Origin of the sequence: Phaeobacter sp. SYSU ZJ3003 (genome assembly GCF_041300735.1) — a bacterium.
In the GTDB taxonomy this organism is placed as follows: Bacteria; Pseudomonadota; Alphaproteobacteria; order Rhodobacterales; family Rhodobacteraceae; genus Phycobacter; species Phycobacter gallaeciensis_A.
Map to the genome: position 1 here is coordinate 1 of NZ_PXNU01000031.1, position 111,920 is coordinate 111,920.

General features: G+C 62.0%; 109 protein-coding genes (1 of these 109 running past the window's edge). 51 read left to right on the forward strand and 58 right to left on the reverse strand.

The features are described 5' to 3' along the window. Positions 1 to 4 precede the first annotated feature (4 nt). On the forward strand, positions 5 to 2,485 hold the full coding sequence (gene hrpB, locus C6W91_RS12010) for an ATP-dependent helicase HrpB (RefSeq protein WP_370570904.1): 2,481 nt from the start codon (positions 5 to 7) through the stop codon (positions 2,483 to 2,485). Positions 2,486 to 2,620: 135 nt separating this feature from the next. Here hrpB and C6W91_RS12015 read toward each other — a convergent pair whose 3' ends face one another. After that, entirely contained in the window at positions 2,621 to 3,385 is a 765-nt protein-coding gene (locus C6W91_RS12015; protein ID WP_065272957.1) for an SDR family NAD(P)-dependent oxidoreductase, read from the reverse strand. A 243-nt stretch (positions 3,386 to 3,628) separates the two neighbouring features. On the opposite strand from C6W91_RS12015, the gene C6W91_RS12020 reads away from it, so the two are divergent. Both C6W91_RS12020 and C6W91_RS12025 read left to right on the forward strand, forming a co-directional pair. Continuing rightward, positions 3,629 to 4,087, forward strand: a complete 459-nt coding sequence (locus C6W91_RS12020; protein WP_065272956.1) for an NUDIX hydrolase — start codon at positions 3,629 to 3,631, stop codon at positions 4,085 to 4,087. 118 nt (positions 4,088 to 4,205) lie between these two features. Then, positions 4,206 to 5,687, forward strand: coding sequence for an inorganic phosphate transporter (locus tag C6W91_RS12025; protein WP_274830100.1), 1,482 nt, complete (start codon positions 4,206 to 4,208; stop codon positions 5,685 to 5,687). Between the two features lie 88 nt (positions 5,688 to 5,775). Here C6W91_RS12025 and argF read toward each other — a convergent pair whose 3' ends face one another. Beyond that, positions 5,776 to 6,702 carry an ornithine carbamoyltransferase gene (argF, locus tag C6W91_RS12030; RefSeq protein ID WP_065272955.1) on the reverse strand — a complete coding sequence of 309 codons (927 nt, stop codon included), beginning with the start codon at positions 6,700 to 6,702 and terminating at the stop codon, positions 5,776 to 5,778. A gap of 72 nt (positions 6,703 to 6,774) precedes the next feature. Beyond that, positions 6,775 to 7,950 (reverse strand): aspartate aminotransferase family protein, encoded by a 1,176-nt coding sequence (locus C6W91_RS12035; RefSeq protein WP_370570875.1) that lies wholly within the window; start codon positions 7,948 to 7,950, stop codon positions 6,775 to 6,777. A gap of 364 nt (positions 7,951 to 8,314) precedes the next feature. Between C6W91_RS12035 and C6W91_RS12040 the strand changes: the two genes are divergently transcribed. Further along, positions 8,315 to 9,202: a DMT family transporter gene (locus C6W91_RS12040; RefSeq protein ID WP_065272954.1), complete on the forward strand. Its 888-nt coding sequence runs from the start codon at positions 8,315 to 8,317 to the stop codon at positions 9,200 to 9,202. A gap of 9 nt (positions 9,203 to 9,211) precedes the next feature. Here C6W91_RS12040 and C6W91_RS12045 read toward each other — a convergent pair whose 3' ends face one another. After that, positions 9,212 to 10,030, reverse strand: a complete 819-nt coding sequence (locus tag C6W91_RS12045) for an ABC transporter permease (protein WP_274835023.1) — start codon at positions 10,028 to 10,030, stop codon at positions 9,212 to 9,214. A gap of 188 nt (positions 10,031 to 10,218) precedes the next feature. On the opposite strand from C6W91_RS12045, the gene C6W91_RS12050 reads away from it, so the two are divergent. Next, positions 10,219 to 10,815 (forward strand): GcrA family cell cycle regulator, encoded by a 597-nt coding sequence (locus tag C6W91_RS12050; RefSeq protein ID WP_065272952.1) that lies wholly within the window; start codon positions 10,219 to 10,221, stop codon positions 10,813 to 10,815. A gap of 133 nt (positions 10,816 to 10,948) precedes the next feature. On the opposite strand, the gene C6W91_RS12055 is transcribed toward C6W91_RS12050, so the two are convergent. Next, positions 10,949 to 11,467, reverse strand: a complete 519-nt coding sequence (locus C6W91_RS12055; protein ID WP_274830103.1) for a YHS domain-containing (seleno)protein — start codon at positions 11,465 to 11,467, stop codon at positions 10,949 to 10,951. Positions 11,468 to 11,777: 310 nt separating this feature from the next. Between C6W91_RS12055 and yghU the strand changes: the two genes are divergently transcribed. Further along, positions 11,778 to 12,653: a glutathione-dependent disulfide-bond oxidoreductase gene (gene yghU, locus C6W91_RS12060; protein ID WP_065272950.1), complete on the forward strand. Its 876-nt coding sequence runs from the start codon at positions 11,778 to 11,780 to the stop codon at positions 12,651 to 12,653. A gap of 87 nt (positions 12,654 to 12,740) precedes the next feature. Here the strand turns inward: yghU and C6W91_RS12065 are convergent, their stop codons facing one another. Next, positions 12,741 to 13,532 (reverse strand): SseB family protein, encoded by a 792-nt coding sequence (locus tag C6W91_RS12065; protein ID WP_274830104.1) that lies wholly within the window; start codon positions 13,530 to 13,532, stop codon positions 12,741 to 12,743. After that, positions 13,532 to 14,134: a uracil-DNA glycosylase family protein gene (locus C6W91_RS12070; RefSeq protein WP_274835025.1), complete on the reverse strand. Its 603-nt coding sequence runs from the start codon at positions 14,132 to 14,134 to the stop codon at positions 13,532 to 13,534. Before C6W91_RS12070 ends, C6W91_RS12065 begins: the two co-directional genes overlap by 1 nt. A gap of 299 nt (positions 14,135 to 14,433) precedes the next feature. Between C6W91_RS12070 and C6W91_RS12075 the strand changes: the two genes are divergently transcribed. The 4 genes from C6W91_RS12075 to C6W91_RS12090 are packed head-to-tail and all read left to right on the forward strand — an operon-like array spanning position 14,434 to position 19,118. Continuing rightward, complete coding sequence (locus C6W91_RS12075) at positions 14,434 to 15,093, forward strand: ABC transporter ATP-binding protein (protein ID WP_065272948.1); 660 nt, start codon at positions 14,434 to 14,436, stop codon at positions 15,091 to 15,093. Continuing rightward, complete coding sequence (locus C6W91_RS12080; RefSeq protein ID WP_274835026.1) at positions 15,071 to 16,765, forward strand: capsule biosynthesis protein; 1,695 nt, start codon at positions 15,071 to 15,073, stop codon at positions 16,763 to 16,765. Before C6W91_RS12075 ends, C6W91_RS12080 begins: the two co-directional genes overlap by 23 nt. Before the next feature lie 4 nt (positions 16,766 to 16,769). After that, entirely contained in the window at positions 16,770 to 17,603 is an 834-nt protein-coding gene (kdsA, locus tag C6W91_RS12085; protein ID WP_274837767.1) for a 3-deoxy-8-phosphooctulonate synthase, read from the forward strand. Between the two features lie 18 nt (positions 17,604 to 17,621). Beyond that, positions 17,622 to 19,118, forward strand: coding sequence for a phosphomannomutase/phosphoglucomutase (locus tag C6W91_RS12090; RefSeq protein ID WP_274837768.1), 1,497 nt, complete (start codon positions 17,622 to 17,624; stop codon positions 19,116 to 19,118). A gap of 117 nt (positions 19,119 to 19,235) precedes the next feature. On the opposite strand, the gene C6W91_RS12095 is transcribed toward C6W91_RS12090, so the two are convergent. The 6 genes from C6W91_RS12095 to C6W91_RS12120 all read right to left on the reverse strand — a co-directional run bounded on the left by C6W91_RS12095 (position 19,236) and on the right by C6W91_RS12120 (position 24,676). Continuing rightward, positions 19,236 to 21,167, reverse strand: coding sequence for an AsmA family protein (locus C6W91_RS12095; RefSeq protein ID WP_274837769.1), 1,932 nt, complete (start codon positions 21,165 to 21,167; stop codon positions 19,236 to 19,238). A 188-nt stretch (positions 21,168 to 21,355) separates the two neighbouring features. Next, positions 21,356 to 22,768: a 30S ribosomal protein S12 methylthiotransferase RimO gene (rimO, locus tag C6W91_RS12100; protein ID WP_274837770.1), complete on the reverse strand. Its 1,413-nt coding sequence runs from the start codon at positions 22,766 to 22,768 to the stop codon at positions 21,356 to 21,358. Between the two features lie 117 nt (positions 22,769 to 22,885). Then, positions 22,886 to 23,158 carry a DUF6455 family protein gene (locus tag C6W91_RS12105; protein ID WP_274835031.1) on the reverse strand — a complete coding sequence of 91 codons (273 nt, stop codon included), beginning with the start codon at positions 23,156 to 23,158 and terminating at the stop codon, positions 22,886 to 22,888. Positions 23,159 to 23,186: 28 nt separating this feature from the next. Beyond that, complete coding sequence (locus C6W91_RS12110; protein ID WP_065273766.1) at positions 23,187 to 23,456, reverse strand: DUF6455 family protein; 270 nt, start codon at positions 23,454 to 23,456, stop codon at positions 23,187 to 23,189. A 102-nt stretch (positions 23,457 to 23,558) separates the two neighbouring features. Beyond that, on the reverse strand, positions 23,559 to 23,906 hold the full coding sequence (locus C6W91_RS12115; RefSeq protein ID WP_116560358.1) for a YigZ family protein: 348 nt from the start codon (positions 23,904 to 23,906) through the stop codon (positions 23,559 to 23,561). 35 nt (positions 23,907 to 23,941) lie between these two features. Continuing rightward, complete coding sequence (locus C6W91_RS12120; RefSeq protein ID WP_370570876.1) at positions 23,942 to 24,676, reverse strand: M48 family metalloprotease; 735 nt, start codon at positions 24,674 to 24,676, stop codon at positions 23,942 to 23,944. A 161-nt stretch (positions 24,677 to 24,837) separates the two neighbouring features. Here C6W91_RS12120 and C6W91_RS12125 point away from each other — a divergent pair, with 161 nt between their 5' ends. Further along, on the forward strand, positions 24,838 to 25,104 hold the full coding sequence (locus tag C6W91_RS12125) for a hypothetical protein (protein WP_065272939.1): 267 nt from the start codon (positions 24,838 to 24,840) through the stop codon (positions 25,102 to 25,104). On the opposite strand, the gene C6W91_RS12130 is transcribed toward C6W91_RS12125, so the two are convergent. Further along, positions 25,099 to 25,377, reverse strand: a complete 279-nt coding sequence (locus C6W91_RS12130) for a DUF167 domain-containing protein (RefSeq protein WP_065272938.1) — start codon at positions 25,375 to 25,377, stop codon at positions 25,099 to 25,101. The two genes, C6W91_RS12125 and C6W91_RS12130, sit on opposite strands and share 6 nt — an antisense overlap. Before the next feature lie 189 nt (positions 25,378 to 25,566). Here C6W91_RS12130 and C6W91_RS12135 point away from each other — a divergent pair, with 189 nt between their 5' ends. The 3 genes from C6W91_RS12135 to C6W91_RS12145 all read left to right on the forward strand — a co-directional run bounded on the left by C6W91_RS12135 (position 25,567) and on the right by C6W91_RS12145 (position 27,366). Then, on the forward strand, positions 25,567 to 26,001 hold the full coding sequence (locus C6W91_RS12135; RefSeq protein WP_065272937.1) for a hypothetical protein: 435 nt from the start codon (positions 25,567 to 25,569) through the stop codon (positions 25,999 to 26,001). Positions 26,002 to 26,098: 97 nt separating this feature from the next. Next, entirely contained in the window at positions 26,099 to 26,677 is a 579-nt protein-coding gene (locus tag C6W91_RS12140) for a nitroreductase family protein (protein WP_065272936.1), read from the forward strand. After that, the gene (locus C6W91_RS12145) at positions 26,674 to 27,366 is read left to right on the forward strand and encodes an EI24 domain-containing protein (RefSeq protein ID WP_274837771.1); all 693 of its coding nucleotides are present in this window, start codon (positions 26,674 to 26,676) and stop codon (positions 27,364 to 27,366) included. The genes C6W91_RS12140 and C6W91_RS12145 overlap by 4 nt, the downstream gene beginning before the upstream one ends. A gap of 58 nt (positions 27,367 to 27,424) precedes the next feature. Here C6W91_RS12145 and C6W91_RS12150 read toward each other — a convergent pair whose 3' ends face one another. Both C6W91_RS12150 and mce read right to left on the reverse strand, forming a co-directional pair. Further along, positions 27,425 to 27,700, reverse strand: coding sequence for a DUF1467 family protein (locus tag C6W91_RS12150; protein WP_065272934.1), 276 nt, complete (start codon positions 27,698 to 27,700; stop codon positions 27,425 to 27,427). Between the two features lie 56 nt (positions 27,701 to 27,756). After that, on the reverse strand, positions 27,757 to 28,161 hold the full coding sequence (gene mce / locus C6W91_RS12155; protein ID WP_065272933.1) for a methylmalonyl-CoA epimerase: 405 nt from the start codon (positions 28,159 to 28,161) through the stop codon (positions 27,757 to 27,759). 231 nt (positions 28,162 to 28,392) lie between these two features. Between mce and C6W91_RS12160 the strand changes: the two genes are divergently transcribed. Together C6W91_RS12160 and C6W91_RS12165 are read left to right on the forward strand one after the other, a co-directional pair. Next, positions 28,393 to 29,112, forward strand: a complete 720-nt coding sequence (locus tag C6W91_RS12160) for a response regulator (RefSeq protein WP_065272932.1) — start codon at positions 28,393 to 28,395, stop codon at positions 29,110 to 29,112. A 1-nt stretch (position 29,113) separates the two neighbouring features. After that, on the forward strand, positions 29,114 to 29,254 hold the full coding sequence (locus C6W91_RS12165; protein WP_156767926.1) for a hypothetical protein: 141 nt from the start codon (positions 29,114 to 29,116) through the stop codon (positions 29,252 to 29,254). A 98-nt stretch (positions 29,255 to 29,352) separates the two neighbouring features. On the opposite strand, the gene C6W91_RS12170 is transcribed toward C6W91_RS12165, so the two are convergent. The 5 genes from C6W91_RS12170 to C6W91_RS12190 all read right to left on the reverse strand — a co-directional run bounded on the left by C6W91_RS12170 (position 29,353) and on the right by C6W91_RS12190 (position 36,266). Further along, positions 29,353 to 30,594 (reverse strand): DUF1501 domain-containing protein, encoded by a 1,242-nt coding sequence (locus C6W91_RS12170; protein WP_274837772.1) that lies wholly within the window; start codon positions 30,592 to 30,594, stop codon positions 29,353 to 29,355. A gap of 14 nt (positions 30,595 to 30,608) precedes the next feature. Next, positions 30,609 to 31,994, reverse strand: coding sequence for a DUF1800 family protein (locus C6W91_RS12175; protein ID WP_274837773.1), 1,386 nt, complete (start codon positions 31,992 to 31,994; stop codon positions 30,609 to 30,611). A 195-nt stretch (positions 31,995 to 32,189) separates the two neighbouring features. Continuing rightward, positions 32,190 to 34,043 carry an aspartate--tRNA ligase gene (gene aspS, locus C6W91_RS12180; protein ID WP_065273765.1) on the reverse strand — a complete coding sequence of 618 codons (1,854 nt, stop codon included), beginning with the start codon at positions 34,041 to 34,043 and terminating at the stop codon, positions 32,190 to 32,192. Positions 34,044 to 34,440: 397 nt separating this feature from the next. Beyond that, complete coding sequence (locus C6W91_RS12185) at positions 34,441 to 35,118, reverse strand: aminotransferase class IV family protein (RefSeq protein WP_370570877.1); 678 nt, start codon at positions 35,116 to 35,118, stop codon at positions 34,441 to 34,443. After that, positions 35,037 to 36,266 (reverse strand): aminodeoxychorismate synthase component I, encoded by a 1,230-nt coding sequence (locus tag C6W91_RS12190; RefSeq protein ID WP_274837775.1) that lies wholly within the window; start codon positions 36,264 to 36,266, stop codon positions 35,037 to 35,039. The genes C6W91_RS12185 and C6W91_RS12190 overlap by 82 nt, the downstream gene beginning before the upstream one ends. Positions 36,267 to 36,469: 203 nt before the next feature. Between C6W91_RS12190 and carB the strand changes: the two genes are divergently transcribed. The 7 genes from carB (at position 36,470) to C6W91_RS12225 (ending at position 49,476) form a co-directional block, all read left to right on the forward strand. Beyond that, complete coding sequence (gene carB / locus C6W91_RS12195; protein WP_370570878.1) at positions 36,470 to 39,832, forward strand: carbamoyl-phosphate synthase large subunit; 3,363 nt, start codon at positions 36,470 to 36,472, stop codon at positions 39,830 to 39,832. A 356-nt stretch (positions 39,833 to 40,188) separates the two neighbouring features. Next, positions 40,189 to 41,934 carry a PHA/PHB synthase family protein gene (locus C6W91_RS12200; protein ID WP_370570905.1) on the forward strand — a complete coding sequence of 582 codons (1,746 nt, stop codon included), beginning with the start codon at positions 40,189 to 40,191 and terminating at the stop codon, positions 41,932 to 41,934. A 91-nt stretch (positions 41,935 to 42,025) separates the two neighbouring features. Continuing rightward, on the forward strand, positions 42,026 to 43,393 hold the full coding sequence (locus C6W91_RS12205) for a bifunctional enoyl-CoA hydratase/phosphate acetyltransferase (RefSeq protein ID WP_274835041.1): 1,368 nt from the start codon (positions 42,026 to 42,028) through the stop codon (positions 43,391 to 43,393). After that, positions 43,390 to 44,610 carry an acetate/propionate family kinase gene (locus tag C6W91_RS12210; protein WP_274835042.1) on the forward strand — a complete coding sequence of 407 codons (1,221 nt, stop codon included), beginning with the start codon at positions 43,390 to 43,392 and terminating at the stop codon, positions 44,608 to 44,610. The genes C6W91_RS12205 and C6W91_RS12210 overlap by 4 nt, the downstream gene beginning before the upstream one ends. Then, the gene (locus C6W91_RS12215) at positions 44,600 to 45,598 is read left to right on the forward strand and encodes an HlyD family secretion protein (protein ID WP_370570880.1); all 999 of its coding nucleotides are present in this window, start codon (positions 44,600 to 44,602) and stop codon (positions 45,596 to 45,598) included. Before C6W91_RS12210 ends, C6W91_RS12215 begins: the two co-directional genes overlap by 11 nt. A 10-nt stretch (positions 45,599 to 45,608) precedes the next feature. Further along, the gene (rbbA, locus tag C6W91_RS12220) at positions 45,609 to 48,350 is read left to right on the forward strand and encodes a ribosome-associated ATPase/putative transporter RbbA (protein ID WP_370570881.1); all 2,742 of its coding nucleotides are present in this window, start codon (positions 45,609 to 45,611) and stop codon (positions 48,348 to 48,350) included. Position 48,351: 1 nt separating this feature from the next. Continuing rightward, positions 48,352 to 49,476, forward strand: coding sequence for an ABC transporter permease (locus C6W91_RS12225; protein ID WP_274837782.1), 1,125 nt, complete (start codon positions 48,352 to 48,354; stop codon positions 49,474 to 49,476). A gap of 66 nt (positions 49,477 to 49,542) precedes the next feature. On the opposite strand, the gene C6W91_RS12230 is transcribed toward C6W91_RS12225, so the two are convergent. From C6W91_RS12230 to C6W91_RS12245, 4 genes are all read right to left on the reverse strand, one after another. Further along, positions 49,543 to 50,421, reverse strand: a complete 879-nt coding sequence (locus C6W91_RS12230) for a delta-class carbonic anhydrase (protein ID WP_274837783.1) — start codon at positions 50,419 to 50,421, stop codon at positions 49,543 to 49,545. Positions 50,422 to 50,793: 372 nt separating this feature from the next. Then, positions 50,794 to 53,835, reverse strand: coding sequence for an efflux RND transporter permease subunit (locus C6W91_RS12235; protein ID WP_065272920.1), 3,042 nt, complete (start codon positions 53,833 to 53,835; stop codon positions 50,794 to 50,796). Positions 53,836 to 53,845: 10 nt separating this feature from the next. Beyond that, a complete protein-coding gene (locus C6W91_RS12240) occupies positions 53,846 to 54,904 on the reverse strand; it encodes an efflux RND transporter periplasmic adaptor subunit (protein WP_274832922.1) in 1,059 nt (352 codons plus the stop codon). Beyond that, a complete protein-coding gene (locus C6W91_RS12245; RefSeq protein WP_274832921.1) occupies positions 54,901 to 55,380 on the reverse strand; it encodes a MarR family winged helix-turn-helix transcriptional regulator in 480 nt (159 codons plus the stop codon). Before C6W91_RS12245 ends, C6W91_RS12240 begins: the two co-directional genes overlap by 4 nt. Positions 55,381 to 55,606: 226 nt before the next feature. Between C6W91_RS12245 and C6W91_RS12250 the strand changes: the two genes are divergently transcribed. Continuing rightward, positions 55,607 to 56,734, forward strand: coding sequence for a beta-ketoacyl-ACP synthase III (locus C6W91_RS12250; RefSeq protein WP_274832920.1), 1,128 nt, complete (start codon positions 55,607 to 55,609; stop codon positions 56,732 to 56,734). Between the two features lie 73 nt (positions 56,735 to 56,807). Here the strand turns inward: C6W91_RS12250 and C6W91_RS12255 are convergent, their stop codons facing one another. Next, positions 56,808 to 57,278 (reverse strand): hypothetical protein, encoded by a 471-nt coding sequence (locus tag C6W91_RS12255; protein ID WP_065272916.1) that lies wholly within the window; start codon positions 57,276 to 57,278, stop codon positions 56,808 to 56,810. A 437-nt stretch (positions 57,279 to 57,715) separates the two neighbouring features. On the opposite strand from C6W91_RS12255, the gene C6W91_RS12260 reads away from it, so the two are divergent. Continuing rightward, positions 57,716 to 58,306 (forward strand): thymidine kinase, encoded by a 591-nt coding sequence (locus C6W91_RS12260; protein WP_370570882.1) that lies wholly within the window; start codon positions 57,716 to 57,718, stop codon positions 58,304 to 58,306. A 15-nt stretch (positions 58,307 to 58,321) separates the two neighbouring features. Here C6W91_RS12260 and C6W91_RS12265 read toward each other — a convergent pair whose 3' ends face one another. The 5 genes from C6W91_RS12265 to C6W91_RS12285 form a co-directional block, all read right to left on the reverse strand. After that, positions 58,322 to 59,272 carry a D-glycerate dehydrogenase gene (locus tag C6W91_RS12265; RefSeq protein WP_274837784.1) on the reverse strand — a complete coding sequence of 317 codons (951 nt, stop codon included), beginning with the start codon at positions 59,270 to 59,272 and terminating at the stop codon, positions 58,322 to 58,324. A 3-nt stretch (positions 59,273 to 59,275) separates the two neighbouring features. Next, on the reverse strand, positions 59,276 to 59,614 hold the full coding sequence (locus C6W91_RS12270) for a tRNA-binding protein (protein ID WP_274832917.1): 339 nt from the start codon (positions 59,612 to 59,614) through the stop codon (positions 59,276 to 59,278). Next, positions 59,607 to 60,422 (reverse strand): pyrroline-5-carboxylate reductase, encoded by an 816-nt coding sequence (gene proC, locus C6W91_RS12275; RefSeq protein WP_274835051.1) that lies wholly within the window; start codon positions 60,420 to 60,422, stop codon positions 59,607 to 59,609. The genes C6W91_RS12270 and proC overlap by 8 nt, the downstream gene beginning before the upstream one ends. A 43-nt stretch (positions 60,423 to 60,465) precedes the next feature. Continuing rightward, entirely contained in the window at positions 60,466 to 60,966 is a 501-nt protein-coding gene (locus C6W91_RS12280) for a YbjN domain-containing protein (protein WP_065272911.1), read from the reverse strand. A gap of 361 nt (positions 60,967 to 61,327) precedes the next feature. Then, a complete protein-coding gene (locus tag C6W91_RS12285; RefSeq protein WP_065272910.1) occupies positions 61,328 to 61,576 on the reverse strand; it encodes an accessory factor UbiK family protein in 249 nt (82 codons plus the stop codon). Between the two features lie 97 nt (positions 61,577 to 61,673). On the opposite strand from C6W91_RS12285, the gene lgt reads away from it, so the two are divergent. The 5 genes from lgt (at position 61,674) to C6W91_RS12310 (ending at position 65,777) form a co-directional block, all read left to right on the forward strand. Then, complete coding sequence (lgt, locus tag C6W91_RS12290; RefSeq protein ID WP_274837785.1) at positions 61,674 to 62,573, forward strand: prolipoprotein diacylglyceryl transferase; 900 nt, start codon at positions 61,674 to 61,676, stop codon at positions 62,571 to 62,573. Beyond that, the gene (locus tag C6W91_RS12295) at positions 62,570 to 63,637 is read left to right on the forward strand and encodes a class I SAM-dependent methyltransferase (RefSeq protein WP_274837786.1); all 1,068 of its coding nucleotides are present in this window, start codon (positions 62,570 to 62,572) and stop codon (positions 63,635 to 63,637) included. Before lgt ends, C6W91_RS12295 begins: the two co-directional genes overlap by 4 nt. Then, positions 63,634 to 64,389, forward strand: coding sequence for a peptidoglycan editing factor PgeF (gene pgeF / locus C6W91_RS12300; RefSeq protein WP_274837787.1), 756 nt, complete (start codon positions 63,634 to 63,636; stop codon positions 64,387 to 64,389). Before C6W91_RS12295 ends, pgeF begins: the two co-directional genes overlap by 4 nt. Positions 64,390 to 64,577: 188 nt before the next feature. Next, a complete protein-coding gene (locus C6W91_RS12305) occupies positions 64,578 to 64,730 on the forward strand; it encodes a hypothetical protein (protein ID WP_370570883.1) in 153 nt (50 codons plus the stop codon). Positions 64,731 to 65,012: 282 nt separating this feature from the next. After that, positions 65,013 to 65,777 carry a Hint domain-containing protein gene (locus C6W91_RS12310; RefSeq protein ID WP_065272906.1) on the forward strand — a complete coding sequence of 255 codons (765 nt, stop codon included), beginning with the start codon at positions 65,013 to 65,015 and terminating at the stop codon, positions 65,775 to 65,777. A gap of 43 nt (positions 65,778 to 65,820) precedes the next feature. Here C6W91_RS12310 and C6W91_RS12315 read toward each other — a convergent pair whose 3' ends face one another. Further along, positions 65,821 to 66,321: an Lrp/AsnC family transcriptional regulator gene (locus C6W91_RS12315; protein ID WP_065272905.1), complete on the reverse strand. Its 501-nt coding sequence runs from the start codon at positions 66,319 to 66,321 to the stop codon at positions 65,821 to 65,823. A 223-nt stretch (positions 66,322 to 66,544) separates the two neighbouring features. Between C6W91_RS12315 and trxB the strand changes: the two genes are divergently transcribed. The 4 genes from trxB to C6W91_RS12335 all read left to right on the forward strand — a co-directional run bounded on the left by trxB (position 66,545) and on the right by C6W91_RS12335 (position 72,514). After that, entirely contained in the window at positions 66,545 to 67,486 is a 942-nt protein-coding gene (trxB, locus tag C6W91_RS12320) for a thioredoxin-disulfide reductase (RefSeq protein ID WP_370570884.1), read from the forward strand. Positions 67,487 to 67,648: 162 nt separating this feature from the next. Then, a complete protein-coding gene (locus C6W91_RS12325; protein WP_274835056.1) occupies positions 67,649 to 69,328 on the forward strand; it encodes an adenylate/guanylate cyclase domain-containing protein in 1,680 nt (559 codons plus the stop codon). A 205-nt stretch (positions 69,329 to 69,533) separates the two neighbouring features. Then, complete coding sequence (locus C6W91_RS12330; RefSeq protein ID WP_274835057.1) at positions 69,534 to 71,249, forward strand: bifunctional sulfate adenylyltransferase/adenylylsulfate kinase; 1,716 nt, start codon at positions 69,534 to 69,536, stop codon at positions 71,247 to 71,249. 152 nt (positions 71,250 to 71,401) lie between these two features. Continuing rightward, complete coding sequence (locus C6W91_RS12335) at positions 71,402 to 72,514, forward strand: hypothetical protein (RefSeq protein WP_274837791.1); 1,113 nt, start codon at positions 71,402 to 71,404, stop codon at positions 72,512 to 72,514. Positions 72,515 to 72,528: 14 nt separating this feature from the next. Here C6W91_RS12335 and C6W91_RS12340 read toward each other — a convergent pair whose 3' ends face one another. The 4 genes from C6W91_RS12340 to C6W91_RS12355 form a co-directional block, all read right to left on the reverse strand. After that, complete coding sequence (locus C6W91_RS12340) at positions 72,529 to 73,389, reverse strand: hypothetical protein (protein ID WP_370570885.1); 861 nt, start codon at positions 73,387 to 73,389, stop codon at positions 72,529 to 72,531. Positions 73,390 to 73,446: 57 nt separating this feature from the next. Then, complete coding sequence (locus tag C6W91_RS12345; protein ID WP_274837793.1) at positions 73,447 to 74,331, reverse strand: PhzF family phenazine biosynthesis protein; 885 nt, start codon at positions 74,329 to 74,331, stop codon at positions 73,447 to 73,449. 225 nt (positions 74,332 to 74,556) lie between these two features. Continuing rightward, on the reverse strand, positions 74,557 to 74,781 hold the full coding sequence (locus C6W91_RS12350) for a DUF1150 family protein (protein ID WP_274830142.1): 225 nt from the start codon (positions 74,779 to 74,781) through the stop codon (positions 74,557 to 74,559). A 5-nt stretch (positions 74,782 to 74,786) separates the two neighbouring features. Then, positions 74,787 to 75,200, reverse strand: a complete 414-nt coding sequence (locus C6W91_RS12355; RefSeq protein ID WP_197492324.1) for an Hsp20 family protein — start codon at positions 75,198 to 75,200, stop codon at positions 74,787 to 74,789. Positions 75,201 to 75,377: 177 nt separating this feature from the next. Between C6W91_RS12355 and C6W91_RS12360 the strand changes: the two genes are divergently transcribed. The 3 genes from C6W91_RS12360 (at position 75,378) to C6W91_RS12370 (ending at position 77,526) form a co-directional block, all read left to right on the forward strand. Then, a complete protein-coding gene (locus C6W91_RS12360) occupies positions 75,378 to 75,602 on the forward strand; it encodes a YdcH family protein (RefSeq protein ID WP_065272897.1) in 225 nt (74 codons plus the stop codon). Between the two features lie 354 nt (positions 75,603 to 75,956). After that, positions 75,957 to 76,457 carry a 5-(carboxyamino)imidazole ribonucleotide mutase gene (purE, locus tag C6W91_RS12365; protein WP_065273762.1) on the forward strand — a complete coding sequence of 167 codons (501 nt, stop codon included), beginning with the start codon at positions 75,957 to 75,959 and terminating at the stop codon, positions 76,455 to 76,457. Then, positions 76,450 to 77,526 carry a 5-(carboxyamino)imidazole ribonucleotide synthase gene (locus C6W91_RS12370; RefSeq protein WP_370570886.1) on the forward strand — a complete coding sequence of 359 codons (1,077 nt, stop codon included), beginning with the start codon at positions 76,450 to 76,452 and terminating at the stop codon, positions 77,524 to 77,526. Before purE ends, C6W91_RS12370 begins: the two co-directional genes overlap by 8 nt. Positions 77,527 to 77,637: 111 nt before the next feature. Here the strand turns inward: C6W91_RS12370 and C6W91_RS12375 are convergent, their stop codons facing one another. From C6W91_RS12375 to C6W91_RS12405, 7 genes are all read right to left on the reverse strand, one after another. Next, positions 77,638 to 78,792: an alpha-D-ribose 1-methylphosphonate 5-triphosphate diphosphatase gene (locus C6W91_RS12375; protein ID WP_370570906.1), complete on the reverse strand. Its 1,155-nt coding sequence runs from the start codon at positions 78,790 to 78,792 to the stop codon at positions 77,638 to 77,640. Continuing rightward, positions 78,779 to 79,576, reverse strand: coding sequence for an esterase/lipase family protein (locus C6W91_RS12380; protein WP_370570887.1), 798 nt, complete (start codon positions 79,574 to 79,576; stop codon positions 78,779 to 78,781). The genes C6W91_RS12375 and C6W91_RS12380 overlap by 14 nt, the downstream gene beginning before the upstream one ends. Positions 79,577 to 79,615: 39 nt before the next feature. After that, entirely contained in the window at positions 79,616 to 80,488 is an 873-nt protein-coding gene (locus C6W91_RS12385; RefSeq protein WP_370570888.1) for a DMT family transporter, read from the reverse strand. A gap of 36 nt (positions 80,489 to 80,524) precedes the next feature. Continuing rightward, positions 80,525 to 80,884, reverse strand: a complete 360-nt coding sequence (locus C6W91_RS12390) for a hypothetical protein (RefSeq protein WP_065272893.1) — start codon at positions 80,882 to 80,884, stop codon at positions 80,525 to 80,527. A 187-nt stretch (positions 80,885 to 81,071) separates the two neighbouring features. Further along, complete coding sequence (groL, locus tag C6W91_RS12395; RefSeq protein ID WP_065272892.1) at positions 81,072 to 82,721, reverse strand: chaperonin GroEL; 1,650 nt, start codon at positions 82,719 to 82,721, stop codon at positions 81,072 to 81,074. A gap of 66 nt (positions 82,722 to 82,787) precedes the next feature. After that, positions 82,788 to 83,075: a co-chaperone GroES gene (locus tag C6W91_RS12400; RefSeq protein WP_065272891.1), complete on the reverse strand. Its 288-nt coding sequence runs from the start codon at positions 83,073 to 83,075 to the stop codon at positions 82,788 to 82,790. A 217-nt stretch (positions 83,076 to 83,292) separates the two neighbouring features. Further along, complete coding sequence (locus tag C6W91_RS12405; protein WP_370570907.1) at positions 83,293 to 83,958, reverse strand: DUF2161 domain-containing phosphodiesterase; 666 nt, start codon at positions 83,956 to 83,958, stop codon at positions 83,293 to 83,295. Between the two features lie 116 nt (positions 83,959 to 84,074). Between C6W91_RS12405 and C6W91_RS12410 the strand changes: the two genes are divergently transcribed. Continuing rightward, positions 84,075 to 85,058, forward strand: a complete 984-nt coding sequence (locus C6W91_RS12410; protein WP_370570889.1) for a TraB/GumN family protein — start codon at positions 84,075 to 84,077, stop codon at positions 85,056 to 85,058. Positions 85,059 to 85,241: 183 nt separating this feature from the next. Beyond that, positions 85,242 to 86,162: a manganese-dependent inorganic pyrophosphatase gene (locus tag C6W91_RS12415; RefSeq protein ID WP_274830150.1), complete on the forward strand. Its 921-nt coding sequence runs from the start codon at positions 85,242 to 85,244 to the stop codon at positions 86,160 to 86,162. A gap of 50 nt (positions 86,163 to 86,212) precedes the next feature. Here the strand turns inward: C6W91_RS12415 and C6W91_RS12420 are convergent, their stop codons facing one another. Then, positions 86,213 to 86,617, reverse strand: coding sequence for a GFA family protein (locus C6W91_RS12420; protein WP_274831193.1), 405 nt, complete (start codon positions 86,615 to 86,617; stop codon positions 86,213 to 86,215). A gap of 164 nt (positions 86,618 to 86,781) precedes the next feature. Here C6W91_RS12420 and C6W91_RS12425 point away from each other — a divergent pair, with 164 nt between their 5' ends. Continuing rightward, positions 86,782 to 87,666, forward strand: coding sequence for a GlxA family transcriptional regulator (locus tag C6W91_RS12425; RefSeq protein ID WP_370570890.1), 885 nt, complete (start codon positions 86,782 to 86,784; stop codon positions 87,664 to 87,666). 33 nt (positions 87,667 to 87,699) lie between these two features. Here C6W91_RS12425 and C6W91_RS12430 read toward each other — a convergent pair whose 3' ends face one another. After that, a complete protein-coding gene (locus tag C6W91_RS12430) occupies positions 87,700 to 88,134 on the reverse strand; it encodes a hypothetical protein (protein WP_370570891.1) in 435 nt (144 codons plus the stop codon). A 245-nt stretch (positions 88,135 to 88,379) separates the two neighbouring features. Between C6W91_RS12430 and C6W91_RS12435 the strand changes: the two genes are divergently transcribed. The 5 genes from C6W91_RS12435 to C6W91_RS12455 all read left to right on the forward strand — a co-directional run bounded on the left by C6W91_RS12435 (position 88,380) and on the right by C6W91_RS12455 (position 92,323). After that, a complete protein-coding gene (locus C6W91_RS12435) occupies positions 88,380 to 89,255 on the forward strand; it encodes a TIGR01459 family HAD-type hydrolase (protein WP_274837800.1) in 876 nt (291 codons plus the stop codon). A 115-nt stretch (positions 89,256 to 89,370) separates the two neighbouring features. Further along, positions 89,371 to 89,814, forward strand: coding sequence for a MaoC family dehydratase (locus tag C6W91_RS12440; RefSeq protein WP_065272884.1), 444 nt, complete (start codon positions 89,371 to 89,373; stop codon positions 89,812 to 89,814). Between the two features lie 75 nt (positions 89,815 to 89,889). Then, the gene (locus C6W91_RS12445; protein WP_347509782.1) at positions 89,890 to 90,822 is read left to right on the forward strand and encodes a bifunctional riboflavin kinase/FAD synthetase; all 933 of its coding nucleotides are present in this window, start codon (positions 89,890 to 89,892) and stop codon (positions 90,820 to 90,822) included. Further along, positions 90,819 to 91,292 carry a YcgN family cysteine cluster protein gene (locus C6W91_RS12450; protein WP_065272882.1) on the forward strand — a complete coding sequence of 158 codons (474 nt, stop codon included), beginning with the start codon at positions 90,819 to 90,821 and terminating at the stop codon, positions 91,290 to 91,292. Before C6W91_RS12445 ends, C6W91_RS12450 begins: the two co-directional genes overlap by 4 nt. Continuing rightward, a complete protein-coding gene (locus C6W91_RS12455; protein ID WP_274837802.1) occupies positions 91,292 to 92,323 on the forward strand; it encodes a low specificity L-threonine aldolase in 1,032 nt (343 codons plus the stop codon). The genes C6W91_RS12450 and C6W91_RS12455 overlap by 1 nt, the downstream gene beginning before the upstream one ends. Positions 92,324 to 92,336: 13 nt before the next feature. Here the strand turns inward: C6W91_RS12455 and C6W91_RS12460 are convergent, their stop codons facing one another. After that, positions 92,337 to 93,188: a LysR family transcriptional regulator gene (locus C6W91_RS12460; protein WP_274837803.1), complete on the reverse strand. Its 852-nt coding sequence runs from the start codon at positions 93,186 to 93,188 to the stop codon at positions 92,337 to 92,339. Between the two features lie 98 nt (positions 93,189 to 93,286). Between C6W91_RS12460 and C6W91_RS12465 the strand changes: the two genes are divergently transcribed. After that, a complete protein-coding gene (locus tag C6W91_RS12465) occupies positions 93,287 to 93,712 on the forward strand; it encodes a hypothetical protein (RefSeq protein ID WP_274837804.1) in 426 nt (141 codons plus the stop codon). A gap of 16 nt (positions 93,713 to 93,728) precedes the next feature. On the opposite strand, the gene C6W91_RS12470 is transcribed toward C6W91_RS12465, so the two are convergent. Further along, positions 93,729 to 94,574 carry an alpha/beta fold hydrolase gene (locus C6W91_RS12470; RefSeq protein ID WP_274837805.1) on the reverse strand — a complete coding sequence of 282 codons (846 nt, stop codon included), beginning with the start codon at positions 94,572 to 94,574 and terminating at the stop codon, positions 93,729 to 93,731. Between the two features lie 7 nt (positions 94,575 to 94,581). After that, on the reverse strand, positions 94,582 to 95,175 hold the full coding sequence (locus C6W91_RS12475; protein ID WP_370570892.1) for a 2-hydroxychromene-2-carboxylate isomerase: 594 nt from the start codon (positions 95,173 to 95,175) through the stop codon (positions 94,582 to 94,584). Between the two features lie 107 nt (positions 95,176 to 95,282). Here C6W91_RS12475 and C6W91_RS12480 point away from each other — a divergent pair, with 107 nt between their 5' ends. Beyond that, positions 95,283 to 96,302 carry a ribose-phosphate pyrophosphokinase gene (locus C6W91_RS12480; RefSeq protein ID WP_065272876.1) on the forward strand — a complete coding sequence of 340 codons (1,020 nt, stop codon included), beginning with the start codon at positions 95,283 to 95,285 and terminating at the stop codon, positions 96,300 to 96,302. Positions 96,303 to 96,426: 124 nt separating this feature from the next. Here C6W91_RS12480 and C6W91_RS12485 read toward each other — a convergent pair whose 3' ends face one another. The 7 genes from C6W91_RS12485 to C6W91_RS12515 all read right to left on the reverse strand — a co-directional run bounded on the left by C6W91_RS12485 (position 96,427) and on the right by C6W91_RS12515 (position 102,933). Continuing rightward, positions 96,427 to 96,777 carry an H-type lectin domain-containing protein gene (locus C6W91_RS12485; protein WP_065272875.1) on the reverse strand — a complete coding sequence of 117 codons (351 nt, stop codon included), beginning with the start codon at positions 96,775 to 96,777 and terminating at the stop codon, positions 96,427 to 96,429. Positions 96,778 to 96,913: 136 nt separating this feature from the next. Next, positions 96,914 to 97,327, reverse strand: coding sequence for a F0F1 ATP synthase subunit epsilon (locus C6W91_RS12490; RefSeq protein WP_065272874.1), 414 nt, complete (start codon positions 97,325 to 97,327; stop codon positions 96,914 to 96,916). An 11-nt stretch (positions 97,328 to 97,338) separates the two neighbouring features. Beyond that, positions 97,339 to 98,763 carry a F0F1 ATP synthase subunit beta gene (gene atpD, locus C6W91_RS12495; protein ID WP_065272873.1) on the reverse strand — a complete coding sequence of 475 codons (1,425 nt, stop codon included), beginning with the start codon at positions 98,761 to 98,763 and terminating at the stop codon, positions 97,339 to 97,341. 21 nt (positions 98,764 to 98,784) lie between these two features. Then, positions 98,785 to 99,660, reverse strand: coding sequence for a F0F1 ATP synthase subunit gamma (locus C6W91_RS12500; protein ID WP_065272872.1), 876 nt, complete (start codon positions 99,658 to 99,660; stop codon positions 98,785 to 98,787). A gap of 12 nt (positions 99,661 to 99,672) precedes the next feature. Further along, positions 99,673 to 101,214, reverse strand: coding sequence for a F0F1 ATP synthase subunit alpha (gene atpA, locus C6W91_RS12505; RefSeq protein ID WP_065272871.1), 1,542 nt, complete (start codon positions 101,212 to 101,214; stop codon positions 99,673 to 99,675). Then, positions 101,215 to 101,775, reverse strand: a complete 561-nt coding sequence (locus C6W91_RS12510) for a F0F1 ATP synthase subunit delta (protein WP_065273759.1) — start codon at positions 101,773 to 101,775, stop codon at positions 101,215 to 101,217. A 411-nt stretch (positions 101,776 to 102,186) separates the two neighbouring features. Beyond that, entirely contained in the window at positions 102,187 to 102,933 is a 747-nt protein-coding gene (locus C6W91_RS12515) for a methyltransferase domain-containing protein (protein ID WP_065272870.1), read from the reverse strand. 55 nt (positions 102,934 to 102,988) lie between these two features. Here C6W91_RS12515 and gloB point away from each other — a divergent pair, with 55 nt between their 5' ends. The 3 genes from gloB to C6W91_RS12530 all read left to right on the forward strand — a co-directional run bounded on the left by gloB (position 102,989) and on the right by C6W91_RS12530 (position 107,238). Next, on the forward strand, positions 102,989 to 103,762 hold the full coding sequence (gloB, locus tag C6W91_RS12520) for a hydroxyacylglutathione hydrolase (RefSeq protein ID WP_274835078.1): 774 nt from the start codon (positions 102,989 to 102,991) through the stop codon (positions 103,760 to 103,762). Positions 103,763 to 103,942: 180 nt separating this feature from the next. After that, on the forward strand, positions 103,943 to 106,267 hold the full coding sequence (clpA, locus tag C6W91_RS12525) for an ATP-dependent Clp protease ATP-binding subunit ClpA (protein ID WP_065272868.1): 2,325 nt from the start codon (positions 103,943 to 103,945) through the stop codon (positions 106,265 to 106,267). Further along, the gene (locus C6W91_RS12530; protein ID WP_370570894.1) at positions 106,267 to 107,238 is read left to right on the forward strand and encodes a M23 family metallopeptidase; all 972 of its coding nucleotides are present in this window, start codon (positions 106,267 to 106,269) and stop codon (positions 107,236 to 107,238) included. The genes clpA and C6W91_RS12530 overlap by 1 nt, the downstream gene beginning before the upstream one ends. Positions 107,239 to 107,259: 21 nt before the next feature. Here the strand turns inward: C6W91_RS12530 and C6W91_RS12535 are convergent, their stop codons facing one another. The 3 genes from C6W91_RS12535 to C6W91_RS12545 all read right to left on the reverse strand — a co-directional run bounded on the left by C6W91_RS12535 (position 107,260) and on the right by C6W91_RS12545 (position 111,413). Continuing rightward, positions 107,260 to 109,614: a peptidoglycan -binding protein gene (locus C6W91_RS12535; protein WP_370570896.1), complete on the reverse strand. Its 2,355-nt coding sequence runs from the start codon at positions 109,612 to 109,614 to the stop codon at positions 107,260 to 107,262. A 3-nt stretch (positions 109,615 to 109,617) separates the two neighbouring features. Then, complete coding sequence (locus C6W91_RS12540) at positions 109,618 to 110,805, reverse strand: biopolymer transporter ExbB (protein WP_065272865.1); 1,188 nt, start codon at positions 110,803 to 110,805, stop codon at positions 109,618 to 109,620. 77 nt (positions 110,806 to 110,882) lie between these two features. Then, positions 110,883 to 111,413 carry a gamma-glutamylcyclotransferase gene (locus C6W91_RS12545; protein WP_274832889.1) on the reverse strand — a complete coding sequence of 177 codons (531 nt, stop codon included), beginning with the start codon at positions 111,411 to 111,413 and terminating at the stop codon, positions 110,883 to 110,885. 69 nt (positions 111,414 to 111,482) lie between these two features. Between C6W91_RS12545 and C6W91_RS12550 the strand changes: the two genes are divergently transcribed. Beyond that, positions 111,483 to 111,920 carry the 5' portion of a DUF2125 domain-containing protein gene (locus tag C6W91_RS12550; RefSeq protein WP_370570898.1) on the forward strand. Its footprint extends 561 nt past the window's final position, so only the first 438 of its 999 coding nucleotides appear in the window; its start codon is at positions 111,483 to 111,485; the stop codon falls past the right edge of the window.

The window sequence follows — 111,920 nt, forward strand, 5'->3', positions numbered from 1 at the left end:
TGCCATGACACGCCTGCCCATTGATGACGCCCTGCCCGATCTGATCGCCGCCCTGCGCACGGGCGGCCGCGCCGTGCTGCAGGCCCCACCCGGCGCCGGCAAGACCACCAAGGTACCGCTTGCCATGCTCGAGGCCGGTCTCTGCAATGGGCGCATCATCATGCTGGAGCCACGCCGCCTGGCCGCCCGCGCCGCCGCGGAACGCATGGCCGAAACCCTGGGCGAACGCCCCGGCGAAACCGTGGGCTACCGCATTCGCGGCGAGTCGAAGGTCAGCAAATCCACCCGGATCGAAGTCGTCACCGAAGGCATTCTGACACGAATGCTGCAATCGGACCCGGACCTGCCCGGCGTCGGCGCAGTGATCTTCGACGAATTCCACGAACGCTCGCTGAATGCTGATCTCGGCCTCGCGCTCTGTCTTGAGGTCGCGGGCGCCCTGCGCGACGATCTGATCCTGCTGGCGATGTCCGCAACGCTGGATGCCGCCCCCGTCAGCGCCCTGATGGAGGCACCGCTCATCACCTCCGAGGGGCGCAGTTTCCCGGTGGAAACCCGCTGGCTGGATACCCCGCTTGGCCCCAAGGCCCGCCGTACCGATGCGCTGGTGGATCTGGTTACCCGCGCCGTGGCGGAGACCCGCAAGGAGGGCGGCGGCATCCTCGTGTTCCTGCCCGGTGAAGGCGAAATCCGCCGCGCCGCTGCCGCGCTGGAAAACCGCCTGCCTGGGGATTGCACCGTGCATCCCCTGTTTGGCGCCCTGCCCTTTTCCCAGCAGCGCGCTGCCATCCAGCCCGCGAAATCGGGGCGCAAGGTGGTGCTGGCGACCTCGATCGCGGAAACCTCGCTCACCATCGATGGGGTCCGCGTGGTGGTCGACATGGGACAATCGCGCCGCGCCCGCTTCGATCCGGGGTCCGGCATGTCGCGGCTGGTCACCGAAAAGGTCACCCGCGCCGAAGCCACCCAGCGTCAGGGCCGCGCAGGACGCGTCAGCGAAGGCATCTGTTACCGCCTCTGGACCAAAGGCGAGGAAGGCGCGCTTGCCGCCTTCCCCCCGGCGGAAATCGCATCCGCCGATCTGGCCGGTCTGGCGCTGGAACTGGCGCTCTGGGGCGCTGGCGCCGAGGATCTCGCCTTTCTGACGCCACCGCCCGAGGGCGCCTTGCAGGAGGCCCGCAACCTTCTGACCCTCTTGGGCGCGCTGGATGCACAGGGCCGCATCACCACCCACGGCAAAGCGCTGTCGGCGCTGCCCCTGCATCCGCGCCTTGGCCATATGCTGCTGCGCGCGGGCCCTGATCAGGCCGCCCCAGCCGCCACGCTGGCCGCGCTGCTGGCCGAGCGTGATCCCCTGCGCGGCGCCCCTGCCGACCTGATGCTGCGGCTGGAGGCGCTGAAGGATCCCAAGGCCTTCCAGCGCAAACGCCCCCATCAACTGGCCCTGCCAGTGGTCGACCGGATCCGCGCAGAGGCCCGCAGGCTGCAACGGCAACAGCGCAAGGCCCGCTCTGACGCGCCGGTGGTATCAGACCTGTCAGCAGCCGGGCTGGCCGCGCTCGCCTATCCCGACCGCATCGGCCAGCGCCGCAAGGGCGATACGCCGCGCTATGTCCTGTCGGGGGGCAAGGGGGCGGTGCTGTCGCCCGAGGACACGCTGGCCGCCGCGCCCTTCATCGTGGCGCTGGACACCGACGGCAACCCGCGCGAAGCAAAGATCCGCATGGCGGTTCAGATCGCCCTTGCAGACATTCGCGCGCTGTTTGCAGATCAGATCACCTGGCAGGACAGCTGCGCCTGGTCCAAACGCGACCGCCGCGTCGTGGCCCGCAGCCAGGAGCGCCTCGGCAGTGTGGTTCTGGATGATCGCATCTGGAAGGACGTCCCGCCCGAGGCCATCGCCGAAGCCATGCTCGACGGGGTCCGCGATCTGGGTCTGCGCCTGACTGGTGCCGCCGCGCGGCTGGTGGCGCGGGTCGAGCTGCTGCGCGCCGATGGGCATGATCTGCCGGATTTCTCCAATGACGGGCTGATGGCAACGCTGGACGACTGGCTACTGCCGATGCTGACCGGGGTGAAAACCGCGCAGGACTGGAAACAGTTCGACCTTCTGCCCGCCCTGCGGGCCGCCCTCAGCTGGGAGCAGACGCAGCTTCTGGACCGCGAAGCGCCGGGCCATTTCGTCACGCCGCTGGGCCGCAAGATCCCGATCGACTACGGGGAAGAAGTGCCGGAAATCGCAGTGCGCTTGCAAGAGATGTTCGGCGTGACCCGCCATCCCGCCGTGGGCGGCGTGCCGCTGAAGGTGACGCTGCTGTCCCCCGCACAGCGCCCGATCCAGATCACCCGCGATCTGCCAGGGTTCTGGGCGGGGTCCTATGCGGACGTGCGCAAGGACATGCGCGCCCAATATCCCAAACATCCCTGGCCCGAAGATCCGACCGGTGCCGATCCAACCCTGCGGGCCAACCGGCGCAAATCCTGAGAGGTCCCTGGGCGAAAAAATCATCGCGCCGGAGCAGCGCGCCCCTGCGCGCTGCTATGCCCAACGGCGGAGGCCGCATCTTTGATGCGGCAGATCGCGGGCGGGAGGCCCCCCTCTGCTAGAGCACCGGCCAGCTCAGTCCTTTGCCGCGTCGGCGCGCAGCGCAGGCAGGCCGATCCCGGTGGCTTCGAACCCACCGTCTGCGGCCAGCACCTGACCTGTGATGAAACTCGCCTTCTCTGACAGCAGGAAATTGATCGCCGCTGCGATCTCCTCTTCCTTGCCATACCGGTTTAACGGCAGCGCATCATGATAGGCGGCGATGATCTCTGGGCTGTGCACCGCCATCGCCAGCTTGGTCGCCACCGGCCCCGGCGCCACCGCGTTCACCCGGATCCCGATCTCGCCCAGTTCTGCCGCCTGCTGCAGCGTCAGCTGCGCCAATGCCGCCTTAGAGGTACCATAGGCCACCCGCAGAGTGCTGGCGCGCAAGCCCGAAATCGAAGTGATATTCACCACCGCCCCGCCACCATCCGCAGCGAGCAGATCGGTAAAGGCCTGGGTCATCAGGAAGGGACCATCCAGATTGGTCTCCATCACCCGGCGCCACCGTTCAAAGGTGGTCTCGCGGATCGGGCCGAAATCGGCGACGCCCGCGTTGTTCACCAGCCCGTCGAGCCGCCCGAAGGCTGCCGTGATCTCCGCGACAGCCCGCTCCACATCCTCGGGGCGCGAAACATCCGCATTGATCAGGGTAAGGCCTGCCACCTCTTTCCCGGCCGCCTCCAGCGCTTCGCTGTCGCGGTCCAGGATCGCCACCTGCCAACCCTCAGCCAGCAGCCCCTTCGCAGTTGCCAGCCCGATCCCGCGTGCCCCGCCGGTCACTAATGCAGCTTTCATCCTTGTCCCCTCCCGCTTTCTTGCTCTGATGGCCTTGCAGCCGGTATGGTGTCGGCCCTGACGCCCTTTTGGCGCCTGCCCGGCTGTTGCGGAAAAAGTTCACAATTCAGAGACGAACTCAAGACACCATTGTAAATTCGCCTTTGGGACATATGTTGTGGTCAACCCCAAATTTACTACCATCTCCCCGTCCGGTTTCCGGCCCGGGGCAAAAGCATAACAAGAAACGAAAGCAGTTCAGGCATGACAACACTCCTCGCCAAGGCTTGGGAAGAGGTATTGCGCCCCCTTATTTTCCGCCCAAAGCGGATTCAGGTGGCGGCCCTGTGCTATCGTACCACCAAATCCGGAAAAGACGTGCTGATGATCACCAGCCGCGGCACCGGCCGCTGGATCATCCCCAAGGGCTGGCCCATCAAAGGCAAGAACGGCCCCGAGTCCGCCCTGCAAGAGGCTTGGGAAGAGGCCGGCGTTGCCGATGCCCGGATCACCTCTGCCCCGCAGGGCAGCTATCACTACGTCAAGGAACGCGACAACGGCACCCGGCAGCCAGTGGAAACGCTGGTTTATATCGCCGAGGTCCAGCGCATCAAGGATGACTACCCGGAATCCGATCAACGCAAGCGTGTCTGGATGCCCGCGCAAGACGCGGCAAACCTCGTCCGGGAACCAGATTTGCAGTCGATCCTGCGACAATTGTAACAGTTTTATGATGGAATCGTGACACCGGCCTTGCGCCAATGGTGACGCGACGCTACCCGGTGGCCGACTCTTTTCGGCACAGCCGTCTGGCTGGGCATTTGGCATGGGGAACGGCGACATGAGCGAAAAACCCGATAGCAAGCACTGGGAAACCCTCGACAGGGACCTCAACCGGATCTCTCAGCTGGAGTTGGCAACCGCCTATGTCTCCCGCCCCTTGGTCGGTCCCGGCATCTCGCTGGCCTTCATCGTACTGGCTGGTGCTGCGGCTGCCGTTTTCCTCGGCGGCACGCCCGGCAATTTCATCGTCATCGCTGCTGCGATCTTTGGTGCCTATATGGCGCTCAACATTGGCGCCAACGATGTAGCCAACAACATGGGACCGGCGGTGGGTGCCAACGCCCTCACCATGGGCGGTGCTATCCTGATCGCTGCCATCGCCGAAAGCGCCGGCGCCTTGCTGGCCGGGGGCGACGTGGTCTCCACAATCTCAAAGGGCATCATCGACCCGGCCACCGTGGCCACGGCGGATGTGTTCATATGGGCGATGATGGCCGCGCTGGTGTCCTCGGCGCTCTGGGTCAATCTGGCCACCTGGATCGGCGCGCCGGTCTCCACCACCCATTCGGTGGTCGGCGGCGTCATGGGCGCGGGCATTGCTGCCGCAGGCATGTCCGCGGTCAATTGGGCCACCATGGGCAAGATCGCGGCCAGCTGGGTCATCTCGCCGGTTCTGGGCGGCGTCATCGCGGCGCTGTTTCTGGCGGTGATCAAGGCCAAGGTGATCTATCAGGACGACAAGATCGCCGCTGCGCGGCGCTGGGTTCCGATCCTTGTCGCCATCATGGCCGGTGCTTTTGCCGCCTATCTGGCGCTGAAAGGTCTGAAACGGATCATCAAGATCGATCTGGAAATCGCCCTTTTGATCGGTCTTGGCTTTGCCGTGGCAAGCTATCTGATCACCAAGCCGCTAATCGCGCGCCAGTCCGTGGGACTTGAGAACCGTAACAAGTCCCTGAAAATCCTGTTCCGCATCCCGCTGGTGATTTCCGCCGCGCTGCTGTCCTTTGCCCATGGCGCCAACGATGTGGCCAATGCTGTGGGTCCGCTCGCGGCCATCGTGCATGCGGCAGAGTTCGGGGATTTCGCCGCCAAGGTGGCTATCCCGACCTGGGTGATGGTGATCGGTGCCTTCGGCATTTCCTTTGGCCTGTTCCTGTTTGGCCCGAAACTGATCCGGATGGTCGGCAGCCAGATCACCAAGCTGAACCCGATGCGCGCCTACTGCGTGTCGCTTTCGGCAGCCATCACGGTGATCGTCGCCAGCTGGCTGGGCCTGCCGGTGTCTTCGACCCATATCGCGGTCGGCGCGGTCTTTGGCGTTGGCTTCTTTCGCGAATGGCACGCCGAGAACCGCCTGCGCAAATTCTCGCTGCAGCGTCCGGAGGAACTGCGCATCGCCCCCGAGGAACGCCGCCGCCGCAAGCTGGTGCGCCGCAGCCATTTCATGACCATCGTAGCCGCCTGGGTGATCACCGTGCCCGCCGCGGCACTGCTGTCCGGTGTCACCTTCTGGCTGCTGACGACGATCATTCGCTAAGCCTCAGCCAGGCACGAACTCGAAAAAGAAAACCCCTCGCCGCTGGTCTGCGGCGAGGGGTTTTACATTGCAAAGGCTAGGTGACGGCTCAGACGCCGAGGCACCAACGCATCACCGCCTTTTGTGCGTGCAGGCGGTTCTCGGCCTCATCAAATATCACCGACTGCGGACCATCCATCACGGCAGAGGTCACTTCCTCTTCACGGTGGGCCGGCAGGCAGTGCATGAACAGGGCGTCGTCCTTGGCATGGGCCATCAGCGCGTCATTCACCTGATAGGGGCGCAGCATGTTGTGGCGCCGCTCTTTCGAGGACTGGCTGTCATGCATGGAAACCCAGGTGTCCGCCACAACCAGATCGGCGCCTTCCACGGCCTTGACCGGGTCGCGTTCGATCACGACCTTCGATCCTGCCTTGCGCGCCAGACCGACGAATTCATCCTCGGGGTCCAGCTGCGCCGGGCCGGTAAAGGTCAGGTCAAACCCGAATTGTCCCGCCGCATGCAGGAAGGAGGCGCAGACATTGTTGCCGTCGCCGGTCCAGACCACCTTCTTGCCTTTGATCGGGCCGCGGTGCTCTTCGTAGGTCAGGATATCGGCCATGATCTGACAGGGGTGCGTGCGGTCGGTCAGACCATTGATCACCGGCACATCGGCATATTCCGACATTTCGATTAGCACCGATTCATCAAAGGTTCGGATCATGATCAGATCCACATAGCGCGACAACACGCGGGCGGTGTCGGCGATGGTTTCACCGTGGCCCAGCTGCATGTCGTTGCCCGACAGAACCATGGTTTGCCCGCCCATCTGGCGCACGCCAACATCAAAGGAAACGCGGGTCCGGGTCGACGGCTTTTCAAAGATCAGCGCCACCATGCGCCCGTCCAGCGGCTGTTCGTCATCCGGGGCGCCTTTTGGGCGGCCCAGGCGCGCCTGTTTCATCGCGCCGGCTTGATCGATGATGCCCCTCAGAGCTGCTGCATCGGTTTTGTGGATATCAAGAAAATGGTTCATGTCTTGTCACTTTTTGTCAGGGTGAAGCCGGGGGCATATCCCCCGCCTTCGCAATTGATCTGAAGGGTCCGCTCAGGCCGCGGCGACTTGTTTGGCCGCCTTCTCAAGACGCTGAAGCGCCTCGGCGATATCCTCGTCGGTCAGGTTCAGGGGCGGCAGAAGGCGGATCACATTGTCAGCCGCCGGAACGGTGACGACCTCGTTATCATAGCCCGCGTTGACCACATCGATGTTCACCGCTTTGCATTTGAGCCCCAGCATCAGCCCCGATCCGCGCACCTCTTCGAAGACCTCGGGATGGCTGGCCACCAGCCCCTCCAGCTTCTGGCGCAGCAGGCCCGCCTTGCGGTTCACCGCGGCCAGGAACTCCGGATCGGCGACCGCATCCATCACCGCGCAGCCCACCGCGCAGCCCAGCGGGTTGCCGCCGTAGGTGGAGCCATGGGTGCCCGCGGTCATGCCGCTGGCCGCATCCTCGGTCGCCAGCACCGCGCCAAGCGGGAAACCACCGCCGATGCCCTTGGCCACCATCATGATGTCAGGAGTAATGCCCGCCCATTCATGGGCAAAGAGCTTGCCAGTCCGGCCCACGCCGCATTGCACCTCGTCAAGGATCAGCAGAATGCCGTGTTCGTCGCAAAGATCCCGCAGACCTTTCATGCAGGTATCGGGCAGCGGGCGAATGCCGCCCTCCCCCTGTACCGGCTCGATCAGGATCGCAGCGGTCTTGTCATTGATCGCCGCCGCCACCGCGTCGTGATCATTCCACGGCAGATGCACAAAGCCCGGCAGCAGCGGACCAAAGCCCTTGGTCATCTTTTCCGAGCCCGCCGCCGCGATACCCGCAGAGGACCGGCCGTGGAAGGAGCCTTCGAAGGTGATGATCTCGACCCGGTCGGGCTGGCCCTTGTCGTAGAAATACTTGCGCGCCATCTTCACCGCCAATTCGCAGCTTTCAGTGCCCGAATTGGTGAAGAAGACCGTATCGGCAAAGGTCGTTTCGACCAGCTTATCCGCCAGCGCCTGCTGTTGCGGGATCTGATAAAGGTTGGACACATGCCACAGGTTCTGCGCCTGGGTGGTCAGCGCCTCAACCAGGGCCGGATGGGCATGGCCCAACGCATTCACCGCGATCCCGGCGCCCAGATCCAGGAATCGGCGCCCGTCGGCCTCGATCAGCCAGGCGCCTTCGCCTTTGACGAACTGAAGCGGAGCACGATTGTAAGTCGGCAGAACGGACGGGATCATCAGGATCATCCTTTTTGAAACATTGAGGCCAAAGCTGTGCATAGCCGGGCCGGAGGGTCAATACTGTAGTCGGAGGGGGTTTGTACCATCATCTCGGCACAAGGGATCAAAGGCGCCACAGGGGCACTGAGGCTGCGGTTTACGCAGTCCGGCGTCGGCGCCGAAGCGCAGAGTTATGTGTACGTTTGATCATGGAATGGGTCCATAAGGGAGCTTTGCGCAAAAAGGAACCCCTTTTGTGCAACCCCCCTGAACAATTCGGCAGCATGCTCTGGCCGCGCCTGTCCGACGTGCCGCTAATCCTTCGCTGGCGGCCGCGCTTTTTATCCTTGCATATCTGTGGGCACGGGCGCACCGATTGCGCATGAAAACTCCGACACCGCAAAATCCGATGCTGGCCGCCGCGCTGATCCTATTGGCAACCGCCTTTATCGCGGCGACAACGCTGATGGCGAAATCGCTGGGCACCGACGCTCTCGGGCCTGCGCTGCACCCGCTGCAGATCTCGCACGGGCGGTTTATCTTTGCCTTCGTGGTGATCTCATCGGTGTTGGCGCTGGTGCGACCCCGGCTGACCCGGCCACACTGGGGCCTGCATATCGGACGTACCGCCTTTGGCTGGGGCGGTGTGACGCTGATGTTTGCCGCTGTTGCCTATATCCCGCTGGCCGATGCCACGGCGATCACCTTTCTCAACCCGGTGTTCTGCATGCTGCTGGCGATCCCCCTTCTGGGCGAGCGCGTCGGCCCCTGGCGCTGGGGCGCGGCGGGGATCGCCTTTATCGGCGCGATGATCCTGCTCCGCCCGGCACCCGAGAGCTTTCAGCCAGCGGCCCTTCTGGCACTTGGCGCGGCAGCGGTGATGGGGCTGGAGCTGATCTTCATCAAGAAACTGTCGGGGCGCGAGGCGCCCTTGCAGATCCTGTGGTTCAACAACGGCATTGGTGTTCTCATCGCCAGTCTGGCTGTGCTGCCGGTCTGGCAGATGCCAACGCCGATGCAATGGGGCGCGCTGGCGGCACTGGGCGCGCTGATGGCCTGCGCGCAGGCCTGTTTCATCAACGGAATGGCGCGGGGGGATGCCTCTTTCGTGGCGCCCTTCAGCTATGCCACGCTGATCTTTGCCGCGTGCTACGACTTCCTCGGCTTTGGCGTGGTACCGGACGGGGTGACCGTTCTTGGCGCCTGCGTCATCCTGACAGGCGCCGCCATTCTGGCCTGGCGCGAGGGACGCCAGGCAAAACCGGCCTGAGGCCGCCCTTTATGCCTTCAGGCGATAACCCCGGCGCAGCATCGACCAAGCCAGCAGGCTGATGGCGACCGTGGCGCCAACGCAAACCGTCGCGCCCAGCAGCGGCGAGCTGTCGGAGGTGCCGATCACCCCATAGCGCACGCCGTCGATCAGGTAGAACACCGGGTTGGCATGGGAAATCGCCTGCAGCACCGGCGGCAGCGACTCGACCGAATAGAAAGTGCCCGACAGAAAGGCCAGCGGCGTCACGATGAAGTTGGTGATCGCGGCCATCTGGTCGAACTTGTCCGCGAAAACACCGGCGACGATGCCCAGCCCACCAAGGAAGGCCGCTCCCATCACGACAAAGAACAGCGCGATCAGCGGATGCGCGGGCACGATCTGAAGCGCCAGCATAAGCCCCAGCCCGATGGCCAGCGCCACCACCACACCGCGCGCGATGGCCCCGGCAAGGTAGCCCAGCAGCATCTCAAGCCCCGACAACGGCGGCATCAGCGTATCGACGATATTGCCCTGCACCTTGGAAATCACGATCGAGGAAGAGGTATTGGCAAAAGCGTTCTGGATCACGGTCATCATCATGATCCCCGGCGCCAGGAAGGTCAGGAAGGGCACCCCCATCACATCGCCACGCTTCGGACCGATCGCGATGTTGAAGATCATCAGGAACAGCGCCGCCGTCATCAGCGGCGCCAGCAGCGTCTGTGTCCAGACCACCGAGAAGCGCTTGATCTCGCGCATCGCCAGCGTCTGCAGCCCCAGCCAGTTCACGCGACCGAACCGGCGCTCTCCCATTCCGACCCGGTATTCTGTTTCCGTCTCTGCCATGGTGCTTTCCTCGTTCCAGTCTTATGCGTGCTCCGGCGTGCCGCCCGTGCCCCATCTGCATACCTGCTGCATCCGCAGGTGCAAGACGCCTTGTAACTCGGGCCGCAGTGATTAAAATAGGCGTTTATATCGGAACTCGATGGCGGCCGCAGGATTCTGGGGCCGCTTTCAGCTTGGAAAGGCAACATATGTCCTGGACAGACGAGCGCGTCGAATTGCTCAAGAAAATGTGGGGCGAAGGTCAGTCGGCCAGCCAGATCGCCAAGGAGCTGGGCGGGGTCACCCGCAACGCCGTGATTGGCAAGGTGCACCGCCTCGGCCTGTCCAACCGCGCAGCCGGTGGCGCCAAAGCCGCCGAGCCCAAGGAAAAGCCAGCAGCCGCAGCCGCTGCCAAACCGGCGCCCAAGCCAAAACCACAGCCAAAGACGGAACCGGCCCGCCCGGCAACCCCGCCGCCTGCGGCCGCCGCAAGCGCGCCTGAAACCAAGGCCGCCATTCCGGCCCGCAAGCAGATCATCCCCGCAGGCCAACCGCTGCCGCCGCAGCCTTCTGCCAATGAGATCAGCCCCGAAGCCCTGGCCAAGGTCAACGAGATCGAAAAGAAGGCCAAGAAGCTGACGCTGATGGAGCTGACCGAACGCACCTGCAAATGGCCGGTGGGCGACCCCGCGACCGAGGATTTCTGGTTCTGCGGTCTGCCCGTTCAGCAAGGCAAACCCTATTGCGAAGCCCACGTCGGCGTCGCCTTCCAGCCGATGAGCGCCCGCCGCGACCGCAAACGGTAATCGGCTCCGGGCCCACTGCTCGCATTTTGGACCTTTTTTCCCAATCAAAAAAGCCCCGCCGTTCCCGTGCGGGGCTTTTTATTGTCACATGGAATTTCGTGGGGTGCCTGAAAAGGGGCAGCCCCGCTGCTGCTCAGTGCCCCTCAGGCGCAGAGGACTCGAAATTAGGGATAACCCGTTCCGAGGCTTCATCCGGCTCGATACCCGGCCAGTTACCTTCGGCGATGTTGATATTGCCGGGGATGTCCTCTTCCCAGAAGCCCACCACGTTCTTGGTGATGTTGAGGTACAGCTTGTCATCCACGATCCGCCACAGGTTCGGGTTGGCCGGCACCTTGCCGCCCTTGGATACCCCATAGGCGCAGTGCCCGTCATACTGCGGCGCGTAGTATTCCGGGTTCTTCAGGAACATCTCGCGGTTCTCTTCGCTGGCAAAGGCAAAGCGGGCACCGTTGTACTCGGCCACGATATCCGCACGGCCCGGCACTGCGGCAGGCTGCACCTCGCCCACCGGCACCTGGGTGAGGCTGCGATAGGCAACCACGTCATAGCCAGAGACCGCAAAACCGGTGCCGTCAATATATTGCTCCCCTGCAAAAGCAGAGCTTCCAATCGTCAGGGCCGCGATGGCAGCCAGTGCAAAACGTTTCATGTCTTGATCCTTTCCTCATTCGGCACCGATCCGGGACATGACGTGTCACAGGGGGTCCTGCTCCACCGGTCTGCCGATCCACTACAACTGCAACTACAATATCCGGCGCAGACCCTTTGCGAAGGGGCGCTCACACAGCTGTGTCTCTGCGTGACCGCAGGCCGCCCCCTGCACGGTTGCACGAAAAAGATCGCACCCACACCTTCCAGTCATTGGAATTTTTGACGAGTATCCTACGTCAGAGACGTCAATCCGAACCGGGCCGCGCCCCGCGCCGCCCGCCACCACATACAGAACAGGGCCCATCCACATGAGTGATACGAGCTATACCCCGCCGAAAGTCTGGACTTGGGAACAGGAAAGCGGCGGACGCTTCGCCTCGATCAACCGTCCCATCGCAGGCGCCACCCACGACAAGGAACTGCCGGTCGGCAAGCATCCCTTCCAGCTCTACTCGCTGGCCACCCCCAATGGCGTCAAGGTCACCGTGATGTTCGAAGAGCTGCTGGCCAAGGGCCACTCCGGCGCCGAATACGACGCCTGGCTGATCAACATCGGCGAAGGCGATCAATTCGGATCGGGCTTTGTCGACATCAACCCTAATTCGAAAATCCCCGCCCTGATGGACCGCAGCGGCGACACCCCGGTTCGAGTGTTTGAATCCGGCTCGATCCTAGTGCACCTGGCCGAGAAATTCGGCGAGTTCCTGCCCAAGTCCGGGCCGGAGCGCACCGAAGTGATGAACTGGCTGTTCTGGCAGATGGGCAGCGCGCCTTATCTGGGCGGCGGTTTTGGCCATTTCTACGCCTATGCGCCGGAAAAATGGCAGTATCCGATCGACCGTTTCGCCATGGAAACCAAGCGTCAGCTAGACGTTCTGGAACGCCAGCTTGATGGCAATGCCTTCATCGCGGGGGATAACTACAGCATCGCCGATATGGCGATCTGGGCCTGGTATGGCCAGCTGGTGCTAGGTCGCCTTTACGATGCGGCAGAGTTCCTCGACGTAGCGAGCTACACCAATGTGGTGCGCTGGGCCAAGGACATCGACGCGCGCCCCGCGGTCAGCCGTGGCCGTATGGTCAACCGTGCCTTTGGCGAATTGCACACCCAGCTGCGCGAGCGCCATGACGCCGGTGATTTCGACACCCGCACCCAAGACAAGCTGGAAACCGAGGACAGCTGAGACTGACAGTCAGCGGACGTGGGCGCCCTGCCCCGTCCGCCCCTGCATGAAAGGCACGGCGGGTCGCCGCCGTGCCACGCGAACTGATTATTTCAAACGCGGTGGTTTGTCCGGATCGCTGCCGGGCGCGACTGGCTGATAGACCTGCGGCGCCTCTGGCTGCGGCAGATCAAACCGCAGCCCTACCCGTGACAGGCTGGCCGCAGCCGTATCGGACGCCTGGAAAAACCCGACATCCAGCGCCCCAGCCTCGATACCGGAAAAGGTCAACGCCTCGCCCACCGCCTTGGCCAGGGCATCCCGCGCGGCGTCCTTGGCATCGACAAAGCCCAGCAGATGCCCCTGCCCGCCACCCTGGTAGCGCACTGCCACCAGATAGGCCGATTGCGCCAGCCCAGCCGCAGTCGCCAGTTTGGTATCCAGCGCCGTCAGCAGAAGATCCGGAAGACCGGCGGGCGGCAGGAAGCTTTCGATGGCCGCCTCTACCTGATCCGGCGCATGACCCAGAGTTTCTTCAAGCCAGCCAATCGCCTCGGCCGGGATCAGCATGGCAGAGGGGGCGACCTCAAGATTGACGCCCAGACCGATCCCCTGCCCCGACAGCATCTGCACGATCCCCCGCCCGGCCAGCGCCGCATAGGGCACCGCGCGCCCGGCAAACTGGGCGAGCCGCTCTTCGCGGTCGAAGACCAGGACGAAGCGCCCCTCGGGCGTGTCGAACAGGGCCGGCTCCAGCTTGTCGTTCTCGACTTCCTTTTCCAGCATCAGGAAAAGTTCGGCATCCGATAGCCGTTCGTAGAACCGCAGACGCGCGGCATCCGACGCGGGCTCTGCCTCCATCTGTGCGTGGGCCTGATCCAGCGGCGTTGGCATTGTCATCACAAAAGCTCCTTGACCCGGTGCCGCAACGCGGGCAGCAGATCTGTTTCAAACCAGGGGTGGCGTTTCAGCCATGCGGTATTGCGCCAGGACGGATGAGGCAAGGGAAAGACGCGCGGCGCATGCGCGCGCCAATCGGCCACCGTATCGCTAACCCGGGCCTTTTTCCCCAGATGATGCTGCTGCGCATAGCCTCCCACAAGCACCGTCAGCTCAACCTCGGGAAGGACGGACATCACCCTGTGCTGCCAGGTGCGAGCGCATTCCGGCGGCGGCGGCAGATCCGCCTTTTTCGCGTTATACCCCGGAAAACAAAAGGCCATCGGGACGATGGCGATCTGGTCCCGGTCATAGAAAACATCCTCGGAAATCCCCAGCCACTGGCGCAACCGGTCGCCGGAGGCATCCGTATAGGGGCGTCCGCTGTCATGGACCCGCAGACCCGGCGCCTGTCCCGCGATCAGGATCCGTGCTGAGGGGCGGAACCAGACCACCGGGCGCGGCGCATGCCGCGTGGCCGTGGCGGCAAACCGTTGCGCACAAAGGCGGCAACCGGAAATCTCCTGCGTCAGCGCCGCGCAGTCATGGAAACTTTGCCTCATCATCGTTTCCCTTTTGGAAACAAAATCGCTATAGAATGGCCCAAATTGTCCTCGCCCAGATGCATCGACCGCTTGCTGCCCTGCCCATGGACGAAGAGTAAAGCAGCGGTTCAGAATTTATGTCACAATTTGACATAACAAAGCCCGATTTCACGCGTAGGACGTTAATATAATTCAGGTAACCAAACCTGATCAAATCGCCGCGATCAGAACCGTGGCACAGTGCAGCGGTCCTTTTTAAGGGCCATCCGAGGCAAGAGGCCGGACAACGGACCAGACAGGCAAGACCGGAACAAGCCATGCTTGAGTTTGAAAATGTCAGCAAGTCCTTCTGGACCGGCACCCAGCGCAAGGTGATCCTTGACCGGGTGTCTTTTCGCGTGGAGCTGGGTAAATCCATGGGCATCCTGGCCCCGAACGGCACCGGCAAGACCACTCTGATCAACATGATGGCGGGCCTTGAGAAACCAGACGAGGGCGAAATCCGACGAGGCTGCAAGATTTCCTTTCCGCTGGGTTTCATGGGCGGCGTCATCAACCGCCTGTCCGGCATGGAAAACAGCCGTTACATCGCCAAACTCTATGGGCTGGACCCGGATTATGTCGAAGCCTACTGCCGCTGGCTTTGCGGGCTTGGCGAATACTTCGACCAACCCCTTGGCACCTATTCCTCGGGCATGCGGGCACGGTTCAGTTTTTCGCTGATGCTGGCGCTGGATTTCGATATCTATCTGATCGACGAAGGCATGCCCAGCACGACCGATGTGGAATTCAACCGCAAGGCCGGCTCGATCCTGCAGGAACGCCTGCAGACAACCACCATCGTGATCGTGTCCCACCAGCCTAAAACGCTGGAAAAATTCGCCCGCTCCGCAGCCGTTCTGATGGACGGGCAATTGCATATGTTTGAAACCTTGGAAGAGGCAAAGCAGCTCTATGACTACCAAACCCAAGGCTAAGAAATTCCGCATCCGCCGCACATCGAGCGGCGCCGCCGCTGCGGCTGCAGCGCGCCCTGTCGAGGCCCCAGGCCCCGACAGCAGCGCCAAAGCCGCAGGAGCAACAACGCAGGCTAGCGCGTCTGAGGTCAAATCCACTCAGGCCACGGCTTCAGCAGGGCAAAAAGACGCGAAACCCAGCGCCGCGACCGGGCAGGCAATGTCCGGCCAGGTCAGCAGCGCGCGTGAGACCAAGTCCTCCACGGATATCGACGAGATCCGCCGTGAAGGGCTGACCGGCCGTCAGCTGCGCATGGCACGGCGCGTGGCGCAGCAGCACAATCTGCCGGTTACCTCGGATTTCGAAGCCGTCCGCCTGCTCCGCCTGAAAGGGATTGATCCCTTCAAGCGTTCCAACATGCTGGAACTGGTGGTCCCACAGAACAAGGCCCGGCCAGAGGGCGCTCCGGACCCCGGCGCGATCCAGCTGCCGCAGACCGTGCCCGCCGCCAAGACGACCCTACCCTCGACCGAGCTGAGCCCGGCAGAGCGTCGCAACAAAGAAATCCAGGAAATCCAGCGAGATATCGCCAAGCGGCGGCGGCGCAAGCTGTGGCTGCTCTTGGGGCGGCTCAGCTTTTTCGTGATGCTGCCGACGCTGATCACCGGATACTATTTCTATGCCGTGGCAACGCCGATGTATTCGGCCAAATCCGAATTTCTGGTGCTCAAGGCCGACAGCGCCGGGTCGATGAGCGGTCTGCTTTCGGGAACGCAATTTGCCACCAGCCAGGATTCCACTGCGGTACAAAGCTTTCTGCAATCAAAGGAAGCCATGCTGCGGCTGGATGAAGAAGTCGGCTTCAAGGCGCATTTCACCCAGGACTGGATCGACCCGATTCAACGTCTGGACCCAGCCGCAAGCAACGAACAGGCTTACAAGATCTACTCGCGCAACGTCAAAATCGGCTATGATCCGACCGAGGGCGTGATCCGGATGGAAGTCACCGCGGCTGATCCGGTGGTCTCTGCGGAATTCTCGGACCGGCTGATCTCCTACGCGCAGGAAAAGGTAAACCACCTATCCGAACAGAAACGCTCCGATCAGGTGGGCGAGGCAGAGGCCGCGCTCGAACTGGCGGAGACGAAACGCCGTCAGGCTCAGGAACATCTGGTGCGGCTGCAACAAAAAGGCGCGGTTCTAGATCCCGAAGGCGTGATCCTGTCACTGCGTTCGCAGATTTCCACCTTTGAGGTGCAGCTGCAGGAGAAGGAGCTGGAACTGGCCGCCCTGATGGACAACACCCGCCCCAACCAGGCCAAGGTGGCCGGTGCAGAGGCTGATATCTCCCGTCTGGAGGCGTTGATTCAGCGGCTCAACGACCGGATGACCGATGCCGCTGCTGGCGAAAACTCGCTCGCCAGCCTCAGTGTGCAGATCCAGATGGCTCAGGCTGATCTCGCAACCCGCGATCTGATGCTGCAATCGGCCTTGCAGCAAGTGGAAACCACCCGCATGGAGGCCAACCGTCAGGTCCGTTACCTGACTACCGCGGTTGAACCGGTTCCCAGCGAGGAACCCTCCTATCCGCGAAAGTTCGAAAATACGATTTTGGCTTTCCTGATCTTTTCCGGTATTTACCTGATGTGCTCGCTTACAGCATCCATTCTCCGGGAACAGGTATCCTCTTAACGCTATGAAACACATCAAAATCGCCGGGCTGACGATCAGCAATGACTGTCCTCTGACAGTGATTGCCGGTCCTTGCCAGCTGGAAACCGCCGACCACGCCCGCATGATCGCAGGCAAAATGAAAGAGGCCTGCGCGGCCGCCGGGGCGCAATATGTGTTCAAGGCCTCCTACGACAAGGCCAACCGGACCTCTTTGTCCGGCAAGCGCGGCCTTGGTCTTGACGAGGGGCTGAAGGTTCTCGGCGATATCCGCCGTGAATTCGACGTGCCGGTGCTGACCGATGTGCATACCGAGGAACAATGCGCCGTAGCCGCCGAAGCCGTGGATATCCTGCAGATCCCCGCCTTCCTGTGCCGCCAGACCGATATGCTGCTGGCAGCGGGCAAGACCGGCAAGGCCGTCAACATCAAGAAGGGGCAGTTTCTAGCGCCCTGGGACATGGCCAATGTGGTAGCCAAGGTGGAAAGCACCGGCAATGAGAACATCCTGCTGACTGAACGGGGCGCCTCCTTTGGTTACAACGCGCTGGTGGCGGATATGCGCTCGCTACCGATCATGGCGCAGACCGGCTATCCCGTGGTGATGGATGCCACCCACGCGGTGCAGCAACCCGGTGGACAGGGCGGCTCTTCGGGTGGCAAGCGTGAATTCGCGCCTGTCATGGCCCGGGCTGCCGTTTCCCTGGGCATCGGTGCGGTTTTCATCGAGACCCACGAAGATCCCGATAGCGCCCCCTCGGATGGCCCCAATATGATCTATCTCGACCAGATGCCGAAACTGATCGAGACGTTGATGGCCTTTGACCAGCTCGCCAAGGCAAACCCGATTTCGATTTGATGCCCGAAAGTGAATTTAATGACTAAACCGATCTCCCCCGTCACCCCGAACACCTGGTCCTTCCTGCGCGATCCGATGATCACGCCGACCGGTTTTCGCGAATATGACGCCCGCTGGAAATACCCCGAGGAAATCAACCTGCCCGGCATGACGGCCCTTGGCCTTGGCCTTGGCACCCAGATCCACAAACGCGGGATTGAGCCTGTGATCGCGGTCGGCAACGATTACCGCGACTATTCGCTGGCGATCAAGCAGGCGCTGATCCTGGGCCTGATGCAGGCCGGCATCCGCGTCAAGGACATCGGCCCGGCGGTCTCTCCCATGGCCTATTTCGCGCAGTTCCATCTTGACGTGCCTGCCGTCGCCATGGTCACCGCCAGTCACAACCCGAATGGCTGGACCGGCGTAAAGATGGGCTTTGAGCGCCCGCTGACCCACGGCCCGGATGAAATGGCCGAGCTGCGTGATATCGTCCTCAACGGCGAAGGCGTGGCCCGCGATGGCGGCTCGTATGAATTCGTCGATGGCGTCAAGGAAGCCTACCTTGATGATCTGGTCGGCGACTTCAAGATGACCCGCAAGCTGAAGGTGGTCTGCGCCACCGGCAACGGCACCGCCTCGGCCTTTGGCCCCGAGCTGTTCGAGCGGATCGGCGTCGAGGTGGTCCCCAGCCACAACGAGCTGGACTACACCTTCCCCAACTACAACCCCAACCCCGAAGCCATGGAAATGCTGCACGACATGTCCGACAGCGTCAAAGCCTCGGGTGCGGATTTCGCGCTCGGATTTGATGGCGATGGCGACCGCTGCGGCGTGGTGGATGACGAAGGCGAAGAGATCTTTGCCGACAAGGTTGGCGTCATCATGGCGCGGGACCTCAGCAAGATCTATCCGAACGCGACCTTTGTCGCTGATGTGAAATCCACTGGCCTTTTTGCCTCGGACCCCGAGCTGCAGAAAAACGGCGTTAAAGCCGATTACTGGAAGACTGGCCACAGCCACATGAAACGGCGCGTGAAGGAAATCGGCGCCTTGGCGGGGTTTGAAAAATCCGGCCACTACTTCCTCGCCGAACCGGTGGGTCGCGGCTATGACTGCGGCATGCGCGTGGCGGTCGAGATCTGCAAACTGATGGACCGCAACCCGGACATGAAGATGTCGGATCTCCGCAAGGCGCTGCCCAAGACCTGGTCGACCCCGACAATGTCCCCCTATTGCGCCGATACCGAGAAATACGACGTGTTGGAGCGCCTTGTTGCCAAACTGGTGGCCAAGGCTGAGGCTGGCGAGAAAATCGCAGGTCGCGCCATCAAAGAAGTCGTCACCGTCAACGGCGCCCGCGTGATCCTGGACAATGGATCCTGGGGGCTGGTGCGCGCCTCTTCCAACACGCCGAACCTGGTGGTGGTTTGCGAAAGCAGCGACAGTGACGAAGAGCTGCGCGCGATCTTTGCCGATATCGATGCGGTGATCCGCACCGAACCGCTGGTCGGGGACTACGATCAGACGATCTGATCAAGTTGTTGACTGACTGAAGGTCTTTCGCCCGGGCCATGGCCCGGACGACCGCCGCGCCCAGCTTTGGTGGGCGCGGCTTTTTCATTTCAGCTCGGGAGCGCCTTCCGGCCCGGCTCAGTTACCCTGCAACAGCCGCAGCAGCTGGTCCTTGGCTTCCTGCTCAATCCGGTCCTTGATCACCTCGTTCAGGTCCTGCTCCGGCGCGATCTCGGTCTCCAGCTCCTCGCTCAGCTTTTCGCGCACGCGGTCCTTGGCCTCCTGCTCGATCTCGTCGATCTGCGGCTGCAGGGCGGATTTCAGATCGGGCCGGATTTTTGGCGCGCTCCACGGTCCGGTGATGGCAACCGGGATCGACAACCCGGCGCCGCCATCCGCTCCCTGCAGGGTGGGCGTGAAACGGTAATCCAGATCCCGCGCGCCCAGACCGATCCGGCCTGCACCTTCGGCCCGGAGCCCCTTGATGATGACCAACAGATCGTTGTTCTGCAGGTTACCGTTTGCGATCGTGTAGCTGCCAGTCAACTGTTCGAACACCGTGCTGCCGCCATTACCCGAGCCGGAGCGCATCAGGTCCTCAAGGTCGAAACCGGTGAAAAAGCCTTTGCCTGCCTCCAACCAGCCCTTGCCGCTGAGCGAGCGCATGATCGCATCCACCGAATTGCCAACGCCCAGGTATTCGATCTCCCCCAGCGCGGCGCCATGCAAGCGGTCATAGCCCGCCGTCTGCCCAAGCGCCTGTTCCAGCTGGATATCGTTGAAGGACAGCTTGCCGCCCACCGACAGGCCGTTGCGGTTGTTGGCCACGACCTGCCCGGTCACCTGTCCGCCGAACATGGTGGCAGGCTGGGCCTTCAGCACCGCGCGGGCGCGGTCCAGAGTGAATGTCAGCTTGCTTTCGCCAAGGTTATACCCCGCCGCCGACAGGCTCTGGAAGGTCAGGACAGCGGTGCCGTTGAAGGCTGACAGGGCCGAGGCATCAATCTGCTCCTTGGGCCAACCATCGGGCGCACTGCCCGCGACCGATCCACTGCTCTCGACGGGCGAGTCCAGCCCCGGAAAGGACAGCGCACCAGCCGACAGCTGCGCCGTCACCTCTGGCACATCCGCCATGACAAGATCCGCAGCCCCCTGCAGGGTGTTGCCATCCAGATCCAGTGACAGATCGCGCAGCGCCAGACGCCCATCCGGCGTATAGGTGGCATCGGCGCCGACCACAGCAGCCTGCCCCAGCCCCTTGGGGAGAGAGACCTCACCACCGCCCAGCGCCGCGATGAAACCGGCGCTATCCGTGGTTTTCAGCGTCACCCGCCCCGATCCTGCCCCATCGATCCCGGCCCGGCCGTCGAACATCAGCACGCCGCCGGGCCCGCTGACAGTCCCCCCGACCGAAGACACCCGCCCGGTGAGGAATTCCGCAAATGTGCCGATCTCTGCCTTCACCTGAACCGGCGCCTCGACCGGGCGCAACGTCATCTCCATATCCACGGTACCGCCGGGATCCGGCCAGCTGAGCGCCAGATCGATGGCCTTCATCTCAACCGGCGTACCTCCATGCGGCGCATAGCGCAGCGAGGCCCCGGTCAGGGTCAACTTTTCGATCTGAACCGCCAGATCGCTGCCCTCCTGCGGGGAGGCGTCAGTCTCCGCACCCGCGGTTGCCTTGGGCGACATCACCCAGTTCCCGGTGCCATCAGCGCGGGTCGACAGGTTCAAATGCGGCAGCAAGGCGGTCACTTCGGTCACCCGTACCTTGCCGCGCAGCAGGTCAGCGGCAGCGATCCCGATGGACATCCGCGCTGCCCGCAGCATCGGCTCGGGTCCCGCCCACTCGGCATTCGACAGGGTCACGCCTTCGGTTCTGACCCCAAGCACCGGCCAGAGGCTGAAGCCCACCTCGCCCTGAAACTCAAGCTTGCGGCCGGTCTGCGCCTCGAGCTGCTGCGCCGCCAGCGCCGCGACTTTCTCTCCCGGCAGCATGAAGACCACCCCGATCAACACGGCAAGCGTCAGCAATATTGCCGAAAGAACCCGAATGATCAGCCGCATAGCACCCTCCGCTGCCTGTTTCCCCCGAGGATACAGTGCGCCCCGCAAGGCGCAATAGTCGGTTGGCCCGGACAGTGTCGCGGACAGACTTCACCATTGCCGCATCGGAAATTTCATCAGCGGACAGCCCCCGGCACAAGCCACGGAGCCTATTGAACCAAGAAACAGCCTTCAGATGTGAGCGGAGCTTACCCGTCAGCGACCAGTGCCCCCCAAAGGTCGTACTCCCCGGCCTCGTCCACTTCGACGGAGACCAGATCGCCCACCTTCAGACCTTCGGTGCCCTCGTCGATGAACAGGTTGCCGTCGATCTCGGGCGCGTCGGCCTTGGTGCGGCAGGTGGCGATGCCGTCTTCGTCGATGTCGTCCACGATGACTTGCATAGTCTGGCCGACCTTGGCCGCCAGCTTGGCCTCGGAAATCGCCTGCGCCTTTTCCATGAAGCGTTCCCAGCGCTCCTGCTTCACCTCTTCGGCCACGTGATCCGGCAGATCATTGGAGCGCGCGCCGTCGACGTTTTCGTATTTGAAACAGCCAACCCGGTCGAGTTGCGCCTCATCCATCCAGTCGAGAAGATGCTGGAACTCCGCCTCCGTCTCGCCGGGGTAGCCGACGATGAAGGTGGAGCGCAGGGTGATCTCCGGGCAGATCTCGCGCCAGGCGCGGATTTCGTCCAGCGTTTTCGCCGCCGCTGCGGGGCGTGCCATGCGTTTCAGCACATCCGGGTGGGCGTGCTGAAAGGGGATGTCTAGATAGGGCAGAAGCGCGTTGTCCGGGTCCGCCATCAACGGGATCAACTCGCGCACGTGCGGATACGGATAGACATAATGCAGCCGCACCCAAAGGTCCGATGCAGGTGCCAACTGCCCCAGCGCCCGCGACAGATCGGTGATATGGCTGCGTATCTCGCCCTCTTTCCAGGGGTTCACATCGTATTTGCGGTCGAGCCCATAGGCCGAGGTATCCTGACTGATCACCAGAAGTTCGCGCACGCCTGCATCGACCAGCTTCTCCGCCTCGCGCAGCACGGCGTGGGCGGGGCGCGAGACCAGCCGCCCGCGCATGTCCGGGATGATGCAGAACTTGCACTTGTGATTGCAGCCTTCCGAGATCTTCAGATAGCTGAAGTGCCGGGGCGTCAGGCTGACGCCGGTTGCAGGCAGCAGGTCGACAAAGGGATCGGGCGCAGGCGGCACAGCAGCGTGTACGGCATCCAGCACCTGTTCATACTGGTGTGGACCGGTGACGGCCAGAATGCGCGGATGATGTTCGCGGATATAGTCCGGCTCGGCGCCAAGGCAGCCGGTGACGATAACCTTGCCATTTTCCTTCAGCGCCTCACCGATGGCGTCCAGACTTTCGGCCTTGGCACTGTCGAGGAACCCGCAGGTATTGACGATCACCGCATCGGCGCCCGCGTAATCGGCAGAGATGCCGTATCCTTCGGCGCGCAGCCGGGTCAGGATGCGCTCACTGTCCACCAACGCCTTGGGGCAGCCGAGCGACACCATGCCAAGGGTCGGCTGGTCTTTGCGCGGGGCATCACCGAACTGGGCTTTCGGGGCGAGGTCGGGGCGGAGGTCTGGCGGATTGCTGGTCATGGCTGCGCATATAGTACGCGCGTGTGGCTTTGGGAATGGATGTTTTCAGCGGGAGCACCGCCTCTTTGGCCTTGACCAGTGAGCGCCCACAGGCATTCTCCAGCCTTGTCTGCGGCCTCAAACCTCTGCTTTTTCCTTCTCGGCCCGCAGGTGCAGCAGGACCTTGGCATTCTTGCAGCAGCCGGGTGCCTCTTCGGCTTTGTCATGGGCAGCGAGCCAGCGTTCGCAAGTCTCGATACCCTCGCAGGCCCGGCAGCGGTTGACCATATCCGCCCAGTCCTCGGAACTGATGCGGCCTGCCTCAAAGGCCTCGACCAGATCGGCCTCGGTGGTTTTGCCCATTAGCCCCAGAAGCCTCAGGTGATACAGCGCGTCCCCCAATGGATGCATGTCTTGATCCTCCCCAAAGGCTGCCAGATCAGGCAACCGGTTCGCGCAGATACCCCAGCAGATCGCGGTTGCGGCAGTAATCAGGAGTGTCTGCCGCCTCATCTGCACGCGCGGGTGAATGCAACCACTTCTGGCAGGTCTCGGGATGGGCGCAGCGGGTGCAGCGCAGCACCGCTTCGGCGATTTCATCGAAATTCAGCCGCCCCGCGATGGCCTCTTCCTGAAGATCCAGCCCAACCGCCTGCCCCATTTCATCAAAAAGGGCCGCGTGCGTCTTCAGTTTAGCTTTGTCCTTGATCCCGCAATCATCCATCGCGCGTTCTCCTGGCTGCGTGTCACGCCAGAAAATACCACAGGCCCGGCCCCGGACCTTGATGCAGGTCAATCGCGTAACGCGGGCCTAGGCGGGGTTCAGATAGGCGCGCACCGCGTCCTGAACCCGGCGAAAGCGGTCGCCGCCCAGTTTCTTGCCGCCATACCAGCGGGTGACGATGATCAGGTGATCTTGCAGCCCTTCCCGCTCCATCATCCGCAGGATCACCATCCCGGCGCCGCTCTCTCCGTCGTCGGCCTTGAGCGCGCCCGTCGGCAGCATCGCCGCCCAGGTGTTATGGGTGGCCTTGGCGTAGGCGCGGTCGGTTTTCAGTGCCGCCAGCACCGCGTCGACTTCGGCGCGTGACGTAACCCGGGCGCCGGTCACCGCATAGCGTGACCCCCGGTCGGTCAGGACCACGCCCAATTTTTTCATCTCGGGCGCTGCATCTGCAGAGTTTTCCGCCATGATCAATTCAGCCCGTAGCGGGTGATGGTCTGCTGCACCACACGCACCCGGTCCGGATTGGCCGGATGGCTGCCAAGAAATTTGTCGCCAGGATCCGGCAGGCGATAGAAGAACTGCACGCCAACGCTGGGCCGGTATCCGGCCTGATGCGTAATGATGGTGCCGAGCTGATCCGCCTCCAGTTCGAATTCCTTCGAATATCCGCGCGCACCGACAATGGCGCCCAGATCCTGTGCGTTGGAGATATCCGCCGTACTGCCTCCGGCAAGGGTGGCAAGCCCGGCTAGCAACACCGAACCCGCCACCGCATTCTGCTGCTGGCGCGCCAGATGCGCGCGGATATGGTGCGCAGCCTCGTGCGACATGACAAAGGCCAGCTCATCCGCGTTGGCGATCTGCCCCAGCATGGAGCGGGTGAAGGTGATTACCGGGCGGCCGGACTGCGACAGGCTCTGATAGGCATTCGGCGGCGCCTTGGCGTCGGGATCGATCCGGATCAGATAGTCGCAATTCATGCCACTGGTCTGCGTCCGGCAGGTGCGTTCGGCCACCGGTTCAACCCGGCTGGCGACTGTGGCAAAGGTTGCCCGAGCTTCGGCTGGCGAAAGGCCAGATACCTGTGCCCCGGGTGTTGCCGGAGCAACCGCTCCGCCGCCGGGCGGCGGGGCACCGGGAACGCCGCAGGCGCTCAAAACACTGAGTGCGCAAAGCGAGACTGTTTTCAGAATGGAGCGCATCGGCCTGTCCTTGACGTCATCGTCCGATCATAGGCCGGGACCCAACCGAGGTTCAATCGCAGACAGCCGGATTCTGCAGCCGTCAGCGGAGGTTCGCGTCACATTTCTGGTGCGCGCGCAAACACTTGCCAATCACAGCACCAAGGTGGCAACATCGGGATATGTTTACCATCGAACACGAATTCGACTCGACCGTCGTTACCCTGGTGGATGAGGGCGAGCGCCCTTTGCTGGAAGATGTGACCATCAACGCCTTTGCGGAATGCGTGACTGTGGAGCAATTCGATCCTCGCACCGACAGGGTAGAAAAGATCACCCTCTCCTACAGCCAGCTGCGCGATCTGGCCGCTGCGCTTGACCTACCCGAAGGCGTTTATCGCCTGGTTCCGGATGAGGCCACGCCGCAGGATCCCGCATCTGGTTCATGAGCCGCGATAGACGAAAACCTTGTCCCGTGATGTGGCGCCCCGGCGCAGCTCCAGAGCAGAGGGCGCAACGCCCATGGCCCGGGCCAGTAAATCCGCGACTGCGGCATTGGCCTTGCCGTTTTCCGGCGCCACGGTGACCGAGACCTTCAGCCCCGCCTCGGTCCGGGTGATCGCGTTGCGCGCCGCCTTTGGCGTGGCCCGCACCTGGATCTCCAGCCCCGCAACGGCCAGGTCCGCAAGGTCCGGTAGATCTTTCTTCTTTGGTTTTCCCATGTCGATTTGATGCCCTGCCGCCCCTCAAAACACCAGCACCAATTGCAATGCTGCAACGGTCCGAAACAAGCTGCTGTACAGCAAGCCACGATCGCTTCAAAATGCGTGAGGTTAAGTTACGCGGTTCGCACCGCCTGAGATGTGTTTGGTTGGGCCTGCGCGGCTCCTGTGTATTCGGTGTTACCTCCTATGGACAAAAAATCGATCATTCTTGATTTCCTGAATGCCGCCCTCGGAGATCCCGGTGACTTCGATTTGGGTCGGTATTTCACCGAGGAGGCGACCTTTTGCGGACCTGTCACCGGAGGCCAGATCATTCCGATGATGGAATGGGTCGAATTCAAACTCGTTGTACAGGGCTTGGTCGGACCGTCCTCCTTTGAGGTTATGAATGCGATCGAACAGGACGACTGGATCTCGATGCGCATTCGCATTTCAGCCAAGTGCCTTTCGACCGCGGAAATGATTGTCGCCTACGATTGTCTCATGGCGCGGTTTGAAGGGGACCGGATTGCTGAATACATCGGTCACATGGATTACTTCACCTTCTTCCAGGACCTTGGTTTGATCCCGCCCGGCTCGTTGCATGCCTGCCTCAGCGGCCAGCGCATGGTCTGGGAATAATTGCTGCCGCACCGCGCGCCGCGATAATCACCGAACCGCCCCTTGAAAAACACGCGCCAGCCAGCATATAAAACCTTGATGTAAAAAGGTTTCACATATGCCCGAACAGAATGCTGCCGCCCTTGATTTCCTTCTGAACCGCCGCTCCCGCCCCGCGAAGACGTTGGTCGCACCGGTCCCCAGCCGGGACGAGTTGCAGGTTCTGCTGACCGCCGCCGCCCGCACGCCCGATCACGGCAAGCTGGAGCCCTGGCGCTTCATCGTCATCGAAAAACCCGCCATGGGACGGCTTGCAGAGCTGACCACAGCCGCAGGTGAGCGGCTGGGAAAATCGCCCGAGGATATCGCCAAGGGGCGCAGCCAGTTCGAGCTTGGCCAACTGGCCGTCGCGGTGATTGAGGTGCAGACCGACAGCCCCAAGATCCCGGCCATCGAACAAACCTATTCCGCGGGCGCTGTCTGCCTTGCGCTGCTCAATGCGGCGCTGGCGGCCGGATGGGGGGCGAATTGGCTCTCAGGCTGGGTTAGCCACGACCGCCAGTTCTGCGAAGAGGCCCTGTCGCTGGCGCCGCACGAACGCATCGCCGGCTTCATCCATATTGCCACCGAAGGTACCAAGCCGCCGGAACGCCCGCGCCCGGATCTGGAGCGCATCACCAGCTGGATCAGCACATGATCTTTGACGCCTTTTTCAAGTCCCTGGCCCAGACCGGCGATCCGCGCTTTCGCAGGGTTCTTTTTCTGGGTGTCGGGCTGACCTTTGCGCTGCTGATCGCCACATATGTGCTGTTCTTCTTTCTGGTGCAGTGGCTGGTCGGCCCGCAGGTCACACTGCCCCTGTTCGGGGAGGTGACATGGCTGGACGATATCCTGTCCTTCGGGTCGATCCTTCTGATGATGGGGCTGTCGGTCTTTCTGATGGTCCCGGTCGCTTCGGCCATCACTTCGATGTTTCTGGATCAGGTGGCACAGGCGGTTGAGGACAAGCATTTCCCTCAGCTCCCCCCTGCCTCTGATCCAACGATCGTGGAGGCGCTGCGCGACACGGTCAATTTCCTTGGCGTGCTGATCGCCGCGAACCTGCTGGCGCTGGTGCTTTATCTGATGTTCCCGCCCATCGCGATGTTCATTTTCTGGGGGCTGAACGGGTTCTTTCTGGGCCGGGAATACTTCACCCTGGCCGCCGCCAGACGCATCGGAATGCCCGAGGCCCGCAAGATGCGGCGCAAGCACATGGGAACCATTTGGATCGCAGGCACGTTGATGGCGATGCCGCTGTCAGTGCCGCTGGTGAACCTGGTGATCCCGATCCTGGGCGCGGCCACCTTCACCCATATATTCCACAGCCTGTGGCGCAGGGCCTGACGGCGAACAGATCAACTGTCCGGGGGCATCCCCCCGGGCCGCGTTTTCTCAAGAGGCGCTATTTTGGATCGGGCAGCCGGTCGAACCAATCGAAATCATTCACGCTGATCACTCCGGACAGGATTATTCCTGCCACGATGGCCCAGATCACGAAGGCTGCGATGGTGGTGATCACCGCCTTCTGCTTCAGATAATGGTTTTCGGGCGCGCCGGCATGGGTGCCGGGCACGATCTCCCCCTTGTCACCTTGTGTCTCAAGCCGGATCGGAATGACGATCAGGAAGGTCATGAACCAGATCACCGCATAAAGCACCAGTCCCGATGTAATTCCCATAGCGCACCTTTATTGTATATCCGCGCGCCGACGTCCGGCGCTGGCCTCAGGTAGCCTCAAACCTGCTCCAGTTCCACCAGGCAGCCGTTGAAATCTTTGGGGTGCAGGAAAAGAACCGGCTTGCCATGGGCACCGATCTTCGGCTCGCCAGAGCCCAAAACCCGCGCACCCTGCGCCTTCAGGTGATCCCGCGCAGCCAGGATATCCTCAACCTCGTAGCAGACGTGGTGAATGCCACCAGCGGGGTTCTTTTCCAGGAAGCCATTGATGGGCGAGTCATCCCCCAGCGGGTAAAGCAGCTCAATCTTGGTGTTGGGCAGCTCTATGAAGACAACTGTGACACCATGATCGGGCTCATCCTGCGGTGCGCCGACCTTGGCGCCCAACGCATCACGGTACTGAGCCGAGGCCGCCTCAAGGTCGGGCACGGCAATCGCGACATGGTTCAAACGACCGATCATGATGTGTATTCTCCTCTCAAATCCTGTTCGACTTCCTTATGCTGAGACCAGCCAATGGGGGCAAGTGCGCCAATGCGCACGGCGCGCGCTACCGGGCGGCTGCAGAGAACACCGGGCAACCGCAGGCAATCATGGGGAAAACCCGCAGCCTTGGCATCTCCTGCATCGCGTTAACCTCTAATTAGCCTCAAATCCATAGCGTCAGTCAGTATCCCGCAAGGAGTATGAGTAATGGACGATTCGGAACTGTTTGCAGCCGCCCACCGTCTCCCGACGAAACGGCGCCCTCTTCTTGGTCTGACCATTCTGGTGGTCGAGGACAGTCGCTTTGCCTGCGAAGCGCTGCGCCTGCTCTGTTTGCGCAGCGGCGCCCGTATCCGGCGCGCCGATTGCCTGAAATCCGCCCGCCGACACCTGAAGGAATACCGCCCTTCCGTCGTGATTGCCGATGTGGGGCTACCGGATGGCTCCGGCACGGAACTGATCGCCGAGATCAATCAGGGATCACCGCGGGTTTCCGTCATCCTTGGCATTTCCGGCGACGAAAGCCTTGAAGAAGAGACGCTCAAGGCTGGCGCCGACGGCTTCCTCGCCAAGCCGATCACCTCGCTGGCGGCATTCCAGCATGCGATCCTGTCGCGCCTGCCCGCCGACCGGCAGCCCGCCAGCCTGCAGGACCTGTCGGATGAAACCATCGAGCCGGATTTCCTCGCCTTTCAGGACGATATGGCCCATGCGGCAGATGTTCTGAACGAAGACCATGAAGGCAACACGCTGGACTATCTGACGCAGTTCATTGGCGGTGTCGCACGCAGTGCAGGCGACAAGCCGCTCGCCAATGCCGCGGCAAGCCTTGCCCAGGCCCGCATGGCTGGCCGCCCCATTGGCCCGGATACAGCAATGCTGGCCGGAATGGTGCAGGAACGTCTCGAACGGAAAATCGCGATCTGACATGCTCGAAGTGATTCTGATCGGCTCGGCCACGCTGGCCATCGTGCTCTATCTGCAGGCGCGCCAAGCCGCCCGCGAAATCCGCCAGAACCGCGATCGCAACACGCGGGAACCGATGGTTATCTACCGCCACGAGCATTGACCTCTGCACGGCGAAACAGGCCCAGGACCTCGGGGCCGCTATCGCCGCCTGAAGCGGTTCTATCCTTTTGACCCGACCAGCGCGGCGCCCCCTCAGGGTCACCGCAGCAGGCCAAGATCATCCTCCATCCGCAGCCCCGGAAACACGGTTTGCTCCAATTCGGCCACCCCTACCCCGGTCAGGCCGCGCAGGATCCAGGCCGCGGGTGCACGCACGTCCGCCGTCGGCATCAGGTCACGCCGGTCATAGAGCGCGGCTTCCTCCAGCCCCGGCCAGCGCCCGTAGATCCGGCCGCCGCGGATCGCCCCGCCCGCCAGCAGCATCGCGCCACCGGTTCCGTGATCGGTGCCACCGGTGCCGTTCTCCCGCGCTGTGCGACCAAATTCCGTCATCGCGACCACCGCCGTCTTGTCCCAGACATCGGCGCCGACACCGGCCCTCAACTCCAGCACGGTGTCGGACAACCGGCCCAGCGCCGATTTCAACGCCCTGTCCTGCCGGTTGTGGGTATCCCACCCATTAATCGAAAAGGCCGCAATGCGAGTGTCGGCGCGCAATTGCTGCGCCGCATAGGCCGCAATCTTCAGATGAGCCTTGCCCCGAGCCGGTACCGGCATGGTCATTCCACCCGCCATGCCCATCTGCCCGCCCTGCATGTCAACTTGCGTGTCTTCGCCAGACAGCGGCAACCCCGGCGCCTCGCGTGACAAGTCTAGCGCCTCGGACAAGGCACCGTGAAACAGCGCATCATCCTCCATCAGCAGCCCGACCAGACGTTCGGCCTGCGGGCTCATCATCAGAGCGGCATCCGGAGACCAGTCCGCCACAGGCGCCGCACCATTCAGAAGCTTCATCTCCCCCTGCCCCAAGGCAAAAGCGGTGCGCGCCTCGATCCCGCTTTGCTGCTGCAACAAGCGGTTCAGCCAGCCATCGCGCGCCTGTTCCAGCCCCGGCGTACCCGCCTCCAGCAGGTCCTGACCGTCGAAATGGCTGCGCTTGTCCCGGTAAGGTGTCGAAACCGCGTGGACAAAGGCCAACTCCTCGGACCGCCACAGCGGCATCAGCGGCGACAGGGCCGGATGCAGGGCAAAGAACCCATCCAGATCCAAACCGCCGTGGTCCGGGCCGCCGCGCAGTTTCTGCCGCAGAGCGGGATAGGCAGGATCGCCATAGGGCTGCACCACGTCCAGCGCATCCATGCCGCCGCGCAGGATGATCACCACCAGCCGCCGGTTCCAGGGGGCCGAGGCAAAGCTGACCGGCGTCAGCAGCGGGCTGGCGGCCAGCGAACAGCCAAGCGCTGCGCCGCGTGCAAGGAAGCTTCTCCGGGAATGTCTCATGATCAATCCTCCTGCTAACGGCGCTGAAAGGCCGGGGCGCTCAGCACCAGAGCGACCCCTTCGGCCCGGGTTTCGGCTGCCGAGGCGGCAAACAGCACCTTGCCATCGGCAAAACTGCCTAGGGCTATTCCGGCAAATCCGCGTGGATCGGGAAGATCGGCCACTAGCCGCTGCGGCGCCGCAAAAGCCCAGCGCAGGCGGGCCGACAGGCCCTGCGGCGTGATCCAGGCGGCATCATCCTCGCTCCATCCATCCGGCCCGGCAGGATCTTCCCATTTCTGTCCCATCAGCGTCAGCGGCGCCGCAAAAATCCGATTGAGCTGCCCGCGCTTGAACCCCGTCACCCGGTCTGCGTCCACCGGCAGCGCCCGGCAGGCCGACGCCACGAAATCAAAGGGCGGCTTTACATTGCGCAGCTCCGGCGCCCAGGCGGCGGGATGCTCCAGCAAGGCGGCGTAGACATCCGGCAGGTAACCACCAGACTGACGGAACCGCTCTGCCACATGCTCAACCAGATCCGCGTCCGGCTGGTCCGAGGTGAAATGCACCGCCAGTTTGCGGGCAATGTGCCGGGCCGTGGCCGGATGACGCGCGAGATCGCGCAGCGCCTGCAAAACCGGCTCCAACCGCCCTTTCTCTGCGCCATAGGAGCGGCCAAGGACCTGCTCGCTGCCGGGCTCTGCCAGGCCGGGGCGGAAGTTAAACCCTTCTTTGCGATTGAAACTGAGCCCGGTAAAGAGCTCCGCCAATTGCCGCACATCCGTCTGACTATAGGGGCCATCCACCCCCAGCGTGTGCAATTCCAGCACCTCGCGGGCGAGGTTTTCATTGAGACCGGCACTGCGTTTGCGCCGCTGCGCGACAGGACTGTTCGGCCCGACCGAACTGTTCTGATCCAGATAATGCAGCATCAGCGGGCTGGTCACCACCGCGATCAGCAGATCTTCGAACCGGCCCGCAACATGGGGGCGGATCGCGGTCTCGGCATAGGGGGTTGCCAGATGCCGAAAGGCATTACGCCGCCCCTTGGCGGTGAAATGATCGGCCCAGAACAGGGTCAGCCGTTCCCGCAGGCCATCCGATGTATCGGCATAGCGCAGCAGACGCTGGGCAAAATTTTGCAAACGATCCGTTCGTTTCTGCTGCCGAAAGGTGCGGTAGCGCGCGTCCGCCGCCTCATACTCCGGCTGACCGCGCAGCTTGCGCCGTTCTCTTGCGAGCGCCTGAAACGTCACTGAATCGGCAAAGGCCGCATCAAAATCCTGCACCGGATAGGCGCGCGCCATCTCATCGGCGCCGGTCAGGCGCTGCAACATCGCCTCGGGCGATTGCGGCGGTGCCAGCCGGGGTGACAACCCGCAGCCAAACCGGATCTCGGCCAGTTCAGGATCAAACCGCATCTGTCATTGCTCCGGCCCCATTTTCATTTCGGGATCAACAGGTCTCGATCTCCATAGTAGGCCAGAACCTCCGTGGCACCCACACCCATCACTTACTGATACGCGAGGATTTGCCGGTTCCGTCGCAGCAGGAACAAAAAAGCCCGGAGACCATGCTCCGGGCTTTTTGAATTGTCTTGGCAAGGCTCTTAGGCCTTACTGATCCTGCGGAATGACGCGCAGTCCCAGTTCCATCAGCTGCTCCGACATCGGCTCGGACGGGGCCGACATCATCAGATCTTCAGCGCGCTGGTTCATCGGGAACATGATGACCTCGCGAATGTTGGCCTCATCCGCCAGCAGCATCACCATGCGGTCGATACCGGCAGCGCAGCCACCGTGCGGCGGGGCACCATATTGGAAGGCGTTGACCATGCCGCCAAAGCGCTTCTCGACCTCTTCCTTGCCATAGCCGGCAATTTCGAAAGCCTTGAACATGATTTCCGGCTTATGGTTCCGGATCGCGCCCGAGACCAGCTCGTAACCGTTGCAGGCGAGGTCATACTGATAGCCGAGCACCTTGAGCGGGTCGCCCTCCAGTGCTTCCATCCCGCCTTGCGGCATGGAGAAGGGGTTGTGCTCGAAGTCGATCTTGCCAGTTTCCTCGTCTGCCTCGTAGATCGGAAAGTCAACGATCCAGGCAAAGGCGAAACGGTCCTTGTCGATGAGACCCAGTTCTTCGCCGATGACGGTGCGGGCGCGGCCTGCAACGCTTTCAAAGGACTTGGGCTTGCCGCCCAGGAAGAAGGCCGCATCGCCCACGTCGAGACCCAGCTGCTGGCGGATCGCCTCGGTGCGCTCGGGACCGATGTTCTTGGCCAGCGGACCGGCGGCCTCATTGCCCAGAACGATCTCGCCCGCCTTGATCTTGGCGTTGACTTCCTTGACGGAAATGCCCTGCTCCTGCGCGATGGAATCCGCCGACTGCTTGCGCCAGAAGATATAGCCCATGCCCGGCAGACCTTCCTGCTGGGCGAATTTGTTCATGCGGTCGCAGAACTTGCGGCTGCCGCCCGTGGGGGCCGGGATGGCGCGCACTTCGGTGCCTTCCTGCTCCAGCAGTTTGGCGAAGATGGCAAAGCCGGAGCCGCGGAAATGTTCCGAGCAATCCTGCATCTTGATCGGGTTGCGCAGGTCCGGCTTGTCGGTACCATACCACTTGGCGGCATCTTTGTAGGAGATCTGCGGCCATTCGCTGTCGACCTTGCGACCACCGCCGAATTCCTCGAACACGCCCTGCATCACCGGCTGGATGGTGTCAAAGACATCCTGCTGGGTGACAAAGGACATTTCCATATCGAGCTGGTAGAAATCGGTGGGCGAGCGGTCAGCCCGCGGATCCTCGTCCCGGAAACAGGGCGCGATCTGGAAGTATTTGTCAAAGCCCGAGACCATCATCAGCTGCTTGAACTGCTGCGGCGCCTGCGGCAGGGCGTAGAACTTGCCGGGGTGCAGACGGGAGGGCACAAGGAAGTCGCGCGCACCTTCGGGCGACGACGCGGTGATGATCGGGGTCTGGTATTCGTTGAACCCCTTGTCCCACATGCGCTTGCGGATCGACTGGATCATGTTCGAGCGCAGAACCATGTTGTTCTGCATCTTCTCGCGGCGCAGGTCGAGGTAGCGATAGCGCAGGCGAGTTTCCTCGGGGTATTCCTGCTCGCCAAAGACCATAAGCGGCAGTTCCTCGGCTTTGCCGAGAACCTCGATATCGCGGATGAAGACTTCGATCTCGCCGGTCGGGATCTTCGGGTTCACCAGGCTTTCGTCGCGCGCCAGCACATTGCCATCGATGCGGATACACCATTCCGAACGCACTTTTTCGATCTCCGCAAAGACCGGGCTATCGGGGTCAGCCATGACCTGGGTGATGCCATAGTGGTCGCGCAGGTCGATGAACAGCAGGCCGCCGTGGTCGCGGACCCGGTGGACCCAGCCAGACAGGCGCACGGTATCGCCCACGTTGGATTTGTTCAGTTCGGCGCAGGTATGGCTGCGGTATGCGTGCATTGGCTGACCTTTCGTGTCGCGGGTCGTCTCTCGGGGCATCTGTCCGGGCGGACCATCAATCGGGATATGCGCCAAAGCGGCGCGGAATTCGTCCGGGCTGGTACACTAGGTTGCGGCTCTCTTGTCAAGCAAACAGGGCGCATTCGCCCCGTCAGATGCCCGTTTTTGCCCTCTCGCCACGTCGGCGCAAAGGCTCCCGCCCCTTCTGCACCCCATCGCTGCGCGATCCGGCCAGACGTGTTGGGCGTGGCGCCCCGCCTTCGGCGCGGCGCGGGCCGCACTTTGGCGCCACCCCAGCGCGCCGCTCGGCGCGCTGCCGGGCCCAAGGGCAAAGGGCCGCTGGCACTCGCCAGGGGCTCTGGTCCGCGGGAGCGCCCCCGCCCTTTTCAGATCAGTTTCAGACCAGCTTGGCCGGGATCAACCCGCGCAGGGAATTGCCCATATGAATGGATTGCGCCCCCTTCAGGTCCTCAAGGCTCAGCACCGCTTCGGTGCATTGGCCGCGCTCCAACATTTCCTGCCGCAGGATGCCGGGCAGAAGGCCGCAGCCGAGCGGCGGCGTCACCACCTGCCCACCTGCGAGCGTCACAAAAATATTGGTAATGGTGCCTTCGCAAACCTCAGCGCGCTGATTGAGGAAAACCAGCTCGTCGATGCCTGCCGACAGAGCTGCCCGGGCGCTGTCATAAAACGCGCGGCGGGTGGTCTTGTGCCGTAGCCACGGGTCGTCGGCATCAAGCCGGATGTCTGCGATGCCCAGCCGCCACTCTGCTGGGGGTTCCCCCAGTGGCGCAGTGGTCATGTCAAATCGCCCCTCCACGTCGAGCGTCAGCCGACAGCGCAGCGGTATATCACTGACGATTTCTGCCAACATCGCCTCGGAATGCCCGGGTTCGAAGGGAATGCCAAACGCCGCCGCGCTGCGCCTCATCCGGGCCAGATGGCGCGGCTGGTGCCGCCCACCCTCGCCCGGATGCCAGCCCAGCGTTTCGATCAGGCGGAAAGCGGGATCACCCTTGATGGTGTCACTGATGGTGTCGCAGGTTGCGTCATCTGGGCGAACCGTGCTTTCCATAGCGCTTCCTCATATTCTGATGTGGCGGTGCTGTCCCAGACCACGCCGCCGCCCACGTTCAGTGTTGCGCGGCCGTCCTCCAGCATCACCGTACGGATTGCAACATTGAACGACGAGGCGCCATCCGGGGCGGCCCAGCCGATGGTGCCGCAGTAGATGTCACGCGGCCAGGGTTCCAGATCCGCTAGGATCTCCATCGCGCGGATCTTGGGGGCGCCGGTGATCGACCCGCAGGGGAACAACGCCGCAAAGATCTCGGCCAGCCCGGCATCCGGCCGCAATCGCGCCCGTACCAGCGACACCATCTGATGCACGGTGGCGTAGCTCTCGACCGCGAACAGTTCCGGCACATGCACCGATCCGGTCTCCGCCACGCGGCTGATGTCATTGCGCAGAAGATCAACGATCATCAGGTTCTCGGCCCGGTTCTTTTCGTCCTGACGCAGGAAGTCACGGCAGCGCGCGTCCTCCACCGGATCGTTGCTGCGCGGCTGGGTGCCTTTCATCGGGCGCGTTTCGATGAGGCCCGAGGCGTCGGTGCGGAAGAACAGCTCGGGAGAGCGCGACAGAAGGTCCGGCAGCCCGTCCTGTTCGACCAGCACACCGTGGCCGACCGCCTGCCTTGCCTGCAGCGCGGCATAAAGCGCCTCTGCGCTGCCATGGGCTTCGGCATCGATGGGAAAGGTCAGGTTGGCCTGATAGATGTCGCCCTTGCCGATGTTGCGGTTCACCTCGGCGAAGGCCTCGGCGTAGCGAACATAGCTCCAGCGTGGCGTGATATCCCCAAGCCCAGCTCCACCCGGCAGCACGCCGGGCAGCGCCCGTCCGCCCCCCCGGGCGGGCGCTTCGCTTTCCGCCCGCGGACGAGCGCTGCCCTCAATGTCCTGTTGCCGCGGCTCCTCATAGACCCCGAAACAGATCAACGGCAGCCGCCGCCCGTCCGGCATCCGGTTCGCCAGCTTTGGCTCCAGCGCATAGCCCAGCTCATACGTGGCATAGCCCGCCAGCCAATGCCCGGCCCGCCGCGCCGCGTCGAGCGCCGCCAGCGCCGCGGGCACCTGGTCTGCCTCGTCCGCACGGATCACACGCAGCGGCTGATCGAAACACGTCCCGGCCCCCGTGGGCCCCTGATCAAAGCGAATCCGCACCGGATCTGTCTCCTAAAGCTCTCGCCTCCTCATATATGCGTTCGCAATGCGCACAAAGGGGGTGGATGCGGCATTTTCCGATCCGTTTCCGATCCCCCTTGAACCTTTCGGCGCGGTCCCTATAACGCAGGACAATTTGGGCGCATGGGGGCGCCCGGTGACTCGACCCATATTCCGCACCCACAATCAAAGGAAGCTAGGCCATGCCAAAAAGAACCGACATCCAGTCGATCATGATCATTGGTGCGGGACCGATCATCATCGGCCAGGCCTGCGAATTCGATTATTCCGGCGCACAGGCCTGCAAGGCGCTGCGTGAAGAGGGCTACCGGGTCATCCTGGTGAACTCCAACCCGGCCACCATCATGACCGATCCGGGCCTCGCCGATGCGACCTATATCGAGCCGATCACGCCCGAAGTGGTGGCTAAGATCATCGAAAAAGAACGCCCCGATGCGCTGCTTCCGACCATGGGCGGGCAGACGGGTCTCAACACCTCGCTGGCGCTCGAAGAGATGGGTGTGCTTGAGAAATACGGCGTCGAAATGATCGGCGCCAAGCGCGAAGCCATTGAAATGGCAGAAGACCGCAAGCTGTTCCGCGAAGCGATGGATCGCCTTGGTCTGGAAAACCCGCGCGCCACGATCATCACCGCCCCCACCCGCGACAACGGCTCGGCCGATCTGGAAGCAGGCGTACAGCTGGCGCTTGAGGCGCTCGATGAGGTCGGCCTGCCCGCCATCATCCGCCCCGCCTTTACCCTGGGCGGCACCGGCGGCGGCGTCGCCTATAACCGCGAAGATTACATCCACTACTGCCGCTCGGGCATGGATGCTTCGCCGGTCAATCAGATCCTCGTCGATGAAAGCCTTCTGGGCTGGAAAGAGTACGAGATGGAGGTCGTCCGCGACAAGGCAGACAACGCGATCATCGTCTGCTCGATCGAGAACATCGACCCCATGGGCGTGCACACCGGTGATTCGATCACAGTGGCCCCGGCGCTGACCCTGACCGACAAGGAATACCAGATGATGCGCACCGCCTCGATCGAGGTGCTGCGCGAGATCGGCGTCGAAACCGGCGGCTCCAACGTGCAATGGGCCGTGAACCCCGACGATGGCCGCATGGTGGTGATCGAAATGAACCCGCGGGTGTCGCGCTCCTCAGCGCTGGCTTCCAAGGCGACCGGCTTCCCGATTGCAAAGATCGCCGCGAAACTGGCGGTGGGCTACACGCTGGACGAGTTGGACAACGACATCACCAAGGTGACACCGGCCTCCTTTGAGCCCTCCATCGACTATGTCGTCACCAAGATCCCGAAATTCGCCTTCGAGAAGTTCCCCGGCTCCGAGCCCTACCTCACCACCGCGATGAAATCCGTGGGTGAAACCATGGCCATCGGCCGCACCATCCACGAAAGCATGCAAAAGGCGCTGGCGTCGATGGAATCGGGTCTCACCGGTTTTGACGAGGTTGCCATCCCCGGCATGACCGTCGGCCAGTGGGACGAAGCCACCGGCGACGACAAGGCCGCCGTGATCAAGGCAATCAGCCAGCAGACCCCGGACCGGCTGCGCACCATCGCCCAGGCGATGCGCCATGGGCTGAGCGATGACGAGATCCAGAACGTCACCAAGTTCGACCCCTGGTTCCTGTCCCGCATCCGCGAGATCGTTGACGCCGAGCGCGAGGTGCGTAAAAACGGCCTGCCGATGCGCGAGGACCAGTTGCGGGCGCTGAAGATGCTCGGCTTTGCCGATGCCCGCCTTGGCGCGCTGACCGGCCGGGACGAGGACAATGTGCGCCGCGCCCGTCATAATCTGGGCGTCACCGCAGTCTTCAAGCGGATCGACACCTGCGCCGCCGAATTCGAGGCGCAAACCCCCTATATGTACTCCACCTACGAAGCGCCGATGATGGGCGAGATCGAATGCGAATCCCGCCCGTCGGATCGCAAGAAGGTGGTCATCCTTGGCGGCGGTCCGAACCGGATCGGTCAGGGGATCGAGTTCGACTACTGCTGCTGTCACGCCTGTTTTGCGCTGACCGATGTTGGTTATGAAACCATCATGATCAACTGCAACCCGGAAACCGTGTCCACCGACTATGACACCTCGGACCGGCTGTATTTCGAACCGCTCACCTTCGAGCACGTGATGGAAATCCTGCGCGCCGAGCAAGAGAACGGCACCCTGCATGGTGTCATTGTGCAGTTCGGTGGCCAGACCCCGCTGAAACTGGCCAATGCACTGCAGGACGAAGGCATTCCGATCCTCGGCACCACGCCCGACGCCATCGACCTGGCCGAAGACCGCGAACGGTTCCAGGACCTGGTCAACAAGCTGGGCCTGAAACAGCCGCATAACGGCATTGCCTCCACCGACGCACAGGCGCTTGAGATCGCAGAGGAAATCGGCTTCCCGCTGGTGATCCGTCCGTCTTACGTGCTGGGCGGGCGCGCGATGGAGATCGTGCGCGACATGGATCAGCTGAAACGCTACATCGCCGAGGCGGTGGTGGTATCCGGCGACAGCCCGGTGCTGCTCGACAGCTATCTGGCCGGTGCGGTGGAACTTGACGTGGATGCGATCTGCGACGGCACCGACGTGCATGTAGCCGGCATCATGCAGCACATCGAAGAGGCCGGCGTTCACTCCGGCGACAGTGCCTGCTCGCTGCCGCCCTACTCCCTGTCCAAGGACATCATCGAAGAGATCAAGACCCAGACCTACGCACTGGCGAAGGCTCTGAACGTGGTCGGCCTGATGAACATCCAGTTTGCCATCAAGGACGGTGAGATCTTCCTGATCGAAGTGAACCCGCGTGCCAGCCGCACGGTACCCTTCGTCGCCAAGGCCACCGACAGCGCCATCGCCTCGATCGCGGCGCGCGTCATGGCGGGCGAGAAGCTCTCGGCCTTCCCGCAGCGGGCGCCTTATGAACCCGATGCAGGCTATGATGTCGATGTGCCGATGGCCGACCCGATGACTCTGGCCGATCCCGACATGCCCTGGTTCTCGGTCAAAGAGGCCGTTCTGCCCTTTGCCCGTTTCCCGGGTGTCGACACGCTGCTTGGGCCGGAAATGCGCTCCACCGGCGAAGTTATGGGCTGGGACCGCTCCTTTGCCGGCGCCTTCCTCAAGGCGCAGATGGGTGCCGGGATGGTGCTGCCGTCGGAAGGCCGTGCCTTCATCTCGATCAAGGATGCTGACAAAGGCGCCACAATGCTGGAGGCCGCGCGCACCCTGATCGAACAAGGCTTCACCCTGGTCGCCACCGGCGGCACCAAGGCATGGCTGGACGGGCACGGTGTGGCCTGCGAGGCGGTGAACAAGGTCTACGAGGGACGCCCGCACGTGGTGGACCTGCTGAAAGACGGCCATGTGCAGCTGTTGATGAACACGACCGAAGGCGCTCAGGCGGTCGAGGACAGCAAGGAAATGCGCTCGGTCGCGCTGTATGACAAGATTCCCTACTTCACCACCGCCGCCGGTGCCCATGCCGCCGCGCTGGCGATCAAGGCGCAGGCCGAAGGGGACGTTCAGGTCAAAAGCCTGCAGGGATAATCCCACGATCAGATAGAGAATTGTCAAAGCCCCGGGTTTTCCCGGGGCTTTTTCGTTCCATCCCGGACATCGGTGCCACAAGTGCTCTCCCGCCTGTTTGTGCAGGGCTGATTTGCCGGGCGATCCTGTCACCCCGCTAAGCACGGCCCGAAAATCCCGCGCAATCAGGGCGGCCGTGTTGATTCAGATCATAGCCTTTGCTGCATCGCAGCGTACCCTGTGCCAGCAATGACCGGAGCGATCCGGCGCGTTCTTTGGTGCCAGCGGCTGAGGTGTCTGCGATGAACACAGAAGACAAGGCGGTCGATGGCCAGGGAACAGACGTCCCGAACCGCCCCGCTCCCCTGCCCGAGGCCATGCCTGCAGAGGTTTCACAGCAATCGGAGCACGATCCCGCCGCCGAGATTGGCGACTTGCTCGACAAGGAAGCGCGCTCCAAACTGGCAAAGCTGACTGGGGGCCTTTCTCCGGCAGCAATCATGCGGGTTGTCGGCGATTGGTCGATCCATCTTGCCGTGTCCCCGGGCAAGCAGATGAACCTGTGGAACAAGGCCGTATCAGGGGCAGCGGACTATGGTCGCTATTTGTTTGAAACCTCTCTTGGTTCTGACGCGGTCAAACCCTGCGTCCCGCCTGCACGCCGCGACCGGCGCTTCAGCCATGACGCCTGGCAGAAGCAACCCTTCAACGCATTTCAGCAGGCGTTCCTTTTGCAGCAGGAGTGGTGGCAGGAGGCGACCACCGGCGTTCGTGGCGTCAGTTGCGAGGATGAACGCGCCGTGTCCTTCATCGCGCGCCAGATGCTTGACGCAGTCTCGCCTGCCAATTTTCCGCTGACCAATCCCGAAGTGCTGCAAAAGACCAAAGACGAAAACGGCATGAACCTGTTGCGCGGCATGGAAAATCTGCGCGACGACATGCAGGAACTGCTGCTCGGCAAACCTCTCCGCCCGGAAACGGACTTCCATGTGGGGGAAAACGTGGCGGTGACCCCGGGCAAGGTGGTTTACCGCAACCATCTGATCGAGCTGATCCAATACGACCCCACCACCGACAAGGTGAAGCCCGAACCCCTGCTGATCGTTCCGGCCTGGATCATGAAATACTACATCCTTGATCTGTCGCCCGAGAACTCGATGGTGAAATACCTGACCGAGCAGGGCTACACGGTGTTCATGATCTCCTGGCGCAATCCAGGATCCGAAGATGCTGATCTCGGACTGGACGATTACCGCAAGAAGGGACCGATGGCGGCGCTGGATGCGATTCAGGACATCACCGGCGCCAAGAAAATCCACGCGGCGGGCTATTGTCTGGGCGGCACCCTGCTCAGCCTCACCGCTGCGGCCATGGCGCGCGATGACGACGACCGGCTGGCCAGCATGACGCTCTTTGCGACCCAGGTGGATTTCACCGAAGCAGGTGAGCTGATGCTGTTCATCAACGAAAGCCAGGTCGCCTTTTTGGAGGACATGATGTGGCAGCAGGGATACCTGGATGCGGGCCAGATGTCCGGCGCCTTTCAACTGCTGCGCTCGAACGATCTGGTCTGGTCGCGGCTTCAGAAGGATTACTTGATGGGGGAGCGGCCCAAGCTCAATGACATGATGGCCTGGAACGCCGATGCGACACGGATGCCTTACCTGATGCATTCGGAATATTTGCGCAAGCTGTTTCTGAACAACGAACTGGCCACCGGAAAATACGAGGTCGGCGGCCATCCGGTGTCGCTTGATGATCTGCGGTTGCCGATCTTTGCCGTCGGCACCGAAACCGATCATGTGGCGCCGTGGAAATCGGCCTTCAAGATCGACGCGCTGACCAGTTCCCCGGTCACATTCGTACTGACCAAAGGCGGGCATAATGCCGGTGTGGTTTCCGAACCCGGTCACCCCCGGCGCCACTATCACGTTCACACCAGCTGCGACCGGGACCGCTATCTGCCCCCCGACGAGTGGCGCGAGGTTGCCGAGCGCAAGGAAGGTTCCTGGTGGCCGGAATGGGTGGCCTGGCTTGAAACCCGGTCGGGAGACCCCACTGCGCCCCCCGCGATGGGAGAGGCGCTTTGCCCGGCGCCAGGCACCTACGTACTCATGGAGTGACGCCACCGCCCCCGACCGGGTTAGCGGGGGGATATTGCGGCACGGCGCGCTTTGCCCGATTGTAGCGGATAATTGATATCACGAGGCACTGATGCAGTATTTCGAGAGCAAGACCTTTGATCAGATCACCCCCGGCGACAGCGCCGAGCTGACCCGCGCTCTGCGTGATGACGATATCGGCCCCTATGTCGACATGCCTGAAGGCAGTAACGCGGCTGCGCCGGACGATGGGATTGCGGCGGGCGCCTGGGGCAGTGCGCTGATTTCCGAATTGCTGTCCACCGAACTGCCCGGTCCCGGCACGGTCTGCCTGACTCAATCGCTGCGCTTCCTTGCCCCGGCCCGCCTTGGCGAGATGATCACCACGCGCATCACGGTGCGCGAAACCGATCCCGAAACCCGGCACGTGATGCTTGATTGCCTCTGCACCGATAGCGCCGATGCCGCCCTTGTCGAAGGCACGGCAGAGGTGATCGCACCGGACAAGCCCCTGCGCGTGCCACGCTCCGGTCGCCCCTCGGGCCAGCTGAGCAAGCCCGGCGCAGGGTTTGATGCGCTGATTGCCGCCACGCAGCCCCTTGATCCGATCGTGACCGCTGTGGTGCACCCCTGCGATGTCGCCTCGCTGGAGGGCGCGTTAGAGGCACGGGACAAGGCGCTGATCACGCCGGTTCTGATCGGTCCGGCCCCGCGCATAAAGGCGGCCGCCTCCGAGGCTGGTCTGGATCTGGCGGGGATCGAGATCGTGGATGCCCCGCACAGCCACGCCGCAGCTGACATGGCGGTCTCACTGGTGCGCACGGGCAAGGCCGAGGCCCTGATGAAAGGCGCCCTTCACACCGATGAGGTCATGTCGGCAGTGGTCAACAAGGCCACCGGCCTGCGCACCGAACGCAGGATGAGCCATGTTTTTGTTCTGGATGTGCCAAGCTACCCCAAGCCGCTGATGATTACCGATGCGGCCATCAATATCTTTCCCGACCTGCTGACCAAGGCGGATATCCTACAGAACGCCATCGATCTGGCGCAGGCGCTTGGCGTTGCCGCGCCGAAGGTTGCCATCCTGTCGGCGGTTGAAACCATCACCCCCAAGATTCCCTCGACGGTCGAGGCAGCGGGCCTGTGCAAGATGGCAGAGCGCGGTCAGATCACCGGCGGGATCCTTGACGGGCCGCTGGCCTTTGATAACGCGATTTCCCGCGCGGCCGCGCAGGCCAAAGGGATCGCCTCGGACGTCGCCGGGGACGCGGACATCCTGCTCGCCCCCGATCTGGAAGCCGGGAACATGATCTCAAAACAATTGCAGTACCTCGCCGGCGCCGAAGCCGCGGGTCTGGTTCTGGGCGCGCGGGTGCCTATCATGCTGACCAGCCGGGCGGATGGCGCACTGGCACGGGTTGCCTCAGCAGCGCTGGCGCAGCTGTTTGTGCGCCATCAACAGGCAAGGATCGCACCATGAGCGAAGCAATCCTCACCCTCAACGTCGGTTCCTCCTCGGTCAAATACGCGCTCTACGCTGCCGCAGGCCACGGCCCTGCCTTCACCAAGGGCCATATCGACCGGATCGGCCTTGGCCCGGTTCATCATGTCGATGACATCTCAGAGCCGCTCCCCCTGCCTGCCGACGCCGATCACGAGCAGGTGCTGGATTGGCTGGTCCGCCACCTGCAGGAGCAAAGCGCGGGGTTGAAGGTCATCGCCGCCGGGCACCGGGTGGTCCATGGCGGTCAGCGTTTTGCGGATGCCACAAGGGTCACCGCCGACGTGCGGGGTGAGTTGGAGCGGCTGGCACCATTGGTTCCGGCGCATCAGCCGCATAACCTTGCCGGGATCGACGCCTTGCAACGGGCTTGGCCCGGCATCCCGCAGATCGCGTGTTTCGACACCGCCTTTCACCGCACCACGCCGCGGATCGGGCAGATCTTTGCCCTGCCCCGCGCGCTCACAGATGCGGGGGTGCTGCGCTATGGGTTTCACGGACTTTCCTACGAATTCATCGCTTCGCAGCTGCCCACCCACCTTGGGAAGCGTGCCGATGGCCGGGTTCTGGTGCTGCATCTGGGTCATGGCGCCAGCATCTGCGCCATGAAGAACCGCAAAAGCATCGCCACCACCATGGGGTTCACAGCGCTGGACGGGCTGGTGATGGGCAAACGCTGCGGCGAGCTGGACCCCGGTGTGCCGCTCTACCTGATGCGCGAAAAGGGCATGAGCCTAGAGGAGGTCGAGGCTCTGCTTGGTGGGCAATCGGGGCTGCTCGGTGTCTCGGGCCTCAGCGATGACATGCGCGATTTGCTGGAGAGCGATAGCCCCGCCGCAAAGGAGGCGGTGGATCTTTTTGTCTATCGCGCCTGCAAACAGATCGGCGCGCTGGCGGCCGCGGCGCAGGGTATCGATGCCTTGGTCTTTACCGGTGGCATGGGCGAAAACGCAGCCGAGATCCGTGCCCGGATCGTTGAGGGCTGCGGCTGGCTGGGGGCCACTCTTGATACAGAGGCCAACGCCCGCAACGACACCCGCATTCACGGTGTGGACAGCAGGGTCGGCGCCTATGTCATCGCCACCAATGAAGAGCGCGTTATCGCGGACCACGTCCGCACATTTCTGTCGGACGCACAGGCTGGCGCCGACGCCTGTGGACATGCAGCACAGCCGGGGATGAAAGATGTTTTCTAGCAGATGGATCATAGCCGGTATCGCGGTCCTGGCGGCCGGCGCCGGGCTTTTTTACTACACCGCCAACGGCAATGGTGAGCTGCCCTATGGCATTACCTCGGGCAACGGTCGCATCGAGGCGGTTCAGGTCGATATTTCCAGCCGGATCGCCGGGCGGGTCGCCACGGTCGAGGTGAAAGAGGGTGATCTGGTCGAGACCGGCCAACTGGTCGCCACCATTGAAACCCGCGAGTTGGAGGCGCAACTGTCGCGGGCAAAGGCGGAATACGCATCGGTGGAAAGCCAGGTCGCAGCCGCCGAGGCCGCCATTGCGCAAGCCGAGGCGCGGTTGCTGCTGGCCGATCAGGAGTTGGAGCGCACCCGGGAACTGGTGTCGCGCGGGGTGGCAACCGCCGAAACCCTCGACGTACGTCTCAGCGATCACAAGGTCGCCGAGGCCAACCTCACCGTTGCCAAGGCATCGCTTCTGTCGCAGCAGCGCGCGGTGGATGCGGCGCGTTTCGCCATTGAGGAAGTGCAGACCTATCTCGACGATGCCCGCCTGACGGCACCGACCCTTGGACGGGTACTCTACCGGCTGACCGAGCCCGGAGAGGTCATCGGCGCAGGCGGACGCGTCCTGACCATGGTCGATCTCACCGAGGTCTATCTGGAGTTTTTCCTGCCCGCCACCGAGGCGCATCTTCTGTCCATCGGCAGCGAGGCCCGCATCCGGCTTGATATCGCCGATGTGGTGATCCCGGCAAAGGTCAGCTTTGTCTCGCCTGTGTCGCAATTCACGCCGAAACAGGTCGAAACCGCTAGCGAACGGCAAGACCTGATGTTCCGGGTGCGGGTCCGGGTGCCACAACCGCTGGTCGAAGCGAACATTGACCTTGTGAAGACCGGGATCCGCGGCGTGGCCTATGTGCGTCTGGCCAGCGAGACCCTGCCGGATTGGCCGGAGTTTCTGAACAACATCCCCCCCGAACTGACCGCGCAAGAGTAAGGGCCCGGCCATGGAGGATCAAAGCCAGCCCGTCGTCCGCGCTGCCAATCTGATGCAGCGCTACAAGGACGTGGTCGCGCTTGCGGATGTCTCTCTCGACATTCCCGCAGGCAAGGTGGTTGGCCTGATCGGGCCGGACGGGGTGGGAAAATCAACGCTGCTGGACCTGATCGCCGGTGCGCGGGTCATGCAGACCGGCACGCTGCAGGTGCTGGGCGGCGACATGCGTAAGGCGGGCCACCGGCAGCGGATCGGTCCACGCCTTGCCTATATGCCGCAGGGGCTGGGCAAGAACCTGTATCAGGACCTGAGCGTTCAGGAGAACCTCGATTTCTTTGGCAAGCTGTTTGGACAAAGCCGCGCTGAACGCAACCGCCGGATCGCGCGGCTGACCCGGGCAACCGGGCTTTTTCCCTTTCTGGATCGCCCCGCCGGAAAACTCTCGGGGGGGATGAAACAGAAACTGGGCCTGTGCTGCGCGCTGCTGCATGATCCAGACCTGCTGATCCTGGATGAGCCCACCACCGGGGTCGACCCCCTGTCGCGGCGCCAATTCTGGGACCTGATTGCCAAGATCCGGCAGGAACATCCCGGTATGAGCCTTCTGGTTTCGACGGCCTATATGGAGGAGGCCGAAGAATTCGACTGGCTGGTGGCGATGGATGCAGGCCTGGTTCTGGCCACCGGCACGGCAGAAGAACTGCGCGCCAGAACCGGCACCGACAGCCTAGAGGCCGCCTTTGTGCGCCTGCGGCCCGGTGGGGAGGGCCGCGAGTTGCCGGAGCTGGTCATCCCGCCGCTGCAAACCGATGGCGAGCGCCCCGCCATCGTGGCGCGTGGACTGACCCGGAGGTTCGGCGATTTCACCGCCGTGAGCAGCGTAAGTTTCGAAATCCGCCCTGGCGAAATCTTCGGCTTCCTCGGCTCCAACGGCTGCGGCAAGACCACCACTATGAAGATGCTGACCGGCCTGTTGCCGATGTCCGAAGGTGAGGCCTATCTTTTTGGTAAGCCGGTGAACGCCAAGGATCTTGCGACCCGTAAACGCGTCGGTTTCATGAGCCAGGCTTTCTCGCTCTATGGCGAACTTACGGTGGCGCAGAACCTCGCCCTGCACGCGCGGCTGTTCCAGATCCCCAGCCAGCAGGCCACGGCGCGCATCGCGGCGCTGGCCGACCGGTTCGAGCTATCGCATGTGATGGATACACGCTCTGGCGGGCTGCCGCTTGGTATCCGGCAACGTCTGTCGCTGGCGGTAGCGGTGCTGCACGAGCCGGAAATCCTGATCCTGGACGAGCCGACCTCGGGCGTCGATCCCGAGGCGCGGGACAGGTTCTGGGAGTTCCTCATCGAGTTGTCCCGCCGCGACAAGGTGACGATCTTCATCTCGACCCATTTCATGAATGAGGCGCTGCGCTGTGATCGCATCTCGCTCATGCATGCGGGCGAAGTGCTGGTCCATGACACGCCGGACAATCTGGTTGAGGCCAAGGGCGCAACCTCGCTTGAGGACGCCTTTGTGGCCTATATAGAAGACGCAACCGGAGAAGGCGAGAGCGCCGACAGCGTGGCCCTGCAGGACGGTGCTGTGCCAGACGCCCATGATCCCCCGGCCAGGCTTGGCCGGTTCAGTCTGTCCAGATTGCTGGCCTACAGCCTGCGCGAAACGGTCGAGGTCATCCGCGACCCGATCCGTCTGGCCTTTGCCTTTCTCGGATCGGTGATCCTTTTGGTGGTGCTGTCCTACGGTGTCTCGATGGATGTGGAGGATCTGACCTTTGCCGCGCTGGATCAGGACCAGTCTCCGGCCAGCCGTAGCTACTTAAGCAGTTTCACCGGGTCACGGTATTTTCTGGAACAGCCGGATCTGTTGAACCGGGAGGATCTGATCCGCCAGATGGCGGCAGGCGAGGTCAGCGTCGCCGTCGAGATCCCACCGAATTTCGGCCGTGATCTGGCACGGGGCAACACGCCCGAAGTTTCGGCCTGGCTGGATGGGGCCAATACGATGCGGGCCGGAACCGTCGAGGGCTATATCACCGGTGGGCACGCCATTTATCTGCGCGATCTGATGCTGGAGGCCGGTGTCGATCCGCAGGAACAGTCCAGTTTCACCATCGAAAACCGCTACCGCTACAATCCGACCTTTGCCAGCATCCGCTCGATGGGGCCGTCGATACCGGCCATGCTGCTGATGCTGTTTCCCGTCATCCTGATGGCCGTCAGCGTGGCGCGGGAAAAGGAGATCGGAACCATCACCAATTTCTATGTCACCCCCACCAATCGCATCGAATTCCTGGTGGGCAAGCAATTGCCCTATGTCGCTATTGCCATGTGCAATTACCTGGTCCTGACGCTGATGGTCATCTTTGTACTGGATGTGCCGCTGAAAGGCTCCTTGTCCGCGATGACGCTCGGGGCCTTGTGCTATGGCTTTGCGGTCACCGCCTATGGCCTTGTCGTGTCCTCGCTGGTCAAAACGCAGGTCGCCGCGGTTTTTGCGGCGGCGCTACTCTCGCTGATGCCGACCATGCAGTATTCCGGCATGATCCAGCCGATTTCGACCCTATCGCCCGAGGCGCAGATGATCGGCTCGGCCTGGCCTGCCTCCTATTTCATGCATCTGAGTGTCGGCGCCTATACAAAGGGGCTGGGCTGGGCGGCGCTGAGCCATGACATTGTGAAACTGAGCCTGTTTTTTCCGGTCTTCCTGGCCATTGCAGTGCTGTTGCTGCGCAAGCAGGAGAAATAACATGAAGGCGCTTCACCATATCTTCTGGCTAGGCACCAAGGAGTTACGCACGGTGCTGATGGATCCGGTGATGGCGGGGCTGATCCTCTTCGTGTTCACCTTCATGGTCTATATGGATGCCACCAGCCTACCGGAGAACGTCAATAACGCCTCTATCGCCATTGCGGACGAGGACAATTCGCAGCTGTCGCGCCAGATCGCCAACGCCTTTTACCCGCCCTATTTCCAAACCCCGATCCCCATAGATGCGGATGAGATCGGTCCCGGACTGGATCAGGCGCGGTTCCTGTTCGCGCTGGTCATCCCCCCCGATTTCGAGGCACAGCTGCGCAAAGGCAGCCAACCCGAAATCCAGCTGCATATCGATGCAACCGCAGTGATGCAGGCGGGGCTGGGCGATGGATACATTCAGGCGATCATCCAGACCGAGGTCAGCCGCTATCTGGCGGGCCGCGATCCGTCCGCCGGTGCGCCGGTCGATCTGGTGCTGCGGCGGGCCTATAACCCCAATGGCAGCCAGGTCTGGTTCAACGCCTTGAATGGCATCCTGAACTACCTGACCATGGTCGCGATCATGCTGACCGGCGCCGCCCTGATCCGCGAACGCGAACACGGTACCATCGAACATCTTCTGGTTATGCCCCTCACCGCTTTTCAGATCGCCCTGGCCAAGATCTGGGCCAATGGGCTGATCATCATCAGCGTCTTTGCCCTATCGATGCTGGTGGTGTTCGAGGGCCTGCTGCAGGTGCCAATGGTCGGCACGCATGCACTGCTTTTTGCGGGCACAGCGGTTTACCTGTTTGCAGCGGCAGCCATCGGGATTTTCCTTGGCACCATCGCCCGGACCATGGCGCAATTCGCCCTGCTGATCATGATGACGATCATGCCGATGATGATGCTCTCCGGCGGCATGACCCCGATCGAAAGCCAGCCTGATATCGTGCAGCCCTTCACCTGGCTGCTGCCCTCGCGCCACTACATGGCCTTTGCCGAGGCCGTGGTGTTCCGCGGGGCGGATCTGTCGATTGTCTGGCCCGAACTGCTGACGATGGCTTGCCTGGGCGCGGTGTTCCTGTCCGGCAGCCTGATGGCCTTTCGCCGGGCACTGGGAACCAGCGTCTGAACCGGAGGGCGTCTGTCCAGCCCCCCTGCTCCTAAACCTTGCGCCCCAATAGCGGGGCAGCGCATGTCAGCGTCCAATCACCGACAGGAGGTCGGGATTGATCACCAGATTGCGCACGCCATGGGCGTGGTCTTCGTCAAAGGTGTTGTAGTCCAGCCATCTGGCGACCGACTGGATGCTGACCTTGGCTACCTTGGGGCGCACCGCCCAGGTGACCTGAAAGGGCGATCCCTTCTCGTTATAGCCAGGCCCGGTGGTTGAACCCGCATAGACGACCGGCCGCCCGGTATCGGTTGGCATGTTTACCGCCTGGGTCAAGCCGTTTTTCTTTTGTAAGCGCGTGACTTTGGTGAAATCGAGCGCGGTCTCATCGTTGACCAGCACAAAGACCTGCGCCTCCACCCGCAGCTGCGGGTTCTTGATGGCCTCGCTAAGGCAGGAGCCAAGCGTCGGGCCGGGATCGACCCGCGCGGTGGTGTGCACGAAATGCACCTCAATCGTGTCGCCGGGCACCAGACTGCCGTGTTCGGTGGCTCCGACCTCTTCATGGTACGGCGCAAGTTCCGTCACGCTCAGCTCACCGGAATATTTGTAGCCGCTGCCATAGCCGTGACCATCGCCGTTGCCAGCATAGGTGGTGAATTCCCCGCCCCGGTGTTCAGCGCTTTCGTGGAAATGAATATTGCAGAGGTTCATTTCATTATAGGGTGGTGCGGCTTCGAAACTGACCTTGTTGCTGCCGCCCATGCTGTCGATATCGCGCGGCGCCTGCGGGCCGAACCCGGCAAACAGCGTGTTTTCCGACAGGGCCTGACGTTGCTCTGCGATCACCGCATCGGGAACCACGTGCATCTCTTCACCGTGCCCGGTCGAGGTTGCATGAACGCCGCCTGCCCACAGGAAAAAGGATGAAACGGTAACCGCACGCAAATATGCTCGTGTCATGAAGAACTCCCTCGCCGATTGCTGGACCTTCGCACGCTTCTGTTCAGAATATCATTCTTAACAAAAGTATTGAACAACGGGTTAGCGGAGCATTTTAAAGACATCATGCCGCAGCACCGTCGGCTCTCTGCGGCACGGAGAAAGGTTTGACCTGTGCGGCGCTTTGGGGTCAGCTGCCGTAATCGAGCAGCAAAACCAAAGGAGCGCCAAAATGCGCGTGATGATCACTCTTCTGACCCTGATGACACTCAGTGCCTGCGATGTGCCCTTCGTGCCGCTGATCTGACGCTGCACAACCGGTGCGATCCGCGCAGATGCAAAAAGGCCCCAGAAATATCCGGGGCCTTTTGAGTTTGGTACCCGACCGTCAGGTCAGGCTGCAGAGGCTTCCCGTTTTTCATCGCGTGCAAAGAAGATCAGGTAGAACACCGGCGCCGCCACCAGCGTCAGCACGGTGGCAAAAGCCAGACCGCCCATAATCGTGATCGCCATCGACACGAAGAAAGCATCGCTCAGCAGGGGCGCCATGCCAAGGATCGTGGTGATCGCGGCCAGCATCACCGGACGCAAACGCGACACCGACGCCTCGACAATCGCCTCGCGCAGCGGCCGCCCTTCGGCGCGCACCAGATCGATTTCCTCGACCAGGACGATGCCGTTCTTGATCAGCATGCCCGACAGGCTGAGGAGCCCAAGAAGCGCGGTAAAGGTAAAGGGCAGACCAGTGCCCAGAAGCCCGATGACCACGCCGTTGACCGACATCGGCACCAGCAACCAGATGATCACCGGCTGACGGATCGCGTTGAACAGCAGGACCGAGATCAGCACCATGATCAGCAGGGACACCGGAAGCTGCGCGCCAAGGCTCTTGTTGGCGTCGGCCGAGCTCTCGTGCTCCCCTCCCCATTCCATCCGGTAGCCCGGCGGCAGGGCGATCTCCTCGATGCTGTTCTGCACCTCCTTGAACACTGTCGCAGCAGTGACGTCCGGCGCGATATCCGCCCCCACGGTCAGGGTAAACACCCGGTCGCGGCGATGCATCAGCGTGTTCTGCACCTTGATCTCGACCCCGTCGATCATCTGTTCCAGAGGCATGAAACGGTTCGACGAGGTGGAGAAGACCAGCTGATCCATGATGTTGAACTGATCCTCCGGCGATCTGCGCAGGATGATCGGGATCTGCCGGTCGCGTTCACGGAACATGCCCGCCGTCACCCCGTCGGTGGAGAACTGCAAGGTGCCCGCGATATCCTCGCGGGTAATCCCCGCCGTCTGTGCCCGGTCTGTAGCATAGATCGGCTCCAGCACCAGTTCCTGTTCACGCCAATTGTGCCGCACGCTCAGGATACTGTCAGAGCCGTCTTTTAGCCGAACCATGGCTTCCTCCCCCAGCTGGCGCAGAACCGCCGGATCGGGACCCGAGAAACGAACCTGAACGGGATCACCGCCGCCTGGGCCAAAGACCAGACGTTTGGTGCGGAATTCCGCCTCGGGGAAATTGCTGCGCCCAAAGGCCTCAAGATCGGCCTGAAGCGCCGGGATTTCCTGCAGGCTGCTCGCGCGGATGATCAGGTGGCCATAGCTGGGGTTCGCCTTTTCCGCCGAATAGGTCAGCATGAAACGGGTCGCCCCCTGCCCCACAAAGGCTGCGGTCGATTCCACGTCGGGACGCTCGGCCAGCCAGTCTTCGACCCGTTGCAGCTGCGCCGAAGTGGTGTGGATCGAGGTGCCCTGCGGCAGTTTCAGATGCACGAAGAACAGAGGCGTGTTGGAGTCGGGAAAGAACGCCTGTTTGACCTGTCCAAAGCCTATGTAACACACGGTCGTCAGGGCGATCAGCCCTACCACCACCAGCCAGCGCAGTTTCAGTGCCAGACGCAGGCTGGCGCCATAGGCGCGGAAAATCAGCCCGCCGTATTCGTCACCACCGCCACCGGTGCCGCGTTTGAAGAAATAATGCCCCAGCAACGGCGTCACCGTCAGCGCCAGAAGCCAGCTCAGCAGCAGTGAAATGCCGATCACCGCAAACAGCGAGAAGAGGAATTCACCGGTGGAATCCGGGCTGAGGCCGATACCTGCAAAGGCCATGATCCCGATGACAGTCGCGCCCAGAAGCGGGATCTGCGTCTTGCTGGCGGCCTCATGCGCGGCCTCGCGCGAGTTCTTGCCTCGCAGCATCGAGATCTGCATGCCCTCGGCAACCACGATGGCATTGTCCACCAGCATCCCCATGGCAATGATCAGCGCGCCCAGGGAAATCCGCTCCATCTCGATGCTGAAAAGGTTCATGAACAAGAGCGTCCCGACCACGGTCAGCAGCAAGGTCACGCCAACGACAATGGCCGCGCGCATGCCCATGAACAGCGCCAGAACCACAACCACGATGGCGACGGACATCGCCAGGTTCACCAGGAAGTCATTCGAGGCTTGCTCGACCACCACGTGCTGCTGATAGATCGGCTGCAGCGACACGCCGTAGGGGATGTCACTGTCCAGCTGCGCCAGCTTGGCATCGACGTTCTTGCCCACATCCACGATGTTTTCCGACGCGATACCGGCCACCCCAAGAGTAAAGGCCTCGGCCCCGTTGTAGCGCACGATCAGATCGGGATCAGCAACCCGGCCGCGGTGGACCTTGGCCATGTCGATCACGTTGATCACCTCGCCCTGTACCCCAACAGAAAGACCGGCGATTTCCGAAACACTGTCCGATCCTTGCGGCGCCAAAAGCCGGGTGTCGGCATCGCCCGCATCCAGTTTGCCCGCCGGGCGAACCGAGTTGGAGGTGGCGATGGCATTGGCAATCGCCGTCAGTGGTACATTCAAGTTGACCGAAATCGGCAGGTCGGGTTCGACATAGATCGCTTCGTCCGGCAGGCCGGAGACATCCACATCGGCAACCCCATCAACCGTTAGCAGCTCCCGCCGCAGGAAAGTTGCCAGTTCATGCTTTTCCGCATCGCTGAACCCGTCTGCGGTGACGGCATAGAACAGGCCGAACACATCGCCGAAGGCATCGTTCACGAAGGGCTGACTGGTGCCTTCGGGCAGGGACAGGGCCGCATCGCGGATCTTCGCGCGTAGTTTGGTCCAGACTGCGGGAAGCTCGCTGCCGTCATAGGTCGATTTGATTTCAACTTCGATCAGGGATTGGCCCGGCTGGTTGATCGAGGTGATGATATCGACCTCGGCCATTTTCTGGATCGCAGACTCCAGCGGTTCAGAGACCTCCAGCGCCACCTGCTCTGCCGTGGCGCCCTGATACTGGGTCACGATGACAGCCTGTTTGATGGTAAAGGCCGGATCCTCAAGCCGTCCCAGCGACAGGAAACCCCAGATGCCCCCGAATAGGGCGATCAACATGATCAGCCATGTATAAAGCGGTTTTTCGATTGAGCCGCGTGCAATATCCATCTGCCCGCCCTCAGTTCGCGAAACCGGCAAAGCGGCGTACCGCCTGCCCGTCCGACAGGGCGGTGCCGCCCGCCAGAACCACCTCTTCACCGCCAGTCAGACCTTCGGTGACGGTGAAATCGCCATCCTGCGTCGGCGTCACAGTGACAGGCCGCCAGGCGACCGTGCCATTGTCGGCCCCGGTGGGGCTAAAGACCATCACACCAGTCTGCCCTTCGGGGGACACCACGATGGCCGTTGCCGGCAGGCGGATCGCCGCAGCACCGGTATTGACCAGCACCCGCACCGAAACCGAGGCCCCGGGCAGGATCTGCCGATCCTTAGGAGGCGCCAGACGGAAGGTCACCCGGTAGGTCTGCCCAACGCTGCTGGCCTCGGCATCGAATTCGAGGATTTCAACCGGATAGGTGGCGTCCCAGCCCGGGAAGGAGGCCGTGATATCGACCTTTTCATCTGCATTTGCCTGCTGAAACAGGATTTCAGGCACATCCACCTTGATGTGCAGTTCAGACATATCGTGCAGCCGGACGATGGGCGTCCCGGCGCTGACCGTGGTGAATTTCTCGACCTCGCGGCTGGAGACCAGCGCATCGAAGGGCGCCGTCAGCGTCGCATGCTGCAAGGCGTATTCCGCATCCCGCAGGGCGACCCCGGCCAGACCAGCCTGGGTTTCCGCATCATCGATGGACACCTGGCTGACCGTCCCGGTCAGTTTCTCCATCCGTGCCACCGTTCGGTCCGCCTGCGCCTTTTGCAGCCGGGCCTGTTCCAGTTTCAGCTCAAAAGGTTCCAGGTCCAGTTGCGCAACAAGCTGCCCTTCGGGCACCACGGTGCCCTGCGCCACCGGAAACTCCAGCACCTGACCGCCCACCTGAAAGGCAAGGTCGACGGATTGTTTCGCCGCCACCTGACCAAAGAACTGGCGCTCAACCAACACGCTGCCCGCCTGCGTTTTCAGCAGCTTGACCGGTTTGGCCGTCTCTTGCGCCGCCAGCGGCCCTGCCTGCACCAGGGCCGAGAGGGCGAGCGCGGGCAGGATCAGCCGTGACACTCGGTGGAAGATTTTCATTCTTTGTCTCCTTTCGGATCCGGGCATCCCAGCGGGGCGCCGTTTCCTGTACTCGTATCATGTATTTTTTCACATAGCGCCGCGAACTGCGCGATCTCGTCCGTTGAAAGGCCAGAGACCTGGCGGAACAGTCGGCGGGCCTCCTCGTCCAGCTGGCTTCGGACGGTGCGGCCCTGGTCGGTCAGATGCAGCAACAGCGCCCGCCGGTCGTCCGGATCGGGCAGCCGCTGCACAAGACCCATCTCCTCAAGCCGATCCGCTGCCGCGGTGACGGACGGGGGGCCAGTCAGCAACAGTTGTGCCAGCGCCCCCATGCGCCGGGGCCGGTCCAGCCGGATCAGGATCCGGCTTTCCAACCGCCCGATCCGTGGCGCCTGATCCATACGCTCAACCGCATCGTCCAGCATCCAGTAGAGCGCATAAACGCCCATCAGAGACCGGATCTCCGGCGATAGCTGCAAGGTGTCATCGGTCATAAGGCCAGGCCCGGTTGCAAAGAGGGTGTGCACCAGCGGATCGCCGTGGTGCGGGATTCGCAGCAGATTACTTCAGCGAATGAACTTTTCATGTGAAGAAGTTCACATTCCCCGAACACTGCCCCACTGTTCCTGCTTGCCCCTGCGGCAGCTTGCGGCTGACCTTGACCTTCCGCACGCAAAATGCCCAGATATACGGCACTTTGCGAACTCGGGATCCGTTACCATGCACACAGCCGCCATAACCGGCACCGGGGTCTTCACCCCGTCTCAGATCATCACCAATGCCGAGCTGGTCGTGGCGTTCAATGCCTACGCCGACCGCATGAACGAAAAGAACGCCGAGGCCATCGCAGCGGGCGAAATGGCCCCGATGCAGCACTCCTCGGAAGAGTTCATCGTCAAGGCCTCTGGCATCGAGCAGCGCTATGTGATGGACAAGACGGGAATTCTCGACCCCGAGGTCATGCACCCGCTGCTGCGCCAGCGCAGCGATGACGAACCGGGCATTATGGCGGAAATGGCCGTCGATGCGGCGACCAAGGCTCTGGCACAGGCTGGCAAGACCGCGGGCGACGTAGACGCCGTGATCTGTGCGGCCTCCAATATGGAACGCCCCTACCCCGCGGTGGCAATCGAGATCCAGAAACTCCTCGGCATCGACGGATTTGCCTTCGACATGAACGTCGCCTGTTCCTCGGCCACGTTTGGCCTGCAGGTGGCCGCGGATATGATCCGCTCTGGCAGCATCCGCTCGGCGCTGGTGGTAAACCCCGAAATCTGCTCGGGGCATCTGGAGTGGCGCGACCGTGACTGCCACTTCATCTTTGGCGATGTGGCGACCGCAACCCTGGTCGAACGGATCGAAGACGCCAAGGGGCCGTATTTCGAAATCCTATCGACCCGCTGTGCCACCGAATTTTCCAACAATATCCGAAACAACAACGGCTTCTTGCGCCGCTCGCGCCCCGACGGGGTCGCGGACCGCCGCGACATGCAGTTCATGCAGAATGGCCGCAAGGTGTTCAAGGAAGTGCTGCCCATGGTCAGCGAGCACATCAGCACCCATCTGGCTGACAGTGGCATCGCCAATGATGACCTGAAGCGCCTGTGGCTGCATCAGGCGAACAAGGCGATGAATGATTTCATCGGCAAAAAGGTTCTGGGCCGCACCCCCGAACCCGGCGAACAGCCCAATATCCTGCAAGACTATGCCAATACATCATCGGCAGGCTCGATCATCGCCTTTGCGCAGAATTCCGATGACATGGCCGACCAGGAAATTGGCCTGATCTGTTCCTTCGGCGCCGGCTATTCGGTCGGCTCGGCGATCCTGCGCCGCCATATGGGCTGAAAACGGAAAAGGCCCCGCAGTCCGTCGGGGCCTACCAGCGGGACTACTGCCCCGCAATGAACGTCCGAGAGCGTCAGTTGCTCTCTTCTTCGAGATGCAATTTCATATCCAGAAGGACCTGCTGCAACAGGACCGTTTCCCGCAGCAAGCGCTTGGCCTCATTGACGGTGATGATGCCATCAGCGATGGCTTCCTGATATTCGCTCATCAGGGTTGCAAACCGCTGGCTCAGCGCGATCACGTCGGCATTCACCCCGCCTGTGCGCCCGACACTTTCCACGCCCGAATCGTCGGAGTGATTATAGGACAGCGTGATATTCTTCAGATCCGCGAGCGCCGAGGTCACATGCGGAAAAGAAGCAGCCCCCTCCAGCTTGGCCACGGAATCTACCGGCATGAACCGTTCCGTATGTTCGGCATTGTCTGAATAGTAACGACCCAATGTCGCCTTGGACTTGCCTGTAATCTGACAGGCGGCCTCTATGCCAACGTCCTTAACCAGCGCTTCGGTATGCTTTTTCAGGTACCTGCCGATCTCTGCCATGTAAATCTTGCCTCATAAGCCGCCCCGGGGCGGGGAATGAACTTGTTAATTTCCCATGAAGTCCTTTTAAACGAATTGCAATACTAGCGCCATCCCTTGGGTTTTCAGGGATTTAACGAGTGGCCCAGATGCTATTGTGCATCTTTGTTTGGGGTTGAAGCAGACTTTGTGAGTGAGGTTGCGCTTCAATATGAGTGGGAGAGGTCAAGCATCCGTTTCGGGTGTACGACATATCCTTCTTTAGGCGTCCTCCCCAGTGGCGCGTGCCTGTATCCATCCCTAGGGTCTATTTCGACCCGGACTGGACGGGCTGCTGTGGGGGGGCGTATTTTAGACATCAGGGTTCGAATCCTGTGATCCGCACTGCCCTCTGCATCCCCACGATCCGGGATTATTTTGCGGTTCACTCAGCCATTGCCAAAGGGTAAACCGCACGCATGGCAAAGCTCTATTTCAACTACTCCACCATGAATGCCGGTAAATCCGCCGTGCTGCTTCAGGCCTCGCACAACTACCGCGAAAACAACATGGACACCTACCTTCTGACCGCACGTGTCGATGATCGGGCAGGCAAGGGCTGTATTGCTTCGCGGATTGGCATCAGCGCCGAGGCCGATGTGTTCAGTGCGGGCGAGGACCTGTTCGCAAAAATCAAATTACGCCTGTCACGAGGCAGCGTTGCCAGTATTTTTGTGGACGAAGCACAATTCCTGTCGCCAGATCAGGTCTGGCAACTGGCCCGTGTGGTCGATGATCTGGGGGTGCCGGTTCTGTGCTACGGGCTGCGGGTAGATTTTCAGGGCAACCTGTTTCCCGGATCCGCCACCCTCTTGGCGCTAGCCGATGAAATGCGCGAGGTGCGAACCATCTGCCATTGCGGCAAGAAGGCCACCATGGTGATCCGACAGGACGATCAGGGCCGTGCGATCACCACGGGTGATCAGGTGCAGATCGGCGGCAATGAAACTTATGTCTCGCTCTGCCGCCGTCACTGGCGCGAAGCGGTTGGGGACGGCTCAAAAGCCTGACCGTCCCCGAGTGGCTCAGACGGGGTTGGGCAGTTTCTGCCCGGCGATGAAGGCCGCGACATTGTCCAGCACCATATGCCCCATGTTGCTGCGCACCTCTTCGGTGGCCGTGCCCAGATGCGGCAGCAGGGTGACGCTATCAAGCGCGCGCAGCGCCTCAGGCACCTCGGGTTCGAATTCATAGACATCTAGGCCTGCCCCGGCGATGCGCTGCTCTTGCAAGGCGGTGATCAGGGCCGCTTCCTTCACGATCTCGCCGCGGGCGATATTGATCAGATGCGCGTGAGGCTGCATCGCCGCAAGCACCGCTTCATCCACCATATGCCGGGTGTCGGCGCCACCGGGCACGGCAACCACCAGGAAATCGACCTGCGCGGCCATCTCTGACAGGTTGGCGCAACGGGAGACAGGGAAACCCGGATCCTTGTCGCTGCGGGCGGTGTAGAGGACCTTCATGCCAAATCCGAAATGGCAGCGCTGCCCGATGGCAGCCCCGATGCGGCCAAGGCCGACGATGCCGACGGTTTTGCCCGTAACATGCTGACCGAGCATCTGGGTCGGGTGCCAGCCTTCCCAGCTGCCATCGCGCACGAGCCGCTCCCCCTCGCCTGCGCGGCGGGCCGACATCAGCAGCAAGGTCATCGCGATATCGGCAGTCGCATCGGTGACCGCGCCCGGCGTGTTTGTCACAGCAACACCGGCGGCCCGGGCGGCCTCTACGTCAATATGGTTGTAGCCAACGCCGAAATTCGCCAGCAGCCGACACCGCGGCGCAGGCACCGCGGCAAAGATCTCGGCATCGAACCGGTCGCCCAGCGTCGGCATGACCACGTCATAATCCCGCAAGGCACGCTGCATTTCCGCGCGGCTAAGCACGCCCGTATCGGGGCGGATATCCACATCGAACTCTTCCCGCGCGCGGGCCTCGACAGCCGCTGTCATCGGCCGGGTAATCCAAAGTTTCATCGCTCAGTGCATCCTTCCGCCCAGCGGCACCGGACCATCCGGCCCGATCAGCCGGATCTCCCCGGCCTCATCCGGCAGGCCAAGCACCAGAACCTCGGACATGAACTTGCCGATCTGGCGCGGCGGGAAATTGACCACCGCCACAACCTGTTTTCCCACAAGCATTTCCGGCGTGTAATGCGCGGTCACCTGGGCCGAGGTTTTCTTCTCACCGATCTCATCGCCGAAATCGATCCACATCTTGATCGCCGGTTTGCGGGCTTCGGGATAGGGTTCGGCCCGCACCACGGTGCCGACGCGGATATCGACCTTCAGGAAATCATCAAAGGAAATCTCAGCCACCGGACAGCTCCTTGGATCGGTTTGCAGCAGCCGCAACAGCCTGGTTCAGCAGGGGCGGGAAACCGCTGTCCTTGTCCATCAGCACCTCAAGCGCCGCCTGGGTGGTGCCATTGGGGCTGGTCACGTTCACCCGCAACTGGGCGGGATCTTCCGCGGCCGCCTCGGCCAGCGCCCCTGCGCCCGCCACGGTGGCCTTGGCCAATTTCATCGCCAGATCGGCGGGCAGCCCCTGCGCCTCACCTGCGGCGGCCAGTGTTTCGATCAGGTGGAACACATAGGCAGGCCCGGAGCCGCTGACGCCGGTGACCGCATCCATCTGATCCTCGGATTGCAGCCGCACCGTCTGACCGATCGCGGACAAGAGGGTTTCGGCCAGATCCATATCGGCGCCGCTGCTGCGCCCGTTGCCGATCAGGGCAGTGATGCCGCGCCCGATGGCGGCGGGTGTGTTGGGCATGGCGCGCACGATGGGGGTCTTCTCTCCCAGCATCGCCTCGTAGCTGGCACATGAGATGCCGGCGGCAACCGAGATGAACAGGGTATCGCCATTGCCCAGCGCCTGAAGCCCCGGCAGCGCATCGCCCATCATCTGTGGCTTTACCGCGATCAATACGATGGCCGGGCTCTGCGGCAGGCCGCCGTTGATGGTCACGCCGGTCCGTTTCAGCCAGTCCGAAGGATAGGGATCCAGAACCCAGACCGACGACGCGGGCAATCCGCCGTCCAACCACCCGGCCAACATCGCCGAGCCCATCTTGCCGCATCCCAAAAGGACCAGCCCGCGATCCGCGATATCCGTCATGTCCATTGTCCCTGCCCCTGTGCTGTTACATCAGTTTCAGGGCACAGGTTTACGCGCGGCCATAAGCCTCTGCAATGGCGACCTGAAGAGATTCCTGAGGCGTGCGCCCGGCCCAGGTGGTCAGCTGAATGGCCGGGTAGTAACGCTCGCAATTCGACACAGCGGCCTGGATCATCGCGTCGATCTGCTCGGCGCTGGCCGATTGGCCGCCCGACAGGATCAGGCCATAACGATAAAGCATCAGCTTGTGCTCGGCCCAATAGGTAAAGGCCCCTGCCCAGCACTGATCGTTCATCCGGTTGAGAAGGTCATACAGCAGCGGCAGCTTGTCCTCAGGCGGATCCATTTCGAAACTACACACCAGCCGCAGGGTTTCCTCGTATCCCGACCAGGCCAAGGTTACCGAATAGGTGCGCCATTGCCCCTCGACGGCCATGGCGATCTGATCATCGCCGATCCGGTCAAAATCCCAGTCATGATGGGAGGCAACGTTCTCAACGATGTCTATGGGGTGGATGTCGTCTTCCAGATGATGCTCGGATAGGGCCATGATGCCACCTCTCTGGTATCTAGCATACGCACCTCTTCGGGTCCGCTAGAGCTAGCTTTGCGCTCAAAGGACCGGGGAGGCATCCCCGCTCCCATACTAGATATGGTGGACACCCGGATAGGCGCTGGCAACCCTTTATTTGGGGATATCTGCAATAAGTTGTGGATGAAGCGGAAAGCCACCCAAAATATCGGCAAAGCTGTGGATAAGGTCCCCGGCGCAAATCAGGCGGCCCAATTAGGGCGCCGCGTTATTTGGCCGTCACTGCCGGGACGTGCCGCCTGCACCGGACCCAAGCGGGCTTTTCGCCCGCGCAGGCACATGCATATTCTGGATGGGTCCGGTCTTTAATCTTCAGTCTTCAGTTTTTGGCAGAGGCCTCAAGCGCATCAAGGCGGGCTTTCAGCGCTTCGTTTTCTTCGCGGGCCTTCTGCGCCATGGCGCGCACCGCGTCAAATTCTTCGCGTGTCACGAAATCACGGTCGGCCAGCCAGCGGTCGATCATGCTCTTCATCGCGGTTTCAGCTTCTTCGCGGGCGCCGTGGGCCACACCCATGGCATTGGTCATCAGCTGGGAAATATCGTCGAGGATCTTGTTGCGGCTCTGCATCGTCTTCTCCGTATCAGGCTTATGCCCTATATGGGCAACCAAAGGGCCGCGGGCAAGCCGTTGACTTCCCTTCCAGAGCAAAGGCATTCAGTCGCACATGCACGCAATGATCCAATTCCCCGACCTGTCGCCCGAAATCTTCTCGATCACCATCGGAACTTTTGAGTTCGCGCTGCGCTGGTACGCGCTGGCCTATATCGTCGGGATCCTGATCGCCTGGCGGCTGGCAGTGGCGGCTCTGCGACAGCCCGCACTCTGGCCCGCGAGCCAGCCACCGCTGCGCCCGCAGCAGGTTGAGGATCTGCTGACTTGGATCATCATTGGCGTGATCCTTGGCGGGCGGCTGGGGTTCGTTTTGTTCTACCAGCCGGGATACTACCTCTCCAACCCGGCCGCGATCCTGCGGATCTGGGAAGGCGGCATGGCCTTTCACGGCGGGCTGATCGGCGTGGTGCTGGCGGCCTGGATCTTTGCGCTGCGCCACGGTGTACCCCGGCTGCAGATGGCCGATCTGGTGGCCGTCAGCGTGCCGCCCGGGCTGATGCTGGGACGGCTGGCCAATTTCATCAATGCGGAACTCTGGGGGCGACCAACGGATCTGCCCTGGGGCGTCGCCTTTCCGGGACAGGCCGCGCAAGACTGTGGGCAGGCCCTGGGCGAGATTTGCGCGCGGCACCCGTCGCAGCTTTATGAGGCGCTACTGGAAGGCGCGCTGCTAGCGACATTGCTGCTCTGGATGGTCTGGCGGTGTAGGGCCTTTCACCGGCCCGGATTGGTGCTGGGGCTGTTTCTGGCGGGCTATGGCATGGCGCGGTTCCTGGTGGAATTCGCCCGTCAGCCCGACGCGCAGTTCGTGACCCCCGGCAATCCGCTCGGCCTTGCCTGGCATGTCGGCGGCTACGGGCTGACCATGGGACAGCTTCTGTCGCTGCCGATGATCGCGCTGGGGCTAGTCTTTGCCATCGCCGCCCTGCGCCGCCAGAGGATCACGGCATGAGCCTGCTGGATCACCTGATTGCCCGCATCGATGTCGACGGGCCGATGAGCCTGGCCGATTACATGGCCGAATGCCTGCTGAATCCCCGTTTTGGCTATTATACCACCCGTGATCCGCTGGGCGCTGCCGGGGATTTCACCACGGCGCCGGAAATCAGCCAGATGTTCGGTGAACTGCTGGGCCTGTGTCTGGCGCAAAGCTGGCTAGATCAGGGCGCGCCCACGCCGTTCACCCTGGCCGAGCTTGGCCCTGGCCGCGGCACCCTGATGGCGGATCTGTTGCGCGCCACCCGCGCGGTGCCCGGTTTCCACGCCGCGCTGGAGCTGCATCTGGTAGAGGCCTCCCCCACCCTGCGCGAGGCGCAGGCCAAGGCGCTGACAGGGTTTGAACCAATCTGGCACGACACCATCGACACCTTGTCACAGCAGCCGTTGTTTCTGGTGGCCAATGAGTTCTTTGACGCCCTGCCCGTGCGCCAGTTCCTGCGCGACGGCAGCGGCTGGCGCGAAAAACGCATCGGCATGCAGAACGGCACGCTGACCTTTGGCCTTGGCCCGGTGACCGAACAGCCCGCGCTCAGCCACCGGCTTGAGGACACCCGCGAGGGCGACCTTGTCGAACTCTGCGAAGGCGCGGCCCCTATCACCGCTGCAATTGCTACACGTATCGCAGCGCATGGTGGCGCGGCGCTGATTGTGGACTATGGCGATTGGCGCTCGCTTGGCGACACGCTGCAAGCGCTGCGCGATCATGCGCCCTGTGATCCGCTGGAGGCACCCGGCAGCGCAGACCTGACCACCCATGTGGATTTTGAGGTTCTGACACAGGCGGCGCAGGTGCACGGCTGCGCGGCCACGCGGCTGACCCCGCAGGGCGTGTTTCTGGAGCGGCTGGGCATCACCGACCGCGCCCGCGCCCTTGCCGCACCGCTAGAGGGCGATGCGCTCGACAATTTGATCGCCGCACATCGGCGGTTGACGCACCCCGAGGAAATGGGAAACCTGTTCAAGGTGCTGGGTCTCTACCCCGGCAACGCGACACCACCACCGGGGCTTCAGTCATGACGCTGGAAATACTGACATCGGATCTTCTTGGCCCCGTGCGGCACGGGTTTTTCACCCGCCGGGGCGGTGCGTCCTCCGGCATTTTCGAGGGACTGAACTGCGGGCTTGGATCTTCGGACCAGCGTGAAGCGGTCGAACTGAACCGCGCCCGCGTCGCCGCCGCAATGGAGGTCGCCCCGGAGAAGCTGGCCCGGGTCAATCAGGTGCATTCCCCCGACGTCGCGGTAATCGAAGAGGTTGGCGACAGCCCGGACAGAGCCGATGCCATGGTTACCCGCACACCCGGGGTCGCCCTGTCGATCCTGACAGCAGATTGCCAGCCGGTGTTGTTTGCTGACCCCGAGGCCGGAGTGATCGGCGCCGCCCATGCCGGCTGGCGCGGGGCGCTGGACGGGGTGCTCTCTGCGACGGTGGAGGCGATGGTGGATCTGGGCGCAACCTGCAGCAATATTCTTGCCGTCATCGGCCCGACCATTTCGCAGCGCGCCTATGAGGTTGGCCCCGAGTTCTTCGACGACTTCATGGCCGAGGACCCGGAGAACGCGCGCTTCTTTGCTAATGGCGAAGGCGACCGCTTGCTGTTCGACCTGCCCGGTCTTGGCCTGCATAAACTGCGCAGCGCCGGGGTTGCGGAGGCGGAATGGACCGGCCACTGCACCTATAGCGATCCAAAGCGATTTTATTCCTATCGGCGTGCCACCCACGAAAAACAGGCTGATTATGGCAGGCTGATTGCTTGTATCCGCCTGTAGGAAAAAGAAAACACACGCGTCCCCGATCCCTTTTGAAAATTCCCGGAGATCCCCGGCAGCCGGATTGTGACCGCTCAGGCCCCGCTTTGCCGGTGCTTTTCCATGCCCGCGCCACAATAACGTCGCATTGATTACCGATACCTGCGCTCAGACAGACATCGTTCAGAATGGACCCCGCAGGAGCAATAATGACAGCACGAACCCGTTTTATCGCTTCCATTGTTGCAACTGCCAATAGCGAGAAAAGCAAATTGCCCTGGCACCGCGGCGTGGCGCGACGTGCGTCAATAGAGCGCCGCCGCAGCACCCGCAGTGGCCCGAAGGCGCTGAAAAGCGCCTGAGTTAGGGCGGAAAACTTGCCTTTACTTCCTGGCGGATTGCAGCCTCTGGACGTCTTCACTGTGTTCAGAAAATGCAAAGAAAGACCGGCCTGGGCAGGATGCGCGGCGCGGGGTTCTTCCGTGTAGAGGTTTGCTTAAACTCTTGCGGTCACCCTCCCGCCCAGTCCGGCACTCCGGTCCGGCGCAGGTGCAAAAAAACGACGGTGCCTGATCAAACAGTCCGAATGCCCCGCAGCCGCGGGGCTGTGGTTCCGAAGTCGAATTGAGAAAGGCCCTGACGCTATGAACACGCCTCACTCGCTGCACCAGGCCGCTGCATCGGCAGCCGAAGCCACTGCCCTGCTTCAGGATCCCGCCGCGCTGCGCATGGTCACCAAACCGCAGTTGCGCCGGTTCGAGGTCAGCGCCCTTTTGTCCAACGGAACCGTCGCGGAAACCCGTCACATCGCGCCAGCCCTGCCACTGTTCGAAAACGCCTTTTGTGCTTTTACCCGCGGAACGCTGGTGCAGACCGATATGGGCCCCGTCGCCATTGAGGACCTCTGGCCCGGTGACATGATCGCAACGCAAACCGGGGAATATCAGCCGTTGATCTGGAAAGGTTCCACCAGCCTGGTTCCAGCGCGCGCTGATTCCAAGGGACAGACCCATCCGCTGACCAGCTTCATGGCTGACAGTTTTGGAATGCAAAAACCCATGTCCTGCGTCGTGGCCGGTCCTGCCGCGCGGCTGCTGTGCACGCCGCCGCATATGCGCCGGGATGCAAGTGACAAGAAGTTGCTGACTCCGGTTCAGGATTTTCAGGACGGCATGAATATCTTTGAAACCTCACCGCCGACCGTGGTTGATATGTTCCATCTCTGCCTGCCGCAGCACGCGGTCATTCAGGTGGGGGGGCTGGAATTTGAAACCTATCATCCCGGGCCGAATGCGTTGAAACTGGTCAGCTATCCGATCAAGACGCTGTTCCTCAACCTTTTCAGCCACGCAGATGCGATTGCGGATTTCGGCCCGCTGGCCTTTGAGCGCGCGGACGCAGCCATCTGAACAACCCGCCGACGTCCCTGCTCGCGACCCGGCGCAGGTCCGGTCAGGGTTCCAGCGCCAGACGGTCTTCGAGAACGTCGAACGGCACGCCCGGCTCGTCCTTGGCACCGCGGATCACCAACGATGTCTTGACGCTTGCCACGTTCGGCGTGGTCAGCAACTCTCCGGTCAGGAAACTCTGAAAAGTGCTGAGATCGGGTGAGACGCATTTGAGGATGAAATCCACCTCGCCATTCAGCATGTGACACTCGCGCACCAGCGGCCAACCGCGGCATTTCTCCTCGAATGCGCTCAGCTCTGCCTCGGCCTGGCTTTCCAACCCCACCATGGCAAAGACCTGAACCTCAAAGCCAAGCTCCCGGCTGTTGACCTCGGCATGATAGCCCCGGATCAGGCCTGCTTCCTCCAATGCACGCACCCGGCGCAAGCAGGGCGGCGCCGAAATTCCGACGCGTTTGGCCAGTTCTACGTTGGTCATGCGCCCATCGGCCTGCAGTTCCGACAAAATCTTGCGATCGATCGGATCAAGGCGTGTAGTGACCATTGTGGAAGCTCCCGTCAGTTTGCGTTTCTTATATCAGCGCCGCGAAAGCGCGCAATATTATTTCACTGCGCCGCAATAATCTTTGCCCTCCGCAAGATCAAGCTGCCTCGGATAACAGCTGCGTCACGAAGGTGATGCCGGGGGTTTAAGCGCCTCTGGTCTGTCGCTATATCCTGTGGCTGACGGCGGATTGCCCGCCAACCTGCGGATTTGGGGATATGAGATGAGCGAGACGCGTCACACCAAGGTACTGATCATCGGGTCGGGTCCGGCCGGATATACTGCGGGGGTCTATGCCTCCCGCGCGATGCTGGAACCCATTCTGGTGCAGGGCATCGAACCGGGCGGCCAGCTGACCACCACCACCGAAGTGGAAAACTGGCCCGGCGACACCGAGGTTCAGGGACCGGACCTGATGGTGCGCATGCAGGATCATGCCAAGGAAATGGGCTGCGAGATCATCGGCGACATCATCACCGATCTGGACCTCAGCCAGCGTCCCTTTACCGCCAAGGGCGACAGCGGCACCACCTACACCGCCGATGCCGTGATCCTGGCAACCGGCGCCCGCGCGAAATGGCTGGGCCTGCCGACCGAGGACAAATTCAAGGGCTTTGGCGTCTCTGCCTGCGCGACCTGCGACGGCTTTTTCTACCGGGGTCAGGAAATCGTGGTGATCGGCGGCGGCAATACCGCCGTTGAAGAGGCGCTTTTCCTGACCAATTTCGCCTCCAAGGTCACGCTGATCCACCGCCGTGATGAGCTGCGCGCCGAAAAGATCCTGCAGGACCGGCTCTTGAAGAACCCCAAGATCGAACCGCTGTGGTTCCACCAGCTGGAAGAGGTCGTCGGCACCGATGCGCCGCTCGGCGTTGAAGGCGTCAAGGTCAAGAACTTGCAGACCGGCGAAATCTCGGAAATCCCCTGTAAGGGCGTCTTTGTCGCCATCGGCCACGCCCCGGCAACCGAACTGGTCAAGGATGTGCTGGAACTGCACAATGGCGGCTATGTGAAGGTCAAGCCCGGCTCCACCGAAACCTCGGTCCCCGGTGTTTTCGCAGCCGGCGATCTGACCGACCATAAATACCGTCAGGCCGTGACCTCTGCCGGGATGGGCTGCATGGCGGCCCTTGATGCCGAACGGTTCCTGGCCGAACAGGAATAAGCCAATCCCGGCATCCGGCGGCCCATACTGCCGCAGGCCGGAGCCGATGCCGAAAACAGCCGCACGCCCCCACAGGGCGCGCGGCTTTCCTGTTGCAGAGCCTTGACCCGCATCGCGGCATCCCGTCACAGTCACCGCAGGCTACACGGGGGAGAGCAGCCGGTGACGCATGTGCTGTGGCAGGGCAACTGGATAATCCGCACCCGGATGGTGACCGGGCTGGTCCTGTTCACCTATGTGTTCTTCCACTTCATCAACCTGGGCCTGGCGCTATTCTCTCCTGCGGCGGTGGAGGCCATGCAGAGCGCTCGCCAGATCATCACCCGCAGTGTGCTGGGCGGTGTCATTCTCTATAGCGCGCTGATCCTGCATGCCGGGCTAGCCCTGTGGCAACTGACCCGGCGACGCAGCTGGCGGATGACCTGGAACGAGGCGGTGCAGCTGGGGCTTGGCCTTCTAATCCCATTGCAGCTGTTGCGGCACATTACCTACACCCGCTACGCGCATGAGCTTCACAACGTCAACGATGAGATGGGCTTCATCCTTGTCCTGATGTGGAACTCGCCATCGATCTGGTGGCAGGCGCTGCTGTTGCTGGCCGTATGGATCCATGGCTGCATGGGGCTGCACTACTGGCTGCGGCTGACGCGCTGGTGGCGCCGGACACAGACTTATATGATCGGGCTCGCGGTCTTCATCCCCACCTTTGCCCTGGCCGGCGCGTTGAGCGAGGGACGCCGGATCTACGATCTGTTTGTCGAGGGCAGTCAGCGGGCGGCGCTGATGGCAAGTTACAACTGGCCCGACCAGCCGACGTTCATAAGCCTCCGAGAGAATGAAAATCTCTGGATCGGCCTGTTTCTGGCGCTTCTTGTGCTGACCGGAACCGCCGTGCTGCTGCAAAAGGCATTGCGCAAGCGCCGGGCGGTGCGGATCACCTATGTGAACGGTCCTGTGGTGAGCGCCGAAAAGGGGCTGACCCTCTTGGAAATGTCCCGCGCCAGCGGCGTGCCTCATACCTCTCTCTGCGGCGGCAAAGGGCGTTGCACCACCTGCCGGGTGGTTGTCGAAGACGGATTGGATGCGCTGCATCCACCTTCTGATTCTGAGGCGCGCAGCCTTGCCGCCGTGCGGGCCAGCAGTACCATGCGGCTGGCCTGCCAGATCCGGCCTACCGCACCGCTGACCGTATGCCGCATGTTCCGGCCCGACGGGCGGACCACACGGGCCCACGCCAGCCAGGGGCAAGAACGCAGGCTCGCCATCCTGTTTCTCGACATCCGCGGCTTTACCAGCCGTACCGAAGGTCAGTTGCCTTATGATGTAGTGTTCCTGCTGAACCGGTTCTTCGATGCCATCGTACCCGCGATCACGGGGGCCGGCGGCCACGTGGACAAATACCTCGGCGATGGGCTGCTGGCGGTCTTCGATGCCCCCTCCCCGGCTCATTCCGCCCGCGCGGCGCTGAATGCAGCGGCCGCGATTGGTACGGCGCTGCGGACATTCAATGCGCGACTGGAAGAAGAAGACAGCCCGCCGGTCCGGATCGGCATTGGCCTGCATCTGGGCGATCTTGTTCAGGGCGAAATTGGCTCTGCCGATCACGCCCCGCGCACCATCATCGGCGACAGCGTCAATGCTGCCAGCAGGCTTGAGGCCGAGACCAAAGCCCTGGGCGTTGAACTGCTGGTCTCTGCCGCCGTGCTGGACGCAGCTGGTTTTACCGCCCCCGAGAGCGCGCTGCAATCGTTCCAGCTGCGCGGCGTCGCCGAACCGGTATCGGCGATTGCGACCCTGCGGGCGGAGGATCTGTTTACAGTGCTCGACACGCAAACGAATTGATTCCAATCCGGAGCTTCAGACACCGGAACGATGTTCCATGATTGCCCACGCGCGGCGAAACAGCATCCATTTGTGAAGGAATAGGCACACATCGTCCTTTTTTCCCCAGCTCGCTAGACATTCAAGAAACCTTTGGGCTATTGCGCGGCCTTAAGCCGTCCGCGACACGGGCGCCCCCTCCCGCGCAAGTGAAGAGAGAATTCACATGACTATGTTGAGTAATTTGGCTCCGATCCCCGAGCTCTATGTATCTTATGACTCTGCCCAGAAGCTGAAGGTCGAGGCCGGTGAGCTGAAAAGCCACGATCTGAGCCCGCGCCAGATCTGTGACCTGGAGCTGCTGATGAACGGCGGTTTCAACCCGCTGAAAGGCTTCCTGACCGAGGAAGACTATGACGGCGTTGTCGAAAACATGCGCCTGGCGGACGGCACGCTTTGGCCGATGCCGATCACCCTGGACGTGAGCGAAGATTTCGCAAGCTCTCTGGAAGTGGGCGAAGACATCGCCCTGCGCGATCAGGAAGGCGTCATCCTGGCCACCATGACGGTCACCGACCGCTGGGAGCCCAACAAATCTCGCGAGGCAGAAAAGGTCTTTGGCGCCGATGACGAGGCGCACCCGGCCGTGAACTACCTGCACAACCACGCAGGCAAGATCTACCTCGGCGGTCCGGTCACCGGTATCCAGCAGCCCGTGCACTATGATTTCCGTGGCCGCCGCGACACTCCGAACGAGCTGCGCGCCTACTTTCGCAAGCTGGGCTGGCGCAAGGTTGTCGCCTTCCAGACCCGCAACCCGCTGCACCGTGCGCACCAGGAACTGACCTTCCGCGCTGCCAAGGAAGCGCAGGCCAACCTGCTGATCCACCCGGTTGTTGGCCTGACCAAACCGGGCGATGTCGACCACTTCACCCGCGTGCGCTGCTACGAGGCGGTGCTGGACAAATATCCGGCTTCGACCACGACTATGTCGCTCTTGAACCTGGCCATGCGCATGGCTGGCCCGCGTGAAGCCGTCTGGCACGGTCTGATTCGCGCCAACCACGGCTGCACCCACTTCATCGTGGGCCGCGACCACGCCGGCCCCGGCAAGAACTCTGCCGGTGAAGATTTCTACGGCCCCTATGACGCGCAGGAACTCTACCGTACGCATCAATCGGAAATCGGCTGTGAAATGGTCGACTTCAAGCACATGGTCTATGTGCAGGAGCGTGCCCAGTACGAACCCAATGACGAGATCGCCGACAAGGATGACGTCACCATCCTGAACATCTCGGGCACCGAACTGCGTCGCCGTCTGGCCGAAGGTCTGGAAATCCCCGAGTGGTTCTCCTTCCCCGAGGTGGTGAAAGAACTGCGCCGCACCAAGCCGCCGCGCAGCCAGCAGGGCTTTACCGTTTTCTTCACCGGCTTCTCCGGTTCCGGCAAGTCCACCATCGCCAACGCGCTGATGGTCAAGCTGATGGAAATGGGTGGCCGCCCGGTGACGCTGCTGGATGGCGATATCGTGCGCAAGAACCTGTCTTCGGAACTCGGCTTCTCGAAAGAGCACCGTGACCTCAACATCCGCCGTATCGGCTATGTTGCCTCCGAGATCACCAAGAACGGCGGCATCGCCATCTGTGCGCCGATCGCGCCTTATGCAGCGACCCGCCGCGCCGTCCGCGAGGACATCGAACAGTTCGGTGCCTTCATCGAAGTGCACGTCGCGACCTCGATCGAGGAATGCGAACGCCGTGACCGCAAGGGGCTCTACAAGCTGGCGCGCGAAGGCAAGATCAAGGAATTCACCGGCATTTCAGATCCCTATGACGTGCCCGCGAACCCCGAGCTGAGCGTCGAGACGGAAAACGTCGATGTCGACAACTGTGCCCACCAGGTTCTTCTGAAGCTGGAAAGCATGGGTCTGATCACCGGTTGATCCCTGACTGACCCCACTCTGATTTCTGTTGAAACGGCCCGCCCTTTGGCGGGCCGTTTTGTTTTACCTGAACGTCGCGACCAAAATGGATCTTTTTTGCAAGTAAATTTATCCCTACACAGGTTCAAGATTTCGTGTTCTGGAGCCCAAGTATGGTTACACCCGTTAAGGCACATGTGTTTACCGACACCACAGCGCAGTCTTTTCTGAAGCAGGCGCCGGGGCAGCAGCCCTGCATTGGTTCGGTAGCCTTTACCTTTGGCACCGAGGTTCCGGACGACACCGATGTGCTCATCGCTTTCAACCGGTCTTCCTACACCATCAAGACGCAGGTTCCGAAAGAGCGGACGATTTTCATCGCTGCCGAACCAGATGTCATCCACCCCTATAGCTGCCGGTTCCTAAACCAGTTCGGATTGGTTCTGACGACGACGCAAAAACCGCTGGATACGGAAAAACGCAACCGGGCGGTCTGCTGGTACTGGTGGGCAGGCTTTGATTTCTCGGACAACGGCAATCATCGTGGCTATGACTGGTTCAAGACGCTGACCCCGCCGCCGAAACAGGACAAGATTGCCATCGTCACCTCAACCAAGGTGCACACCGAATATCACCGCAAACGGATGCGGTTTGTGGAAACCCTGATCGACGAGATTCCCGAGCATATCGAACTCTTCGGGCGTGGTTTCAAACCCATTGGCGACAAGGCAGACGCCCTGCTGCCCAACAAGTACAACCTCGCCATCGAGAATGGCGAAGGGCCGCATGTCTGGACCGAGAAACTGACCGACCCCTGGCTGTGCTGGTCCTTCCCCTTCTACGCAGGCTGTTCCAACGTGGACGATTATTTCCCGGTGGACAGTTATGAGACTCTGAATCTGGACGATCCGGTGGCCGAGGCCCGGCGCATGGTCCAGGAAATCCAGAACGGCCGCTGGGAAGCCGCACAGGACACCATCGCAAGGGCGCGTGAAAAGGTGCTGGAGCAGGAAAACATCATGGTGCTAATGGCCAATCTCGCAACCGAGACCGCGGCCCGTCCAGTTAGCGTACAGCCTAACCGCCCCCGCTATATCTGGTCCGAACGTTCCCTCTGGCCAGAGAAAGGCTGCCGGGGCAGTCTGACGGACTGGACCCTGCGCAACGCGATCCTGCTGTTCGAACCGCAAGCCGAGCTGAAGAGCAAGGGCCTGCGCCACTGGTACGAAAAGAAAAAATCCACCCGAAGGGCCCGCAAGGAAGCTAGAGCCGCAAACGCGCGCTAAGGAGCATTGCCGCCTTAGAGGCTGTCGCGCAATGCCTCGGCCGCGCGGAGGAACAGATCGCCATAATGCGCCGCCGCAGGTTTGGCGGCGCGCAGGGCAGGCAGACGCCGGGCATAATCCTCCGCACTGATACTGCGGACCGCCCGCTCCATATCCGCCAGATCATTACAGAGGATCATGCCCTCAGTGTCGAAGAAATCCCCGATATTCGGACAGCCCCAGTAGATCGGCACAGTCTCGCAGAGGATCGCATCGATCAATTTCTCGGTGAAGCAATTCGGCTCCTGCACATTTTCGATGACCACTGAATAGCGGAAGGGGGCAAGACCCTCTGATTTATGCTCGAAAGGCGCGTAACCACGGCCCAAAATGCGCGCATCGGGCACGTTTTGCTGCAGGTATTCAACCAGTTGATGCCGCAGCTTGTGCCCCGGATGGTCGCGTTTGGCCGAGGCGATCAACGACAGATCTAAGGTCTTTTCAAGATCCAGATCCTGCCATTCCGGCACCCAGGTGGTTCCAAAGGGCAGGAACAGCCCGTTGGGCAATCGCGCGAGAAGATCCGGATCATAGGTAAAAACGCGGAAGAACCGCCGATGGCTGAGCCGCAGCAGACGGTGGTGGGACGCCGACATGATCTTCGGCTCCATCACCATCAGCGACAGCTGCGCGCGGCAATACCAGTTTAGCTGAAAATGCATCGCCGTCTTGGCAAAGACGATCAAATGATCCGCCGCGGTCAGATCGCCAACGCTGCCGCCCTGCAGCCGGTCGGGGCAGCCCAGTGGCCAGTGCAACTGCGCCAGCGGCATCTGCGGCAGCCCCCGATCAAGTTTCTGGCCGTAAGGTAGGATAGCAATCGCAGGCTCAGTCATGGCAACCGCTCCAGCATGGGAGGCAAGAGAACTCAGAACTCAATCACATGCTCCCATTTACAAATGCAGCGGAAGATCGACCTCTCCCCGCATGAGAACAAATCCCTCTCCGGCAACTTTTACCCCTGTCAGCGCCTCTGCCGATCCCACGCGGGTCACACGCGCCTGCCCCGGCCGCCCCAGCCCGTGCCCCTGTTCAGCCACGAAACTGTCCTTAGGCATCAGCCCGTGCTTCCACAGATAGGCCGCCATCGCGCCGGTGGCAGAGCCGGTAAAGGGATCCTCCGGCGGGCTCGGCGGCGCCATCAGCAGGCGGGAAAAGGTATCCCCTGCCTCTGTGGCGCCATCCAGTGTCACCAGAAAAGGCTCCATCATGTCGATCCCATCGGCGCCCAGCTGTGCCGTCAGCCGGGCAAGGGCATCAAGATCCAGCCTTGCCGCCTCTAGCGCGGCGCGGTCCTTCAGCACGGTGACGCAAAAGGGCAAGCCGGTCGACACTTTCTGCGGCTCACCGATAATGGCTTCGGGCGGCAGGGACACTGCTGCCGCAACCAGGGCCGGATCCGGCTGCGGGCCGAACTCTGGCGCCACCTGCGTCATCTCGATCAGGTCGCCCTCGATCTGCACCGGAACAATTCCCGCGCCGGTTTCCAGCGTCACCGAGGTGCCGTTGATCAGCCCGCGATCCTTGAGCGCGGCAACGGTGGCGATGGTAGGATGGCCGGCAAAAGGGATTTCGCGGCTTGCCAGGAAATAGCGCACTTTGAAATCCGCCACCTGGGACGGCCCGGTAAAGGTGCATTCGACCAGAGAAGTCTCCCGCACGAAGGCGGTGCAGACCTCCACCGGCAGGCTGGCCCCCTCATGCACGACCGCGCAGCCATTGCCGCCAAAGGGGCGATCCGAAAACGCATCCACCCAGTCAAAAGAAAACGATGCCATGATATCAAACGCCCCAAACCGCTGTTTTACCGGGACGTTACCGGCGCAGAGAGCAATGATCCAGCCGCGAAAGCCCGTCGGGGACACGACTTGCGCCTCAACAGCCGTTTTGGACGATTATTCTCCCGCTCTCTCGCGGGAGGTTTCTGGAAGCTATCCAAAGGCATGACTGCCCCGCCACAGCGGGGCAATCCGGGGGCACATTTGCGCTCCTAAAGGATTTGTTCAGTGCACCGTCACCGGCGACAGGTCATTCTGGCGGGCCAGAACAAAGGCCATGCGGCGGTCTGCCACCAGCGCCAGCTGTTCGCCTTCGGCGTCATGTACCGCGTAAAGCTGCTTGTGACCCTTGGCACCGGCCTGCACATCCTCGGGCAGGTCCGCAACATCAACCGCCTTGACGTAGACGATCCGCTTGCCGGTTTCGTTGAAATCAAATGGTGTATGCATGTCTCTTACCCCTTTCGAATATTGATGGTCTGAACCACGGTTTCCGGGCGGGCACGGGTCAGGTCCACGTGCAGCAGACCATTCTCCATCAGCGCCTCGCCCACTTCGACCCCGTCGGCCAGCACGAACATGCGCTGGAACTGACGCGCGGCGATGCCCCGGTGCAGGAAGACGCGGCCATCGCTGTCGTCGCGCTGACGGCCACGGATGACCAACTGGCGGTCCTCGACGGTGATGGAAAGATCCTCTTCGGCAAACCCGGCCACGGCCAGGGTAATGCGATAGGAATGATCCGAGGTCTGCTCGATATTATAAGGGGGATACCCCTCGTTGCCGGATTTGGCCGAGCGTTCCAGAAGGCGTTCAAGCTGCTCAAACCCCAGCATATGCGGGTAAGAGCCCAAGGTAAGTTTCGACACGTGTTACGTCCTTTGTTCGAAAGCGACGGATAGTCTTGCGGCCCCAACAGGCGACCGCTCTTATAGAATATGGTAAGTTCTTTTGATTACTCAAGAGCGTGGACGCATAGGCCTAGCCGAAAAGCCGTTAACGAAGTATCTTGAACCCCGCATCTTTCACCAGCCTCCGAGTCGCCAATGAACGCCCCTACCGATATCTCGATGAAGACCGACGACGTCCTCAAGGTTGAGCTTGAGGTGTTCCGTAGGCAGCACCGGGATCTGGACGAGGCGATCACCGCCCTGCAGGAACGCGGCACCGCAGATCAGCTGACCATCCGGCGGCTGAAAAAGCAGAAACTGGGCCTCAAAGACAAGATCGCCCTGATCGAAGATCGGCTGACACCGGATATCATCGCCTGACCCCGCTGCGGGCTGCCTGACACTTGGTAACGGCCCCGCCGTCCGGTGAATTCCTCCCTCCTGACGCCACGGAGCTGCGCCCAAGCAATAGCTGGTCAACCGAACAATCACTCCCGCGCCTTTTGCAGGTTGGCAGCCGTGCTGCCGCAGGTAAAACCGTGGGACCCGGCAGCGCGCATGGGCGCGCTGCGGTCACGCAAACCGGTAGCCTCGGCCCCCGGGCGTTTCCGCGCCGACACAGCCTTATTTTGCCCGCATTGCCGCATTGCACCATGCGCGTCTTCGACTATAGTGCGCGCTCCTTCCACCCCAGCAGGTCCCATGCAGGCCTGCGGCATGACAGGACCGGATCACATGCCTGAAACCACCGCTGACATCAAAGTGGGCATCATCATGGGCAGCCAGTCAGACTGGCCCACCCTGAAAGAGGCCGCCACGATTCTGGATGAACTGGGCGTGCCCTACGAGGCAAAAATCGTGTCGGCGCACCGCACCCCTGACCGGCTGTGGACCTATGGCAAGAGCGCGGCAGAACGCGGTTTGCAGGTCATCATCGCCGGCGCTGGTGGCGCGGCGCATCTTCCCGGCATGGTTGCCTCGAAAACCCGCGTTCCGGTGGTAGGCGTCCCAGTGCAGACGCGGGCGCTGTCGGGTGTGGATTCGCTTTATTCGATCGTGCAGATGCCCAAGGGGTTTCCCGTCGCCACCATGGCCATCGGCGCCGCCGGTGCTGCCAATGCCGGGTTGATGGCCGCTGGCATCCTCGCCCTGCAGGATCCCGCGCTTGCCACACGTCTGGACGACTGGCGCGCAGCCCTTTCTGCCTCGATCCCGGAGGAACCCGTCGATGACTGATCCTTTGCAGCCCGGCGCAACAATCGGAATTCTCGGCGGCGGTCAGCTGGGGCGCATGCTGTCAGTTGCGGCCTCCCGCCTTGGCTTCAAGACGCATATTTTTGAACCCGGCGCCAACCCGCCCGCAGGCGATGTCGCTCACATGGTCACAACCGCACCTTATGAGGATGAGGCCGCGCTGGCCGCCTTTGCCGCCTCGGTGGATGTCATCACCTATGAATTCGAAAACATCCCCACTGCGGCGCTGGATGTGCTGGAGCAGCACCGCCCGATCCGCCCCGGGCGCGAAGCCCTGCGCGTGTCGCAGGATCGGCTGACGGAAAAGGCCTTCCTGCAGGATCTAGGCCTGCAAACCGCCCCCTTTGCCGACATCCCAGATCAGGTCGCACTGGATGCGGCGCTGGCAGAGATCGGCGCGCCCGCGATCCTGAAGACGCGACGCTTTGGTTATGATGGCAAGGGGCAGGCGCGGATCATGACCGCCGAGGACGCAGCCCCCGCGCTGGCCTCGCTCGCCGGGGCGCCTGCCATTCTCGAAGGGTTTGTCAACTTCACCCATGAAGCCTCGGTGATTGCCGCGCGCAGCCCTAGCGGCGAGGTCGCCTGTTTCGATCCCGGCGAGAACGTGCACCGCGACGGCATCCTGCACACCACTACCGTGCCTGCCCGCCTCAGCCAGAGCCAGCGCATGGATGCGGTGCTGATGGCGGCGAAGATCCTGAACGCGCTCGATTATGTCGGCGTCATGGGGGTCGAGCTCTTCGTCACCCCCAAAGGGCTGGTGGTCAACGAGATCGCGCCGCGCGTCCACAACTCCGGTCACTGGACCCAGAACGGCTGCGCGGTGGATCAGTTCGAACAGCACATCCGCGCAGTGGTCGGCTGGCCGCTGGGCGACGGTCAGCGGCACAGCGATGTGGTGATGGAAAACCTTATTGGCGACGACGTTACCCGTATCCCCGATCTGGCGCGGGAGCGCGATTGCGCCTTGCATCTCTATGGCAAGGCCGACGCCAAACCCGGGCGCAAGATGGGCCATATCAACCGGGTCATCCGCGCGCAGAAATAACACTTCGCCAGCCGCACACATCCGAAATTCGCCAATGGCGGGTTTCGGGCGCAGCATCGAGGGCCCGCCAGCCGGGCGTGAGAGGCTGCGCTCTCCCTGCCCGATTGAGGGTTAGCCTAGAAAGCGCGCCGCGATCTCGCCGCTCATATAGCTGACGCGCCCGCCCGACAGGGTTGCCGCAACCCGCTGGCTATCTTTCTCAAGGATCACCACATCGGCGCGTTTGCCTGGCGCCAACTCTCCGCGGTCGTCCAGCCCCAGAACCTCGGCAGGGCCCTTTGACACCAGATCCCAGGCCCCTGCCAGATCCAGCAGCCCGCTACGGGCCAGCATCAGCGCAGCGCGGCGCGGGCTGGGATAATGATAGTCCGAGGCGATCGCATCACAGAGCCCCATGGCGATCAACTCGACCGCAGACACATTGCCTTTATGCGAGCCGCCCCGCACCACGTTTGGGGAGCCCAGAATGATATGATCGCCCCCGGCCCGTGCCGCCTCTGCCGCTTCCAATGTTTCCGGAAATTCGCTGATCCGCACACCACGATCCCGCCATTCGGCCCGCATGGCCGCGTTTTGGTCATCGTGGCTTCCGAGACGCACGCCCATAGCGCCAAGTTCGGCGCAGATTGCATCTAGGGCAGCAGGCACCTCATCCGATCTGGCGTGCATATCCTGCAGCATCTGCCAGTGGACCTCCGGGTTGCGTCCCGCCTTCAGCGCCTGCCCCACAAGCCGGGGCGGCTTCTTTCCCGCCGCCAGCCGGTCATGCGGCAGATGATCGTTGAAAACGACATAGCCCACTCCGGCGGCCGCAATACGCTGCGGCAGGCCCGCGTAGTCATCCAGCATATGAGTCTCGAACCGCAACTGTGGTAGGATATCCGTCACTACCCGGTTCCGCACAGCAGTGATCGCGGCAAAGACCTGGTCGGCATAGTCCGGCGCGCGCAGCCCGCCTTCCCAGCTGTGGAACTGCGCCAGAACCGCCGTGGTGATACCGTTGGCAGCCAATTCTGCCTCGGCAGCGATCACGCCCTCGTCCATCTGCTTCATCGCGCCGCGCCGGGGGGCGAGATGGCGTTCGAACCCGTCACCGTGCAGGTCGATGATGCCCGGCAGTACCAGATAGCCAGACAGATCCACCGCGCGACCGGCGCGATCCGCGACGATTGCCCCCTCCGCGAGTGAGAGTTCCGCGCCCGGCACCAGCCGCCCCTCAGGCAGCAGCACATCGGCGCCCTGCACCGTCAGTTCAAGTGTCATCAGCTCCCGGCTCCTTTGCCGCCTTGTCGGTACACGCGCCCTCATCGCACAGGCCGTCGGGCAGGCCAAGCACCGCATCAAGCCAGGTGATCTTGGGATCGAACCGGCCATGCTCTAGAAAATGTAGCGCCTGGGCGATGACCAGCGGATTGTTCATCATGAATGTATGGGTGACCGGGAGCACGATGTGATCCGCCATCCCTTCGAGCCGGGTGCTTTGAACCGAAACCTTGCCATCGTCCTGACCGGGAATGAGACTGGACCACACCGGGTTGAGCGACCGGTTCCCCGCAATGACCCCCAACGGGAAATCCGCAGGCGGCAGCCGGTTGGGCAGGCTCTCCGGCCCGGTGCCCAGTTGCAAACCCGCCGGTCCGTGCAGCAGGCCAAACACCTCCCAGTCGCCCAGTTCGTCCACCAGTTCGCTACCATGGTTCGGAGGCGCTAGCATGACAACGCGGCCCAGATTTTCCGGTCGGTTGTCCTGCAGCCATTGTCGCACCAGAATGCCGCCCATCGAATGGGTAATCAGATGCACCGGCTGTGCGCCACATGCAGCAAAGGCCTCGGGCAGCGTCTGTTCGGCCAGCACGGCCACAGGTTCCTCGGTCGAAGGATAGCCCGGGCTCTGCACGGTGATGCCGCGCCCCTCCAGAACCTGTTCCATCACCGAGAAGGACGATTCCGTGCGAGCCAGCCCGTGCAGCAGGATGGCGCAATCCGCCAGAGCGGGCAGAGGCAGCAACAGGGACAGCGCTGCAAGAACAGGGGACAGAAGACGTTTCATGCAGATCAGATAGACATGCACCGCGCCAGCGAAAAGCCCCTATCGCGCGCGCGGTGCGCTCCAGATCACCAGGGCGATCCCGCCAAGGACAGCACAGGTTCCCAGCGCCAGCCGCAGCCCCACCGGTTCGGCCAGAAACACAAAGCCTCCCAGAATGGCAATGATCGGCACGCTCAGCTGGATGGTTGCCGCGACCGCAGGCTGCAATTCGGGCAAGACGCGGTACCAAAGCGCGTAGCCCATCCCCGAGGTGACGGCGCCGGATATCACCGCCAGCAGGATACCTTCGGGCGAGGCATGGAGCGATGCCGCCGCAAACAGCATGAAGGGCAGCATCAGCACGGTGGCGACCACAAAGTTCATCGCGCTGGCCCGCAAAGGATCGCCCGCGCCACGCCCAAGCAAGGTATAGGCCGCCCAGCCCAGACCGCTGAGCGTCATCAGCGCAGCAGCCCCCGGCGGCACCTGCACCGGGCCGCTGGGCCAGACCACATAGGCGAGACCCGCAAAAGCCACCAAGGCCCCCAATACCTGACCAGCCGTTGTCCGACTGCCACGCAGCGCGCCCCAGCCGAACATGGAAATCTGCACCACGCCAAACAGAACCAGCGCGCCAAGACCAGCATCAAGCCCCTGATAAGCGAGACAAAATCCAATCATATAGAGGGTCAGAGCCGCCCCGCCCAGCAGGGCGTCTTTCCATGCTGCAACCGGCGTCTCCCCCGCCCTCTTGCTTCGTGACCGGGCCGCTTGCAGCGCGACCAGAAGCACCAGGGCTACGGCGCCAGAAGCAAGGCGCAGCAGGCCAAAGCCCATCGCATCCATATAGCCCCAGCCGATGGCCATGCGGCCCAGAACCGAATTCGCCGCAAAGGCAATCAGAACGAGCAGAACCAGAACAACGAGCTTCATCACCGGCCTCCGTTTCAGGCCGGAAAGACCCGCCTATCAGTTCAGAATACGCAGGTCGGTATCACCGTATCCGCAGGTGTAGCAACAGTCATTGCATCTTTGTGAATTGTTGAGACCGACGCCCCAATACTTGTTGCTGTCGCCGCGCACCCAGGCGCCATAGCAGATCGTCTCGCCGGTCTCACAGCTGAGGCTATATTCGCGCACATCGTAGTCGTCGACGATATAGACCTGACCGTCTCCGGGCCAGGCACGGCGATAGTCCTGACTGTAGAATTCCAGACTTACGATATGCGGATAGTCGCTGCGTATCGTCCATTTCAGACTGTCCGCCTTTGCTGTCTCGACAGCTCCAAAAGTGGCAGCAACAACCGCCAGCAGTGCCAATCCCTTCATCACGTCCCCCAGTGCACAATTTTTTGAACGGGTTCAGCGTACGGGACAACTTCGAAGAAAATCAAAATATTTCGGTATTGGCGCAGGTCTGGAGCGAAAAACGGGCAAGGAGGCACACTCTCTCCCCAAAAAAAGAAAAAGGGGCCGCCCGAAGGCGACCCCAAATCATCCGGTTGGATGGCGTGACTTACATCATGCCGCCCATGCCGCCCATGCCGCCCATGTCGGGCATGCCGCCACCAGCTGCGCCATCTTTCGACGGCTTGTCAGCAACCATGGCTTCGGTGGTGATCAGCAGGCCTGCGATCGAGGCTGCGTCTTCCAGCGCGGTACGGGTCACTTTGGCCGGGTCGATCACGCCGAAGGAGAACATGTCGCCATATTCTTCGGTCTGAGCGTTGAAGCCGAAGTTCTTGTCGGAGCTTTCGCGGACCTTACCGGCCACAACCGCACCGTCGACGCCTGCGTTCTCGGCGATCTGGCGCAGCGGCGCTTCGATAGCCTTGCGCACGATCACGATACCGGCGTTCTGGTCGGAGTTTGCACCTTCCAGACCTTCCAGCGCCTTGCCGGCCTGAACCAGAGCAACACCGCCACCGACGATCACGCCTTCCTGCACGGCTGCGCGGGTCGCGTTCAGAGCATCGTCCACACGGTCTTTGCGCTCTTTCACTTCGACTTCGGTCATGCCGCCGACGCGGATCACAGCAACACCGCCTGCCAGTTTGGCAACGCGCTCTTGCAGCTTCTCACGGTCGTAGTCCGAGGTGGTTTCTTCGATCTGGGTGCGGATCTGAGCAACGCGTGCTTCGATCTCGGCCTTCTCGCCTGCACCGTCAACGATGGTGGTCTCGTCTTTGGTGATCTCGACTTTCTTGGCGGTGCCCAGCATGTCCATGGTTACGGACTCGAGCTTCATGCCCAGATCTTCGGAGATGACCTGACCACCGGTCAGGATCGCGATATCCTGCAGCATGGCCTTGCGGCGGTCACCGAAGCCCGGTGCCTTGACAGCTGCGATTTTCAGGCCGCCGCGCAGTTTGTTGACAACCAGAGTTGCCAGCGCTTCGCCTTCGACGTCTTCCGCGATGATCAGCAGCGGTTTCTGCGATTGGATGACCTGCTCCAGCAGCGGAACCATCGGCTGCAGGGAGGAGAGTTTCTTCTCGTGCAGCAGGATCATGCAGTCGTCGAGATCTGCGATCATCTTGTCCGGGTTGGTGACAAAGTAGGGCGACAGGTAGCCACGGTCGAACTGCATGCCTTCGACCACGTCGGTCTCGGTTTCCATGCCTTTGTTTTCTTCGACAGTGATGACGCCTTCGTTGCCGACTTTCTGCATCGCGTCTGCGATCTGCTGGCCGATTTCGGCTTCGCCGTTCGCGGAGATGGTGCCAACCTGAGCGACTTCAGCGGAGTCGTTCACCGGGCGAGCCATTTCTTTGATGCCTTCAACGACTTTGGCGGTTGCCATGTCGATGCCGCGCTTCAGGTCCATCGGGTTCAGACCAGCAGCAACCTGCTTCAGGCCTTCGCGCACGATCGCCTGGGCCAGGACGGTTGCGGTGGTGGTGCCGTCACCGGCTTCGTCGTTGGTGCGGGAAGCAACTTCCTTCACCATCTGGGCGCCCATGTTTTCGAACTTGTCTTCCAGTTCGATTTCCTTGGCAACCGAAACACCGTCTTTGGTGATGCGCGGTGCGCCAAAGGATTTGTCCAGAACCACGTTGCGGCCTTTGGGGCCCAGGGTCACTTTGACAGCATCAGCGAGAACGTTCACGCCGTTCAGCATCTTGTTGCGGGCATCGGTGTCGAATTTGACGTCCTTAGCAGCCATATCTGTTTCTCCTCGAGAAAATCTGTAGTTGTCAGCGATAAAGGGGGATCAGAGAAGCCGGTGGGCTTACTCGATGATGCCCATGATGTCGCTTTCTTTCATCATCAGCAGCTCTTCGCCGTCGACGGTGACTTCTGTGCCGGACCACTTGCCGAACAGGATGTTGTCGCCGGCTTTGACGGCCATTGCGATCAGCTCACCGCTGTCTTTGCGGGCGCCTTCGCCGGTGGCGACAACAACGCCTTCGGAGGGCTTTTCCTTGGCGCTATCGGGGATGATCAGCCCGCCAGCGGTTTTCTCTTCGCTTTCGGTGCGGCGCACCAGCACACGGTCATGAAGCGGTTTCAATGCCATCTTTGCAGCTCCTTAATAGGCTCAAAGGTTGTTGTATCTGGTCTGCCCCTGCTCCCCGCAGAGGCGTTATCACTCACACCGGGTGAGTGCTAACGGAGCAATAGCTAGGCAGCGGCCTGCGCCGAGTCAACAGGTTTGATGCAAGAAAATTGACCCATCCCGCGCGGAAAATCAGACTGCCGCAACGCAGCAATCTGAAGCAGCTCTGCGGCCCTGTTCAAGAAAGGCTGTGATCCCAGTCCGCTAACCCGCTGCGCCCCTGTTCGCTAAGCTCGTAGATGCCCTTCTCGACCTTGGTGAACCAGCCATAATGATTGTCCCGCATCAGCGTTGTGGCCCGCCCAACGCCGGTTGTACGCGCTACCTCAGCCCCCTTGCAGGCACCGTGCTGCGCCAGATGCGCGGCACAGACCAGGGCATCCTGCCGATAGGCGGTGACGATTCCGTGGCGGGTGGCGCCACCGGAATTCGGATCCCCGCGCAGCCGGTCGAACTCCCGCAGCAGGCGCTGTTTGCGGACCTTGGATTTGCGCGGTGCATAGGGGCCGGGATCGCATTGCACTTCGGCCCGGCCATCAGCCAAAACAGTGATCAATCCAAGGCCAAGACGCCGACATAAGGACAAGTTGTCCTTCAGCATCCGCCGCGCCTGTTTACCCTTTGGTTTTGGCACCGCGATATAGACCAGATCTGTCACGGCCTGCCGGGACACGGCCTGATGGAACAGCGACAGGGAAAACCGCAGCTTCAGCTCGACGATCACCGGATCCTCATCCCCGCGCCGCGCCACCACATCGGCGGCACCGACCTCTCCCTTCACCTCATAGCCCTGCCGTTCCAGCAGCGCCTTGATGGGGGGATACAGCTGTTCTTCTTTTTCCATGCCCGCAGCATAACCAGTGATGACCGCGAGAAAAACCACATCAAGCCAGATCGCGTCCTGCTTGTCGTGCGTGCCGCCCGCCCATAGCATGAGGGCCACAGACAAAAGGACATACCATGCGCGCCTTCCTCCTTCTTTTCCTCTGCCTTCTGCCCGGTGGGGTGTTTGCGGCCTGCGGCGGCAACGACCTTCGCCTGACGCTGAGCCCGGCCGAGCGCGAACAGATCCAGGCCGACCTCGCCGATGTGCCCTTCAAGGAAGGCAACCACTGGATTGCGACCAAAGGCACCCGCCGGGTGCATGTGATTGGCACGATGCATCTCAATGATCCCCGCATGGAGAAGATCACCAAAGATCTGACACCACTGATCACCGGCGCCGACACGCTACTGCTTGAAGCGACGAGCGCAGATCAGGCCGCCATGCAGAAACAGATGGGGAAAACCCCATCCCTGTATCTGATCACCGAAGGCCCCTCCCTGATCGACCGCATGGGAGAAGAGGACTGGGCGCTGCTCTCTGAACGCAGCGCGGCGCGTGGCATTCCGCCCTGGATGGCCGCCAAGATGCGCCCCTGGTTTCTGTCACTGTCGCTTTCCCTGCCGCCGTGCCTCAAACAGAAGGAGCAAATCAAAGACGGCATGGACCGGCGCCTGGAGATGCTGGCGCATGAAAACGGTGTTGCGACGGCATCACTCGAAGATCCGCTGACGGTGATCGAAACGCTGAACCTTCACCCGCTGGACGAACAGGTCCGGCAGATGCGCGCCACATTATCGATGTACGGAAACGGCAGTCCCGATGATTACCATACCATGGCGGAAAGCTATTTCGACGAAGAAGCCCGGTATTACCTCGCCCTGGCCAAGCAGCGTTTTAAAGCCGACACCAAGCTGCCCGCCGCTAAGGCCGAGTCTCTCTGGGCCGAGGCGATGCATCTCCTGATCCGCGAGCGCAACCACAACTGGGTCCCGGTGATCGAGGCTGCCGATGGCGACCGCATCGTCGTTGCCGTCGGGGCGCTGCATCTTCCGGGACTGGATGGCGTGCTGAACCTGCTGGCCAAACAGGGGTATCATCTGCAACGCGCCGCGTTCTGACACCTGACTGTCGTACCGTGCGTTCAGGTGATACGGATTCCTGTGCGACCTTTCGCCCAAAACCGTGTCCCCGGCGCCTCCTGCATGGCCGCCCCGCAACAGCTGCAACGCTGGCGGGGTGACAAACCTCCCTGCCCTGTTATAAGGCGCGCAAAATCGCCCGCTATGTAATAGGACTGCATCATGACCACGCTTGTTTTCGGCCACAAGTCTCCCGACACTGATTCCACCGGCTCCCCCATCGTCTGGGCCTGGTACCTGAACGAGATCAAAGGCATCGACGCCGCCCCCAAACTGCTGGGTGAACCCAACACCGAAGCCGCCTTCATGCTGCAGCGCTGGGGCCTCGAGAAGCCCGAGATCATCGCGGACGTGGCTGATGATCAGGCCGTTGTCATCGTGGACACCAACAACCCGGCCGAACTGCCCGCCAACATCAACGGCGCCGACGTTCAGGCCATCATCGATCACCACAAACTGGTTGGCGGTCTGGAAACCAAAGGCCCGATCGACATCACCATCCGTCCGCTGGCCTGCACCGCGACAATCATGCACGACCTGATCGGCGATGACATGGCGAAGATGCCCGACGCCATCAAAGGCGCCGCGCTGACCTGCATCCTGTCCGACACGCTGGAGTTCCGCTCGCCCACCACCACCGATCACGACCGCGCCGTCGCCGAAAAACTGGCCGCTGATCTGGGCATCAACATTGCCGACTACGCAGCCGAGATGTTCGCCGCGAAATCCGATGTGTCCTCCTTCTCCGATGCCGAGCTGATCCGCATGGACTCCAAGGAATACGAAGTCGACGGCACCAAGTTCCGCGTTTCGGTTCTGGAAACCACCGCGCCGGGCGTCGTTCTGGACCGCAAGGCCAGCCTGATGGACAGCATGACCACCGTCGCCAGCGAAGACGGCGTGGATCAGGTGCTGCTGTTCGTTGTCGACATCCTGAACGAAGAAGCCACCCTGCTGGTGCCGAACGATCTGGTCAAAACCGTCGCCAAGAAAAGCTTTGACGCCGATGCGACAGGCGACACCGTCGTTCTGCCCGGCGTGATGAGCCGCAAGAAGCAGATCATCCCGAACCTCAAGGTCTGAGTTCGAGCACATTTTCTTATGAAAAGGCGCCCCTTGGGGCGCCTTTTTTCTTAACTCGGCAATCCATCGAAACAATGAACACCGTCGGGAACGTGGTGGAATGCCTGTTTCTCGGCCAGGTACAGCGCTACTTTCGGGCCGCCGAACCGGGCCGGATCGTCAAGCGTTCCGATTTTCACAATCACCGCCTCCAGACCGTCGCGGTGGTTGGCCACATGCGTGCCGCAGCTTTCGCAGAAATCGCGCGTCACCATCGCGTCGGCTGCATCACGCCGGAACTGTCTCGGGGTCCCTTGGGTGTAACTGAACCCCTGTTTCGGCATCACCATGAACAAATTCGGCGCGCCGCCCGAATGGTGCTGACAAGACCGGCAATGACATTGCCCCTTCATCAACGGTCTGCCTTCTACCTGGTAGCGTAGCGTACCGCAGAAGCACCCACCTTCCATTTTCATCACGTCTCTCCTTTTGGCTTTGCCACAAGATGGACAGGGGCACGTCGGCATCATAGTGTCGCATTTGACATCTTTCAGGCCAAATTGGACAAATTCCCACTATCGACACCATCATCCTTTGCCCCGATCCCTGCCAGCGCTCCAGTCTCGCGATCTCGGGCGACATGCTGGAGGCGGCCAACCGGGTTGCCCGTATGAACGGAAAGCCCCCCTATTTCACGGTCAGGCAACTCACTCCGCGTCAAGCACTTGCACCGGATGCTGCGGCGCAGCTTGTGATTCTGCCGGGGATGGGTCTTGCGACCGAACGCGAGGTGCGTGAGACGACACAAACCGTCCAATTCGCCACGCTGACTGACGCTCTGGTCAAACTGGCCGCGCCCGGAACGATCATTGCCGGGTCCTGTTCGGGCTGTTTTGCTTTGGGGCAGGCAGGGTTGCTGGACGGTCGGGTGGCCACGACAACATGGTGGCTGGCCCCTTTGCTGAAGACCATGTACCCAAGGGTCCGATTGAACAGCCGTGACATTGTAGTGGAGGATGGCACGCTGGTCACCGCCGGGGCTGCATTCTCCCACATCGACCTGTTGTTGCACCTAATCGAACGCTTTGCCGGTTTCGCCGTTGCCGAAGACTGTCGTCGTTTCATGATGGCTGATAGCCGCCCCAGCCAGTTGCCTTATCTTTCGGTTGCCACTTTGCTGTCCGCAGCTCCCGATCTGCAGCAGGCCGAACTCTTCTTACGTCGCAACATCAGGCGACAGGTGAGCATTGCCGAACTGGCGGCGGCCTGCGGCATGTCTCCGCGCACCTTTTCCCGGCACCTGCAACGCGTTACCGCGATGACCCCGACGGCTTTTGTTCAGACCCTAAGGGTCACGGAAGCAATCCGTTTGCTCCGAACCCGGGGCCTGACCGCCGATGAGATCGCAGCTCGTGTGGGTTATGCTGATGCAACCGCGCTACGCCGCGCAATGCGGAAAAGAACCGGTCGGACCCTCGACAGTTTTCGGGAGGAACAATACCGTAACCACGGCGCGGTAGATTGACCAGCGGCGCCCGGCGCCACTGGTCCAATAGATTCAGCCGCGACCACCGCCATGGCCACCACCATTGCCAGCGCCACCGCCATTTCCTCCGCCACCATTTCCGGCTCCCCCGCCGCCATTTCCGGCGCCACCTTGACCACCACCGCCGTTGCCGCCGCCATGGCCACCGCCGCCATTTCCGGCACCGCCCGCATCGGCGCTTTGACCGCCACCGCTACCCTGGCCAGTGTCACTGCCCGCGGTGCCCAGCTTGCCATGCGCGCTCCGGGTCATGACGCCGTTCATCTCATCCTCGCCCGGGGTGTCTTCGGAAACCGCCTGATTTTCATCGTGATACTGGGACAGGACCTCGTCGTCCTCTTCCGCCCAGGGGTTTGCATGCGATGCGAGCACCGGATGCGCCGATGCCACAAGGACGGCCACGGCCATTGCCGGTGCAAGTCGTTGAGTGAAGGTTTTGTATGTCATTGCTATGCCTTTTCAGATCACTTGTCGTGTTCGCACGCACACACATTGTGTTTTCAGAATGTTTAATAAACCCCTACCCACCACATCTTGCTCCGCCTAGGCGAAGACTCGCCACCAGGTCCTGTCTTGCGCCGAAACCCGCCGCATCGGGCACGGGGAATTCAAGCTGGCGCGGGGATGGGAACTCGGGCATATCTGGCGCCGTATTGCCGCGCCCGCAGTTTCACAGAGGAAAGGACCCGATCATGACCCGCATCATCGAAACGCTTGCCGAGGTTTCCGATCCCTACCGGGCGCTGTTCGTGGACCTTTGGGGCTGTGTGCACAACGGCATCACCGCCTACCCCGAGGCCGTTTCCGCCCTTCAGGCCTACCGCCAGCGTGGCGGCATCGTTGTACTGCTCACCAACTCTCCGAAACCGCGGGCCGGTGTGGCTGAGCAGCTGGCGCAATTCGGCGTGCCGCAGGATGCCTATGACACCATCGCAACCTCCGGCGACTCCGCGCGGGCCGCGATGTTCACCGGGGCCGTGGGGGATAAGGTCTATTTCATGGGGGAATGGCAGCGTGACGCGGGGTTCTTTGAACCTCTGCATATGATCGACGCACCTGTCGAAATCACGCGCGTCCCGCTGCAAGAGGCAACCGGCATCGTCTGCTGTGGCCCCTTTGATCCGATGGCAGATCCCGACGTGAACCGGGCTGATTTTCTCTATGCCAAGCAGAAGGGCATGAAACTCCTCTGCGCCAACCCGGATATCGTGGTGGACCGGGGCGAGACTCGTGAATGGTGCGCCGGGGCGCTGGCGCGGCTTTACACGGAAATGGGAGGGGAAAGCCTGTACTTCGGCAAACCGCATCCGCCGATCTATGATCTGGCCCGCCGCCGTCTGGCAGAGCTGGGACAGGACATTGCCGATGGCGATATTCTGGCTATCGGCGACGGCCCACACACCGATGTTTCGGGTGCCATGGGGGAAGGAATTGATTCCCTCTTCATCTCGGGCGGGCTTGCGGCATCGGAAACCAAAACGTCGCACCAACCGGAACCAGAGGCGCTAACCGCATACCTGACCAAGGAAAACAGCGCGCCGACCTTTACCATCGGTCGCCTGCGGTAGATCAGAAAAGCCTTGATTTTCTGCAACTGCAAAGTAATAAAGTTGCAGAACAGGGCGCCCATGCGTCCAAAAATTTCAAAGGCATCTACCCGAGCCAGTCAACCCGGAGGGGCGCATGTTGGATAACCTGCCACGCGGAACCATCTGCATCGAAGACATTGAAATGGGCATGGTCCGCTACCTGCGGAAGGTGGTGACGGATGAGGACATCCAGAAATTCGCCGATGTCTCGACTGACCATAACCCGGTCCATATGGATGACGATTATGCCCGAGACACCATCTTTGAAGGCCGTATTGCCCATGGAATGCTGACCGCCGGTCTGATTTCCGCCGTCATCGGGGAGCAGCTGCCCGGCCATGGCACCATCTACATGAGCCAATCACTCAAATTCCTCGCCCCTGTGCGGCCCGGCGACATGGTGCTGGCCGAGGTCGAAGTGACCGACATCCAGATCGACAAACGCCGGGTCAAACTCGATTGCCGCTGCATGGTCGATGGCAAGAAGGTTCTGGTCGGCGAAGCCATGGTGATGGCGCCCTCGCGCAAGTTCGACTGACCAGGCACGGCCCAGTCCGCAACGGCAGCACATCGCGCGCTTGCAAGCCCCGCCACAGGGCGCTAGGCAGGCGCCATGCGCATCATCCGTGACTATCAGTTTGTAGAAGAGCGGGATCGCGGCGCCTCTGCCGCGATCGGTAATTTCGACGGCGTTCACCGCGGTCACCGCTCGGTCATCGATCTGGCCCGCAAGGCGGCGCCGGAGGCCCCTCTGGGCGTGGTCACATTTGAACCGCATCCGCGCGAATTCTTTGCCCCCGCCGCGCCGCCCTTTCGCCTGATGTCCGCCGCCGCGCGCGCATCGCGGCTGGAAAAACTCGGCGTGGACAAGCTCTATCAGCTGAATTTCAACGCCGCCCTGTCCGGGCTGACCCCGGAAGATTTTGCAAGCAAGGTACTGGCCGAAGGTCTGGGTCTGAAACACGTGGTGGTGGGCGCCGATTTCTGTTTCGGCAAGGGGCGCGCCGGCACCGCCGAGGATCTGATCCGCTTTGGGCAGGATCTGGGCTTTGGCGTCACCATCGCGCCGCTGATGGAGTACTCCGAACATACCGTCTCCTCGACCGCGATCCGCCAAGCGCTGAGCGATGGCCGCCCTCGCGACGCCGCGGCGATGCTGGGGCACTGGCACCGCATCGAAGGCACCGTGATCGGCGGCGAACAACGCGGCCGCGATCTGGGCTTCCCCACTGCAAACATGTCCATTGATGGGCTGCACCCACCCGCATTCGGCGTCTATGCGGTGCTGGTCGATGTGCTGGATGGCCCGCACAAGGGCAGCTACCACGGCGCCGCTTCGGTCGGGGTGCGCCCAATGTTCGATGGCGATCATCCCAATATCGAAACCTTCCTGTTCGACTTCACCGGTGATCTTTATGGAGCGACCCTGTCCGTGGGGCTGGTGGAGTACCTGCGCCCCGAAATGACCTTTGACGGGCTGGAGGGGCTGATCGCGCAGATGGACGCCGATTGCGCCAAGGCCCGCGACATACTGGCAAACGCATGAAACGATCTGGTATCGAACGCTCCGGCCTGACCCCGCGCTTTTGGGAGAAAAAGCCGCTCGAAAAGCTATCCCAGAAGGAGTGGGAGGCGCTGTGCGATGGTTGCGGCAAATGCTGTCTCAACAAGCTGGAAGACGAAGACACCGGTGAAGTCGCCCTCACCCGCGTGGCCTGCCGCCTGCTGGACGATCAGACCTGCCGCTGCGCCCATTACGAGAACCGCCACCAGTTCATTCCCGAATGTATCGTGCTGAAGCCGGACAATCTGGACACCCACGCCTATTGGATGCCGCAAACCTGCGCCTATCGCCTGTTGTGGGAGGGCAAACCGCTGCCCGCATGGCATCCGCTGGAAACCGGCAGCCCGCACAGCGTGCATGAGGCAGGCGTATCCGTACAGGGCATGACCGTTTCCGAATTCGACACACCCGAAGAAGACTGGGAAGACCATATCATCGAGGAGCCCATCTGATGTTTTTCGCCTCTGACAATTCCGGCCCTGTGCACCCCGAGGTTCTGGAGGCGTTGACAGAGGCAAACATGGGCTATGCCATGGGCTATGGCGCCGATGCTCAGATGGAGGCGGTGCGCCACCGCCTGCGCGATATCTTCGAAGCTCCCGAGGCAGCGATCTATCTGGTCGCCACCGGCACCGCTGCCAACTCCCTTGCGCTGGCAACGCTATCGCAGCCCTTTCAGACGATCTTTTGCAGCCCCGTGGCCCATATCCACGAGGATGAATGCAACGCCCCGGAATTCTATACCGGTGGCGCCAAGCTGACGCTGGTGCCGGGCGGCGACAAGATGAGTGCCGAGGCCCTGCGCCAGAGCATCGCGGGTGAGGAAGTGCGCGGCGTGCACGGACCGCAACGCGGCCCGGTCTCCATCACACAAGTCACCGAACGCGGATCTGTCTATACCACCGATGAACTCTCCGCCCTCTGCGCCGTGGCCAAGGACTATGACCTGCCGGTGCATCTGGATGGCGCGCGTTTCACCAACGCACTGGTGTCGCTGAAATGCTCGCCTGCGGACATGACCTGGAAAGCGGGGATCGATGTGGTGTCCTTTGGCGGCACAAAGAACGGGCTGATGGGCGTCGAAGCCGTGATCTTCTTTGATCCCAAACACGCCTGGGAATTCGAATTGCGCCGCAAACGCGGGGCACATTTGTTTTCAAAACACCGCTATCTGTCGGCGCAGATGCTGGCCTATCTGCGCGATGACCTGTGGCTGTCCAGCGCGCAGGCTGCCAATGATTCCTGCGCTTTCCTGGCCGACGGGTTGCAGGCCGCAGGTGCCACGCTGGAGATGCCGCAGGCCAATATGGTCTTTGCCGCCCTGCCCCGCGCCACTCACCAGCGGTTGCTGGATGCAGGCGCGGTCTATCACCTGTGGGATGGCCCGCTGGATGGTCCTGGGGATGAAATGGTCACCGCACGTTTCGTCTGCGACTGGTCGATCAGTCGGGACGAGATTACCGCCTTTCTGAACCTTCTGTAATCTGACCTGCGCCTCAGGCGCCCTGCCCTGTCAGCGCCGAGGCCAGCCGATCTGCCGCCCCAGCGGCAAAGCTGGTCCGTCTATGAGCAATCCCCATCCGGCGGCGCACATCCTTGGCGTCGCGCAGCGGGCGCACCACGATCCGCTGCGAAGCACGGCCATGGGACATCGGCACCAGCGCCACACCCAGCCCGGCCGCGACCAGATCCAGCAGTTGGGCATCGTGCATGGCCTTGGCCGCAACAGGCAGAGCCTTTTCCGGGCCAGGATCCTGCAGAACCCCGCCGAACAGATCTGCCGAGGGGCAATAGGGACGCGCAATCATGGACACCTCAGCCAGATCCGCGAGGCTCAGTTCGGCCTCCCGGCTCAGCGCGTGCCCGACAGGCAGGGCTACGCCATAGCCTTCTTCCCACAAAGATCGGAACGGCATGCCCTGCGGCGCGCAGTCTTCGGCGCAAAGCACCACATCGGCAAGTGCCGCATCGTCAGTGAACTGCAGCACCGCGCCCTCCGCATCCCGGGTGATTGCCCGTAGCCCCTGTTCGAAGGGCGAAGTCAGCACATCCGCAAAGCAATAGAGACGCAGCACGGGCCGCACCCGCCGGGCCAGCCGATCCTCCATCTGGTTGAGGCTGTTCAACACCACCCCTGCCATCTGGTACAGCTCACGTCCCAGATCCGTCGGCACCAGCCCCGCAGCACCCCTGTGAAACAACGGCCCCCCGTAATGCGCCTCCAGCCGGGCAATGGCGGCAGAGACCGACGGCTGGCGCACCTCGTTCAGCCGCGCCGCCGCGCTGAAGGTTCCGGTTTCATAAGCGGAGCGAAAATACCTGAGTGGCGCAAGATCATTCATAGGCATCAGCTATACCATGGATAGTCGATCCAGCAATTACCTATAGGCCTACGGTCTGCCAGAAAGACCCCACTCTTTTCATCAGCAAGAAAGTGGAGCTTACCATGAACATCCAGACGGGCACCCCTACATCAAATGATCAATCTCAGGGCCCTGTGATTGATCAGGTCCTGCGCCTGTTCGAGGCTGCAGATCCTGCAATCCTCGGACTTCTGGCCGAGGACATTGATTTCCGTATCGATCACTACAAGGATGAGGCCGACACCAGCTGGCAGCAGGCAAATGGCGTGAGTGAGCTTGGCGGCCTGCTGGCCCGGCTCGGGACCGAGGTCTTCCCCAAGGGCACGCGTATTCTTGACCTCTCCACCACGCCGCTCGGCAATGGCTGGGCGATGACGCGTTTTGAGCAGGAGTTCTTCTACGGCGTGCGGGACGGTATGGTGCGCAGCCTCACCTATATCACCTCTCACGAGGAGGCCGGTAAGCTCGATTTCTTCAGAGAGACCGTCACCACAATCACCACATTGTGATAGAAGCCGGGAGGCCCTAGCGGCCTTCCGGCGCCGTTTCGCGGTCTGTATCGCTCCAAAAGGCACGAATCGCGGCTGCGGTTTCGGCAGGATGGGTGATCGACACCATATGCCCGGCGTCCGCGATCACCCCAGATCGGGCGTTGGACAGGCGGCGCAGCAGACCGTCGTTGACCACGCCGATGATAGGGTTGGTTTCACTGCCGCGCAGCAGCAGGACCGGCAGATCGAGCGCCTCAAGAACGCCCGGCGCCAGAACCCCCGGCCGGTCCTGATAGACCGCCGCGTCACAGGCCGGAACGATATGGATGGCCCGCGTCATCGCTGCGCGGGTGGACTCGGGCAGATCCGGCCAGCGCGGCGCGCCCGAGCTCCAGCTGCGGTTGAACAGCCGTGCCGCCAGCGCCTCGTCCCCGGCTTCAAAAGCGTCCAGGAAGGGCCTGTTCTCCTCCTGAACCCGGGTGCTCATCTCCGGATCATCCTCCAGCGCGACCCGGAACAGAACCGGCTCGATCAGGGTCAGGCTGCGCACCTGGTCCGGGCGGGCCAGCGCCATACGCAGCGCCACTGTGGCGCCAAAGGAATGACCAATCAGATCGATCGGCTGGCCCTTTGGCATCAGCGACAGACCTGCCGCCGTGTTGCGATCCTGATAGTCACCCTGCCGGTCCCAATCCGGGCTGCGACCATGGGACAGCATGTCAAAGGCCGTGATGGTCACGGCCCCTTCCAGTGCCTCGCACAGACCGCGCCAGGTCCCGGAATGCGCCAGCGAGCAGTGCACCGCCAGCATCTGGCGGGCCCCCTCCCCGAAACTGCGAGAGAATACCGGTTGTGGCAGGTCGTGCGGCAGATCTTTCATCCAGGGCTTACTCCGACAGGTGCCGGTCCAGATCATCCAGCCGGTCCTGGCCCCAGAACTTGGCGCCATCACCGGTGACATAGAAGGGTGCGCCGAAAACACCAGCGGAAACCGCGTCTTCAAGGTTCTGACCGTACGTCTCAGCGCCCGCCAGAAGGCCACTGTCTGCCAAAGAGGCATCAAACCCCGCCGCCGTCAGGCACTCGCGGATCACGGCATCCTCGGCGATGTCCTTTTCCTCGGCCCAGCAGGCGCGCAGAATGCTCTGCACCAGGGCGCCCAGATCACCGCCCCCTCCGTTCTGCGCTGCGATGATCGCATAGGAGGACGGCGCCGCATTGGTGGGCCAATGTGCGGGCTTCAGGTTGATCGGCAGGTCCAGCTTCTTGGCCTGACGCTCCATCTCGATCAGGCGGTATTCCTGGCGGGCCGGATGACGGTCCTTCGGAGCGGTGCCGCCGGTGCGCGGGAAAAGCGCCTGAATATCGAACGGTTTGTACGTAATTTGTGCATCATGCGCGGCGGCAAGCTGCTCGAGCCTGTTTCCCGCAAGATATGTGTAAGGGGACAGGGTCGAGAAGTAGAAATCAATTGTTGCCATGTCGCTTTTCTCCGGCTTTGAACTAGGCTGGAACCTAGGCGCATGCTAAGCGGGGTTCAATATCACGAATCTGACACATTGCCGTTGCTGCCCGGGGATATCAGCCAATGCCGACCATGAACGAACCCAAGCTTATCGCTGGGAACGCCAACCTCCCGCTCGCCAATTCCATTGCCCGCCGCATGAGCATGCACCGCGGCGTCGATCAGGGGCTGGTGGATGCCCGTGTCGAGCGGTTCAACGACGGAGAGATCTTCGTAGAAGTCTACGAGAACGTCCGTGGCGAGGATATGTTCATAATTCAGCCGACCTCGAACCCGGCCAATGACAACCTGATGGAGCTGCTGATCATCTCGGATGCGCTGCGCCGCTCTTCGGCCCGCCGCACCACCGCTGTGATCCCCTACTTCGGCTATGCCCGGCAGGACCGCCGCACCAAGGCCCGCACGCCGATCTCGGCCAAACTGGTGGCCAACATGCTGACCGGCGCCGGGATCGAGCGGATCCTGACCATGGACCTGCACGCGGCGCAGATCCAGGGCTTCTTCGATATTCCCGTGGACAACCTCTACGCCTCGCCGATCTTTGCGCTGGATGTGAAGCACCAGTTCAAGGACAACATGGCCGATCTGATGGTCGTTTCGCCCGACGTAGGCGGTGTGGCCCGCGCCCGCGAGCTTGCGAAACGCATCAACGCCCCCCTGTCGATCGTCGACAAACGCCGTGAAAAGCCCGGTGAAGTGGCCGAGATGACCGTAATCGGGGATGTGACAGACAAGATCTGCCTGATCGTCGACGACATGTGCGACACCGCCGGAACGCTGTGCAAGGCGGCGCAGGTGCTGCTCGACAATGGTGCGCGCGAGGTACATGCCTATATCACCCACGGCGTGATGAGCGGCCCGGCAGTGGAACGCGTCACCAACTCGGTGATGAAATCTCTGGTTCTGACAGACACCATCCAGCCGACCGAAGCGGTTTCGGCCGCGCCTAACATCCGTATCCTGCCGACAGCGCCCCTGTTCACGCAGGCGATCCTCAACATCTGGCACGGCACCTCGGTCTCCTCCCTGTTCGAGGACAAGACCCTGATCCCGATCTACGAGTCGCTTTACAGCCACGTCTGACAGCCTGCGCGCCCCGCTGGGTGCAGCGACCGGAAGTCCGAAACAACACCGGCCCCGCGCGAGATCTTCGCCGGGGCCGTTTGATTACCGGGATGTGCTCCGCAGAGCTGCGCTCAGAGGCCGGTCAGTCTACCACCCAGTCATCCTCGAACGGCATATCGCCAATGGCCATCCAAGCTGCCCGTACCCGCGCCACGCGGCTGTCGGCCCAGGTGCGAAACACCACATCAAACCCGGTGGCGGTTATATTCTCGGCTACCAGTTCGGCCCGCACGGCAGCCGAGGTATCCATGTCCCACATCGACATCGACACTTGCACCGCGGGCGGGCGGGCAAAGGCTTCGGAAAACCGCACGGTCTTGCGCCGCTCCCGGGCGCCCTCCCCTGTCCACATGCTGCCGCCGCTGTCGAACTCGGAAAACACCACAAGATCGCCCTGATCAATCCCGGTGCGCGGGTTTCGCAGTCTTTTCATGAATTTCCAATCCTCCGCTCGCGGGCAGCCTGACGCACCCACAACCCTGAAGCGTCATAAAACCATCTGAGCGCACAAAAGAAAACCGGCCCCATAAGGGCCGGTTTACAAAGTCTTTCTCGCTTGGCGCGGAACCTTAGAGGCTCATGTGGGTGCCAAGGGCCTCCATGTCCGCCAGAAGTTTCGCGGCTTCCTCGACGATGTCGTGGGGCTGCTCTTCTTCCTTAGCGGTCTTGTAGGTCTCACGTGCGTCCTCGATCAGCTCATCCAGGTGCGCACGGGTCATTTCATCCATCGGGATTGCCTTTTCGGCCAGAACCGAGAGCGCCTCGGAACCGATTTCGGCAAACCCACCGGTGACCACATACTCCGAAGTGCCTTGGGGGCTTTCGACCCGCAGGACACCCGGGCGCAGCGTAGTGATGGTCGGCGCATGCATCGGCATAGCCGTCATGTCGCCTTCCGCGCCGGGGATCTGAACCGCGCTCACCTGAAGCGAAGCAAGGCTCCGCTCCGGGCTCACGAGGTCGAATTGCATGGTATCAGCCATCAGGGCCCTCCTTAGGCCGCCTCAGCAGCCATTTTCTCGGCTTTTGCCTTCACCTCTTCGATGCCGCCAACCATGTAGAAGGCGCCTTCGGGCAGGTGGTCGTATTCGCCGGCCACAACTGCCTTGAACGAGGCAATGGTGTCTTCCAGCGGAACCTGCACACCATCAGAACCGGTGAACACTTTCGCAACGTCGAACGGCTGGGACAGGAAGCGCTGGATCTTACGGGCACGGGCCACGGTCAGCTTATCTTCCTCGGACAGTTCGTCCATACCAAGGATCGCGATAATGTCCTGCAGCGACTTGTAGCGCTGGAGGATCTGCTGAACGTCGGAAGCCACTGCGTAGTGCTCTTCGCCAACGATCTGCGGGTCCATCAGGCGCGACGAGGAGTCGAGCGGGTCCACAGCCGGGTAGATGCCCAGCTCGGAGATGGCACGGTTAAGAACCGTGGTCGCATCGAGGTGAGCAAAGGTGGTTGCCGGTGCGGGGTCGGTAAGGTCGTCCGCGGGAACGTACACAGCCTGGATCGAGGTGATCGAGCCGTTCTTGGTGGAGGTAATACGCTCCTGCATCGCACCCATGTCGGTCGCCAGCGTCGGCTGGTAGCCCACAGCGGAGGGGATACGGCCAAGCAGAGCCGAAACCTCGGAACCGGCTTGGGTAAAGCGGAAGATGTTGTCCACGAAGAACAGAACGTCGGTACCGGACTGGTCACGGAACTGTTCCGCCAGGGTCAGACCGGTCAGAGCAACACGCGCACGGGCTCCCGGAGGTTCGTTCATCTGACCGTAAACCAGCGCAACCTGCGATTCCGACAGGTTGTCGGGCTTAATCACGTTGGATTCGATCATCTCGTGGTAAAGGTCGTTACCTTCACGGGTCCGCTCACCAACACCGGCGAACACGGAGAAGCCCGAGTGCACTTTTGCGATGTTGTTGATCAGTTCCATGATGAGAACGGTCTTGCCCACGCCGGCACCGCCGAAGAGGCCGATCTTACCACCCTTGGAGTAAGGCGCCAGAAGGTCGATGACCTTGATGCCTGTCACCAGGATTTCCGACTCGGTCGACTGTTCGTTGAACTCAGGCGCCGCCGCGTGGATCGGACGGGTTTCTTCGGCTGTCACCGGGCCCTTTTCGTCAACGGGCTCGCCGACGACGTTCAGAATACGGCCCAGGGTCGCGTTACCAACGGGGATCGAGATCGGCGCGCCGGTGTCGGTGACTTCCTGACCGCGAACCAGACCTTCGGTTGCGTCCATTGCGATTGTACGGACGGTGTTTTCGCCCAGGTGCTGCGCAACTTCCAGAACCAGATTCTTACCGTTGTTGTCGGTGTTGAGGGCGTTCAGGATCGCGGGCAGGTCATCGTCGAACTGGACGTCGACAACGGCGCCGATGATCTGAACCACCTTGCCTTTTGCATTTGCCATTTGTTGGTCTCCGGTTGTCTCTTAGAGCGCCTCGGCGCCCGAAATAATTTCAATCAGCTCGTTGGTGATCACGGCCTGGCGGGAACGGTTAAACTCGATGGTCAGCTGGTCGATCATATCGCCCGCGTTGCGTGTCGCATTGTCCATCGCGCTCATCCGGGCACCCTGTTCGGATGCGCCATTTTCCAGCAGCGCCGAAAAGATCTGGGTGGATACGCCACGGGGCAGCAAGTCGGCGAGAATCGCCTCTTCGCTGGGTTCGTAGTCATATACCGCCGAGGCTTCTTCGGCTTCGCCGCCCTCGTAAGAGGCCGGAATGATCTGCTGTGCCGTCGGCACCTGTGTCACGACGTTGACGAACTCCGAGTAGAAGATCGTCGCGACGTCGAATTCACCAGCGTCAAAGCGGGTCAGGATGTCCTTTGCGATGCCCTGCGCATCGGCATAGCCAAGACGCTTGACTTCGCTCAGGTCAACGTGACCGACAAAATCGGCTTCAAAGTCACGACGCAGCGCGTCGCGGCCTTTTTTGCCAACGGTCAGGATCTTGACCGTCTTGCCTGCCGCTTTCAGCTCAGCTGCCTTTTGACGGGCCAGCTTGGCGATGTTGGCGTTGAAGCCACCACACAGTCCACGCTCGGCTGTCAAAACGACAAGCAGCTGTACCTGATCGCTTCCGGTGCCACGAAGCAGCTTGGGCGCTGCTTCGCTGTCGCCGACCGAGGCTGCCAGAGATGCCATAACGGCGTTGAACCGCTTGGCATAGGGACGGCTGTCTTCGGCAGCTTCCTGGGCGCGGCGAAGTTTCGCCGCAGCCACCATTTGCATGGCTTTTGTGATCTTACGAGTGCTTTTGACACTCGCGATCCTGTTTTTCAGGTCCTTGAGATTTGGCACTGCCTTATCTCCTTACGCGAAGTCGGCAGCGAATTCGTCGAGTACCGCCTTCATTTTTTCGACCGGCTCACCCTTTTTGAATTTGGGGTCTTCGTCGGTGATCCACTGCAGGAAGTCAGCCTTCTTGCCGCGCAGGAAGCTCAGCAGTTCGGCTTCGTACCGGCCAACGTCCTTGACGTCGACGTTGTCGAGGTAACCGTTGGTGCCAGCAAAGATGATGCAGACGATTTCCGAGTTGGTCAGCGGCGAGTACTGCGGCTGCTTCATCAGCTCGGTCAGGCGCGCACCACGGGCCAGCAGCTGCTGGGTTGCAGCGTCGAGGTCGGAACCGAACTGCGCAAAGGCCGCCATTTCGCGGTACTGAGCCAGCGACAGCTTAACCGGACCGGCAACCGAAGACATCGCGTCGGTCTGAGCCGAGGAGCCCACACGCGAAACCGACAGACCGGTGTTCACAGCAGGACGGATGCCCTGGTAGAACAGTTCGGTTTCCAGGAAGATCTGACCGTCGGTGATCGAGATCACGTTGGTCGGAATAAACGCGGACACGTCGCCGCCCTGGGTTTCGATGACGGGCAGAGCGGTCAGCGAACCGGAGCCGAAGTCTTCGTTCAGCTTCGCGGAACGTTCCAGCAGACGGGAGTGCAGGTAGAAAACGTCACCCGGGTAAGCTTCACGTCCCGGCGGACGACGCAGCAGCAGGGACATCTGACGATAAGCAACCGCTTGCTTGGACAGGTCATCATAGATGATCAGGCCGTGCTTACCGTTGTCGCGGAAGTATTCGGCCATCGCGGTTGCGGCATAGGGTGCCAGGAACTGCAGAGGAGCCGGGTCGGACGCGGTTGCGGCAACCACGATCGAGTATTCCATCGCGCCGCTTTCTTCCAGCTTCTTAACCAGCTGGGCAACGGTGGAACGCTTCTGACCGACAGCAACGTAGACGCAGTACAGTTTCTTGGACTCGTCGTCGCCTGCGGCGTCGTTGTAGACTTTCTGGTTCAGAACCGCGTCAAGAGCAACGGCGGTCTTACCGGTCTGACGGTCACCAATGATCAGCTCACGCTGGCCACGGCCGATCGGGATCATCGCGTCAACCGATTTCAGGCCGGTTGCCATCGGCTCGTGAACCGATTTACGCGGGATGATGCCCGGTGCCTTGGAGTCGGCAATGCCGCGCTCTTTGGCGTTGATGGGGCCCTTGCCGTCCAGCGGGTTGCCCAGACCGTCAACAACGCGGCCCAGCAGTTCGGGGCCAACGGGAACGTCCACGATCGAGTTGGTGCGCTTGACGGTGTCACCTTCTTTAATGTCGCGGTCCGAGCCGAAGATCACGATACCGACGTTGTCGGCTTCGAGGTTCAGCGCCATGCCCATGATGCCGCCCGGGAACTCGACCATTTCGCCGGCCTGGACGTTGTCGAGGCCGTACACACGGGCGATACCGTCACCGACGCTCAGCACGCGGCCGATTTCGGCCACCTCTGCTTCTTGACCAAAATTCTTGATTTGGTCTTTCAGGATCGCAGAAATCTCTGCTGCTTGGATACCCATTTATCCGACCTCTTTCATTGCATTCTGTAGGGAGTTGAGCTTGGAGCGGATCGAGCTATCGATCATCTTCGAACCCACTTTAACGACAAGACCGCCAATGATGCTCTCATCGACGGTTGCATTGATGGTAACCTTCTTGCCCACGCGCTCGGCCAGAGTCTTGGCCAGCTTTTCGCTTTGGGTCTTGGTCAGCGCCTTGGCCGAGGTGACCTCTGCGGTCACTTCGCCACGTGCTTCAGCCAGGCTGGCGCGCAGGGAGTCGATCAGAGCTGGCACCACGAACAGGCGGCGTTTCGCAGCCATCAGCGACAGGGTGTTGCGCAAGGTGGGGTCCAACCCCATCTTGGTGCTGACCGCATCGATTGCGGCGGCCTGCTCTTCGCGCGTCACCAGAGGCGAGCTGATCAGGTTTTGAAGGTCTTCGCTGTCAGCCAGGGCAGCTGCCAGGTCATTGATGCTGGTCTCAAGGCTGTCGAGCGCCTTGTTCTCGTCAGCGATCTCAAAGACCGCTGTGGCATAGCGCGCGGCGATGCCTGCAGAAATCGAAGCTGGTTCGGACACGTCCACCCTTCCGATATTATTTTGGCCCCGGTCTGCATACCTGCGTCAGGCAGCACCCGGGGGTGTGAGTCAGCCCACCAGCGTGGCAGGCCATCGAAATCAGCGTGGATGTAGCAGAGCGTTCCCAACCTATCAACTGCCTATAACGGTAACGGCAAAATGACCGAGTTAAGTGTTTTCAATGCCTTAGCGGAACTGCGGCCCTTTGCCCCCGCAACAGGCTACAAAAAATGAACAAGTTCTTCATCGAATTGCGATTCCTGAGGGTCAAAAAACGGCATTTGTTCCCCCTTCGTGCAGTTTTGCCGCAGAATGAGCACGCCACGCCCCCGGCAGGGCACCTGCGGGAATCACCGTTAGCATTGCGCCCTGTGCATGGCTGCGGCCATCGGCACGGGGGCATGGCGCGGGTCAGGCTGGTTCTGCAACCGGGTTCGACAGCCCTTCCAGCACCCGGATCGGGTTGCTGCGTTTGACGCGGGTCATCAGCCCCTTTTGCTGATGGGTCTGCTTGCTGACCTCGACCAGGATCACTCCTCCTGCCAGCACCGCCGGCAGGCGCCGCCCCATCTTTTCCAGCAGCGCGCCGGATTTCAGCCAGAACCGCCGGGAACTCGGCAGTCGGTAAAGCGCCGCCGTATGCTGCTCGATGGTGAACTGGTGCAGCCGCAGCTGGTTTTCCAGCTGTGTCAGCGTATAGGGGCGCCCATATCCAAAGGGCGTCTTGTCCGACCGCGCCCAGAACCCTGCCCTGTTTGGAACAATGAAAATCGCCCGCCCGCCGGGGCCAAGCGCGCGCCAGGCTTCCTCCAGCAGATCCGACGGGCGTTCAGAGGTCTCCAGCCCGTGCAGCATCACCAACCGGTCGACGCGCCCGGTTTCGATAGGCCAGCTGACCTCTTCGCACAGAACCGACACATTCGGCATGCCCGCCGGCCATTGCATCACCCCCTGCGGCCCCGGCATCATCGCCATCACCCGCCGCGCATCCGCCAGATAGGGACGCAGCAGCGGCGCGGCAAAGCCAAAGCCCACAACAGTCTGCCCCGTCGCATCGGGCCACATCTGCAACAGGCGCGCCCGGATTGCCGCCTGCGCGGCCCGGCCAAGGGTACTGCGGTAGTAGAAGTTCCTCAGATCCTGAACATCAAGATGCATTGCGGGCGCCTGCTGCTTGGGTCACTCTGGGGGCAGTCTAACAATGAAAAAGCGAATGACCATGCCCCTTGAGATCGTCACCGTTCCCTGCCTCTCTGACAACTACGCCTTCCTGCTGCATGACGCCGCATCGGGGCGCACCGCACTGGTTGACGCTCCGGATCCTGCCGCCATCACCGCCGCCCTTAAGAAGCGCGGATGGGGACTGGACGAGATCCTGCTGACCCATCACCACTGGGACCATATCGACGGAACCAAGGAGCTGTGCAGCACCTATGGCGCCTCGGTGACTGGCGCGGCCGCAGATGCGCACCGGCTGCCAGATCTGGATCGCGCTGTACAGGATGGTGAAAGCTTCGATTTGTTCGGTCACGAGGTTCAGGTGCTGGATGTTTCCGGCCACACCGTTGGCCACATCGCCTTTTACATCCCGGACAGCAACGCCGTCTTTACCGCTGACAGCCTGATGGCGCTTGGCTGTGGCCGCCTCTTCGAAGGCACGCCCGAGCAGATGTGGAACAGCCTGTCGCGGCTCGCCGCCCTGCCTCCCGAAACCGTGGTTTATTCCGGCCATGAATACACCCAGGCCAATGCCGCCTTTGCCATTACGATCGACCCGGACAACGACGCCCTCAAGACCCGCATCGCGCAGATCGACACCGCCCGCGCGGCGGGCGAGCCAACCGTGCCCTCTACGCTGCAACTGGAATTGGACACAAATCCCTTCCTGCGTGCCCATCTTTCCAGCGTTAAGGAATCGATGGCCATGCAGAACGCTGAAGACGTTGATGTCTTTACAGAAATCCGGCGCAGAAAGGACAATTTCTGACCTCTGGCGTGTATCATTTCCGGCTTAGCAACAAGAAATGTGACCGAAAAATAAAAGAAAGCGCTTGAAGCCGGCGGTCTATCAACCAAACTCTAATACTATGAGGCCATGGTTGAGAGTGGGGAAGGATGGTAAATACGCCGCCCCGCCCCCCTCAACCCAAGACAGAGGAGCACGCCCGTGCCTTCATTCTCGAGCACATTGGAACAAGCCATTCACGCAGCGCTGGCGCTGGCGAATGAGCGGCGACACGAATTCGCAACGCTGGAGCACCTGCTGCTGGCGCTGCTGGACGAACCCGACGCAGCCCGCGTAATGCGCGCCTGCAGCGTCGACCTCGGCGAATTGCGAACGGCCCTGGTGGAATTCGTGGATGAGGATCTGTCGAACCTGGTTACCGATATTGACGGCTCCGAAGCTGTGCCCACCGCGGCATTCCAGCGGGTGATCCAGCGGGCTGCGATCCATGTCCAAAGCTCGGGCCGCACCGAAGTCACCGGCGCCAACGTGCTGGTTGCGATCTTTGCCGAGCGCGAAAGCGATGCCGCCTATTTCCTTCAGGATCAGGACATGACCCGCTATGACGCGGTGAACTTCATCGCCCATGGTGTGGCCAAGGATCCTGCATTTGGCGAACCGCGCCCGGTTTCCGGCGCTCACGAGGCTGAAGAAGAACCACAGCCGCAGGCCGCCGAGGGCGAAAATAAGGAAAGTGCGCTGGCCAAGTATTGCGTCGATCTCAACGCGAAATCCCGCGAAGGCGACATCGATCCGCTGATCGGCCGCAGCCATGAAGTGGAGCGCTGCATTCAGGTGCTGTGCCGCCGCCGCAAGAACAACCCGCTGCTGGTTGGTGATCCCGGCGTTGGCAAGACCGCCATCGCCGAAGGTCTGGCGCGCAAGATCGTGCAGGGTGAGGTGCCGGAGGTTCTCTCCGAGACCACCATCTATTCGCTCGACATGGGCGCGCTGCTGGCCGGCACCCGTTATCGTGGTGATTTCGAGGAACGCCTGAAAGCGGTCGTGACCGAGCTGGAACAACACCCCGACGCGGTTCTCTTCATCGACGAGATCCACACGGTGATCGGCGCTGGCGCCACATCTGGCGGCGCCATGGATGCCTCTAACCTGCTGAAGCCTGCGCTTCAGGGCGGCAAACTGCGCACCATGGGCTCCACCACCTACAAGGAGTTCCGTCAGCACTTTGAAAAAGACCGCGCCCTGTCGCGCCGGTTCCAGAAGATCGACGTGAACGAACCCACGGTCGAAGACGCCATCGAAATCCTGAAGGGCCTGAAACCCTATTTCGAGGAACATCACAGCGTCAAATTCACCACCGATGCGATCAAATCGGCGGTGGAGCTGTCGGCGCGTTACATCAACGACCGCAAACTGCCGGACAAGGCCATCGACGTGATCGATGAGGCCGGCGCCGCGCAGCATCTGGTGCCCGAAGACAAGCGTCGCAAGACCATTGGCGTCAAAGAGGTTGAAGCCGTCGTCGCCAAGATCGCCCGCATTCCGCCCAAGAGCGTGTCCAAGGACGATGCAGAGGTGCTCAAGGATCTGGAGAAATCGCTCAAACGCGTTGTTTTCGGTCAGGACGATGCCATCGACGCGCTGTCCAGCGCCATCAAACTGGCGCGCGCAGGCCTGCGGGAGCCGGAAAAGCCCATCGGCAACTACCTCTTTGCGGGCCCCACCGGTGTCGGCAAGACCGAGGTCGCCAAACAGCTGGCCGATACGCTGGGTGTGGAACTGCTGCGCTTTGACATGTCGGAATACATGGAGAAACACGCGGTCTCCCGCCTGATCGGCGCGCCTCCGGGCTATGTCGGCTTTGATCAGGGCGGTCTTCTGACCGATGGCGTCGATCAGCATCCGCATTGCGTGCTGCTGCTGGACGAGATCGAAAAGGCGCACCCGGATGTCTTCAACATCCTGTTGCAGGTGATGGATAACGGTCAGCTCACCGATCACAACGGCCGCACCGTGAACTTCCGCAACGTGGTTCTGATCATGACCTCCAACGCCGGCGCCTCGGATATGGCGAAGGCCGCCATCGGCTTTGGTCGCGACCGCCGCGAGGGCGAAGACACCGCCGCCATCGAGCGGACCTTTACCCCGGAGTTCCGCAACCGTCTGGATGCGGTGATCTCCTTCGCGCCGCTGCCCAAAGAGGTCATTCTGCAGGTTGTCGAGAAATTCGTACTGCAGCTTGAGGCGCAGCTGATGGACCGCAACGTATCGATCGAACTGACCCGCAAGGCTGCCGAATGGCTGGCCGAGAAGGGCTATGACGACAAGATGGGTGCGCGTCCGCTGGGCCGGGTCATTCAGGAGTACATCAAGAAACCGCTGGCCGAGGAACTGCTGTTCGGCAAGCTGACCAAGGGCGGTCTCGTCAAGGTTGGCATCAAGGACGGCAAGATCGACCTGCGCCTTGAAGGCCCAGGCAAGCCCCGGATTTCCGGTAACAAGCCGCCGCTGCTGACCGCAGAATAATGTATCGCACGCTTTTCGCGCTGTTTTCATCGCTCGCCGCACCCGTTGCGGCGGGCGATTTCGCATTGGACTGGCCCATCGACTGCGTGCTGGGCGACAGCTGCCACATTCAGCAATACGTCGACCGGGATCCCGGCCCCGGGGCGCAGGATTTCACCTGCAACGGCCTGACTTATGACGGGCACAAGGGCACGGATATCGCCCTGCCCTACCTTTCGGACATGCAGACCGGCGTCACGGTGCGTGCCGCCGCAGACGGGATCGTTGCAGGGTTGCGCGATGGCATGCCGGATCAATACGCGACCAAGGCAAACGCTGCCGAGATCAAGGACCGAGAATGCGGCAACGGTCTGGTGCTGCGCCACGCGGGCGGCTGGGAAACCCAGTACTGCCACATGAAGAGTGGCTCCCTCCGCGTCGCCAAGGGCGACCGGGTGCCCGCTGGAACCGCCCTCGGCGAGGTTGGCCTCTCCGGCAAGACGCAATTCCCGCACCTGCATCTGTCGCTGCGCAAGGATGGCGCGGTTGTAGACCCCTTCCAGCCAGATAGCAGCGCCGCCTGCGGCACCGCATCCGGCGCCTCCCTGTGGGCGCAGCCAGTTGCTTATGAGGCTGGTGGCTTCCTCGGTGCCGGGTTCAGCACCGGTGTTCCAGCCTATGACGCGATCAAATCCGGTACCACTGCGGCGAAGGGAGAGATGCTGGCAAAGGATGCGCCTGCGATGGTGTTCTGGGCCTATGCCTTTGGTGGACGGGAGGGCGACACCCTTACCCTCACCATTGACGGGCCGGGCGGCAAAATGATCGATCAGAAGGCCACTCTGAAAAAGGATCAGGCGCAATTCTTCCGCGCTGCGGGCAAACGTCTGCGCCGGGCAGCCTGGCCTGCCGGGCTTTATACCGGGATTGCCCGGTTGATGCGCGACGGGGCAGAAGTGGACCGGATCATCCAGCCGATCCGGATCGACTGATCCGCGCCCTTTCGCCCCGCCCTAGCGTTCGGTGAACTTCAACTCGATCCGCCGGTTCTGGGCGCGGGCCTCTGGCGTGTCGGCAGTGTTGACGGGCTGATATTCGCCAAATCCATTCGCCGCCAGCCGCCCCGGCGGAATGCCAAGTGCATCAATCATGTAGCGCACCACCGACAGCGCCCGCCCCTGGCTAAGCTCCCAGTTATCCTTGAACTTCGGATGCCCCAGCAGGGTCGTGTTGTCAGTGTGGCCATCGACCCGGATGATCCAGTTGATCTCTGGCGGGATCGCAGCGGCCACGCTTTGCAGGATACGGGCAACCTTGGCGATTTCAGCCTTGCCCGCCTCCGACAGCTCGGCGCTTGCCGGAGCGAACAGCACTTCGGAGGCAAAGACGAAACGGTCACCCTCGATCCGCACACCGTCCTGGCTGCCCAGAACATCCCGCAGCCGCCCGAAGAACTCCGACCGGTAGCGCTCCAGATCCTGCGCCTTGTCGGCCAGAGCTGCCGCCTCAGCCTCCAGCCGCTTGCGCTCCTGCTCTTCCAGTATCCGGCGCTTGCGCTCTTCCGAGGCGGCGCGGGCCAGCGCGGCGTTCAGATCCTGACCAAGGTTCTGTAATTGCACCTGCTGCGCTGCATCGCGCGCCTGATAATCGTCCAGAATGGCCTGCAGGCTACCCAGCTGTTCACGCAGGGCTGCGATCTGCTGGTTCAGCAGTGCCGCCTCGCGCTGCGCCTTGGTCGATAGCTGTTTCTGATCGGCAAGTGCTGCGCGGGCCTGCGCCAGCAGCGCGGCGCGTTCCTCTGCAAGGTTGCGCTGCCCCTCGGCGCTGTTCTCCGCCTCCTTCTGGGCATTGAGCGCAGCAAGCAAGCGCTGTTGCAGCACATCCGTATCGCTGGCCGCCGCGCGGGCGTTTTCCAGTGCTTCCAGTGCAGTCAGCAGACGTTGCTCCACCGCAGCCCGGTCCTCTGCAGTGGAACTGGCAGCGCTGCGGGCAGCGGCAAGATCAGCGCGGGCCTGCTGCAACTGTGCCTCAAGCCCGGCCTGCAGGCTGGCAGCATCCGCCCGGACCTCGGCCAGCTGTTGTTCCAAGGCACGCCGCTCTGCGTCGGCCTTGTCTTCGGCCGCGCTCAGCGCCGCTTCCAGATCCACCCGGGCCTTGGCGTGGTTTGCCTGAAGCTGGGCAAGCTGGTCTTCATACTGTGATTGCGTCTCGACCGAGGCCGCTTGCTGCCGCGCAAGTTCCGCTTCCAACTCGTCACGGGTGCGGGCGGCATCTTGCCGGGCGGCCTGCAGATCTGCAGTCAGACTGGCGCGGGTGGCATCCGCATCGGCCCGGACCCGGTCGAGTTCCGCCTCAAGGGCACTGACCCGCGCCTCGGCCTCGGACTGGCTGACCTCCATCTGCGCCAGAACCCGGGTCAGCCGCTCGGCCAATTCGTCCCGTTCCCGCGATTGCGCGCGGGCGGCTTCCAGCGTGGCAAGCGCCTCTTCCAGCTGGCTGTCCAGCTGCGCCTTGGCAGCCTCGGCGGCGGCCAGAAGGGTTAGCGTATCCTCGGCCCGCTGGCGTTGCGCCTCCAGCGACAGGGTCATGGCGGTCAGTTCGGCGTCAGCGTCTTCCAGTTTCTTGCGCAGGGCCTCAGCCGCCGCAGCTTCGGCCAGACGGGCAGTTTCTTCTTCGCTCAGCTGGTCTTTCAGATCGGCCAGCTGAGCCTCTTGCGCCGTGCCTTCCGCCTGCAAATCAGCGATCATCGCCTCCAGCGCCTCGCGCCGGGCCGCAGCCAGCCTCGCCGCTTCGACACCGGCATCGATTTCATCACGAGCCTGCGCCAGCGCCAGGTTCAAGGCTTCCTGTTCGCTCAACAGCTCAGCCCTGTCCGCCTCCAGCTGTTCCCGCTCCGCGCTCAGATCCGCGATTTCCGCCGTTGCGGCCTCCTGATCGGCGATCAGGGCGGCTACCTGCGCCTCGAAGGCGGTAATGCGGCTACGCGCGGCCTCCAGATCGGCAACCCGCGCGTCCCGCTCAGAGGTGAGCGACGCAATCAGCGATTTCTGCTCGGCAATCTGTCCCTCGGCCTGCTGAAGTTCGTCCTGCGTCGTGCTCAGCGTCGCGGTGAGCGCGCCAAGCCGGGCGGTCAGAAGATTGTTCGAACGTTCCTCAAGCCCCAGCGCATTGGCCAGCGCCTGTACTTCGGACGAGAGTTCGTCCAGCTCGCTTTCCTGTCCGGTGATGGTCTCGCGCAGAACCGATTGCACCACCATGAAAATGGTCAGCACGAACATCAGCACCAGCAAAAGCCCGGTCATCGCATCGACGAAGCCCGGCCAGATCGAGGCCTGGAACCGTTGCCCAGTGCGCCGGGACAGGGCCATGGGTCAACCCTCGTCCTGAGAGGCGGCCTTGGCTGCGCGCTGGCCGCCCCGTGGCGGTGCAAAGGCCTTGACCATCAGGTCGATATCCTTGCGCAATTCGGCCAGGCTTTCCTGTCGACCGGCCGAAATTTCCTCAAGGATGCGCAGCATCTGCACGTCGATCGAGCGCAGCCGCATGCGGCTTTCGGCATCAAGGCCCACGTCGCCATGGGCGCGCATGATTTCGGTCAGGGTTTCCTGCCCGACAGCCACCCGCTCCAAGGCCGCGCTCAGCGTTTCATTCTGTTCCTGACGCTGGTTCATGTCGTTGATACTATCGACCAGCTGCGAGAGTTTTTCCTCGACCGCGACGCGGCCCTGTGCGGTTTCGGCGAACATGCCCTGCAGGGCATCCATCTGCTCGGCCATTGTATCCAGCACCTCGGAGACGATCCCGCTGTCCCCGGCCCCATCCTCGCCCGAAGAAAAGCTGACACGGGTAAAGGAGGACAGCCACTCTTCCAGCTCGCGATAGAACCGGTTCTGGCCGTGCCCGGCAAAAAGCTCCAAAAGGCCGACGATGAGCGACCCGGCAAGCCCCAGAAGGGAAGAGGCAAAAGCAACACCCATGCCGCCCAGCTGCGCCTCAAGCCCGGTCATCAGCCGGTTAAAGATGGTCAGGCTTTCTTCGCCCTCCTGCGGGGCAAGGCTGCGAATGGTATCTACAACCGCCGGAACCGTAGTCGCCAGACCATAGAACGTACCCAAAAGACCAAGAAAAATCAGAAGGTTGACGATATAGCGGGTAATCTCCCGGTCTTCATCGATCCGCGTTGCCACGGAATCCAGGATCGAGCGGGTCGAGGAAGAGCCAAGCTGCATCCGCGCCCCCCGCGACCGCAGGAGCGAGGCCAGCGGCGCCAGCATCGACGGCGGTCGGTCTTCGCCGCGGCTGCCGCCGCCGGCAAAGCTTTCGATCCAGCGCACCGAGCCGATCAGCTGCACGACCTGCCAGAAACAGGCCAGCACCCCGATCACGAAGACGAAAAGAATAAACCCGTTGAGCCAGGGGTTGGCCTGAAACACCGGCAGCACACGTGGCAGCGCAACAAAGGCGCCAAACCCGGCAAGCCCCAATGCAATCAGCATCAGAATGACCTGTCGGACCGGTTGGGAAAACTGGGGCCTGATCTTACCGTCTGGCTGCGCCATATTAAGGGGCTCCTGCCTCTTTCAGTGCTCTTGTCGCGCCTGAAGCCTACAGGGAAAGAGAGTGCAAGGCCAAGGCTTTATGCTGTGATCTGCCGCACGCGCCCCGCCAGCCAGTCCAGATCTTCATCATTCAGCCCGATCTCTGCCAGATGGCTTGCGGTATTATAGAGGTATTCGGTGTTGGGGCCCCGTCCGCCCACCGCATGGGCAATGATCCGGGCTTGTTCCTCAAGGCTCATCCCGCCGCAGTACTGCACATGATGGGGGTCGATCACATAGGTCACCGCAGTGACGAGATCCCCGGTGTGCAGCTCCACCTCCAGATCCCGCTCGACATAGGCCGAGGAGATCAGCTCACGCTCGCGCAGATAATCCAGCGTCTCGGTTTCAGCGCCGTTTTCCACCGCCAGAGCAAGGCCCGTGCAATGAGCCCCGGCGACCTCATCCAGTGCCAGAACCAGACCCGGTTTCTCTTCAGTGCCGCGATGGTGAACCGAACTCATGCAGAAGGAGCGCGCATAGCCCTGCAGCGTCGCGATCTCGCGGCGCGCGACGGGAAATCCCGGGTTCCACAACAGTGATCCGTATCCGAACACCCACATGGTCATGACAACTGGTCCTTTCTGATCCCTGTCTGTAAACAGCAAATCTGCTCCGGGCAAAAGAGGGTCTTTGGCATGCGCGTTGTGAAACTTCTGGTGGCTGCCGGGCTGGTGTGGAGCCTGTATTGGGCCGCCAGCGCCTGGGGCCTGCGCAGCGGTATTGCCCAATGGTTCGGCGAACAGGAACGGCAGGGTTGGCTGGCGGAATACGCTGCGCTGGAAAGTTCCGGTTTCCCGACAGCGCACCGGACGCGCATCCTGCATCCAACGCTGGCCGACCCCGGAACCGGCGCCGCCTGGAGCGCGGACTGGATCAGCCTCTACAGCCTTCCCCTGAAGCCGCAGGAGGTGACGCTGCAGTTTCCCCCCGCCCCGCAGCGCCTGTCGCACTATGATAAGACAGCAGTCCTGCAGGCTGCGGACTTGCAGGCGGACTTGCAGCTCGCGCCCGGATCAGCCATGTCACTGGAACGGATGTCACTGCAGGCGGCAGAGTGGAAGATATCGCGGGCG

Bases quoted from the DNA above. Each gene is read 5' to 3' on its own strand.
- hrpB (WP_370570904.1), top strand. From the start codon at position 5: ATGACACGCCTGCCCATTGATGACGCCCTGCCCGATCTGATCGCCGCC.
- C6W91_RS12015 (WP_065272957.1), bottom strand. From the start codon at position 3,385: ATGAAAGCTGCATTAGTGACCGGCGGGGCACGCGGGATCGGGCTGGCA.
- C6W91_RS12020 (WP_065272956.1), top strand. From the start codon at position 3,629: ATGACAACACTCCTCGCCAAGGCTTGGGAAGAGGTATTGCGCCCCCTT.
- C6W91_RS12025 (WP_274830100.1), top strand. From the start codon at position 4,206: ATGAGCGAAAAACCCGATAGCAAGCACTGGGAAACCCTCGACAGGGAC.
- argF (WP_065272955.1), bottom strand. From the start codon at position 6,702: ATGAACCATTTTCTTGATATCCACAAAACCGATGCAGCAGCTCTGAGG.
- C6W91_RS12035 (WP_370570875.1), bottom strand. From the start codon at position 7,950: ATGATCCCGTCCGTTCTGCCGACTTACAATCGTGCTCCGCTTCAGTTC.
- C6W91_RS12040 (WP_065272954.1), top strand. From the start codon at position 8,315: ATGAAAACTCCGACACCGCAAAATCCGATGCTGGCCGCCGCGCTGATC.
- C6W91_RS12045 (WP_274835023.1), bottom strand. From the start codon at position 10,030: ATGGCAGAGACGGAAACAGAATACCGGGTCGGAATGGGAGAGCGCCGG.
- C6W91_RS12050 (WP_065272952.1), top strand. From the start codon at position 10,219: ATGTCCTGGACAGACGAGCGCGTCGAATTGCTCAAGAAAATGTGGGGC.
- C6W91_RS12055 (WP_274830103.1), bottom strand. From the start codon at position 11,467: ATGAAACGTTTTGCACTGGCTGCCATCGCGGCCCTGACGATTGGAAGC.
- yghU (WP_065272950.1), top strand. From the start codon at position 11,778: ATGAGTGATACGAGCTATACCCCGCCGAAAGTCTGGACTTGGGAACAG.
- C6W91_RS12065 (WP_274830104.1), bottom strand. From the start codon at position 13,532: ATGACAATGCCAACGCCGCTGGATCAGGCCCACGCACAGATGGAGGCA.
- C6W91_RS12070 (WP_274835025.1), bottom strand. From the start codon at position 14,134: ATGAGGCAAAGTTTCCATGACTGCGCGGCGCTGACGCAGGAGATTTCC.
- C6W91_RS12075 (WP_065272948.1), top strand. From the start codon at position 14,434: ATGCTTGAGTTTGAAAATGTCAGCAAGTCCTTCTGGACCGGCACCCAG.
- C6W91_RS12080 (WP_274835026.1), top strand. From the start codon at position 15,071: ATGACTACCAAACCCAAGGCTAAGAAATTCCGCATCCGCCGCACATCG.
- kdsA (WP_274837767.1), top strand. From the start codon at position 16,770: ATGAAACACATCAAAATCGCCGGGCTGACGATCAGCAATGACTGTCCT.
- C6W91_RS12090 (WP_274837768.1), top strand. From the start codon at position 17,622: ATGACTAAACCGATCTCCCCCGTCACCCCGAACACCTGGTCCTTCCTG.
- C6W91_RS12095 (WP_274837769.1), bottom strand. From the start codon at position 21,167: ATGCGGCTGATCATTCGGGTTCTTTCGGCAATATTGCTGACGCTTGCC.
- rimO (WP_274837770.1), bottom strand. From the start codon at position 22,768: ATGACCAGCAATCCGCCAGACCTCCGCCCCGACCTCGCCCCGAAAGCC.
- C6W91_RS12105 (WP_274835031.1), bottom strand. From the start codon at position 23,158: ATGCATCCATTGGGGGACGCGCTGTATCACCTGAGGCTTCTGGGGCTA.
- C6W91_RS12115 (WP_116560358.1), bottom strand. From the start codon at position 23,906: ATGAAAAAATTGGGCGTGGTCCTGACCGACCGGGGGTCACGCTATGCG.
- C6W91_RS12120 (WP_370570876.1), bottom strand. From the start codon at position 24,676: ATGCGCTCCATTCTGAAAACAGTCTCGCTTTGCGCACTCAGTGTTTTG.
- C6W91_RS12125 (WP_065272939.1), top strand. From the start codon at position 24,838: ATGTTTACCATCGAACACGAATTCGACTCGACCGTCGTTACCCTGGTG.
- C6W91_RS12130 (WP_065272938.1), bottom strand. From the start codon at position 25,377: ATGGGAAAACCAAAGAAGAAAGATCTACCGGACCTTGCGGACCTGGCC.
- C6W91_RS12135 (WP_065272937.1), top strand. From the start codon at position 25,567: ATGGACAAAAAATCGATCATTCTTGATTTCCTGAATGCCGCCCTCGGA.
- C6W91_RS12140 (WP_065272936.1), top strand. From the start codon at position 26,099: ATGCCCGAACAGAATGCTGCCGCCCTTGATTTCCTTCTGAACCGCCGC.
- C6W91_RS12145 (WP_274837771.1), top strand. From the start codon at position 26,674: ATGATCTTTGACGCCTTTTTCAAGTCCCTGGCCCAGACCGGCGATCCG.
- C6W91_RS12150 (WP_065272934.1), bottom strand. From the start codon at position 27,700: ATGGGAATTACATCGGGACTGGTGCTTTATGCGGTGATCTGGTTCATG.
- mce (WP_065272933.1), bottom strand. From the start codon at position 28,161: ATGATCGGTCGTTTGAACCATGTCGCGATTGCCGTGCCCGACCTTGAG.
- C6W91_RS12160 (WP_065272932.1), top strand. From the start codon at position 28,393: ATGGACGATTCGGAACTGTTTGCAGCCGCCCACCGTCTCCCGACGAAA.
- C6W91_RS12165 (WP_156767926.1), top strand. From the start codon at position 29,114: ATGCTCGAAGTGATTCTGATCGGCTCGGCCACGCTGGCCATCGTGCTC.
- C6W91_RS12170 (WP_274837772.1), bottom strand. From the start codon at position 30,594: ATGAGACATTCCCGGAGAAGCTTCCTTGCACGCGGCGCAGCGCTTGGC.
- C6W91_RS12175 (WP_274837773.1), bottom strand. From the start codon at position 31,994: ATGCGGTTTGATCCTGAACTGGCCGAGATCCGGTTTGGCTGCGGGTTG.
- aspS (WP_065273765.1), bottom strand. From the start codon at position 34,043: ATGCACGCATACCGCAGCCATACCTGCGCCGAACTGAACAAATCCAAC.
- C6W91_RS12185 (WP_370570877.1), bottom strand. From the start codon at position 35,118: ATGGAAAGCACGGTTCGCCCAGATGACGCAACCTGCGACACCATCAGT.
- carB (WP_370570878.1), top strand. From the start codon at position 36,470: ATGCCAAAAAGAACCGACATCCAGTCGATCATGATCATTGGTGCGGGA.
- C6W91_RS12200 (WP_370570905.1), top strand. From the start codon at position 40,189: ATGCCTGCAGAGGTTTCACAGCAATCGGAGCACGATCCCGCCGCCGAG.
- C6W91_RS12205 (WP_274835041.1), top strand. From the start codon at position 42,026: ATGCAGTATTTCGAGAGCAAGACCTTTGATCAGATCACCCCCGGCGAC.
- C6W91_RS12210 (WP_274835042.1), top strand. From the start codon at position 43,390: ATGAGCGAAGCAATCCTCACCCTCAACGTCGGTTCCTCCTCGGTCAAA.
- C6W91_RS12215 (WP_370570880.1), top strand. From the start codon at position 44,600: ATGTTTTCTAGCAGATGGATCATAGCCGGTATCGCGGTCCTGGCGGCC.
- rbbA (WP_370570881.1), top strand. From the start codon at position 45,609: ATGGAGGATCAAAGCCAGCCCGTCGTCCGCGCTGCCAATCTGATGCAG.
- C6W91_RS12225 (WP_274837782.1), top strand. From the start codon at position 48,352: ATGAAGGCGCTTCACCATATCTTCTGGCTAGGCACCAAGGAGTTACGC.
- C6W91_RS12230 (WP_274837783.1), bottom strand. From the start codon at position 50,421: ATGACACGAGCATATTTGCGTGCGGTTACCGTTTCATCCTTTTTCCTG.
- C6W91_RS12235 (WP_065272920.1), bottom strand. From the start codon at position 53,835: ATGGATATTGCACGCGGCTCAATCGAAAAACCGCTTTATACATGGCTG.
- C6W91_RS12240 (WP_274832922.1), bottom strand. From the start codon at position 54,904: ATGAAAATCTTCCACCGAGTGTCACGGCTGATCCTGCCCGCGCTCGCC.
- C6W91_RS12245 (WP_274832921.1), bottom strand. From the start codon at position 55,380: ATGACCGATGACACCTTGCAGCTATCGCCGGAGATCCGGTCTCTGATG.
- C6W91_RS12250 (WP_274832920.1), top strand. From the start codon at position 55,607: ATGCACACAGCCGCCATAACCGGCACCGGGGTCTTCACCCCGTCTCAG.
- C6W91_RS12255 (WP_065272916.1), bottom strand. From the start codon at position 57,278: ATGGCAGAGATCGGCAGGTACCTGAAAAAGCATACCGAAGCGCTGGTT.
- C6W91_RS12260 (WP_370570882.1), top strand. From the start codon at position 57,716: ATGGCAAAGCTCTATTTCAACTACTCCACCATGAATGCCGGTAAATCC.
- C6W91_RS12265 (WP_274837784.1), bottom strand. From the start codon at position 59,272: ATGAAACTTTGGATTACCCGGCCGATGACAGCGGCTGTCGAGGCCCGC.
- proC (WP_274835051.1), bottom strand. From the start codon at position 60,422: ATGGACATGACGGATATCGCGGATCGCGGGCTGGTCCTTTTGGGATGC.
- C6W91_RS12280 (WP_065272911.1), bottom strand. From the start codon at position 60,966: ATGGCCCTATCCGAGCATCATCTGGAAGACGACATCCACCCCATAGAC.
- C6W91_RS12285 (WP_065272910.1), bottom strand. From the start codon at position 61,576: ATGCAGAGCCGCAACAAGATCCTCGACGATATTTCCCAGCTGATGACC.
- lgt (WP_274837785.1), top strand. From the start codon at position 61,674: ATGCACGCAATGATCCAATTCCCCGACCTGTCGCCCGAAATCTTCTCG.
- C6W91_RS12295 (WP_274837786.1), top strand. From the start codon at position 62,570: ATGAGCCTGCTGGATCACCTGATTGCCCGCATCGATGTCGACGGGCCG.
- pgeF (WP_274837787.1), top strand. From the start codon at position 63,634: ATGACGCTGGAAATACTGACATCGGATCTTCTTGGCCCCGTGCGGCAC.
- C6W91_RS12305 (WP_370570883.1), top strand. From the start codon at position 64,578: ATGACAGCACGAACCCGTTTTATCGCTTCCATTGTTGCAACTGCCAAT.
- C6W91_RS12310 (WP_065272906.1), top strand. From the start codon at position 65,013: ATGAACACGCCTCACTCGCTGCACCAGGCCGCTGCATCGGCAGCCGAA.
- C6W91_RS12315 (WP_065272905.1), bottom strand. From the start codon at position 66,321: ATGGTCACTACACGCCTTGATCCGATCGATCGCAAGATTTTGTCGGAA.
- trxB (WP_370570884.1), top strand. From the start codon at position 66,545: ATGAGCGAGACGCGTCACACCAAGGTACTGATCATCGGGTCGGGTCCG.
- C6W91_RS12330 (WP_274835057.1), top strand. From the start codon at position 69,534: ATGACTATGTTGAGTAATTTGGCTCCGATCCCCGAGCTCTATGTATCT.
- C6W91_RS12335 (WP_274837791.1), top strand. From the start codon at position 71,402: ATGGTTACACCCGTTAAGGCACATGTGTTTACCGACACCACAGCGCAG.
- C6W91_RS12340 (WP_370570885.1), bottom strand. From the start codon at position 73,389: ATGACTGAGCCTGCGATTGCTATCCTACCTTACGGCCAGAAACTTGAT.
- C6W91_RS12345 (WP_274837793.1), bottom strand. From the start codon at position 74,331: ATGGCATCGTTTTCTTTTGACTGGGTGGATGCGTTTTCGGATCGCCCC.
- C6W91_RS12350 (WP_274830142.1), bottom strand. From the start codon at position 74,781: ATGCATACACCATTTGATTTCAACGAAACCGGCAAGCGGATCGTCTAC.
- C6W91_RS12360 (WP_065272897.1), top strand. From the start codon at position 75,378: ATGAACGCCCCTACCGATATCTCGATGAAGACCGACGACGTCCTCAAG.
- purE (WP_065273762.1), top strand. From the start codon at position 75,957: ATGCCTGAAACCACCGCTGACATCAAAGTGGGCATCATCATGGGCAGC.
- C6W91_RS12370 (WP_370570886.1), top strand. From the start codon at position 76,450: ATGACTGATCCTTTGCAGCCCGGCGCAACAATCGGAATTCTCGGCGGC.
- C6W91_RS12380 (WP_370570887.1), bottom strand. From the start codon at position 79,576: ATGAAACGTCTTCTGTCCCCTGTTCTTGCAGCGCTGTCCCTGTTGCTG.
- C6W91_RS12385 (WP_370570888.1), bottom strand. From the start codon at position 80,488: ATGAAGCTCGTTGTTCTGGTTCTGCTCGTTCTGATTGCCTTTGCGGCG.
- C6W91_RS12390 (WP_065272893.1), bottom strand. From the start codon at position 80,884: ATGAAGGGATTGGCACTGCTGGCGGTTGTTGCTGCCACTTTTGGAGCT.
- groL (WP_065272892.1), bottom strand. From the start codon at position 82,721: ATGGCTGCTAAGGACGTCAAATTCGACACCGATGCCCGCAACAAGATG.
- C6W91_RS12400 (WP_065272891.1), bottom strand. From the start codon at position 83,075: ATGGCATTGAAACCGCTTCATGACCGTGTGCTGGTGCGCCGCACCGAA.
- C6W91_RS12405 (WP_370570907.1), bottom strand. From the start codon at position 83,958: ATGGAAAAAGAAGAACAGCTGTATCCCCCCATCAAGGCGCTGCTGGAA.
- C6W91_RS12410 (WP_370570889.1), top strand. From the start codon at position 84,075: ATGCGCGCCTTCCTCCTTCTTTTCCTCTGCCTTCTGCCCGGTGGGGTG.
- C6W91_RS12415 (WP_274830150.1), top strand. From the start codon at position 85,242: ATGACCACGCTTGTTTTCGGCCACAAGTCTCCCGACACTGATTCCACC.
- C6W91_RS12420 (WP_274831193.1), bottom strand. From the start codon at position 86,617: ATGAAAATGGAAGGTGGGTGCTTCTGCGGTACGCTACGCTACCAGGTA.
- C6W91_RS12425 (WP_370570890.1), top strand. From the start codon at position 86,782: ATGCTGGAGGCGGCCAACCGGGTTGCCCGTATGAACGGAAAGCCCCCC.
- C6W91_RS12430 (WP_370570891.1), bottom strand. From the start codon at position 88,134: ATGACATACAAAACCTTCACTCAACGACTTGCACCGGCAATGGCCGTG.
- C6W91_RS12435 (WP_274837800.1), top strand. From the start codon at position 88,380: ATGACCCGCATCATCGAAACGCTTGCCGAGGTTTCCGATCCCTACCGG.
- C6W91_RS12440 (WP_065272884.1), top strand. From the start codon at position 89,371: ATGTTGGATAACCTGCCACGCGGAACCATCTGCATCGAAGACATTGAA.
- C6W91_RS12445 (WP_347509782.1), top strand. From the start codon at position 89,890: ATGCGCATCATCCGTGACTATCAGTTTGTAGAAGAGCGGGATCGCGGC.
- C6W91_RS12450 (WP_065272882.1), top strand. From the start codon at position 90,819: ATGAAACGATCTGGTATCGAACGCTCCGGCCTGACCCCGCGCTTTTGG.
- C6W91_RS12455 (WP_274837802.1), top strand. From the start codon at position 91,292: ATGTTTTTCGCCTCTGACAATTCCGGCCCTGTGCACCCCGAGGTTCTG.
- C6W91_RS12460 (WP_274837803.1), bottom strand. From the start codon at position 93,188: ATGCCTATGAATGATCTTGCGCCACTCAGGTATTTTCGCTCCGCTTAT.
- C6W91_RS12465 (WP_274837804.1), top strand. From the start codon at position 93,287: ATGAACATCCAGACGGGCACCCCTACATCAAATGATCAATCTCAGGGC.
- C6W91_RS12470 (WP_274837805.1), bottom strand. From the start codon at position 94,574: ATGAAAGATCTGCCGCACGACCTGCCACAACCGGTATTCTCTCGCAGT.
- C6W91_RS12475 (WP_370570892.1), bottom strand. From the start codon at position 95,175: ATGGCAACAATTGATTTCTACTTCTCGACCCTGTCCCCTTACACATAT.
- C6W91_RS12480 (WP_065272876.1), top strand. From the start codon at position 95,283: ATGCCGACCATGAACGAACCCAAGCTTATCGCTGGGAACGCCAACCTC.
- C6W91_RS12485 (WP_065272875.1), bottom strand. From the start codon at position 96,777: ATGAAAAGACTGCGAAACCCGCGCACCGGGATTGATCAGGGCGATCTT.
- C6W91_RS12490 (WP_065272874.1), bottom strand. From the start codon at position 97,327: ATGGCTGATACCATGCAATTCGACCTCGTGAGCCCGGAGCGGAGCCTT.
- atpD (WP_065272873.1), bottom strand. From the start codon at position 98,763: ATGGCAAATGCAAAAGGCAAGGTGGTTCAGATCATCGGCGCCGTTGTC.
- atpA (WP_065272871.1), bottom strand. From the start codon at position 101,214: ATGGGTATCCAAGCAGCAGAGATTTCTGCGATCCTGAAAGACCAAATC.
- C6W91_RS12515 (WP_065272870.1), bottom strand. From the start codon at position 102,933: ATGCATCTTGATGTTCAGGATCTGAGGAACTTCTACTACCGCAGTACC.
- gloB (WP_274835078.1), top strand. From the start codon at position 102,989: ATGACCATGCCCCTTGAGATCGTCACCGTTCCCTGCCTCTCTGACAAC.
- C6W91_RS12530 (WP_370570894.1), top strand. From the start codon at position 106,267: ATGTATCGCACGCTTTTCGCGCTGTTTTCATCGCTCGCCGCACCCGTT.
- C6W91_RS12535 (WP_370570896.1), bottom strand. From the start codon at position 109,614: ATGGCCCTGTCCCGGCGCACTGGGCAACGGTTCCAGGCCTCGATCTGG.
- C6W91_RS12540 (WP_065272865.1), bottom strand. From the start codon at position 110,805: ATGGCGCAGCCAGACGGTAAGATCAGGCCCCAGTTTTCCCAACCGGTC.
- C6W91_RS12545 (WP_274832889.1), bottom strand. From the start codon at position 111,413: ATGACCATGTGGGTGTTCGGATACGGATCACTGTTGTGGAACCCGGGA.